Here is a 112936-nt window from a genome sequence, read left to right as displayed (position 1 = left end):
GCGACGGGCTCGGCATCGCGGCCCTGCGCCGCGCGGGGCTCGCGCTGCTCATCCTCTCCACCGAGGTGAACCCGGTCGTCGCCGCCCGCGCCCGCAAGCTCGGCATCCCCGTGCTGCACGGCATCGAGCGCAAGGACGTCGCCCTCAAGCAGTGGTGCGAGGAGCGGGGCATCGCCCCCGAGCGCGTGCTCTACGCCGGCAACGACGTCAACGACCTGCCCTGCTTCTCCCTCGTCGGCTGGCCGGTCGCCGTGGCCGACGCCCACGAGGTGGTGCGCTGCGCCGCCCGCGCCGTCACCACCGTCCCCGGCGGCTCCGGCGCCATCCGCGAGATCGCCGGCTGGCTCCTCGGCCCCACCCTCGACACGCCCGTCCGGGCCACGACGGGACACATGGCCGACACGTCGGGCGCGGGCGTCGTGGCGGGCGGGCTGGACACGCCCGGTGGGGTCGCCGGGGTGCAGTTGTCCGGCACGGGTGGGCTGGACTCGCGCGGTGGGGTCGCCGGGGTGCAGTCGTCCGACACGGGCGGGCTCGACACGCGCGGAGGTCCCACGACGGCGCAGACGGCAGACACGTCGGGCGCGACCGTCGTGGCGGTTGGGCTGGACTCGCCCGGACGGGCGGGCGGGGTGCAGTCGTCCGACACGGGCGCGCTCGACACGCCCGGACGGGCCACCGCGCCGCACTCGGCCGACACACCCGCCGCGCCCGACACACCCGGGCCGACCCCCGCCCCGCACACGCCCGACACACCGCGCCGCGACACGCCCGGCCCCACCGACCCCCCGCACACGCCCGACACGCCCACCACCCCCGACACACCCACCACCTCCAACACACCCACCCCCGGCCCCGCCGGCCCCGGTTCCACCACCCCGCTCACCCCGTGAGCCCCGCACCACGAAGGACAGCCATGAGCACCGACCCCCGCATTCGCACCCTCGGCTCCCGCGAGGCCGGCCCCGGCCGCCCCGTGTACGTCACCGGCGAGATCGGCATCAACCACAACGGCGACATCGAGAACGCCTTCAGGCTGATCGACGCGGCGGCCGAGGCCGGCTGCGACGCGGTCAAGTTCCAGAAGCGCACACCGGAGATCTGCACCCCGCGCGACCAGTGGGACATCGAGCGCGACACGCCCTGGGGCCGCATGACGTACATCGACTACCGCCACCGGGTCGAGTTCGGCGAGGACGAGTACCGCCGGATCGACGCGTACTGCGAGGAGAAGGGGATCGACTGGTTCGCTTCCCCGTGGGACACCGAGGCCGTCGCCTTCCTGGAGAAGTTCGACCTCCCCGCCCACAAGGTCGCCTCCGCCTCCCTCACCGACGACGAACTGCTGCGGACGCTGCGCGCGACCGGCCGCACGATCATCCTGTCCACCGGCATGTCGACCCCCCGGCAGATCCGCCACGCCGTCGAGGTCCTCGGCTCGGAGAACATCCTGCTCTGCCACGCCACCTCGACCTACCCGGCCAGGGCCGAGGAGCTGAACCTGCGGGTCATCGACACCCTGCGCCAGGAGTACCCGAACGTCCCCATCGGCTACTCCGGCCACGAGACCGGCCTGCAGACCACCCTCGCGGCCGTCGCCCTCGGCGCCGCCTTCGTCGAGCGCCACATCACCCTCGACCGCGCCATGTGGGGCTCCGACCAGGCCGCCTCCGTCGAACCGCAGGGCCTGACCCGCCTGGTCCGCGACATCCGCACCATCGAGGCGTCCCTCGGCGACGGCGTCAAGAAGGTCTACGACTCCGAACTCGCCCCCATGAAGAAGCTGCGCCGCGTCCCCGGCGTCGTCACCGAGGCGGAGATCGCCGCGGCGGCGGGCGAGCCGGTCACCGTCTGACACCCCCACCCCACCACCACGGGACGGTCCTACGCCGATGAGCCCCCGCGCCGGGAACCCCGGCCCCCCGACCCTCGCCTTCGTCGAGAGTCCGGTACAGCTACTCAACGTGCTGGAGTGGGCGCACACCCGCGCGCCCGGCGCGGAGCTCACCCTCGTCGTCCTGTCGCCCGTGGACCCGATGACCCGCGGCCAGTTGCGCCGCATGGCCGAACTGGCCCGGCGGGAGGGCCACGAGGTCCGCTGGGAGGAGGCGCGCGGCGGCGCCGCGGCCCCCTTCCGTACCGTCGGCGGGCTCACCGGCGCCCTGCGCCGCGCCGACCGGGTCGTCCTGGGCGACCCCTTCTCCCGCTACGTACAGCTCCTGCTCACCCTCACCCGCGCCCGCGATCTGGTCGTCGTCGACGACGGCACCGCCACCATGGAGTTCGTCACCCAGCTCGCGCGCGGCGAACGCCTGGTGCGCTGGCACCGCCGGGGCCGCCGGCCCGGCCCCCGCGACCTGCTCTTCGCCCCCGTCTCCGGCATCGCCCGGCGGCGGCTCGCCCCGGGCGGGGGCCGCCGCGCCGAGGTCTTCTCGGCGATGCCCTTCGAGGTCACCCCCGAGGGCGTCGAGGTCGTCGCCAACGACTTCGCGTGGACCCGGGCCCGCTTCGGCCCGCCCCGTATCGGCAAGGGCGCCGACCTGGTCGGCACCTCCCTGGTGGAGACCGGCGTCGTCGACGGCGACCGCTATGTGGACGCCGTCCGGGGCCTGGCCCGCGCCCACGGGGCGAGCCGTTACTTCGCCCACCGCCGCGAGAGCGCCGAGAAGCTGCACCGGCTCGCGGTGGAGACCGGCCTGGAGATCGTCCGCCCCGATCTCCCCCTGGAACTGATCGCCCGGCGCGGCCCGATCGGCCGTACCGTCCTCAGTTTTCCCTCCACGGTCCTGCACACCCTGCCGCTCGCCCTGGCCGGCACCGAGGTCCGGGTCGCCGTCTGCGACATCGACCCCGCCTGGCTCACCCGGAACGCCTCTCCCCGCGCCCGGGGCTTCCTGTCCGGCGTCACCGGCTCGGCCCGCGGCGCCCACCGCCTGCCCGCCTGACCGCCCACCACCGTCGCGCGGCCACCGGGCTCACCACGGCCACCGGGCTCACCACGGCCACCGGGCCCACCACGGCCACCGGGGCCGCCGGTCGCACCCCGGCCCCGCCCCCGGCTCCCAACACCAGCCCCGCACCCAGCCGCCCCTCAGCCACCCCCCCAGCCGCCCCCAGCCATCCCCCCCCCAGGTCGCCCCCAGCCCCGCCCCCCTCAACGCGCGTGGTCCCCGTGAGGCGTGGTATCCGTGAGGAGAAGACGGGTGCCGGAAGCCGCCCCCGAGGCGCTCCCGGTGGATCTCCCTGACCCGCTCGACCGAAAAAGTCGGCGAGTGTACCCAACAGAGACGACAGGTATGCGTAGGGCGGCCAGATTTCTTCCCCTGACGGGCTGAATTTTTCTTGATCGTGGGTCGAACCGGGGCTTGGGCGTCCTACCCTTCAGAGGGTGAAGCAGCTCATGTCCCCAGAGTCCGAGGCCGAACGCGAGGCCGCACCGCCCGACGACGTGCTCCCCGGCACGCTTCCCGAGACGCTGCGCGCCGAACTCGTGGCCTTCCGCCGTGACCTCCACCGCCACCCCGAGCTGGGCAACCAGGAGTTCCGCACCACCGCGGCGATCAAGGAGCGGCTGAAGCAGGCCGGACTGCGACCGCGCGTCCTCACCGTGGGCACCGGACTCGTCTGCGACATCGGGGTCGGCGACCCCGGATTCGACGGGGCCGGCGTCCTCGCCCTGCGGGCGGACATCGACGCCCTGCCCATCCCGGACACCAAGCACGACTGCCCGTACCGCTCGACCGTGCCCGACCGCGCGCACGCCTGCGGCCACGACGTGCACACCACCGTCGTCCTGGGCGCCGGGATCGTCCTCGCCGACCTGCACCGCCGCGGCGTGCTGCCCCGCCCGGTGCGGCTGATCTTCCAGCCGGCCGAGGAGGTGCTGCCCGGCGGGGCCGGCGACGCCCTCGCCGACGACGTCCTCGATGGCGTGCACCGCATCCTCGCCGTGCACTGCGACCCCCGGGTCGACGCCGGCCGGATCGGGCTGCGCCAGGGCCCCATCACCTCCGCCTGCGACCGGCTGGAGATCACCCTCGACGGCCCCGGCGGCCACACCGCCCGCCCGCACCTCACCACCGACCTCGTCACCGCCGCCGCCCGCGTCGTCACCGACGCGCCCGCGCTGGTCTCCCGGCGGGTCGACAGCCGGGGCGGACTCGCCCTGACCTGGGGCCGGATCGAGTCCGGGCACGCGCCGAACGTCATCCCGCAACACGCCGAGCTGGCCGGGACCGTGCGGTGCCTCGACCTCGACACCTGGCGGCAGGCGCCCGATGTCGTGGTCGCGGCCATCGACGAGATCGCCAATCTGTACCGGGCGAAGTCCCAGATCACCTACGTACGGGGCGTGCCGCCGGTCGTCAACGAGCCGGTCAGCACCGAACTGCTGCGCACGGCCATGGCCGCCCGGCGCGGACCGGACTCGGTGGAGATCACCGAGCAGTCCCTCGGCGGCGAGGACTTCTCCTGGTACCTGGAGCACGTGCCCGGCGCCATGGCCCGGCTCGGCGTCCGCCCGCCCGGCGAGCGGACCGTACGGGACCTGCACCAGGGCGACTTCGACGCCGACGAGCACGCGATCGACGTCGGCGTGGAGATGTTCACGGCGGCGGCCTTCCTCGACCCGGGCTGCTGACGCCGCGCGGCCCCGGCTCGGGCCCCGGCTCCGACTCGGGCTCGGGCTCGGGCCCGGCTCCGGCTCGGGCCCGGCTCCGGCTCGGGCCCGGCCCCGGCCCCTTGGAACCCCGGGACCCCATCCGCCCCGCCCCGTCACCGCCCCGTGGCCCGGCGGGGCAGCGGCACGAATGGGTAACGGCCCCCCTCGATCCCGTTCCCAGGAGTTTCTACGCGCGTTAATGTGCGCCGAACCGAGCGCCCGCTGCGGGGCTTTGGAGAATGGGGAGCTTCAGATGCGTCGGATATCGAGACTGGCCCGGGTCGCGGTGGGGGTCGCCTCGCTCGCGCTCGCCGCCACCGCCTGCGGCGGCACCAGCACCGGCAGCGACAGCGGGGGCGGCGACGGCAAGGAGGCCAAGGGCCTCGCCATCGCGTACGACATCGGCGGCAAGGGCGACCAGTCCTTCAACGACGCCGCGTACGCCGGCCTCCAGAGGGCCGAGAAGAAGTACGGCTACAAGAGCGCCGACATCGAGCCCACCGAGGGCGAGACGGACGCCGACAAGGAGCAGCGGCTCGCCTCGCTGGCCAAGCAGGGCTACAACCCGGTCATCGGCGTCGGCTTCGCCTACGGACCGGCGATGGAGGCGGTCGCCGCGAAGTACCCCGACACCACCTTCGGCATCGTCGACTCCGTCGTCGAGGGCGAGAACGTCGCCTCCCTCGTCTTCGCCGAGCACGAGGCGTCCTACCTCGCGGGTGTCGCCGCCGCCAAGGCCACCAAGACGAAGACGGTCGGTTTCGTGGGCGGTGTGGACGTGCCGCTGATCCACAAGTTCCAGGCCGGTTTCGAGCAGGGCGTGAAGGACACCGACCCGAAGGTCAAGGTGATCTCGCAGTACCTGACCCAGACCGCGGAGGAGGGCGGCTTCTCCAGCCCGGACAAGGGCCGCGCCGCCGCCGAGGGCCAGATCGAGAAGAAGGCCGACGTCGTGTACCAGGCGGCCGGACTCTCCGGCCAGGGTGTCATCGAGGCCGCCGCGAAGGCCGGGGTCTGGGCGATCGGCGTCGACTCCGACCAGTACAAGCAGGAAGCCCTCGCCGCGTACAAGGACCACATCCTCACCTCCGCCACCAAGGACATCGACGGCGCGGTCTACGCGCTCGCCGAATCGGTCCAGGACGGCAAGCCCCTGAGCGGTGTGCGGACCTTCGACCTGAAGTCCGACGGCGTGGGCCTGTCCGACTCCAACCCGAAGTTCGCCCAGATCGCGGGTGCCCAGGACGCCGTGGCCAAGGCCAAGGAGGGCATCGTCGCCGGCACCATCAAGGTCCGCAGCGAGTAATCCTCGACACACCGGCGACCGGCGGCGCACCGGAGCGGACGGCCATCGGGTGGCCGTCCGCTCCGCCGCGTCCGGGGGCCCGGGGGCCGTATCCGTACCGTGGTGTCCCCGGCAGGCGACTCCCCGTCACGGGCCCGGCCCGAAACCCCCTTCCGGGTCACCCTCCGCCACCCCCCGTTCGCACCCGGCGAGCACCCGGCGAGCCCCCGGGGGTCCCCGGCGGGCACCCGGCGGTCCGCCCGCGGGCCCCCGTGGCGCTCGCCTGTGCGGCCTCTTGCTCACGGGCGGATAACAAGGTGGACAGAAGGGGTTTTCAGGCAGGTCTACGCGCGTTAATCTGCGGCGAAGCCAGCGCCGAAGCCGAACCGTCCGGCGCTTGTACGACAGGAGCACCACACATGCGCCGGATTTCCCGGATCACGGTCGCAGGCGCGGCGACCGCCTCCCTGGCCCTCGCCCTCTCCGCCTGCGGTGGCACCTCGACCTCCTCCGGGTCGTCTGATGCGAAGGGCGACAAGGGGCTCGCCATCGCCTACGACGTCGGCGGGCGGGGCGACCAGTCCTTCAACGACGCCGCCTTCAGGGGCCTGGAGCAGGCGAAGGAGGAGTTCGGCTACGAGACGGCGGACATCGAGCCCACCGAGGGCGAGACCGACGCCGACAAGGAGCAGCGCCTCTCCTCGCTCGCCAAGCAGGGCTACAACCCGGTCATCGGCGTCGGCTACGCGTACGCGACCGCCATGAAGGCCGCGGCCGAGAAGTACCCGGACACCACCTTCGGCATCGTGGACGACGCCACGATCGAGGCGAAGAACGTCGCCGACCTCGTCTTCAACGAGGAGGAGGCGTCCTACCTCGCCGGCGTCGCCGCCGCGAAGACCACCAAGACGAAGACGGTCGGTTTCGTGGGCGGCGTGGACGTGCCGCTGATCCACAAGTTCCAGGCCGGCTACGAGCAGGGCGTCAAGGACACCGACCCCTCGGTCAAGGTGATCTCGCAGTACCTCACCCAGACCGCGGAGGAGGGCGGCTTCTCCAGCCCCGACAAGGGCAAGACCGCCGCCGAGGGCCAGATCGAGAAGAAGGCCGACGTCGTCTACGCCGCGGCCGGCCTCTCCGGCCAGGGCGTCATCGAGGCCGCCGCCACGCACAAGGTGTGGGCGATCGGCGTCGACTCGGACCAGTACAAGCAGGAAGCCCTCGCCAAGTACAAGGACTTCATCCTGACGTCGGCCACCAAGGACGTCGCCAAGGCCGTCCACAACCTGGCGAAGTCGGTGGAGAACGGCAAGCCCGAGACCGGTATCGTCAAGGGCGACCTGAAGTCCGGCGAGGTCGGCCTGTCGGTCTCCAACCCCAAGTTCGCGGACGACGCCGCGCTCCAGAAGGCCGTGAACGCGGCCAAGGAGAAGATCGTCAACGGCGAGATCAAGGTCAAGAGCAGCTAGTTGAGCAGCGAGGGCGGGTCCCGTGGAACAGACCGGCTCCGGCCGGGCGCCGGTCGCTCCGGCCGCGTTCCCGGGACCCGGCCCGGACCTCGAACAGCGTGTCAGCGCGGGGTCGCGTCCGCTCGGCGGGACACGGGGAGGGTGGCCAGGTCCGCCTTCCCCGCGTCCCGCCGAGCGGTGTGCCACCGCCTTTCGATGCCGTAGGGGCGCTACGCGCGTAGACGGCCCCCGTCCCCAGGAGAGTGCGCCATCAACGCGTCCAGCAGCCCTCCGGCCGGAGCGGCGGTCAACGGTCAGGTGACCGCCGTCCGACTCGCCGGGATCACCAAGCGTTTCCCGGGAGTCGTGGCCAACCACGACATCCACCTCACCGTCCGCAAGGGCACCGTCCACGCCCTCGTCGGCGAGAACGGCGCCGGCAAGTCGACGCTCATGAAGATCCTCTACGGCATGCAGAAGCCGGACGAGGGCACCATCGAGATCGACGGCGAGCAGGTGAGCTTCGCCTCGCCGGCCGACGCCATCGCGCGCGGCATCGGCATGGTCCACCAGCACTTCATGCTCGCCGACAACCTCACGGTCCTGGAGAACGTGGCGCTGGGCAGCGAGAAGCTGTACGGCATCGGCGCCCGTGCCCGACGCCGCATCAAGGAGATCTCCGACCGCTACGGCCTCGGCGTGCGCCCCGACGTCCTCGTCGAGGAACTCGGCGTCGCCGCCCGCCAGCGCGTCGAGATCCTCAAGGTCCTCTACCGCGGCGCCCGCACGCTCATCCTCGACGAGCCCACCGCCGTCCTGGTGCCGCAGGAGGTCGACGCCCTCTTCGAGAACCTGCGCGGGCTCAAGGCCGAGGGCCTCTCCGTCATCTTCATCTCCCACAAGCTGGGCGAGGTCCTCTCGGTCGCCGACGACATCACCGTCATCCGGCGCGGCACCACCGTCGGCACCGCCGTGCCCGCCGAGACCACCCCGCGCCAGCTCGCCGAGCTGATGGTGGGCAGCGAACTGCCCACCCCCGAGACCGCCGAGTCCACCGTCACCGACCGCCCGGTCGTCACCGTCGACGCGCTGCGCCTGGCCGCGCCCGGCGGCAAGGCCCTGCTCGACGACATCACCTTCACCATCCACGCCGGCGAGGTGCTCGGCATCGCCGGGGTCGAGGGCAACGGCCAGACCGAACTGGTCGACGCCCTGATCGGCCTGCGGTCCGCCGACTCCGGCACCATCCGCTTCCTGGACGAGGACATCACCTCCCTGCCCACCCGCAAGCGCCGCGAGCAGGGCATCGGTTACATCCCCGAGGACCGCCACCGCCACGGGCTGCTCCTGGAGGCGCCCCTGTGGGAGAACCGCATCCTGGGGCACGTCACCGAGAAGCCCAACAGCCGCGGCTTCTGGCTGGACCCGAAGGCGTCCCAGGAGGACACCCGCCGCATCGTCGAGACGTACGACGTCCGCACGCCCGGCATCGACGTCACCGCGGCCTCCCTCTCCGGCGGCAACCAGCAGAAGCTGATCGTCGGCCGGGAGATGAGCCACGGGCCGCGCTTCCTGATCGCCGCCCACCCCACCCGCGGCGTGGACGTCGGCGCCCAGGCCGCCATCTGGGACCACATCCGCGAGGCCCGCCGCGAGGGCCTGGCCGTCCTGCTGATCTCCGCCGACCTGGACGAGCTGATCGGCCTGTCCGACACGCTGCGGGTGATCTACGACGGCCGGCTCGTCGCGGACGCCGACCCCGCGACGATCACCCCGGAGGAGCTGGGCTCGGCCATGACCGGCGCCGCCACCGGCCACCTCGTCGCGGAGGAAGCATCCGCCGCCACCGGCCACCTCGTCGCGGACGAGGCCACCGGCACCCCCGAGATCGTCGCGGACGAGGCATCCGCCGCCACCGGCCACCTCGTCGCCGACGAGACCTCCGCCACCCCCGAGAACCCGGCGAGGAAGACCCCCGAGACGTCGGCCGAAGCCCCCGAGTCTCCGGAAGACGAGGCCCGCTGATGAAGAAGTTCGACAGGGAGCGCGTGCTCCTCGCGGTGGCCGGCCCGGTCATCGCGCTCGCCGTGGCGTTCGTGCTCAGCGCGATCGTCCTGATCGCCTCGGGCAAGAACCCGATCGAACCGTTCGTCTTGATGTTCGAACAGGCCGGGTTCTCGGACGTCCAGGTCCGGATCGTCAACCAGGCGTCGATGTACTACATCGCCGCCCTCGCGGTCGCCATCGGCTTCCGGATGAACCTGTTCAACATCGGCGTCGACGGCCAGTACCAGCTCGCCGCCATGGTCGCCGCGATCGTCGGCGCCCACGCCGACCTGCCGGCCGTCCTCCAGATCCCGCTGCTGCTGCTGACCGCCATGTTCACCGGTGCCTTCTGGGCCGGTATCGCCGGTGTCCTCAAGGTCACCCGCGGCGTCAGCGAGGTGGTGGCGACGATCATGCTCAACGCCATCGCCACCTCGCTCATCGTCTACATGTGGCGGCCGGACGTCTTCGGCGTCAAGATCGGCAACAACAGCACCACCGGCGTGATGCACGAGTCCGGCTGGATTCCCGGCATCGACATGGGCGCCGCCGGAGAGATCCACGGCCTGCTGATCCTCGCCGCGCTGCTCGGCGTCGGCTACTGGATCGTCCTCAACCGCACCCGCTTCGGCTTCGACCTGCGCGCCTCCGGCGCCTCCGAGTCCGCCGCCGCGGCCAGCGGCGTCGACCCCAAGCGGATGGTGCTCAGCGCCATGCTGCTCTCCGGCGCGGTGGCCGGTCTCGCCGGACTGCCCATGCTGCTCGGCGACACCCACACCTACAGCCTCAACTTCCCCAAGGGCGTCGGCTTCCTGGGCATCGGCATCGCCCTGCTCGGCCGCAACAGCCCGGTCGGCATCGCCTTCGCCGCCCTGCTGTGGGCCTGGCTCGACAAGGCCTCCCCGGAGCTGGACTTCCACGGCTTCGACAAGGAGATCGCGGTGATCATGCAGGGCCTGATCGTCCTCTCCGTCGTCGTCGCCTACGAGGCCGTCCGCGAATGGGGCCTGCGCCGCCAGCAGCGCCGGGTCGGCGCCGAACTCGCCGCCGGCCTCGCCCTCGGTGCCGCCGGGAACGGCGGCGACGCCGACGGCGGCAACCCCGACAACACCCAGAAGGAGGTGGCGGCCCGATGACCACTTCGACCACGGCGACCGACGTCAACCAGCCCACGCTTCAGCCCGCGGCGCCGACCGGCCGCCGCATGTCGCTGCCCGTCCTGCTGCTGGTCATCGCCGGCACCCTCGCGCTGACCTCCCTCGTCCGGCTCGTCACCGGCGCCGACGGCATCACCAACGTCAGCCAGATGTCCACCGCGCTCCAGCTCGCCGTGCCCATCGGCCTCGCGGGACTCGGCGGCCTGTGGGCCGAGCGCGCGGGCGTCGTCAACATCGGCCTCGAAGGCATGATGATCCTCGGCACCTGGTTCGGCGCCTGGGCCGGCTTCCAGTGGGGCCCCTGGACCGGGGTCCTGGTCGGCATCGCCGGCGGCGCGCTCGGCGGACTGCTGCACGCCGTCGTGACCGTCACCTTCAAGGTCAACCACATCGTCTCCGGCGTGGCCATCAACATCCTCGCCCTCGGCGCCACCCGCTACCTCGCGCCGCTCGCCTTCGAGGGCCACCAGGGCGGCTCCGCCAAGCAGTCCCCGGCGGTCGAGTCCCTCGGTCACTTCACCGTGCCGGGACTCTCCGGCGCCCTGACCGACCTCAACGCCAAGGGCTGGTTCCTTCTCTCGGACGTCGCCGGCCTCCTCGGCGGCCTCGTCACCAACGTCTCCTGGCTGACCCTGCTCGCCGTCGCCCTGGTACCCGGGAGCTGGTGGGTGCTGTGGCGCACCCCGTTCGGCCTGCGGCTGCGCTCCTGCGGCGAGAACCCGATCGCCGCCGAGTCCCTCGGCGTCAACGTCTACAAGTACAAGTACCTCGCCGTGATCATCTCCGGCGGACTGGCCGGCCTCGGCGGCGTCTTCCTCGCCATCGTCGCCAACCCGTTCTACCTGGAGGGCCAGACCAGTGGCCGCGGCTACATCGGCCTCGCGGCGATGATCTTCGGCAACTGGATGCCCGGCGGCCTCGCCATCGGCGCCGGACTCTTCGGCTACACCGACAGCCTCAACCTGCGCGGCGGCTCGGCCAACGTGCACGCCCTGCTGCTCCTCGGCGCGCTCCTGCTGCTGGCCGGCGCCATCTGGCTCGTCGTGCGCCGCGCCTACGTCAAGGCCGCGATCACCCTGGCCGTCGGCGTCCTCTTCTTCGCCTGGTACGCGGGCACGAACGAGGTCCCCAACCAGGTCGTCTCGGCCACGCCGTACGTCGTCACGCTCGTCGTCCTCGCGCTCTCCGCGCAACGGCTGCGGATGCCGAAGGCCAACGGCATGCAGTACCGCAAGGGGCAGGGCAAGTGACCGGCCCCGACTGGGCCGGGCTGCGCGAGGCGGCCAGGCAGGCCATGGCCCACGCGTACGCCCCGTACTCCGGCTACCCGGTCGGCGCCGCCGCCCTGGTCGACGACGGCCGCACGGTCACCGGCTGCAACGTGGAGAACGCCAGCTACGGCATCGGCCTGTGCGCCGAGTGCGGGCTCGTCTCCCAGCTCCGGCTCACCGGCGGCGGGCGGCTGACGCACTTCGTCTGCGTCGACGGCCGCGGCGAGGTCCTGGTGCCCTGCGGCCGGTGCCGCCAGCTCCTGTACGAGTTCGGCGGAGACGGCCTGCTGCTGGAGACCCCGGCGGGCGTCCTGCCGCTCTCGGAGATGCTCCCGCAGGCGTTCGGCCCCGGACACCTCGCCCCCGGACACCCCGCCCCCTGAGCCCGCGGCCCCCGCGCGCCGGACCCGGCCGCGGGGGCCGCGGCGTTCCCGTACCCCCAACCCCTTCGGCACCACGCTCCACCCCCCACCCCTCCGCATCACCCTTCGCTCCACCGGAAGGAAGCCAGCCATGGCCATGGACGTCATCTCCGTCATCCGCACCAAGCGGGACCGCGGCGAACTCGGCGACGAGCAGATCGACTGGGTCGTCGACGCGTACACCCGCGGGGAGGTGGCCGACGAGCAGATGTCCGCCCTCGCGATGGCCATCCTGCTCAACGGCATGAACCGGCGCGAGATCGCCCGCTGGACCGCCGCGATGATCGCCTCGGGCGAGCGCATGGAGTTCTCGTCGCTCTCCCGCCCGACCGCCGACAAGCACTCCACCGGAGGCGTCGGCGACAAGATCACGCTCCCGTTGGCCCCGCTCGTCGCCGCCTGCGGCGCGGCCGTCCCGCAGCTCTCCGGCCGCGGACTCGGCCACACCGGCGGCACCCTCGACAAGCTGGAGTCGATCCCCGGCTGGCGGGCCCTGCTCTCCAACGAGGAGATGCTCTCCGTCCTCGACGGCGTCGGCGCCGTGATCTGCGCCGCCGGCGACGGACTCGCCCCCGCCGACAAGAAGCTCTACGCCCTGCGGGACGTCACCGGCACCGTCGAGGCCATCCCCCTGATCGCCTCCTCGATCATGTCGAAGAAGATCGCCGAGGGCACCGGCTCGCTCGTGCTCGACGTGAAGTGCGGCTCCGGCGCCTTCATGAAGACCCTGGAGGACGCCCGCGAGCTGGCCTCCACCATGGTCGGCCTCGGCACCGACCACGGCGTGCGCACCGTGGCGCTGCTCACCGACATGGCGACCCCGCTCGGACTGACCGCGGGCAACGCCCTGGAGGTCCGCGAGTCCGTCGAGGTCCTCGCCGGCGGCGGCCCGCAGGACGTGGTCGAACTGACCCTCGCCCTCGCCCGCGAGATGCTCGACGCGGCCGGGCTGACGGACGCCGACCCGGCGAAGGCCCTCGCCGACGGCTCCGCCATGGACGTGTGGCGCCGCATGATCTCCGCCCAGGGCGGCGACCCGGACGCGGCCCTGCCCACCTCGCGCGAACAGCACGTGGTCACCGCCCCCGCCTCCGGCGTCCTGACCCGCCTGGACGCCTACGACATCGGCGTCGCCGCCTGGCGCCTGGGCGCCGGACGGGCCCGCAAGGAGGACCCGGTGCAGGCCGCCGCCGGTGTCGAACTGCACGCCAAGCCCGGCGACCAGGTCACCGAGGGCCAGGCGCTGATGACCCTGCACACCGACACCCCGGACCGCTTCGGCTACGCCCTCGCCGCGGTCGAGGGCTCCTGGGACATCGCCCCGGCGGGCACCGCCTTCACCCCGTCGCCGGTGGTGCTGGACCGCATCGCCTGACCGTCCCCGCTGCGGCGGAACGGACCGGGCCCGGGGCATGTTTGCGCCGGGCCCGGTACGCGTGTGCCGGGCCGGTGCGGGGGCGGGGGCGGGGTGACTGCGCGGGTTTTCCGGTACGAGTCCGGGTGCGCCCGCGCGGGTCCCCCCGCAGCGGGTCAGCCCAGCAGGGTCGCCACCGCCACGAGCACCGGCACGGACACCACCGTCGACACCAGCACCGCGTCCCGGGCGAGCCGTTCGCCCACCCCGTACGCCGACGCGTACGTGTACAGGTTCTGTGCCGCCGGCAGCGCCGACGTCACCACCACGTCCAGCAGCGCCGCGCCCCGCAGGCCGAACACCCCCGACGCCAGCGCCCAGGCCACCGCCGGCTGGCCCACCGACTTCAGGGCGACCGCCAGCAGCACCGGCCCCCGGTCCGCGCCCCGCATCGGCATCGTGCTCCCGCTGAGGGAGATGCCGAAGGCCAGCAGCACCGCCGGCACCGACATGTTGCCGATGAGCGTGAGCGGCTCCAGTACCGGCCCCGGCACCCGCAGCCCGCTCGCCGCGACGGCCACCCCGGCCAGCGAGCCCAGCGCGATCGGATTCCGCAGCGGGGTGAGCAGCCGCCGCCACAGCGGCCCCCGTACGCCGCCGCGCGAGAGGTCCAGCACGGTCAGCGCCACCGGCGTGACGCCGAGGAGCTGGAACAGCAGCACCGGCGCCACCAGCGAGGCGTCGCCCAGCACGTACACCGCGATCGGGATGCCGAGGTTGCCCGCGTTGACGTAACCGGAGGCGAGGGCGCCGATCGTGGTGCGGCCCAGCCCCCAGCGCCGCGCGATGCCGACCGCGACGAAGGTCCCGGCCACCGCGAGGGTGCTCAGCGCCGTCACCAGGAGCCGGTCGGAGAAGACCACCGCCAGGTCCGCCCCCGCCAGCGTCGTGAAGAGCAGCGCGGGCGAGGCCACGTGGAAGGCGAGCCGGGTCAGCACCTCGCGGCCCTGCTCCCCGAGGTGCCCGCGCAGCCCGAGCACGTACCCGACGCCGATGACGACGGCGATCACCCCGAAGCCGGTCAGCACGCCCTGCACGGCGCCCCCTTCCCGGAGACGCGCCCTCCGGCGGCCTCGGGCGGACGGTGGTGCGCGGGGTGGCGGGATATGTGGGGGCGGAGGCCGGGGGAGGAGCGGTGCCCGGCGCGGGTGCGGGACGTGCCTGAACTGTGAGGAGTACGGGTGTTGTTACGGGGCCGACGGAGGTGGTTACGGGGCTGGCGGGGGCCGTGGGGCTGGTAGGGGCCGTGTGGCGCGTGGGTGCTGTGGGACGGGAGGGGGCTGCGGGGCATGCGGCCCACCCTCCGGCGCGGGCCGAGCCCGGGTCAATGTGATCTCCGCCGGTCCGCACCCCGGCGAGGCACCGATGAGTCCCGGACAGCGCGCCGGTCTACCGCACGTGGAGGCCGCGACACCCGCCGTACTCGTGCTGTCCGGGCCCGTCCCCCGGGGGGAGGCGGCGTCCCGGCTCTGCGCCGAGGTGCGCTCACGCCTGCGTACCACCGGGGCCGGGGCCATCGTGGTGGACCTCGGCGGGCTCGCACCGCCCGGACTCGGCACCGTCGACCTGCTGGCCCGGCTGGAACTCACCGCCCGCCGGGCCGGTGGCCGCATCCGGCTCCGCGACCCGGACCCCACCCTGCGCGCGCTACTGGACCTGGCCGGCCTCCGCTTCGAGACGGAGCGGCAGCCCGAACAGCGGGAACCACCGCGCGGTGTCCAGGAAGCAGTGGAACCCGGTGATCCGGCCCCCTGACACCTCCAGTATCTGGACCGCCCACGGAGCGAAACCGCCCGCTTCCGGGTCCGGCTTGTAGTGCGCGAACGCCGGCAGGCCGTTGGCCCGGACCGGCAACAGCCGCGAGCCCGCGCACGAGGCGCCCAGCGTCGACATGAAGCCGGTGATGTCCGAGGGCCCCGCCAGCCACAGGTCGAACGGCGGCATCGTCATCACCGCGTCCTCGTGCAGCAGCGCCGTCAGGGCCGCCATGTCGTACCCCTCGAAGGCGGCCACATAGCGCTCCAGGAGCTTGCGCTGCTCCTCGTCGAGCGGATCGGACACCTCCGCCTCCGCGCCCCGGTCGGCCCGCGCGGCCAGCGTCGCGCGGGCGCGCTGGAGGGCGCTGTTGACCGAGGGGACCGAGGTGCCGAGCAGCTCGGCGACCTCGCTCGCCCGCCAGGCCAGCACCTCCCGCAGGATCAGCACCGCCCGCTGCCTGGGCGGCAGCCGCTGGAGGGCGGCCATGAAGGCGAGCCGCACCGACTCCTTGGCGACGGCGGCCTCCGCCGGATCGTCGGTCGTCGGCAGCACTCGCCCGTCCGGCACCGGCTCCAGCCAGGTGTGGTCCGGGCGGGACGTGAGCGCGGCGCGGGCCGGCGGGGTCGCCTCCGTCAGGTCCATCGGGCGGGCCCGCTTGTTGCCCGCGGCCAGCATGTCCAGGCAGACGTTGGTGGCGATCCGGTACAGCCAGGACCGCAGGCTGGAGCGGCCCTCGAAGGAGCCGTACCCCCGCCAGGCGCGGACCAGGGTGTCCTGGACGGCGTCCTCGGCCTCGAAGGAGGAGCCCAGCATCCGGTAGCAGTACCCGGTCAGCTCGACCCGGTGCCTCTCCAGCGCCGACTCCAGCTCCGGTGTCGTGGTCCCCTTGGTCATCGTCCACCCGCCCCTGTGGCCGTCCGTCGCGCGCACGGTCGCGCCGCGCACTTCGGAAATTACCGCAGGGCACTGACAACGGCCCGCGGAGACGGCGAAGGCGCAGGTCAGCGCGTGAGACCCAGGGCCGGCACCGGGGCGCCCGCGTCCACGCGCCGGGCCGCCAGCGACCCGGCCACGGTGATCGCCCCGACGCCCAGCACCGCCAGCAGCCCCACCCCGACCGTGCCGGACCAGCCCGCCGCGTGGAAGGCGACCGCGCCGACCGTGCTGCCCGCGCTGGAGCCGATGTAGTAGGCGGACTGGTACAGCGCCGACGCCTGCGCGCGGCCGTGCTGCGCGGTCCGGCCGACCGCCGAGGAGGCCACCGCGTGCCCGGCGAAGAAGCCCGCCGTGATCAGCACCAGCCCCGCCAGCACCAGCGGCAGGGAGTCCCCCAGGGAGAGCACCAGGCCCGCCGCCGTCGTCCCGCCCGCCAGGTACAGCGCCCCGCGCCGGCCCAGCCGGTCCACCAGCCGGCCCGCCGCCGACGCCGCGACCGTGCCCACCAGGTAGACCAGGAAGATCGAGCCGATCAGCCCCTGCGGCAGCGAGAACGGCTCGCCGGCCAGGCGGTAGCCGATCACTGTGTAGACGCCGCCGAAGACCGTCATGAACAGCGCGCCGATCGCGTACAGGCGGCGCAGCAGCGGGTTCGCCAGGTGGTCGCGGACCGCGCGGGCCAGCACGCGCGGGCGCAGCGATCCCCGCGCGAAGTGCCGCGGCGCCGGCAGCAGCAGCCGGAAGGCGACCGCGCACACCACCGCGACCAGGCCGACCACGCCGACGGCGACCCGCCAGCCCCACTCCTGCGCGACCCAGCCGGTGATGACCCGGCCGCTCATCCCGCCGACGCTGTTGCCCGCCACGAAGAGGCCGATCGCGCCGACCAGCGCCCTCGGGCGCACCTCCTCCGCGAGGTAGGCGGTCGCCGACGCGGGCAGCCCGGCCAGCGCCGCTCCCTGCACCGCCCGCAGCGCGACCAGCGCGCCCAGCGAGGGGGCGAAGGGGACCAGCAGCCCGACCGCGACGGCGACGGCCAGCGAGGCGGTCATCAGTGTGCGCCGCCCGAAGCGTTCCGACAGGGCGCTCATCGGCAGCACGAACAGGGCGAGTCCGCCGGTCGCGGCGGCCACCGTCCAGCTCGCGTCGCCGGCCGTCACCCCGAGGTCGCCGGAGATCAGCGGCAACAGCGCCTGGGTGGAGTAGAGGAGGGCGAAGGTCGCCACGCCCGCGAGGAAGAGGGCGAGGCTCATCCGGCGGTAACCGGGGCCGCCCGGGGTCATCCGGGAGTCGTGGTCCGAGGCGGGTGAGGCGGGCGAGGAGGGTGGGACGGAGGAGCCGGCGTCCACGGTGGTGGACGCCCCGGTATCGGCGGGATTCATGCTGCGACGGTACGGAGCCCACGACTGATCCGTCCAATGCACGGATCGGCCATAATCGTTCCCATGGTGCATCAGTCCAGCTCACCGCCCTGCCTGTCACCGTCCGGTAACACGGAAGACATCGTGACGCTTCTCGCGCCACGCCTCGCGCACTTCGCCGGCGTCGCCCGTACCGAGCACGTCACCCGGGCCGCCCAGGAGATGAACGTCCCCCAGTCGACCCTCTCCCGGGCCCTCGTACGGCTCGAAACCGACCTCGGTGTCGACCTCTTCGTGCGCCGCGGACGCACCCTCGCCCTCACCCCCGCCGGGCGCACCTTCCTCGGCTCCGTCGAACGCGCCCTCGCCGAGGTCGAGCGGGCCGCCGAGGAGGTCCGCGCCGACGCCGACCCGGCGGCCGGCAAGGTCGCCTTCGGCTTCCTGCACACCATGGGCGCCGAGACCGTGCCCGGCCTGCTGCACGCCTTCCGCGCCGACCACCCCCGCATCCGCTTCAGCCTGGTCCAGAACTACGGCGAGGCCATGCTGGAACGGCTGCGCACCGGCGAACTCGACCTGTGCCTCACCTCCCCGGTGCCCGACGCCCCCGACCTCGTCGCCCGGCGGCTGGACGAGCAGAAGCTGCGCCTCGTGGTCCCGGCCGACCACCCACTGGCCGGGCGGCGGCGCATCCGCCTCGCCGAGGCGGCCGACGAGACCTTCGTGACCCTGGAGCCCGGCTACGGCCTGCGCCGCATCACCGACGCCCTGTGCAAGGAGGCCGGTTTCCGGCCCCGGGTGGCCTTCGAGGGGGAGGAGGCGGAGACGCTGCGCGGGCTGGTCGCGGCCGGGCTCGGCGTCGCCCTGCTGCCACCGCCCGCCGTGCCCCGCCCCGGCGTGGTCGAACTGACCGTCACCGCGCCGCGCGCGGCCCGCGAGATCGGCGTCGCCTGGCTGGCGGGGCGCACGGACACGCCCCCGGTGGCGGCCTTTAAGAAGTTCCTGCTCTCGCGCCGGGGGACGCTGGTGCCGGGGTGACGGGGGGTTTCGGTGGGCGGGGTTCCGGTGGGGGGTGTTGTTCTCTTCAGGGGTCGCTACGACGGAACCGGGGCGGGCGCCGGGCAGTGGCTGGTGGGCGGTGACCGGTGGGCGGTGGGGTGGCGGACAGTGACCGGTGGACGGTGACCGGTGGGTGGCGGGCGGTGGGTGGCGGGCGGTGGACGGTGACCGGCGGTCAGCGGCGCGGCGACCTGCCGAAGCCGGACGCCAGCGGCATGCGCAGCCCCAGCGGCGGCGGCGCGGCGAACGCGTCCCGCACCGGCCGGGAGAACGGCAGCCCGAGGAGCGTACCGAGCACGAAGTCCGCGGCCAGCGCGGCCACTTCGTCCCGGTAGGCACGTAACCCGTGGCCGTCGGCGTGCACCTCGAAGCGGCACACGTCCCGGTTGGCCTTCTTCGCCCGCGCCGCCAGCCGGAACGACAACTCCGGGTCGCTACGCGTGTCCTTGGTGCCGTGCACGATCAGCACCCGGCGCCCGGCAAGCTGCTTCACCGGCTCCGGCGGCCCGCCCGGCCCTTCGTCGGGCAGCCACGGCGCGACCGCCAGTACGGAGGCGACCGCCTCGTGCCCACCCGCCCGCAGCGCGGCCCGGCCGCCCATGCCGAGCCCGGCCAGACAGACGGGGACGTCGCCGTAGAGCCGTACCGCCTCGCCGACGGCCCAGACGGCGTCGCGCGCGAGATCGGCCCCGGCGCCGTTCCAGCCGCGACGGCGGTAGTGCACGACGTGCGCGGCCAGGACCCCTTCGAGACCGTCCGCCCGGCCCGCGCGGGCCAGTCGGCGCCCGAGCGCGCGCGCCGACGCGGTCCCCAGCAGCGGCGACGGTCTGCGCCCGGACACCTCGTCGCCCCCGGGGAGCAGCAGCACCACACCGCCCACCGCGGCCCCCTCCGGGCCGAGCGTCCGTCCCAGCCGGGCCCGCCGGTCCGGCGTCGTTTGCTCTGCCATGACAGAACATTCTCAGAAGACGCCACGCCCGCCACCCGTCCTCGCGGTCACCATTGCGTATCGACGGCGTGTCCCGGGTCCGTCGGTGTGCGTTCCCCGGCTCCGCGTCGGCGTGTCCCCGGTCCGTCGGGGTCGTGAACCGTGGGGGGCCTGCCGTTCTACGCGCGTAGGAGCTACAGTGCGGAAATGACGAGCCACCGCACCGAGAAGCCCTCCGCGAAGACTCCGACCCCCGACCAGATCCGCCGCGCGCCCAAGGTCCTCCTCCACGACCACCTCGACGGCGGGCTGCGCCCCGGCACCGTCGCCGACCTCGCCCGCGCAAGCGGTTACGAGGGGCTGCCGGAGACCGATGCCGACCTGCTCGGCACCTGGTTCCGCGAGGCCGCCGACTCCGGTTCGCTGGAACGGTACCTGGAGACCTTCTCCCACACCGTCGGCGTCATGCAGACCCGCGACGCTTTGGTGCGCGTCGCCGCCGAGTGCGCCGAGGACCTCGCCGAGGACGGCATCGTCTACGCCGAGGTGCGCTACGCCCCCGAACAGCACCTGGAGGGCGGCCTCGGACTGGAAGAGGTCGTGGAGGCCGTCAACGAGGGGTTCCGCGAGGGCGAGCGGCGGGCCCGGGAGAACGGCCGCCGCATCCGCGTCGGCGCCCTGCTCACCGCCATGCGGCACGCCGCGCGCGCCCTGGAGATCGCCGAGCTGGCCAACCGCTACCGCGACGAGGGCGTCGTCGGCTTCGACATCGCCGGCGCCGAGGCCGGCTACCCGCCCACCCGGCACCTGGACGCCTTCGAGTACCTGAAGCGCGAGAACAACCACTTCACCATCCACGCCGGTGAGGCGTTCGGGCTGCCGTCCATCTGGCAGGCGCTCCAGTGGTGCGGCGCCGACCGGCTCGGGCACGGGGTGCGCATCATCGACGACATCGAGGTCGGCGAGGACGGCACCGTACGGCTCGGCCGGCTCGCCTCCTACGTGCGCGACAAGCGCATCCCCCTGGAGATGTGCCCCAGCTCCAACCTCCAGACCGGCGCCGCGGACTCCTACGCCGAGCACCCGATCGGGCTCCTGCGCCGGCTGTACTTCCGCGTCACCGTCAACACGGACAACCGCCTGATGTCCCACACCAGCCTGTCCCGGGAATTCGAGCACCTGGTCGGCGCTTTCGCTTACACGCTCGACGATCTCCAGTGGTTCTCCGTCAATGCGATGAAGTCAGCATTCATTCCTTTCGATGAACGACTGGCTATGATCAATGACGTGATCAAGCCCGGATATGCAGAACTGAAGTCCGAATGGCTGTTCCAGTAACCGGCTCCCACCTGCGGCTTCTCGGTCAGGTGTAAAGAGAGCACATCGGGCGGCGATCCGGAATGTGGACGGGCGTTCACCAGGTGTCCGCATTTCGATGTTTGCGGCGGGCGGCGCGGCGTGTTTACGGTCGGGAAACCGCTCACCTCCCCATACACCGTTTCGAGGACGCATTCCATGAAGCAGTCTGCTGCCAAGACCCTCGGCATCGCCGCCCTCGGTGCCGCCTTCGCCGCCGCCGGCGCGGGTGCGGCCAACGCCGCCCCGGCGCTGCCGGACGCCGCCCAGACCCTCGACGGCGTCGCCCGTACGCTGCCCGCCGAGACGGTCTCCGGCGCGCTGCCGGGCGCGGGCAACGCCCTGACGCAGGGCACGGGCATCGCCGGTCGCGGCCTGTCCGCGGCGCAGCCGGTCGCCGAGCAGCTCCTCGACGAGCAGATCTCCCAGGGCCCGACCAAGCCGGTGGCCGGCCTGCTCGGCGGTCTGCCCACCCAGGGCCTGCCCACGCAGGGCCTCCCGGTCAACGGCATCCCGCTCGGCTGACCCCGACGCTCCCCACGACACGCCGAAGGGGCGCACTCGTACGCACGGGTGCGCCCCTTCGGCGTGCCGGGACCGGTGGGCCCGCTCGGCGCGCCGGTCACCAGGACCGGCGCGCGGCAACCTCCTCGGAGGGGAGCAGCACCCACAGCGCGAGGTAGAGCACGAACTGAGGGCCCGGCAGCAGACACGACAGCAGGAAGAGCACCCGCATCGTGCCGGCGGAGGTACCGAAGCGCCGTGCCAGCGCGGCACACACTCCGCCGATCATGCGGCCGTGGGTGGGACGGGCGAGGCTGGACATCGCGGCTCCTTCGTTGACGCGGGGCGGGGACGGCCGGCCCGGCCGCCCTCATCGTCCTTCCACGGTACGGAGACGGACCGGGACGAGGCGTCGCTCTACGGTGCGATCCCGACCCTGGGAATCGTCGGGGTCCGCCCCTGAACCGGCTCGTCCCGGGGGAGGGGCGCCGGCCGCTCCCTCTCCGCCCTGCGGCGCAGCCGGGCCCGTCCCGCCGGCACCACCGCGAGGTGCGCGAGCGCCACGCCGAGCGTGTTGAGCCACAGCGCGTCGACGTCGACGACCTGGCCGGGCACACCGGTCTGGAGCAGCTCGATACCGAGCGAGAGCAGGGCGGCGGCGGCTGTGGTCCGCAGCAGGGACGCGAGCGGCGAGACGGCCAGCCGGCCGTTCACCACGGGCAGCAGGACGCCCAGGGGCGCCAACAGAAGAAGCGATCCTCCCAGCGAACGCACCGCCGCCGGCCAGCCCAGTGCCAGATCGGCGCGGATACCGGCCAGCGGACGCAGATTCGGCGGCGGCACCCAGGGCACGTCCAGCGGTCGCAGCGTGAACCAGGCCACCAACACGAGATGCGCGACCAGGAGGGCGCTTCCCGTGGCACGGATGCGGATCGCGGCGCTGCCGCCGATGGAGCCTTCACGCTGCACGCACCCCTAGACGCGGCCTCCGCCGCCCACGGTTCCGACCCCTCCCACCGAAGGGTGAGTCGTACGCCACACGCCGGAGCGTCCGCGGGCGCACGGCGCGGCGTCCGCCGGGGCGCGGGGCGGCTTGGCCGGGCCTGGCGGGTCGGCGCCGCGCCCGGAGTGTTTCGTCTCCGCACGGTGGCGGCGGCTCGCCCGGCTCGGCGTGTTGGCGTCCGTCCCGCGTGGCGATCGCCGGCCGGGTGTGCCGGGCCACGCCCGGGGGTGCTGTGTCGGCACGGTGGGCGACTTGTCCTGCGGCCGGGCATGTCCGCGCCACGCCCGGGGTGCTCCGCTTCGGCAGCGGTGCAGGCGACTTGCCCGGGTGGGTGTGTCGGTGTCCGTCCTGCGTGGCGATCGTCGGTCGGGCGTGTCTCCGACACGCCCGGGATGCTCCGGATCGGCACGGTGGGCGACTTGTCCCGCGGCCGGGTGTGTCGCGCCGCGCCCGGGACGCGTGCGGCCCGCACGACGGTGGAAGCGCACCCCCGTCGGGGTGTCACCGCATACGTAAACGTTTAACCGACGCGCCCGGGACACCCCGCCCAACACACGCCGGAGGCGGCTCACCCGGCTTGGCGTGTCAGCGGCTCCAGGGCGCGTCGAACCCCGGCCGGGCGTGTCTTCCCTGACCCGCCTGCCCCCCGACACGCCCGAGGCGCCCCGCCCCCGCACCACGGAAGCGAAACACCCCACCGCGCGTGTCACGGGAGCACCCCCCTGCGACGCACGGCGGAGCAGGCCCCCAGCGCCCCGCTCAGTCCCCCGCCACCGGAGTCGACGGCGGTTCCGTCGTGCCCGGACGGGCGCGTACCTCGTCGGTGCAGGCGTACCGGCGGGGAGCGGCTTCCCCGGGCCCGGCGAGGAGCACCGAGCCGTCGTCCTCGGCCACCGCGGAGACGGCGAGGGTGCAGACGACCTGGGCGAGGGCGTAGGAGGTGAGGTCCCCTGGCGCGGTGCCGAGTCGCAGCGTGCCCTCGGGGTCGTCGGAGCGGGGCCCCTTCACCTCCGCGCCGCCGCGTACGTCGGTCGTGTACCCGGCGCTCCGTTCCGCGGCCGACGGCGGTGCCGCGAGGAGCGTCAGCAGCCCCCGCGCCATGAGCACCCGCCGATCGGAGCCCGCCGTGCCGTCCGGGACGCGTACCGTCCGGTCGACGGCCACCAGCGACGACCCGCAGAGCAGGAAGATCCGTACCGGCGTTCCGGGCGCGGACCGGGTCGAGGAGTCCGCCTCGGGTGCCACGCAGCGCACCCGCGAGGGGGCGGGGCCGTAGTCCGTGGGCACCTCCGTGGCGCGGATGCCGCACCCGGCGAGCAGCACCGCGAGCAGGGGGAGCGCCAGGAGGCGGCGGCGTACGGTCATCAGCCCTGTCCCTTCGCGTGCTTGCCGTCCCCGGCGTCGTCCCGGCCGCCGGCGGCACCCCCGCCCGGCTCCCCACCGTCACGGTCTCCGGAACCGGCCCGCTCCCCGGAGCCCCCGGCACTCCCGGAACCCCCGGCCCCACCGGAACCCCCGGCCCCACCAGACCCGCCAGCCCCACCGGAAGCTCCAGCCCCACCGGCCCCACTGGCCCCAGCCACACCCCCACCCAAGCCGCCGCCCCCGCCGACGCCACCCCCGCCGGCGCCCCCGGCACCCCCGCCCCCCTCGTCCCCGTCCTCCTCCATGGCTTCCGAGGCGCCCTGGGGCAGGCGCAGGACGAAGACCGCGCCGCCCTCGGGCAGGTTCTCCGCGGTGATCTCGCCGCCGTGGATGTGGGCGTTCTCCAGGGCGATGGAGAGCCCCAGTCCGCTGCCCTCGGAGCGGGGGCGGGCGGCGCTGGCCTTGTAGAAGCGGTCGAAGACGTGCGGCAGGACGTCCTCGGGGATGCCCGGACCGTGGTCCCGTACCCGGATGACGACCTCGTCGTCCGCGCGGACCACCGACACCCTCACCGGCGAGCCGCCGTGCTTGAGGGCGTTGCCGATGAGGTTGGCGAGGATGACGTCCAGGCGGCGCGGGTCGAGGCGGGCGTGGATGCCGCGTTCGGCGTCGAGGTCGACGGCGTCGAGCCAGGCGCGGGCGTCGATGCAGGCGGTGATCTGGTCGGCGACGTCGACGTCGTCCAGGACGAGCCGGGCGGTGCCCGCGTCGAAGCGGGTCACCTCCATCAGGTTCTCCACCAGGTCGTTCAGCCGCCGTGTCTCGCTGACGACGAGCCGTACGGCGGGCTCGATCATGGGGTCGATGCCGCCGCCCTCGAACTCCAGCTCGTCCTCCAGCACCTCGGTGACCGCGGTGATGGCCGTCAGCGGCGTACGCAGTTCGTGGCTCATGTCCGCCACGAAGCGCCGGGACGCCTGCTCGCGGGCCGCCATGTCCGCGACCCGTTTCTCCAGGGCCTCGGCGGCGGCGTTGAACGTGCGGGAGAGGTCGGCCAGTTCGTCGGTGCCGGAGACCCGGAGCCGGGTGTCGAGCCGGCCCTCGCCGAGCCGCCGGGCCGCCACGCCGAGCCGGTGCACCGGCTTGAGGACGGTGGTGGCGGCGGCCTGCGCGAGCAGCGCGGAGCCGATCAGGGCGAGCCCGGTGGCGATCCCCAGCGACCAGGCCAGCGAGTTGAGGTCCTTGGCCTCCGGTTCCAGCGACTTGAGCAGGTAGCCGGTGGGCCCGCCGCCGATCACCTTCGTGCCGGCCACCAGGTACGGCGTGTCGTCGACGACGATCCGCTGCCAGTACAGGTGGTGGGCGTGCTTGTTGGCCGAGGTGAGCTTCTGCTCCTTGACGACGGCGGCGCGCAGCGGGGCGGGCACGTCGGAGAGCGAGAAGCCGCCGATGCCGCCGGAACTGCCGTACACCGTCTTCCCGTCGGCGGTCTCGGCGATCAGCAGGACGCCGAAACGCTGGCTGCTGTTGGCCATCTGCCCGGCGGTGTGTTGCAGTTCGTCCTGTGTCGGGTGTTCGGGCAGGGCGCCGGCCCGGTTCTGCATCTCCAGCTCGAAGTCGCGCAGGACGGCGTCCTGGGTGCGGGTGAGCACCGCCTCCCGGTTGAGCCAGTAGGCGATGCCGGAGGCGGAGACGGCCGCGGTGAGCGCGACCAGCCCGAAGACGACGGCCAGCCGCAGCCGCAGGCTGGTGAAGCGCAGCCGTGACCAGATTCCCTTGCGCGTCGCGGCCCAGCCGCGAGGTCCCCCCTGGTGATCCGGTGTCACTGAGGCGGGTCCAGCCGGTAGCCGACACCGCGCACGGTACGAATGAGGGTCGGGGACGACGGCACGTCCTCGACCTTGGCACGCAGCCGCTGCACGCAGGCGTCCACGAGCCGGGAGTCGCCGAGGTAGTCGTGCTCCCACACGAGCCGCAGCAACTGCTGCCGGGACAGCGCCTGTCCGGGCCGCCGGCTCAGCTCCAGCAGCAGCCGCAGCTCGGTCGGCGTGAGCTGGAGGTCCTCGCCGTTCTTGGTGACGGTCATCGCCGACCGGTCGATGACGAGGCTGCCGAAGGTCGCCGAGTCGCTGGACTCCCGCTCCCCGCGCCGCAGCACCGCCCGGATGCGGGCGTCGAGCACGCGGCCCTGCACGGGCTTGACGACGTAGTCGTCGGCGCCGGACTCCAGGCCGACGACCACGTCGATGTCGTCGTTGCGCGCGGTGAGCAGGATGATCGGCAACTGGTCGGTGCGGCGGATGCGCCGGCACACCTCGAAGCCGTCGATACCGGGCAGCATCACGTCCAGCACGATCAGATCCGGTCGCTGCTCGCGCAAGAGCTTCAGACCGTCCTCACCGCTGGCAGCGGTCGCCACGCGGTGACCCTGGCGCGTCAGCGAGAGCTCCAGGGCCGTCCGGATGGCGTCGTCGTCCTCGATCAGCAACAGGGAAGGCACACGCTCATTCTGGCCCATGGAGGGCGTGCGGTTCGACCCGCGGGGCGGGATGCGACCTGCCTCGCCGTCGGGCTGTGTGAAGGAAGTGTGACGGTGCGGTGATCGGGCCCTGTGACAGGTCTGTGACAGTCGACAGACACGGTGATGAAGTCACCCGGGCAGGATTTTCGGTACAGGCAGACGGCAACACCACAGCACGACACCACAGCACCACAGCAAGACCGCAAGACAGCACCACGGAACGGCGGGTACGGCGCTTCGCACGGCCGGAACGTCGCACCACAGCAGACCGACACCGGAAGTCCACGACGGGGGGCGCGAGATGAGCACGCTGCACGGCTTCAGCACCAGCGCAGTGATCACGCGTCTGCACGACGTGAACGTTCACCGGTGTTCAGAGAAGTCCGGTGCCGTGAGCGGGCGGGGGTGCGCTCGCGGCACCGGACGACAGCACACCGGACACGCGCAGCCGGGGCTCCCGCAGCCCCGCATGACGGTGGTCGACACGCCGGCGGTGGACCGGAAGGGCGCCCAGGACCGGGGGGACCGGGGCGACACGCGCGGGGGAGCGGCGTACGGGACGGCCAAGGGGGAGCGCCGTTCGCTGTCGGAGGCGGAGTTCACCGCCTACGTGCAGGAGCGGCGGGCCTCCCTGTACGCCACCGCCTACCACCTCACCGGCGACCGCTACGAGGCCGAGGACCTGCTCCAGAGCGCGCTCTTCTCGACCTACCGGGCGTGGGAGCGGATCAGCGACAAGGCGGCCGTCGGCGGCTACCTGCGCCGCACCATGACCAACCTGCACATCAGCGCCTGGCGGCGCCGCAAGCTCAACGAGTACCCGACAGAGGAACTGCCGGAGACGCCCGGCGACACGGACGCCATGCGCGGCACCGAACTGCGCACCGTCCTGTGGCAGGCGCTCGCCCGGCTGCCCGAACTCCAGCGCACCATGCTGGTCCTGCGCTACTACGAGGGCCGCACGGACCCGGAGATCGCGGACATCCTCGGCATCAGTGTCGGCACGGTGAAGTCCAGCATCTGGCGCTCGCTGCGCCGGCTGCGGCAGGACGAGGTCCTGAGCCTCGGCCGTGACCGGGAGGACGCCTTCGGCGAACTGGTCGCCTGAGGCAGCAGGACCCCGGAAAGAATCCCGCGAAAAAAGTACGGACCCGGGTGTATCAGGGGGGAGACACCGGGCTCTTACTCACGGGGAAGCGCCCACGGGGGAGCACGACGGGCGACCGGGGGTCGGGGGACCCTCACGGGGGACCACGGGGGACCCCTGAGAGGGACCCCTGAGAGGGACCCCTGAGAGGGACCCCCGACGGGGGAAGGAAAACGGGGGAACGTCCCACGGGGGAACGGGGATACGGGGGACACGGGGGAACAGCGGGGACCGAGGGGGGATACGGGGGAGCACGGGGGGAGCACCACAGGAGCGGGGCTGGAGGGCCGGGGGGTCCGTCCAGCCCCGCTCCGCCGTGTGCGGGCGCGGGGGGCGTGCTCAGGCGCGGGCGGCGCGCTACGCGACCGTACGCGCCGTCGCGCACCGGCCCGCGGCGGCAGCCGCCAGACGGCCCATCGCCTCGTCCCGGTCGCAGGCGTGGGCGCCCAGCGCCGTCTGCCGCGCGATGATCGACCGCTCCTGCCGCATCAGCCGCCAGCCGCGCCGCAGCAGGAACGGCACCGACTTGCGGCCCTCGCGCAGATCCCGTACGAACCGCCGCCGGAAGGTGGTCAGCGGGCCCCTGCTGAGGCACAACGCGTCGGCCAGGACGCCCAGTTCACGGCAGCGCGTGACGATCTCCGCGGCGAAGATGCCCTCCGCGAGGAAGAGCGGGGTCCGCCCGATGTCGACCCCGTCCTCGCCGGTACGGGCGCTCAGCGAGATGTCGTAGACGGGTACGCGCGTACGGCCCGACCGGCACAGCTCCGTGATCGCGGCGACGGCGGCCTCCGCGTCCCAGGAGCCGGGATGGTCCCAGTCGATGTCCGAACTCCCCGGCACCTGAGGCAGCGTCGGGTCGGTGCCCTCCTTGTAGAAGTCGTCGAGCCGCAGCACGGGGAGACCGGAGCGGGCGGCGAGGAGGGACTTGCCGGAGCCGGAAGGGCCGCAGAGCAGCACGACTCGCGTAGGTATGGGCGGATGGGAGCTCACGGGACACCAGTCTGAGGCATCGAACGGCCGTCGTACGACCCCGCGGGTCGGCTTTGAAGCGCGCGTCACATCTCAACTACGCTACGCGTCGAACCGATTACCCTTCGCGGTGATCCGACGTCCCCCAGCACGAGGTGGCACAGCGATGGCCCGACACGCCTCCCCCCGCACCCCGCACGTCCAGCGCGCCCTGCTCGCGATCGCCACCGCCGGGGCGGCCCTGGCGGCCGGCGCGGCCGGCGCCTCGGCGGCGGACTCCGGCGACACCACCCTCGCCGGAGTCGCCCACACCCGGCCCGTCCCGCTCGGCGACATCGACCCGCAGGCCGGCCTCGAAGCGGTCGCCGGCACCGTCGGCTACGTCACCGGACCGGTCGCCGACCTCAAGCCCAACCCGCTGGCGGGCACGGGCGTCGACCCGCTCGACAACGGCGTCGGCACCCAGCTCGCCGACTTCCAGCCGCTCACCTCGACCGCGCTGACCGGCCCGGTGGCCCAGGCCGAGTCCCTGGGCGCGGTACCGGTCCTCGGCCAGGCCGTCGGGCTGCTGCGCGGCTGACCCGCCCGCGCGGGACGGACGCGGCACGTACGAGAACCGCGCCGCCCCCGGAGGAGAGGACGGCGCGGTTCGCTCTCGGGGCCACGCGGTGGCCTCGGGCGGGGATGTGCGGTCTCAGTACGACGAACCCGACGCGCCCAGCGCGCCCGTGGGGTGCCAGACCGTCTTCGTCTCCAGGAAGGCCGTCATGCGCTCGGTGCCGGGCGTCGCCGACCAGTCGTCCACAGGCTGTGGACGAAGGACGCGCTTGAGGTTGTCCGCCGCCGCGATCTCCAGCTCCTTCGCCAGTGCCTCGTCGGCGCCGGCCAGGTCGATCGCGTTGACGTCCTGGTGCGCGGCGAGCGGGGCGGCGATCTCCGCGGTGCGGCCGGAGAGGATGTTGACCACGCCGCCGGGCAGGTCGGAGGTGGCCAGCACCTCGCCGAGCGAGAGCGCCGGGAGCGGCACCCGCTCGCCGGCGACCACCACCGCCGTGTTGCCGGTGGCGATCACCGGGGCCACGACCGAGACCAGCCCGAGGAACGACGACTTCTGCGGCGCCAGGACGGCGACCACGCCCGTCGGCTCCGGGGAGGAGAGGTTGAAGTAGGGGCCCGCGACCGGGTTGGCGCCGCCGACCACCTGGGCGATCTTGTCGGTCCAGCCCGCGTACCAGACCCAGCGGTCGATCGCCGCGTCCACCTGCTGGGCGGCCTTGGCCTTCGACAGCCCCTCCGCCTCGGCCACCTCGCGGACGTACTGGTCCCGGCGGCCCTCCAGCATCTCGGCGATCCGGTACAGGATCTGGCCCCGGTTGTACGCCGTCGCGCCCGACCAGGCGCCGAACGCCTTGCGCGCGGCGACCACCGCGTCCCGGGCGTCCTTGCGGGAGGACAGCGGGGCGTTCGCCAGCCACGTGCCCTTCGAGTCCGTCACCTCGTACACCCGGCCGCTCTCCGAACGCGGGAACTTCCCGCCGACGTACAGCTTGTAGGTCTTGAGGACACTCAGTCGCGCGTCAGACATCGAGGTACGCCTCCAGACCGTGACGGCCGCCCTCGCGGCCGTGGCCCGACTCCTTGTAGCCGCCGAAGGGCGAGGTCGGGTCGAACTTGTTGAACGTGTTGGACCAGACGACACCCGCGCGGAGCCTGTTCGCCACCGCGAGGATGCGCGAACCCTTCTCCGTCCAGATGCCCGCCGACAGGCCGTATGGCGTGTTGTTGGCCTTGGCGACGGCCTCGTCCGGGGTGCGGAAGGTGAGGACGGAGAGGACCGGCCCGAAGATCTCGTCCCGGGCGATCGTGTGCGCCTGCGTCACGTTGGTGAAGAGCGTCGGCGCGAACCAGTAGCCGTTCTCCGGCAGTTGGCACGCGGGCGACCAGCGTTCGGCGCCCTCCGCCTCGCCCCGGTCCGCGAGTGCGGTGATCCGGGCGAGCTGCTGGGCGGAGTTGATCGCGCCGATGTCCGTGTTCTTGTCCAGCGGGTCGCCCAGGCGCAGCGTGGAGATACGGCGCTTGAGCGCGTCCAGCACCTCGTCGTGCACCGACTCCTGCACCAGCAGGCGGGAGCCCGCGCAGCAGACCTGGCCCTGGTTGAAGAAGATGCCGTTGACGACGCCCTCGACGGCCTGGTCGAGCGGGGCGTCGTCGAAGACGATGTTGGCGCCCTTGCCGCCCAGCTCCAGGGTGAGCTTCTTGCGGGTGCCCGCGAGGGTGCGCGCGATCTGCTTGCCGACCGCCGTCGACCCGGTGAACGCCACCTTGTCCACACCGGGGTGCGCCACCAGCGCCGCCCCGGCCCGGCCGTCGCCGGTCACGATGTTGACGACGCCCTTCGGCAGGCCCGCCTGGCGGCAGACGTCCGCGAAGAAGAGCGCCGACAGCGGCGTCGTCTCGGCGGGCTTCAGCACCACGGTGTTGCCGGTGGCCAGCGCCGGGGCGACCTTCCACGCCAGCATCAGCAGCGGGAAGTTCCACGGGATGACCTGGCCCGCCACGCCCAGCGGGCGCGGGTCCGGACCGTACCCCGCGTGCGAGAGCTTGTCCGCCCAGCCCGCGTGGTAGAAGAAGTGCGCCGCGACCAGGGGCAGGTCCGCGTCGCGGGTCTCCCGGATCGGCTTGCCGTTGTCCAGCGTCTCCAGGACGGCCAGTTCACGGCCGCGCTCCTGGAGGATGCGCGCGATCCGGAACAGGTACTTGGCGCGCTCCGCGCCCGGCAGCGCCGACCACGTCTCGAACGCCTTGCGCGCGGCCCGGACCGCCCGGTCCACGTCCGCCTCACCGGCCTCCGCGACCTCGGAGAGGACCTCCTCGGTGGCGGGGGAGACGGTCTTGAAGACCTTGCCGTCCGCCGCCTCCGCGAATTCCCCGTCGATGAACAGTCCGTAGGACGGGGCGATGTCGACGACCGCGCGGGACTCCGGGGCCGGTGCGTACTCGAATGCGGATGTCCGCTTTTCCATGGTCATGGGGGTCAGTCCACCGTCACGTAGTCGGGGCCGGAGTAGCGGCCCGTGGCCAGCTTCTGGCGCTGCATCAGCAGGTCGTTGAGGAGGGAGGACGCGCCGAAGCGGAACCAGTGGTTGTCCAGCCAGTCCGCGCCCGCCGTCTCGTTGACCAGGACGAGGAACTTGATCGCGTCCTTCGCGGTGCGGATGCCGCCGGCCGGCTTCACGCCGATCTGCACGCCCGTCTGCGCGCGGAAGTCGCGGACCGCCTCCAGCATGAGCAGCGTGTTGGCCGGGGTCGCGTTCACCGCCACCTTGCCGGTGGAGGTCTTGATGAAGTCCGCCCCCGCCAGCATCCCGAGCCAGCTCGCGCGGCGGATGTTGTCGTACGTCGACAGCTCGCCGGTCTCGAAGATCACCTTGAGCCGGGCGGAGGTGCCGCAGGTCTCCTTCACGGCGGTGATCTCGTCGTGGACCTTCAGGTAGTTCCCCGAGAGGAACGCGCCCCGGTCGATGACCATGTCGACCTCGTCGGCGCCCGCCGCCACGGCCTCGCGCACGTCGGCCAGCTTCACGGCCATCGAGGCGCGGCCCGCCGGGAACGCGGTGGCGACCGAGGCGACCTTGACGTCGGAGCCGGCCACCGCCTCCTTGGCGAAGGGCACCATGTCGGGGTACACGCAGACCGCCGCCGCCGAGGGGGTCGCGCGGTCGGTCGGGTCGGGGTGGACCGCCTTGGCGCCCAGCGCCCGGACCTTGCCCGGGGTGTCCGCGCCTTCCAGCGTCGTCAGGTCGACCATGGAGATGGCCAGGTCGAGCGCGTACGCCTTGGCGGTGGTCTTGATGGAACGGGTGCCGAGCGAGGCGGCACGCGCCTCCAGGCCGACCGCGTCGACGCCGGGCAGCCCGTGGAGGAAGCGGCGCAGCGTGCTGTCGGACGCGGTGACGTCCGCGAGTCCGGAGGCGGACGCGGCGGAGGCATCGGGTGCGGGTGCGGCGGGTGCAGTGGTGGGCATGGTCACCAGGCGAGCATATCTACGCGCGTAGCGGCTGTACAGCCCCCGGTCCGCCTTCAAGGGCCGCGGGGTGTGTCGTGCACAATCGGCACCATGACGACCCCGCAGCACCCCTCACCGCCGCCGTCACCCGACTCCCGGGACCGGATCTACCGCTCGCCCGCGGGCGTCGTCGGCGGCGTCCTGCTGCTCGCGCTCGTCGCCTGGCTCGGCGTGGACGCCATCGTCGTCGGCGAGGGACGCACCCCCTGGACCGCCCTCGCCGTGATGCTCTTCCTCGCGCCGCTCATCGTCGCCTACACGGTGCGGCCGGCCGTCTTCGCCGACGAGAAGCGGATACGCGTCCGCAACCCGTTCCGCGTGATCGTGCTGCCCTGGGGCCGGATCGCCTCCCTGCGCTCCGGCTACACCAACGAGGTCGTCGACGAGGACGGCACCAAGTACCAGCTCTGGGCCCTTCCCGTCTCGCTGCGCGCCCGCAACAAGGCGGCCCGCCAGGAGGCCCGGCGCACCGCCGGGGATAGCCGTGGGGGCACCTCCGGCGGCAGGGGCGCGTTCGGGCGGCGTGGCGCGGGTGTCGCCACCGCGGACGGGCCCCAGCGGGCCGAGAGCGACAAGGCCGTCGACGAACTGCGGCAGCTCATGGAGGCGCACGAGGGCGCTGCCGACGCCTCCGGCGGGGTCACCGTGCGCTGGGCCTACGAGGTCATCGCGCCGGCCGCGGTGGGCGCGGTGCTGCTCGCGGTGCTGCTGGGGGTGGGGTGACGCGCCGCCCGTCCGGGCGCGGTGGACCGGATGCTCCGGGGAGGGGCTTCCGGCTGTTCCGGGGAGGGCCTTCCGGGTTTCCGGGGACGGCCTTCGGGGTTTCCGGGGACGGTCTCCCGGGTTTCCGGGGACGGCCTCCCGGGTTTCCGGGATCGGTCTCCCGGGTTTCCGGGGACGGCCTCCCGGCTGTTCCGGGGACGGCCTCCGGAGTTTCCGGGATCGGACTCCCGGTGGCGCGGTGAACCGCCCGGCGGGTCCGGCCTCCCCGGAATCACCCGGTGGGGGTACCCCCGTGTGAGGTACCCCTCTTCGGCGTTCGGGTGAGCCGTCTCAGATCCCGGCCGCCTGCGACAGGTCCCGCTTGAGCGCCGCCAGCAGCTCCGCCGCCCGCACGCGCGCGTCCGGGAGGGCGGCGTGGTCCGCGACCGGCACGACCGCCTCCAGGTAGCACTTCAGCTTCGGCTCCGTACCGCTCGGCCGGACGATCACGCGGGCCCCCTCCAGCGTGTACCGCAGGCCGTCCGTCGGCGGCAGCGTCTTCGTGCCCCGCGTCAGGTCCTCCGCCCGCGTCACCTCCAGCCCCGCCAGCCGCGCGGGCGGCTGCTCCCGCAGGCGGCGCATCGCCTCCGCGATCACCGACAGGTCCTCCACCCGCACCGAGAGCTGGTCCGTGGCGTGCAGCCCGTGCTCCACCGCCAGGTCGTCCAGCAGGTCCGTCAGCGTCCGTCCGGCCTCCTTGAGGACTGACGCCAGCTCCGTGATCAGGAGCGCCGCGGTGATGCCGTCCTTGTCGCGGACCCCCTCCGGGTCCACGCAGTAGCCGAGCGCCTCCTCGTAGCCGTAGCGCAGGCCCTCGACACGGGCGATCCACTTGAAGCCGGTCAGCGTCTCCGCGTGCGGCAGGCCCGCCGCGCCCGCGATCCGGCCGAGCAGCGAGGACGACACGATCGACTCCGCGAACGTGCCCCGCGCCCCGCGCGCCACCAGGTGCGCGGCGAGCAGCGCGCCGACCTCGTCGCCGCGCAGCATGCGCCAGTTTTCGCCGTCCGGCACGGCCACCGCGCAGCGGTCCGCGTCCGGGTCGTTGGCGATGATCAGGTCGGGGTCCGTGGCGCGGGCCCGCCCGAAGGCGAGGTCCATCGCGCCCGGCTCCTCCGGGTTCGGGAACGCGACCGTCGGGAAGTCCGGGTCCGGCTCGGCCTGCTCCGCGACCAGCGCCGGCTCGGGGAACCCGGCGCGGGCGAAGGCCGCGAGCAGGGTGTCCTTGCCGACACCGTGCATCGCCGTGTAGACGGTCCGCGCGGTGCGGGGGGAGCCCTCGGCGAGGACCGCGTCCGTACGGGCCAGGTAGGCGTCCGTCACCGCGTCGTCCAGCGTCTCCCAGCCGGAGTCCGGCCGGGGCACGTCGGCCAGCGCGCGGACGGCGGCGATCTCGGCGGCGATCTCCGCGTCGGCGGGCGGGACGATCTGCGAACCGTCGCCCAGGTAGACCTTGTACCCGTTGTCCCTCGGCGGGTTGTGGCTGGCCGTGACCTCCACGCCGGCCACGGCGCCGAGGTGCCGGATGGCGAAGGCCAGGACCGGCGTGGGCAGCGGGCGGGGCAGCACCGCCGCGCGCAGGCCGGCGCCGGTCATCACGGCGGCGGTGTCCCGGGCGAAGTCGGCGGACTTGTGGCGGGCGTCGTAGCCGATGACGACCAGGCCGTCGCCGTGGCCCTGCTTGCGCAGGTACGCGGCGAGACCGGCCGCGGCGCGGATGACGACCGAGCGGTTCATGCGCAGCGGGCCCGCGCCGAGTTCGCCGCGCAGGCCCGCGGTGCCGAACTGGAGCGTGCCGGCGAAACGGGCGGCGATTCCGGCGTGGTCCCCGGCGTCGATGAGCCGGGCGAGTTCCGCGCGGGTGTCGGCGTCGGGGTCCTCGGCGAGCCATGCCTGGGCGCGTGCGAGGAGGTCGTCTTGCATGCGGGTGCCTCTCCTGTGCGGGGTGCCTGCGGCGCTTGTACGGGGGGCCTGGGGCGGCCTGTTTCGGTGGCGGGGGTGCGTTTTCCGGCCCGTGGCGGCGCGTGCGGGCGCCCCGGCCGCGGGCGGCGGTGCCGCCGGGGCGGCACGGGTGGGCGGGGCGGCACCCCGGCGGTGCCGGGTGCCGTGGCCCACCGGGCGGTCGGCTCGTGGGCTACAGGCGGCCCAGGAGCTGCGCGAGGAGTCCGCCCATGCGGGTGGCGGAGTCGCGGCCCGCCTGGAGGACCTCCTCGTGGTTGAGGGGTTCGCCCGTCATGCCGGCGGCCAGGTTGGTCACCAGGGAGATGCCCAGGACCTCGGCGCCCGCCTCGCGCGCGGCGATGGCCTCCAGGACCGTCGACATGCCCACCAGGTCCGCGCCGATCACCCGGGCCATGCGGATCTCCGCCGGCGTCTCGTAGTGCGGGCCGGGGAACTGGGCGTAGACGCCCTCCTCCAGCGTGGGGTCGACCTCCTTGCACAGCGCGCGCAGGCGCGGCGAGTAGAGGTCGGTGAGGTCGACGAAGTTGGCGCCGACGATGGGGGAGGCCGCCGTGAGGTTGATGTGGTCGCTGATCAGGACCGGCTGGCCGGGACGCATGCCCTCGCGCAGGCCGCCGCAGCCGTTGGTGAGGACGATCGTCTTGACTCCGGCGGCCACCGCCGTACGGACGCCGTGGGAGACCGCCGCCACCCCGTGGCCCTCGTAGTAGTGGGTGCGGCCGAGGAAGACCAGCGCGCGCTTGTCACCGATGGCGTACGAGCGGACCCGGCCGCCGTGCCCCTCGACCGCCGGCGGCGGGAAGCCGGGCAGCTCGGTGACCTGGAGATCGGCCTCGGGGGCGCCCAGGGCGTCCACGGCCGGTGCCCAGCCGGAGCCCATCACGAGGGCGACGTCGTGGGTCTCGGCGCCGGTGAGTTCGCGCAGGCGGGCCGCGGCGGCGTCGGCGGCGGCGTAGGGGTCGCCCTGGATGTCGTCCGGAAGAAGAGATGCGTTCACGCGGATGAGGGTAGCCGGTCTTTGCCTACGCGCGTAGATGTGTGAGCGGGCCGGTGGACGATCGTTGTCTTGTCGTTTCCGGCGGCCCCTCTCAGCAGGGGCGCTTGCGCAGCTCCATGACGTAGTCGTGCGGTGCCCCCGCCGACTCGGCCGCGTCGGCCACCTCGCCCAGGTAGCGCGCCGAGGGCAGGCCGCCCTCGTAGCCGTTGAGGACGTACGTCCAGGCGCCGTCCTCACCGTCCAGGGTGTGCACGCGCACGCGCGTGCGCCGGTAGATGTCCAGGCCCACGCCCTCCCAGCGGTCCAGCGACTCCTCGTCCATCGGGGCGATGTCGTACAGGGCGACGAAGACCTGGGAGAGCGGGTCCTCCACGAGGGTGGCCAGCGCGCCTTCCCATCCCATGTGCTCGCCCCCGAACGTCAGCCGCCACCCGTTCAGCCAGCCGGTGGCGCGCAACGGCGAATGCGGAGCGCGGCGGGTCATCAGCCGCGCGTCGAGGTTGCCGGCGTACGCGGCGTAGAGCGACATGCCACGAGCGTACGGCAGGGCGCCCCGGGGGCCACTTCCGTCACGGACGTGCCCCCGGGCGGCCCGGCCCGGCGGGGTGCGGGACAATGGAGTACGTGACTCGGATCGTGATCATCGGTGGCGGACCCGGCGGATACGAAGCGGCGCTGGTGGCCGCGCAGCTCGGCGCGGAGGTGACCGTCGTCGACTGCGACGGCCTGGGCGGGGCGTCGGTGCTGACCGACTGCGTGCCGTCCAAGACCCTGATCGCCACGGCGGAGGTGATGACCACCTTCGACTCCTCCTACGAGGAACTGGGCATCATCGTCGCCGACGACACGCCCCCCCTGGAGCGGGGCGCCCGCGTGGTCGGCGTGGACCTGGGCAAGGTCAACCGGCGGGTCAAGCGGCTCGCCCTGGCGCAGTCCCACGACATCACCGCCTCCGTCACGCGCGCGGGCGCGCGCGTGATGCGCGGACGCGGCCGGCTGGAGGGCATGCAGGCCCTCGACGGCTCCCGCAAGGTCGTGGTGCGGGCCGCCGACGGCAGCGAGGAGACCCTCACCGCGGACGCCGTGCTCATCGCGACCGGCGGGCACCCGCGCGAGCTGGCCGACGCCCGCCCCGACGGCGAGCGCATCCTCAACTGGACCCAGGTCTACGACCTCGACGAGCTGCCCGAGGAACTCATCGTGGTCGGCTCCGGCGTCACCGGCGCCGAGTTCGCCGGCGCCTACCAGGCGCTCGGTTCCGAGGTCACCCTCGTCTCCTCCCGCGACCGGGTGCTGCCCGGCGAGGACCCCGACGCCGCCGCCGTCCTGGAGGACGTCTTCCGGCGCCGCGGCATGAACGTCATGGCCCGCTCCCGCGCCCAGTCCGTCAAGCGGGCCGGGGACCGGGTGGAGGTCACCCTCGCCGACGGGCGGGTCATCACCGGCTCGCACTGCCTGATGGCCGTCGGCGCCGTCCCCAACAGCGCGGGCATGGGGCTGGAGGAGGCCGGCGTCCGGCTGCGCGACTCCGGGCACGTCTTCACCGACCGCGTCTCGCGCACCACCGCCCCGGGCGTCTACGCGGCCGGTGACGTGACCGGCGTCTTCGCCCTCGCCTCGGTGGCGGCCATGCAGGGGCGCATCGCCATGTACCACTTCCTCGGTGACGCCGTGGCCCCGCTCAACCTCAAGACCGTCTCGGCCAACGTCTTCACCGACCCCGAGATCGCCACCGTCGGCTACAGCCAGGCCGACGTCGACTCCGGCAAGATCGACGCCCGTGTCGTCAAGCTGCCGCTGCTGCGCAACCCGCGCGCCAAGATGCAGGGCATCCGGGACGGCTTCGTCAAGATCTTCTGCCGGCCGGGCACCGAGATCGTGGTCGGCGGCGTGGTCGTCGCGCCCCGCGCCTCGGAGCTGATCCACCCCATCTCGATCGCCGTCGACAACAACCTGACGGTGGAGCAGATCGCCAACGCCTTCACCGTCTACCCGTCGCTCTCCGGCTCCATCGCCGAGGTGGCCCGCCAGCTCCACACCCGCAAGAACGGCAACGGCGAGTCGTAACGGCCTCAGACGGTCGCCGCCGAGCATCCGAGGTGCCGATGCGGGCATGATCCGTACCCATTCAGGCTCATGTGATCAACGGGAGCGGTGGCGCGCCCGACGGCGGGGACCGTACGCAAGGTGACCGCCCGGCCCCCGGCCGGGTGGTCGGACGGCCGGAACCGGTGTGTCGTGGTCACGGGGAGTCAGGGGACGTGCGACTGGCATAGGCGCGGGGCGTAGGCCCCCATACCACCTCCACGTCGGCCGTGCGAACAACTTCTGTAATTCGGCGCATACTGCTGAAAGCAGACGGTCGTTGGGGTTACTGTCAGTTTCGTGTTCGCTGCAGAACGTCGCCAATTGATCCTCGAAATGGTGCGAGCGAACGGGGCCGTGTCGCTCCGTGAGCTCGCCCGCGTCGTCCAGACCTCCGAAGTGACCGTACGGCGGGACGTGCGCGCGCTGGAGGCAGAAGGACTCCTCGACCGCCGGCACGGCGGTGCGGTACTGCCGGGCGGATTCACGCGGGAGTCCGGCTTTCCGCAGAAATCCCATCTCGCGACCGCGGAGAAGACGGCCATCGCCGACCTCGCCGCGGGATTCGTCGCCGAAGGCGAGGCCATCGTCGTCGGCGCCGGTACGACCACACAGGAGCTGGCCCGCCGGCTCGCGCGGGTCCCCGGCCTGACCGTGGTCACCAACTCCCTCCTGGTCGCCCAGGCCCTCGCCCACGCCAACCGGGTGGAGGTGGTGATGACCGGCGGCACGCTCCGCGGGTCCAACTACGCCCTGGTGGGATCGGGCGCCGAGCAGTCCCTCCAGGGGCTGCGGGTCTCCAAGGCGTTCCTGTCCGGGAGCGGGCTGACCGCGGAACGGGGCCTGTCCACGTCCAACATGCTCTCCGCCTCCGTCGACCGTGCCCTGGTGCAGGCCGCCGCCGAGGTGGTGGTCCTCGCCGACCACACCAAGCTGGGCACGGACACCATGTTCCAGACCGTGCCCACCGACCTCATCACCCGCCTGGTCACCGACGAACCGCTCGCCCACGACGACCGCGCGGGCACCGAGTTGCAGGCCCTCGCCGACCAGGGCGTGCAGATCGCCGTGGCCGGGGCGTCCGGCGGCGGCTCCGGCCCGAAGGGCCCCGGAGGCGGTCCCACCGCGGCCGATCCGGTCACCGGCGGACGGCAGCGCCGGGACGTCCCGCTGCCCGGACCCCGCCGCCAGGCCCCCGGCGCGGGCACCGGAATGCGCACCACCGCCCTGAACGAGCAGAACCCCGGGGCCGAGCGGGCCCGGGTCGCGGATCTGCGCCGGCGCTGACCGGCTCCGCGTCCCTCCCGCTCGCCCCGGGGTCACCCGACGGGGTGTCCCTCGTACGGGTTCCGTCAGTCCTTGATCTCGCAGATGACGGCGCCGGAGGTGAGGGAGGCTCCGACTTCGGCGCTGAGGCCCTTGATGGTGCCGGATTTGTGGGCGTTGAGGGGTTGTTCCATCTTCATGGCTTCGAGGACGACGATGAGGTCGCCTTCCTTGACGTCCTGGCCGTCTTCCACGGCGATTTTGACGATGGTGCCCTGCATGGGGGAGGCGAGGGTGTCGCCGGAGGCGGCGGGGCCGGACTTCTTCGCGGCGCGGCGCTTGGGTTTGGCGCCGGCGGCGAGGCCGGTGCGGGCCAGGGACATGCCCAGGGAGACGGGCAGGGAGACTTCCAGGCGTTTGCCGCCGACTTCGACGACGACGGTCTCGCGGCCGGATTCGTCGTCGGTGTCGGTGTCGGCGGGGGTGGTGAAGGGCGGGATCGTGTTGGTGAACTCGGTCTCGATCCACCGGGTGTGGACGGTGAAGGGGCTGGTGGTGCCGGTGAGTTCGGGGGCGAAGGCGGGGTCGCGGACGACGGCGCGGTGGAAGGGGATGGCGGTGGCCATGCCTTCGATGTGGAATTCGTCCAGGGCGCGGGCGGCGCGTCGGAGGGCTTCTTCGCGGGTGCGGCCGGTGACGATGAGTTTGGCGAGGAGGGAGTCCCAGGCGGGGCCGATGACGGAGCCGGATTCGACGCCGGCGTCGAGGCGGACGCCGGGGCCGGTGGGCGGGGCGAAGCGGGTGACGGTGCCGGGGGCGGGCAGGAAGCCGCGGCCGGGGTCCTCGCCGTTGATGCGGAACTCGAAGGAGTGTCCGCGCAGGGCGGGGTCGGTGTAGCCGAGGGGTTCGCCGTCGGCGATGCGGAACATCTCGCGCACCAGGTCGATGCCGGCGACTTCCTCGGTGACGGGGTGTTCGACCTGGAGGCGGGTGTTGACTTCCAGGAAGGAGATGGTGCCGTCGGCTCCGACGAGGAACTCGACGGTGCCGGCACCGACGTAGCCGGCTTCCTTGAGGATCGCCTTGGACGCCGAGTACAACTGCTCCACCTGCGCGTCCGACAAGAACGGTGCGGGGGCTTCCTCGACGAGTTTCTGGTGGCGGCGCTGGAGGGAGCAGTCGCGGGTGGAGACGACGACCACGTTGCCGTGGGTGTCGGCCAGGCACTGGGTCTCGACGTGGCGGGGCTTGTCGAGGTAGCGCTCGACGAAGCATTCACCGCGGCCGAAGGCGGCCACCGCCTCACGCACCGCCGAGTCGTACAGTTCGGGGACCTCTTCGAGGGTGCGGGCGACCTTCAGGCCACGCCCGCCGCCGCCGAACGCGGCCTTGATGGCGATGGGCAGGCCGTGTTCCCGGGCGAAGGCGACGACCTCGTCGGCGCCGGAGACCGGGTCGGGGGTGCCGGCGACGAGGGGGGCGCCGGCCCGCTGGGCGATGTGCCGGGCGGCGACCTTGTCGCCCAGGTCCCGGATCGCCTGCGGCGGCGGACCGATCCAGATCAGCCCCGCATCCAGCACGGCCTGCGCGAAATCAGCGTTCTCGGAGAGAAAACCGTAACCGGGATGGACCGCGTCCGCACCGGACTCCGACGCCGCCCGCAACACCTTCCCCATATCCAGATAACTCGTCGCGGGCGTGTCACCACCCAAAGCGAACGCCTCATCAGCAGCACGAACATGCAGAGCATCCCGATCCGGGTCCGCATACACCGCGACACTCGTGATGCCGGCATCCCGACACGCCCGAGCCACGCGGACAGCGATTTCGCCACGGTTGGCGATGAGCACCTTGCGCACGATTGAGGCTCCCTCCTTGAAACAAGCCGAGTTTAGGGACTGCCGACACGGCACTTCGACCCGTCCCCACTGGTGAGCTTGCCCACACGGAGCGTGATACGAGGCCCGCTCGACCCGCGAAAGCCCATGTCGCACCTTGGTACACAGGGCCCCTTCGTAAAACCCTAGCCCTCCGATGTGGTCAAGGTCTCTGTGAGAGCGTGCTGCGGCCCGCCGCGTTTCTTTGTGGAGTCCCTACGAATGGCCCAACGATTCTTTGCCCTCGGCAGACCCCTTGTCGCGACGTTTACCGCTGAGTAGCGTTCGCGTCGACCCGAAGATACTCGGGGTAACCACAGTCGTGTTCGAAAGTGGGTGGGGGTCGGTGGTGCGCAGGCCGGTGGCGTGCATCGTGGCGGTCGTGCTCTTCGCCGAGGCGTTCGGCGCCGTGGCGCTCAACTGGTTCCTGGGAGTCGTCGTCGACCGCCAGGACATGTCCCTCGCGGGCCTGGACCCCCAGGTGATGTCCGTGTCCTCGAAGGCCGCGGGTGTCGTCCTCGGGGTCTTCCTCGCCCTGTGCGCGCTGGTCGCCCTGCTGGTGGCGGTACGCGGTCGCCGGCCCGCCGGGCTCGGTCACGCCCTGCTGATCGGCGCGGCCGTGGTGCACGGGGTGCTCGGCGCCTTCGCCTGGGGGCTGGTGGGGCCCGCCGCCTTCGTTGTCATGATCCTGATTTTCGGGCTGATCGTGCTGCTGCTGATGACCCACGACGGGGAGGAGCCGCAGGGGGCTCCGGGGGCGCACGGGGTTCCGGGGCCGGAAGGGGTTCCAGGGCCGCAGCCGCAAGGGGTTCCAACGCCTCGGGGGACGCACGGGGCTCGGGCGCCTCAGGGGGCTCCGGAGCCTCAGGGGGCGCACGGGCCGCGAGAGTCCCGGGAGTATCCGGGGCAGCCCTCGGGGCCCGCAGGAGCCCCGGGCGAGGGCCGGGCCCCGGTCAGTCCGCCGCCGGCGCCCACAACTCCGTGATGCCCACCCCGAGTTCGGCGAGCAGTCGGCGCAGCAGGGGCAGGCTGATGCCGATCACGTTCCCGTGGTCGCCGTCGATGCCGTCGACGAACGGTGCCGAGCGGCCGTCCAGCGTGAAGGCCCCCGCGACGTGCAGCGGCTCGCCGGAGGCGACGTAGGCGGCGATCTCCTCGTCGGTCGGCTCGCCGAAGCGGACGACGGTGGAGGCGGTGGCCGAGGCGTAGCGGCCGGAGAGTGTGTCGTGGACGCAGTGCCCGGTCTGGAGGGTGCCCGCCCGGCCGCGCATCGCCTTCCAGCGGGCGATGGCCTCCTCGGCGTCGGCGGGCTTGCCGAGCGCCCGCCCGTCCAGGTCGAGCACCGAATCGCAGCCGACCACCAGGGCGCCGTGCGCCTCGGGCTTCGCGGCCACGACGGACGCCTTGGCCTCGGCGAGGGCGAGGGCCAGTTCGGCGGGGGTGGGCGCGCTGACGGCGTCCTCGTCGACGCCGCTCACCATCACCTCGGGGGCCAGACCGGCCTGGCGCAACAGCCCGAGCCGGGCGGGCGACTGGGAGGCGAGGACGAGTCGGCGGCGCGGCTGATCTGTCATGCCGCCAGCCTAATGGCGATCACGCCGCCGTCGACGACCTCCCCGGGGGCCTACCTCACCCCGATCACGATCATCGTGAGCACCATGGCCAGCGCCAGCAGAACGCTCAGCCGCCGCAGCATGGCCTGCGTGTCCCGCAGTTCCTCGGGCGGCTCGTTCTCGGGGTCGGACCACAGCATGCCGCCATCGTCCGGCCCGGACCGGCGGCCCGCCTGAGTACGCGTACTCAACTTGTCCGGGGGTGGTGGGGAGGCACGCGGGGTCGTGGGGGCGCGGAGGCGGCGCTGACACGCGTGCGGGGTCCGGCGTACGCGCCGGCCTCGGCGTACTGGCTCGGGCTCCGGCGTGCGGGGCGGGCGCGGTGCACCGGCTCGGGCTCCGGCATGCGGGGCGGGTCCCGGCGTACCGGCCCGTGCTCCCACGTGTGGGGCCCCGGCGTACAGGATCAGGCTCCGGCGTACGCCCAGGCCCCGGCGTGCTCGCTCAGGCTCCCGGCCAGTAGGTGCGGCTCCAGGACGTCGGGCCCGGCTGGGGCAGCCGGTGGCCGGCGATGCGGGCCGGGTCGGACCAGGAGTCCCGGGGAGCCGGCGCACCGGACGGCAGCGCCTGTGCCGCCACGGCGCGCGCCCGGACCACCGCCAGGGCGGCGGCGAGTTCTTCGGGGGTGGGGTTGCCCCGTACGACTTTGATCACGGTGGCTCCTGGGGGGTGGAGGTGTGGTCAGAGGGGGATGTTGCCGTGTTTTTTCGGGGGGAGGGTTTCGCGTTTGGTGCGGAGTTGGCGCAGTCCTTGGGTGATGTGGCGGCGGGTGTCGCTGGGCATGATGACGGCGTCGATGTAGCCGCGTTCGGCGGCGGTGTAGGGGTTGAGGAGGGCGTCTTCGTATTCGCGCATCAGGCGGGTGCGGGTGGCTTCGATGTCGTCGGCCGCGGTTTCGGTGAGGGTGCGGCGGTGGAGGATGTTGACGGCGCCCTGGGCGCCCATGACGGCGATCTGGGCGGTGGGCCAGGCGAGGTTGAGGTCGGCGCCGAGGTGTTTGGAGCCCATCACGTCGTAGGCGCCGCCGAATGCCTTGCGGGTGATGACGGTGATGAGGGGGACGGTGGCTTCGGCGTAGGCGAAGATCAGTTTGGCGCCGCGGCGGATGATGCCGTCGTGTTCCTGGCCGACTCCGGGCAGGAAGCCGGGGACGTCGACGAAGGTGAGGACGGGGACGTTGAACGCGTCGCAGGTCCGTACGAAGCGTGCCGCTTTTTCGGAGGCGGTGATGTCGAGGCAGCCGGCGAACTGCAGGGGCTGGTTGGCGACCACGCCGACGGGGCGGCCTTCGACGCGGCCGAAGCCGGTGAGGATGTTCGGGGCGAACAGTGCCTGGGTTTCCAGGAACTCGGCGTCGTCCAGGACGTGTTCGATGACGGTGTGCATGTCGTAGGGCTGGTTGGCGCTGTCGGGGACGATGACGTCGAGTTCGCGGTCCTCGTCGCTGACGGTGAGGTCGGCTTCCTCGGGGAAGGCGGGCGGTTCGGACAGGTTGTTCGACGGCAGGTAGGACAGGAGCTGTTTGACGTAGTCGATGGCGTCCTTCTCGTCGCCGGCCATGTGGTGGGCGACGCCGGAGGCGGTGTTGTGGGTGCGGGCGCCGCCCAGTTCCTCGAAGCCGACGTCCTCGCCGGTGACGGTCTTGATGACGTCGGGGCCGGTGATGAACATGTGGGAGGTCCGGTCGACCATGACGGTGAAGTCGGTGATCGCCGGCGAGTAGACGGCGCCTCCGGCGCAGGGGCCCACCACCAGGCTGATCTGCGGGATCACCCCGGAGGCGTGCGTGTTGCGGCGGAAGATCTCCCCGTAGGCGCCGAGCGAGGCGACGCCTTCCTGGATACGGGCGCCGCCGGAGTCGTTGATCCCGATGACGGGGCAGCCCGTCTTCAGCGCGAAGTCCATCACCTTGACGATCTTCTGCCCGTAGACCTCGCCCAGCGCGCCCCCGAACACGGTGAAGTCCTGCGAGAACACCGCCACCGGCCGCCCGTCCACCGTGCCGTACCCGGTCACGACACCATCCCCGTAGGGCCGGTTGTGCTCCAGGCCGAAGCTGGTGGAACGGTGCCGGGCGAACTCGTCCAGCTCCACGAACGAGCCCTCGTCCACCAGCAACGCGATCCGCTCACGCGCCGTCAGCTTCCCCTTCGCGTGCTGCTTCTCCACCGCACGAGCGGACCCCGCATGCGTCGCCTCCCCGATACGACGCCTCAAATCCGCGAGCTTGCCCGCGGTCGTACGGATATCGGGCTGCTGCTCTTCCGGCTCGGACATCGGGATGCGGCTCCCTGCCTGCTCAAAAGGGGGGACGGTTACTCATCCGTAGAGTAGTGGTGGGCCCCGCGATCGGCAGTGCGGTCTTTCCCACACCTAGGGTGGCTTGCATGACGCCCCGAGATGACTCCGAGCCCTCCCACAGCCGGTGGTCCGACCTGGACCGGCCGCCCCTGAACGCCACCGCCCTGCGCCGGGCCCTGGTGCGCGAAGGCGGACTGTGGCGACAGGTCGAGGTCGTGCAGAGCACCGGCTCCACCAACACGGACCTCGCCGCCCGTGCCGCCCGGGGCGAGGCCGGGGAGGGCTCCGTCCTCGTCGCCGAGGAGCAGACCGCCGCCCGGGGCCGCCTCGACCGCCGGTGGAGCGCGCCGCCCCGCTCCGGTCTCTTCTTCTCGGTCGTGCTCTGGCCGGCCGAGGTGCCGGTGGCCCGCTGGGGGTGGCTGCCGCTGCTCACCGGGGTCGCCGTGGCGACCGGGCTCTCCCGCGCCGGAGGCGTCGACACCGCCCTCAAGTGGCCCAACGACCTCCTCGTCACCGTCGGCGGCGAGGAGCGCAAGGCCGGCGGCATCCTCGCCGAGCGGGCGGGCGACGGGGGCGTGGTCATCGGGGTCGGCATCAACGTCAGCCTCCGCGCGGACGAACTGCCCGTCCCGGGCGCCGGGTCCCTGGCCCTCGCGGGGGCCGAGGGCACCGACCGCGACCCGCTGCTGCGGGCGGTGCTGCGGTCCCTGGAGGACTGGTACGTCCGCTGGCGCTCGGCCGGCGGCGACCCCGCGGCCAGCGGCCTCCAGGAGACGTACGCCGCCGGCTGCGCGACCCTCGGCCGCACGGTCCGCGCCGAACTGCCCGGCGACCGGTCCCTGGTCGGCGAGGCGGTCGCCGTGGACGGTGACGGGCGCCTGGTCCTCGCCACGGAGGCGGGGGTACAGGAGCCGGTGGGGGCCGGGGACATCGTGCACCTGCGGCCTGTGTGACGGGTGGGGTCCTGATCGCTGGTGGCGGCTGGTCACCGGCGGGAGCCGGTTGCCGGTGGTGCTCCGGTAGGTCGGCGGCTGCGGGCCGGGCCCCGGTTGCCCGGTGGGCTCGCGGGGGCGGCGTACGCGGGCGGGTGGCGACCGGTGGGGTGGTTCGTGGTCCGCGGGGCGAGCGGGGTGACGCGCCCCCGGCGCGGGGTACGGCATCGCACGCCCCCCGGCGCGGTACTCAGGTCACCGGGGGCGTTCCCCCGGCGCGGTGTCCGGCTCCGGGGGCGCCCGGGTGGCACGGGCCTTCGCGGACGAGCGCCCCGGTGCCACGGCCGGCGGGTACCGGGCACCGACTCTCGGGAGTGAGCTGCGGCACACCTGACGTAAAGTTGGGCCCGGTCGATACCTGACCGCGGCAGATCGGAAGGGCAGCAGGCGTGACCGTCGACGACACGGGCTCCGGCACGGACGGGGACGGCCGGGTGGATTCCGAGCCCGCCGAACCCGGCGATGACCCGCTAGCGCTCCGACTCGAACAACTCATTCTCGGCGCCGAGCGCCGGTACACCCCCTTCCAGGCCGCCCGCAGCGCGGGCGTCTCCATGGAACTGGCCTCCCGTTTCTGGCGGGCCATGGGCTTCGCGGACATAGGCCAGGCCAAGGCGCTCACCGAGGCCGACGTCCTCGCCCTGCGGCGGCTGGCCGGCCTGGTGGAGGCCGGGCTGCTCAGCGAGGCCATGGCCGTCCAGGTGGCCCGGTCCACCGGGCAGACCACCGCCCGGTTGGCCGAGTGGCAGATCGATTCCTTCCTGGAGGGGCTGACCGAGCCCCCCGAGCCCGGGATGACGCGCACCGAGGTCACGTACCCCCTGGTGGAACTGCTGCTGCCGGAACTCCAGGAGTTCCTGGTCTACGTCTGGCGGCGCCAGCTCGCCGCGTCGACCGGCCGTGTCGTCCAGGCCGGCGACGACGAGGAGATGGTCGACCGGCGGCTCGCGGTCGGCTTCGCGGACCTGGTCGGCTTCACCCGGCTCACCCGCCGGATGGAGGAGGAGGAACTCGGCGAACTCGTCGAGGCATTCGAGACCACCGCCGCCGACCTGGTCGCCGCCCGCGGCGGCCGGCTGATCAAGACCCTCGGCGACGAGGTGCTGTACGTCGCCGACGACGCCGGCACCGCCGCCGAGATCGCGCTGCGCCTCATCGAGACGATGGCCAACGACGAGACCATGCCCGAACTGCGGGTCGGCATCGCCTTCGGCACCGTGACCACCCGCATGGGCGACGTCTTCGGCACCACCGTCAACCTCGCCTCCCGCCTCACCTCCATAGCCCCGCGTGACGCCCTGCTCGTCGACAGCGCCTTCGCGGAGGAGATCATCCGCACCGGCGACGCCCCCGCCTCCGAGGCGCAGGCGGTCGAGGAGGCCGCGACGGCGGAGAAGGAGGGCGAGGAGCCACCGGCGTACCGCTTCGGGCTCCAGCCCATGTGGCAGCGCCCGGTGCGCGGCCTCGGCGTGGTCGAGCCCTGGCTCCTGACCCGGCGCTCGGCGCCGCCCGCGTAGGCCCCTACGGTCATCGCCCGCCGCCCAGCAGGCCCAGCAGGTCCACGCAGACCCCGATCAGCGGCACGCACAGCCCGGGAGGCGGTGCCTGCGTCGGCGCCGGCGGGGGTGGCGGGGTGCGGCTCGGGGCCGGAGGGTCCGGGGTCGGGCGCGGCGCCGCCGGGCTCTGGGGCCGGGGCGTGTGGGGCACGTGGGGTGCCGGGTCCGGGCCGGGCGCGGCGGGTGCGCCCGCTGTCGCCGGTGGGGCCGCGGGGGCGCGCGGGGCGTGCGGGGCCGTCGCCGCGCCGGGGGCGCTCGGGTGAGGCGCCGGGGCGCCCGCGGACGGTCCGGCCGTTCCCGTCCCGGACGGCCCGGGTATCAGGCCCGGCTCCGGGGACGTACTCAGACCGCTCGGGGCCGAGGTCACCGGCGGGCTCGCCCCGGGCGGTGCGGCGCTGCTCGCGGCGGCGGGCGTGGACCGGTCCGTCGCGGTCCCCGCCGTCTCGCCGTTCTCCACCCGCGGCCCGGCGTCCGTGCCGAACGCGTCGGCCCCGCCGGAGCCCGGATCGGGCACCAGCCGTACGAGGCTCAGCGCGCCGGCCACCAGGACCAGGCACCCCGCCAGCAGCACCACCTTGCGCGGACGTGGCCTGCGGTGGCGACCCCGGCGGAGCCACGCGCGCCGCGGCGGCGGTGTCGTCGGTGTGTCCCTCTTCGTCATCTTCCCTCCCCGGTGCGCACGCGCCCCCCTTTGCGCCGTGGCGGGGCGGACGCTACGCGCTCGGCCGGGGCGGCATGCGGGAGTCGACCGGATGTCACTCGAACGAGTAAGCGGGGGTCCGGGAGTCGAGGGGGCGTGGGCGGGTAAGCGCGCGCGTCCGGCCTTTTCCCCGGAGGCCCCGGCCTGCGATGATCGGGACGGTCCATCTGTTAACCCGCGTTAACCGGGAGGGTGTCATGAGCGAGGAACGCTTCGGGGAGTTCGTCCTGGTGCGGAGGGACGGGGAGGGGCATGTCGCGGAACTCGCGCTCGACCGGCCGCGCGCCATGAACGCCGTCTCCACCGCCATGGCCCGCTCCCTCACCGAGGCATGCGCCGCCCTGAGCGCGGACCCGGGTGTCCGGGTGGTCGTGCTGACCTCGACCCACGAACGGGCCTTCTGCGTCGGCGCCGACCTCAAGGAGCGCAACTCCTTCACCGACGCCGACCTGCTGCGCCAGCGGCCGGTCGCGCGGGGGGCCTACACGGCCGTACTGGAACTCCCGGTGCCCACCGTGGCGGCCGTGCACGGCTTCGCCCTGGGCGGCGGTTTCGAGCTGGCGCTCTCCTGTGACGTGATCGTCGCCGACCCCACGGCGGTGGTGGGGCTGCCGGAGGTCTCCGTCGGCGTGATCCCGGGGGGCGGCGGTACGCAGCTCCTGCCGCGCCGGGTGGGCGCCGCGCGCGCCGCCGAGCTGGTCTTCACGGCGCGGCGCGTGGAGGCGGCCGAGGCGCGTGAACTGGGGCTCGTGGACGTCCTCACGGAGAAGGGGCGCGACCGGGACGAGGCCCTGGAGATGGCCTCCCGCATCGCCGCCAACTCGCCCGTCGGCCTCCGCGCCGCCAAGCGCGCCCTGCGCCTCGGGCACGGGCTCGATCTGCGGGCCGGGCTGGAGGTCGAGGACGCGGCGTGGCGGACGGTGGCGTTCTCGGGGGACCGGGCTGAGGGCGTCGCCGCGTTCAACGAGAAGCGCGCGCCGCGGTGGCCGGGGGAGTGAGGGGGCGGGTGTCGGTGGCCGCCCGGGGGCGGCGCTGGGCGTGAGGCGATCGGCGGCTCGGTGGGCCGCTCGGTGGGTGAGGCGGCTGGGTGGGGCGGCTGGACGGGGTGGCTGGGTGGGGTGTCGGGCGGGAGGCTGGGCGGGGTGCTCCGGGCTTCCCGTTTCACCCACGTCAATGTCCTTGTTTATTCTGATTGTCCCTAGCCTGGAGGGATGGGTGAGGACAGGCGGCTCGCGGCCGTCGTGGCGTTGGCACAGGGCATGGCCGCCGCACACGGCCTGCACGAGGCGTGGCGGGCGGCGGCCGTCGGCGCGTGCCGGGCGCTGGGCGGCGGCTTCGCGGCGCTGTCGGTGTGGGAACGCGAACTCGGCAGGCTCCGCGTCCTCGTGAACGTCGGCGACCGCGCCGAGGACGAAGAGGAGTTCCCCGAGGGCGAGTCCTACCCCGTCCACCAGTTCGCCGAGATCACCGAGTTCCTGCACGAACGCTGGGCCGGCGGTGTCGAGCCGGGCGCCTGGGTCGAGACCGCCGAGGGCCCGGCCGCCGGCCGCCCCGGCTACGTTCACCAGCGCGTCGCCGCCCTGCGCCGCCGGGGGCGCGGCTGCTGCGTCGTCGCCCCGATCGTCCTGCACGGCCGGGCCTGGGGCGAGCTGTACGTGGCCCGGCCGGTGGGCGACCCGCTCTTCGGCCGCGCCGACGCCGACTTCGCCACCGTCCTGGCCTCGGTGGTGGCCGCCGGGATCGCCCAGACCGAGCGCCTTGAGGAGGCCAGGCGGCTCGCGTACACCGACGCCCTCACCGGGCTCGCCAACCGCCGTGCCGTCGACACCCGGCTCGACGAGGCCATCGAACGCCACCGCCGCGACGGCGTCGTCGTCAGCCTCGTCGTCTGCGACCTCAACGGGCTCAAGCGGGTCAACGACACCCACGGGCACGCTGTCGGCGACCGGTTGCTGGAACGTTTCGGTTCGGTGCTCTCCCTCTGCGGCGCGATGCTGCCGGGTGCGCTCGCCGCGCGGCTCGGCGGAGACGAGTTCTGTCTCCTCGCGGTCGGCCCGCCCGCCGACGACGTGGTCAAGGCGGCGGAGGAGCTGTGCCGCCGTGCCTCCGAACTCGACCTCGGCGACGGCGTGGCCTGCGGGGTCGCCTCCACCGAGGACGCCGTCGGGCAGATCCGCTCCGGCCGTCGGCTCTTCCGGCTCGCCGACGCCGCCCAGTACCGCGCCAAGGCCGAGCGCTCCACCCGGCCTGTCGTCGCCGGCCGCGAGGGGCCCGCCGACCCCGTCGTACGCCTCGCCGACGAACCGGCTCGGGGGGACGACGGGGAGCGGCGTCGGTTCCGGGGGAGGCATGCGCCGTAGGGGTGGGGGTGGGGTGGGGTGGCGCGGGGGCTTGGGCGTGTCGGGTGCTGTGGTGCGTTCGCCGCGCCGGGTTGGTGTGTCGGGTGCCCTGGTGCGTGAGGCACGCCGGGGCGGCGTGTCGTGGGCCGTGGTGTGTGCGGCGTGCGGGGGTGGGGGTGTCTCGTGCCGTACGGCGTTCGGCGTGCCCGTGTGGGCGTGTCGGGTGCCGGGGTGCGTCTGACTCGCCGGGTCGGCGTGTCGTACGCCCCAGTGCGCCTGACGCGCCCGGTCGGCGTGTCCCACACCTTGATGCGTCCGACGCGCCGCGTCGGCGTGTCTCGCGCCCGTGGTACGCATGACTCGCCGGGTCGGCGTGTCCCGTGCCGTGGTGCGTTCGCCGCCCCGGGTCGGCGTGTCCCCTGCCGCGGTGCGCGCGCCGCGCCAGGTGGGCGAGTCTTCCGCCCTGGTGCGCACGCCACGCCCTTCCGGGCGTGCCGCTCCCCATTAGGCGTCCGACACACCGCACCGGGCGTGTCCCACGTCGCAGTGCGCTCGCCTCACCGACCGGGCGTGTCACCCACCTCAGTGCATCCGACCCACCCAGCAGGCGTGTCGCCCACCTCAGTGCATCCGACCCACCGACCGGGCATGTCGCCCACCCCAGCGCACCCGCCGCGCCGACCCGGCACGTCCCCCACCCCAGCGCACCCACCCCCACCCCCGGGCATGTCGCCACCCCACTCCCCGCCCCCGTAAAACCACCCCCCACATCCAGTGGTGACATCGGGGAATTCACTGCGTACGCTCCTGAATATGGATATGCACACTGTGGTGGTGGGGACCTCCGGCGTCACCGGGGCCGATGTCCTCGCCGTGGCGCGGCACGGCGCCCGGGTCGAGCTTTCCGAGGAGGCGGTCGCCGCCCTGGCCGCGGCCCGCGCGATCGTGGACGCGCTGGCCGCCAAGCCGGACCCCGTGTACGGCGTGAGCACCGGTTTCGGCGCCCTGGCGACCCGGCACATCGGCCCGGAGCTGCGGGGCCGGCTCCAGCGCAACATCGTCCGTTCGCACGCGGCCGGGATGGGCCCGCGGGTCGAGCGGGAGGTGGTCCGCGCCCTGATGTTCCTGCGGCTGAAGACGGTCTGCTCGGGGCACACCGGCGTCCGCCCCGAGGTCGCGCAGACCATGGCGGACGTGCTCAACGCCGGGATCACGCCGGTCGTGCACGAGTACGGCTCCCTCGGTTGTTCCGGCGACCTCGCCCCGCTGTCGCACTGCGCCCTGACCCTCATGGGGGAGGGGGACGCCGAGGGCCCCGACGGCACCGTGCGCCCGGCCGGCGAACTCCTCTCCGAGCACGGCATCCGGCCCGTCGCGCTCAGGGAGAAGGAAGGGCTCGCCCTCCTCAACGGCACCGACGGCATGCTCGGCATGCTGGTCATGGCCCTCGCCGACCTCGACACGCTGTACAAGTCCGCCGACGTCACCGCCGCGCTCACACTGGAGGCCCTGCTCGGCACCGACCGGGTGCTCGCCCCCGAGCTGCACGCCATCCGCCCGCACCCCGGGCAGGCCGACAGCGCCGCCAACATGCTCGCCGTGCTGAAGGGCTCGGGCCTGACCGGCCACCACCAGGACGACGCGCCCCGCGTGCAGGACGCGTACTCGGTGCGCTGCGCCCCGCAGGTCGCGGGCGCCGGCCGGGACACCCTCGCCCACGCGCGTCTGGTCGCCGAGCGCGAGTTGGCGGCGGCCGTCGACAACCCGGTCGTCCTGCCCGACGGCGACGGGGCCGACCTCGGTACCGGCGGCGGCCGGGTGGAGTCCAACGGCAACTTCCACGGGGCGCCGGTCGCCTACGTACTGGACTTCCTCGCCATCGCCGTGGCGGACCTGGCCTCCATCGCCGAGCGGCGCACCGACCGGCTGCTGGACAAGAACCGGAGCCACGGGCTGCCGCCGTTCCTCGCCGACGACGCCGGGGTCGACTCCGGGCTGATGATCGCCCAGTACACGCAGGCGGCCCTGGTGAGCGAGCTGAAGCGGCTCGCGATGCCCGCGTCGGTGGACTCGATCCCCTCCTCCGCGATGCAGGAGGACCACGTGTCGATGGGCTGGTCGGCGGCACGCAAGCTGCGCACGGCCGTCGACAACCTCACCCGGGTGATCGCCGTCGAGCTGTACGCGGCGACGCGCGCGATCCCGCTGCGCGAGGGCCTGACGCCGGCACCGGCGTCCCGCGCGGTCGTCGACGCCGTACTGGCGGCCGGGGTCGAGGGTCCCGGGCCGGACCGGTTCCTCGCGCCGGACCTCGCTGCGGCGGAGGCGTTCGTCCGCGAGGGCCGCGTGGTCACGGCGGCGGAGACGGTCACCGGACCGCTGCGCTGACGTCCACCCGCCTCCACCGGGCCCCGCCCCCCGAGGCGGGGCCCCGCCCGGCCGCCGTACGTCTGTCATCCGCGCCCGACAGTCCACGCCCCACGGCCCGCCCGACCCAGCCCACGAGGCAGTGGCAGACTCGCCCACCTGCGCGCGTCGCGCGCACCCCGGCACGGGACACACCCGCCCGGCGTGGCGCCCGCATCAGGGCAAGGGGCAGGGGACACACCCCCGGCGAGTCACACGCACCCCGGCGCGAGACACGCCCGCCCGGCGTGGCGTGGCGCACGCGTCGAGGCGGACGCCGCGCACCCCCACCCGACGGTCAAGAAAAGTCAAAGAACGTCAAGCGTTCTCAAAAACGCCAAGTCCGCTCAGTAGTCGAGGCGTTCCCGTCGCACCGAGTACGTGACGAAACCGGCGCCGAGTCCGAGGCAGAGCACGCCGCCGATGACGTAGGGCGTGCTGTCGAAGCTGCCGGTGTCGGCGAGGCGGACCTCGGCGGCGTCCGTACCGGTGGACGCGATGCGGGCCTGCTCGGTGACGAGCGGGGACGGGCTCGCGGAGACGGCCTCGTCGGCCGCCGTCTCGGGTGTCGCGTTGGCGGACGGCACGAACCACAGGGCGCACAGCAGACCGCCCGCGGCGGCGGCGGTCAGCAACGGACGGCGAGCGGATGACACGGAATATCGATCCCCTTGTGGCGCTGGCGAATTGGCCGTGAGGCTGATGGTAATGAACCGCGCGGGTCACAGGATAGTCACGGAAGGCCGGGTCAGGTACCCCCCCTGGGGGGAGTGATCCAGGTGCGTGATGGTATGTCCCGCTTTGCTCGGGCCGGCTCGGGACCCCGCCTCGACCGGGCCGCGCCACGCCGAGCATGATGGCGAAGCATACGACCCGGAAAGCCCGGTGGTGGCGGCCTCCTGACGCCGCGTGGGAAAAAGATGACCTCCGGACGGCAACCGCCGCCGTGGTTTTCACCGTCTCAAGGGGCGCTGCGGCTGCTTCCTCCACCACGGCGTTCCCTGTGGTCCGCCCGGTGACGAACGTGGTGTGGGCCACACCGGGCGACCCTGTGGAACGGGACGAACCGGTCGTAGCGTTGAAAGTCTTGACGGGGGATCTCGGGGTTCGGGAAGCGGCGACGATGGAGAAGCGTGTGATGACGGACGGTAAGCGGCGCAAGGGTCTGTTGGCCGCGTCCGCACTGCTCGGCGGTGTGCTGGTGCTCTCGGCATGTTCCAGCGGCGCCGGCACCTCCGGGGGCGGGGACGGCAAGTCTTCTCAGGCACAGGTCGACGAGGCGGCGGCGAAGAAGACCTCCGAGGCCCAGATAAAGATCACGCCGGGGGACGGTTCGAACAACGCCTCGATCAACAACTCCGCCGCCGTCACCGTGAGCAAGGGCACGCTCACGGACGTGAAGATGACCACCTCCGAGGGCAAGGAGGTGAGCGGTGAGATATCCGCCGACAAGACGAGCTGGAAACCCACCGGCCAACTGGACCGCGCCACCACCTACAAGCTGACGGCGACCGCGCAGGACTCCGAGGGCCGCGCCGCTCACGAGAACGCCTCCTTCACCACGGTCTCCCCGAAGAACAGCTTCATCGGCACCTTCACCCCGGACGACGGCAGCACGGTCGGCGTCGGCATGCCGGTGTCGATCAACTTCGACAAGGCGATCACCGACAAGGCCGCCGTCCAGAAGGGCATCACGGTCAGCACCAGCAGCGGCCAGGAGGTCGCCTGCCACTGGTTCAACGCCAACCGGATGGACTGCCGCCCCGAGGACTACTGGCAGGGCGGTTCGACCGTCACCCTCAAGCTGGCGCTGGACGGCGTCGAGGGCGCCTCGGGCGTCTACGGCGTCCAGCAGAAGACGGTCACCTTCACCATCGGCCGCAACCAGGTCTCGTACGTGGACGCGAAGACCAAGCAGATGAGGGTCACGCAGGACGGCAAGGTCATCAAGACCATCCCGATCTCCGCCGGATCTCCCGAGAACAAGACCTACGAGGGTCAGATGGTGATCTCCGAGAAGTTCAAGGAGACCCGGATGAACGGCGCCACCGTCGGCTTCACCGACGACGACGGCGAGGGCGAGTACGACATCAAGGACGTGCCCCACGCCATGCGCCTGAGCACCTCCGGCACCTTCATCCACGGCAATTACTGGGGCGCCAAGTCCATCTTCGGCGGCGCCAACACCAGCCACGGCTGCGTGGGCCTCTCCGACACCAAGGGCGCAGGCGACCCGAACACGCCGGGCGCCTGGTTCTACGACAACTCCATGGTCGGCGACGTGGTCGTCGTGCAGAACACCGGCGACAAGACCATCGCCCCGGACAACGGCCTCAACGGCTGGAACATGGACTGGGCCCAGTGGAAGGCCGGCTCCGCCCTCTGACGCCCAACGGCCCCCGTCTCGGGGGGCTTTGACGGACTTCCCTCCGACGCCCGTCGTCCCTCTCCAGGGGCGGCGGGCGTCCGCCGTCCGGCTCCGTCCGGCTTCTCATCGTTCTCTTATGACGGCCTTACGACTCCATCACGCGGCGTCCCTACCGTGCGGCCATGTTCTTCACGTACCTGAGGCGCGAGTTGCGCCGCCGCCGGAAGGCGGCCCTCGTCGTCGCCTCCGGCCTCGCGCTGGGCATCGCGCTCGTCATCATCGTCGACTCCGTCTCCGCGGGCATGGGCAAGGCCCAGGACCGGGTCCTCCAGTCGCTCTACGGGCTCGGCACCGACATGACGGTCACCAAGGCCGCGTCCGCGCCCACCTCTTCCGACCGGCCACGGTTCCGCTTCGACGCGCAGGAGGACGGCGACGACGCCGAACAGAGCACCGACCACGTCATGGTCCAGGGCTTCCAGACGCTCGCCGCCACCACCGTCGACAAGGTCGCCGCACAGAGCGGCGTCGCCGACGCGGTGGGCGGGCTGAGCCTGCAAGTCGTCAAGGTGAGCGGCGAGTTCACCCGAGGCCGGTTCCAGCAGGGCGGCTCCGGCGGGACGGAACAGGGCGGCCCCGGCGCCCAGCCGGGAGGGCCCGGGATGCGCGTCGAGGGCGGCGGCGCCGACTTCGACGTCGACAGCCACACCGTCTACGGCACCGACGTCACCCGCCCCGAACTGGGCCCGCTCACCTCCTCCGCCCTCACCGACGGCCGCACCTTCAAGGCGTCGGAGACCGATGCCGCGGTCGCCGTGGCCGACGCGGCGTACGCGCAGAAGAAGGAGCTGAAGACCGGCGACAAGATCACCGTCAAGGGCACCGAGTTCACCCTCGTCGGCATCGCCACCGCCGACAGCGGCGACGCGGCGGCCGACCTCTACATCCCGCTGAGCCGGGCGCAGACCCTCGCCGACGCCAAGGACAAGATCACCACGATCTACGTCAAGGCCACCGACTCCCAGCGCATCGACAGCGTCAAGACCGCCATCCAGAAGAACGTCCCCGACACCACCGTCACCACCTCCGCCGACCTCGCCGAGACCGTCTCCGGCTCCCTGTCCACCGCGTCCTCGCTCGCCGAGGGCGTCGGCCGGTGGCTGTCCGGCCTGGTCCTCGCCACCGCCTTCCTCGTCGCCGGCCTGCTCACCTCCTCGGCCGTCTCGCGCCGGGTGCGCGAGTTCGGCACGCTCAAGGCGCTCGGCTGGCGCTCGCGCCGGGTCACCGGCCAGGTGGTCGGCGAGGCCGTCGTGAGCGGACTGATCGGTGGTGCCCTCGGCATCGCGCTCGGCCTGGCGGGCGCCTACGCCGTCACCGCCGTCAGCCCCACCCTCCAGGCACAGCTCGGCGGCGGCTCGGGCGGCGGCCAGGGCGGGCCCGCTTCCCTCGGAGGCGGCGGTGGTGGTGGCGGCTTCGCCGGGCCCGGCCGGCAGGCCGCCGCCAGGACCCTGGACGTCGCGCTCACCGCTCCCGTCAGCGTGACCACCATCGCCCTCGCGGTCGGCCTCGCGGTGGCCGGCGGGCTCGTCGCGGGCGCCTTCGGCGGCTGGCGGGCCTCCCGGCTGCGCCCCGCGGACGCCCTGCGGCGCGTCGAGTAGCCGCCCCGGCGGGTCCGGCGCCGCCCGTACGGCCGCACCCGCGCCGGCCGGACCCACGCGCGCCGGCCCGCACCACCCTCACGTCTCCCAGGAGTTGCACCATGTACGAACTCACCGGCGTCTCCAAGCACTACACCCGCGGCAAGGACACCGTGCGCGCCCTCGACGACGTCGACCTGACCATCGCCGACGGCGACCGGCTCGTCATCCAGGGCCCCACCGGCGGCGGCAAGTCCACCCTGCTCCAGATGCTGGGCGCCCTCGACCGGCCCACCTCCGGGCGGATCGTCCTCGACGGCACCGACCTGGCCGCGCTGCCCGAGGCCCGGCTCACCCGGGTGCGCAGCGAGAACATCGGCTTCGTCTTCCAGTCCTTCAACCTCATCCCCACCCTCACCGCGCAGGAGAACGTCGAGACCGCCCTCGTCCCGCTCGGCGTGAAGGCCAAGCAGCGCCGCGAACGCGCCGCCGAGGCACTCGCCTCCGTCGGCCTCGCCGAACGGCTCGCGCACCTGCCCGCCGAGATGTCCGGCGGCCAGCAGCAGCGGGTCGCCATCGCCCGCGCCCTGGTCAAGCGCCCCAAGGTGCTGCTCGCCGACGAACCCACCGGGAACCTCGACGAGTCCACCCGCGACGAGATCATGGACGTACTCGACCGGCTGTGGAAGGAACTGGGGCTGACCTTCGTGATGGTCACCCACGACTCCGCCCTCGCCCGGCAGGCCCCCCGCCTGGCGACCCTCCGCAAGGGCCGGATCACCGTGCGGGAGAACGCGGCCACCTGACGGCCACCCGCCCGCGCCCCCGACACTGCCCGGACAGGCCGAACAGGACGGACAGGCCGAACAGCCGGACAAGGCCGTACGGGGGCGCGCGGCGCACCGCGCGCCGGGGCTCAGCCCGCCAGGGTCGCCGGGCTGCCGCCGTTCGCCTCGTACCCCGCCACGGCCAGGGCGCGGTGCAGCGCGAACTCCGACGCCGGGTCCGGCGACAGGGTCCACGGCAGGGCGCCGACATGGCCGTCGACGGCGACTATCTGGTGCATGGCCTCGGCCCACCGCTCGGCGCGCACCAGGAAGAAGATCAGCAGATGGCGCACGTGCGCCTGCATCGGATCGTCCGGCCGCGCCGAGTGCACGGCGTGCAGCGCGCCGTGCATCGCCCGGGAGACGACCTCGCTCTGGTAGAACCCCCGGACCAGGGTGAGGTCCGGCAGGTGCTCGAAGACCGCGAAGAGCGGCAGCGCCGCCAGCAGCGAACCCCGAGGCGCCCGCGCCGCCGCGGCCTCCGCGAACGAGTACGCCAGCTCGCGCGAGCCGTGCCACTTCTCGCACCAGTAGTGCAGGGCCGCCAGGTGCGCGCCCATGTGCTCCGGGGCGCGGTCCAGGATCTTCAGCCAGAGCTGCTCGAACTCCGCCCGCGGATACCCGAGCCCCCGGGCCACCGACAGCTCCACGATGTACGGGATCGGGTCGCCCGGCGCCAGCAGCGCGGCCGTCCCACAGGCGGACCTGGCTTCCTCCATGATGATCCGGAACTCGTCCGTGCCCGGCGTCGACGTCCGCCACGCCTGCTGCACCAGGAACTCGGCGTGCACCGCCGCGCCGCCCGCGTCCTTCGGCTGCTCGGCCCGCCACACCCGCAGCCACTGCCCGCCCGGCGTCTCGCCTGCTCCGCCCGGCCGCTGCCGCAGCTCCAGCGAGGCCGCCCCCGCGAACGCCTGGACCCGCTGCCAGCGCCGCTCGCCCTCTCGCTCCGTGCCCGCGAGGAGCTGCTGCGCCGCCCGGTGGTCCTGGGTGCGCTGCACCAGGTCCAGCACGTCCAGCAGGTCCTGGTCCGGGCCCGGCATGCGGATGTCCAGCTCCTCCTCGCGGGCGAAGCCGTACGTCGCCGGGTCCGCGGCGTCCGGGTGGCCCGGCGCGACCAGCCCGACCGCCCCGCGCCGGCGCCGCAGGAGCGGGAGCAGCACGAAGCCGAACAGGACCGCCGCCATCAGGACCCAGAGAATCTGCATGGCACCAAGCGAACCAGACGCCGCCGGAAATTGGCCAACGGGTCCCCCGTCCTGTGGAAAACGCGGGAAGCCGCCGTCGGCACTACCCTCAGTGGTCATGAGCGACAGGCACATCAGTCAGCACTTCGAGACCCTCGCGATTCACGCGGGCAACACCCCCGACCCCCTGACCGGAGCGGTCGTCCCGCCGATCTACCAGGTGTCGACCTACAAGCAGGACGGCGTGGGCGGCCTGCGCGGCGGCTACGAGTACAGCCGCAGCGCCAACCCGACCCGTACCGCGCTGGAGGAGAACCTCGCCGCGCTGGAGGGCGGGCGACGCGGGCTCGCGTTCGCGTCCGGACTGGCGGCCGAGGACTGCCTGTTGCGCGCCCTGCTGCGCCCCGGCGACCACGTGGTCATCCCCGACGACGCCTACGGCGGCACCTTCCGGCTCTTCGCCAAGGTCGCCACCGCCTGGGGCGTGGAGTGGTCCGTGGCCGACACCTCCGACCCCGCCGCGGTGCGCGCGGCCCTGACCCCCAAGACCAAGGCCGTATGGGTGGAGACCCCCTCCAATCCGCTGCTCGGCATCACCGACATCGCCGCCATCGCCCAGGTCGCCCGGGACGGCGGCGCCCGCCTGGTGGTCGACAACACCTTCGCCACGCCGTACCTCCAGCAGCCGCTGGCGCTCGGCGCGGACGTCGTCGTGCACTCCCTGACCAAGTACATGGGCGGGCACTCGGACGTCGTCGGCGGTGCCCTGGTCGTCGAGGACCAGGAGCTGGGCGAGCAGCTCGCCTTCCACCAGAACGCCATGGGCGCGGTGGCCGGGCCGTTCGACTCCTGGCTGGTGCTGCGCGGCGCGAAGACGCTCGCCGTCCGCATGGACCGGCACAGCGAGAACGCCACCAAGGTCGCCGAGATGCTGACCCGGCACCCGCGCGTGACGAGCGTTCTGTACCCGGGGCTGCCCGACCACCCGGGGCACGAGATCGCCGCCAAGCAGATGAAGGCGTTCGGCGGCATGGTGTCGTTCCGCGTCGAGGGTGGCGAGGAGGCGGCCGTCGCGCTCTGCGACCGCACGAAGGTGTTCACGCTCGGCGAGTCCCTCGGCGGCGTCGAGTCGCTGATCGAGCACCCCGGTCGCATGACGCACGCCTCGGTGGCCGGTTCCGCCCTGGAGGTCCCCGGCGATCTGGTGCGCCTCTCCGTCGGCATCGAGAACGCCGACGACCTGCTGGAGGACCTCCAGCGGGCGCTCGGCTGACCGGCCCCGGCCTACCAGCCCGTCCAGCCCGGAACGGGTGGGGTCGTCTCCGACGGCGGCTCCACCCAGGGCCGGACGGTCAGCGCCCACACCGCCGACGCCACCACCACGGCCCACAGCAGCCCCCACGCCAGGCGGCGGGCGGCGGTCCGCCGGCGCCGCGCCCGTACGCCCCGGCGCAGCGCGTCCGCGTACAGGCCCGGTGGCACCCGCGGTGACGACGCCTCCATGATCTGCCGGGCGGCGGCCTCCCGCCGGGACCGGTTCACGGCCACCGCCTTCGGGCGTGTCCCGCGTACGGTGGCCGCCACGCCCGGCGTGCCGGGCCCGCATCGGGTACGGCGACACGCCCGCTCGGCGTGTCGCGCTCCGTACGGCGCCACCCCGGCGTGTCCGCGTCCCGGCGGGCGACACACCGTACGGGCGTGTCGCGTGCCGTACCGTGCCTGGCCCGCGTGTCGGTCACGGCGCCGCCGTCCTCGGCCCCGCCACCGGCCGGGAGCGGTCCGGGGCCGGACGCAGCAGGGTCGCCACGGCCCGGTCGCACAGCGCGCCGACGCGTTCCGTCGGCAGCCCCAGCAGTGCCGCCGTCTGCTCCTCGGCGACCCCCTCGTACAGCCGCAGCACCAGGACCAGGCGCTCCTGCGGGGAGAGCCCGCCCAGGACCCCGGCGGCCGGTCCCCGCGACCGGCGCGGGCCGCCGCCGTGGCGGTGCCACGCCTCACGCGCGAACCGGGTCGCCAGATGGGCGCGGGCCCGGACGTACGGGTCCTCGCCCCGCGCGCGGTCCCAGTACGCGTAGGTGTGGGCGAGCGCCAGCGACAGCAGGCGGCACGCGCGCGGGTTGTCGTCCGGCGGTTCGGCGGTGAGCAGCGTGGCGGTGTGCAGCAGCCGTCCCGACGCGCCCGCGACGAACGCCTCGAACTCCCGGTTCCGCAGCGCCCTGAGGGACGCCCGCCGCTCCCGCACCCGCGCCTCCCGTGCCAGGCGGGCGATACCGCGCCCGCGACCCCGGACCCGGTGGGAGCGGGCGCGCGGCACGCCGCCACCGACGGGCCCGCCGTACGCCCGCGCGCGGGGAGCCGTCCCGCGCACCGGCCGGGCCCGGTCTCACTATCGGACCCGGGGTGGCCCACCGGTCAAGACCCCGGCACGATCCGCTTCCGGCGGGCGGCGGCGGGGGGTGAGCGGTGAGCCCTCCGCTCACCGCGTGCGGCCTCCACGGGCAGGCAGCCACGGACAGGTCTCCTTGGACGGGACCCCCGGGACCCCCGGGACCCGTGGACGGGACGGGACCCCATGGGCCGGCCCTCCATGGACCGGTCTCCACGGACCGGTCTCCACGGACCGGCCCGCCGGGGCAGGGCACGCGCGGGGCAGGGCACGCCCGGGTCAGGACGCCTGGGACGACTCCTGGCCCGTGCCGGTGCCGCCGTGCGGTGCCGTACGGGCGGAGAGGGCGCCGTTGAAACGGGTGAGCAGCGTGCAGAACACCTCGCGCTCCTGCGGTGACCAGTCGTGGGTCAGCTCGGCCATGAGCCGGCGGCGGGAGGAGCGCACCTCGTCCAGCCGTGTCACGCCCCGCGGGGAGAGCTGGAGCACCACGGCCCGCCCGTCCTCGGGGTGCGAGGTCCGCTTGACGAGGCCGGTGTCGACCAGCGGCGCCACCTGCCGGGTGACCGTCGAGGAGTCGATGCCCATGCTCGCGGCGAGCGCCTTGACGCCCATCGGCCCCTCTTTGTCGAGGCGGTTGAGGAGCAGGTAGGCGGCACGGTCCATCGAGTTGCGGACCTGCCCGACCCCGCCGAGCCGGGTCTGTTCGGCACGTCGGGCGAACAGCGCCACTTCGTGCTGGAGCGAGTCGAGAAGACCGGTGTCACCGGCGGTCGTCATGTCCATCGACATTCCAGGTGTAGTGGGCATGGCCGGGGCTCACTTCGTGGAGGGCTGCTGGGTTGGGGGACAGGGTACGCGGCCGGGCGGCAAGGCGTACCGGCGCTGCGGGAAGCCGGTCTCGGAGCTTGGTCACAGCGGTCACCACGGCCCCGGGGCTGCGATGCTGGAGCCATGAGCTACAGCACGGCCGCCTCACTCCGGTCCGTCACCCTCGACGACGTGCGGGGAGCCCAGAAGATGCTCGCGGGCGTGGCACGGGTGACGGCGATGGAGGGCAGCAGGCACCTGACCCAGCTCGTCGGCGCCCCGGTGCACCTCAAATGCGAGAACCTCCAGCGGACCGGCTCCTTCAAGCTGCGCGGCGCCTACGTGCGCATCGCCGGACTCCTCCCCGAGGAACGCGCCGCCGGGGTCGTCGCGGCCAGCGCCGGCAACCACGCGCAGGGCGTGGCCCTCGCCTCCTCGCTGCTCGGCGTCGAGGCGACGGTGTTCATGCCGAAGGGCGCCCCGCTGCCCAAGGTCAGCGCGACCCGGGAGTACGGGGCGAAGGTGCGCCTGCACGGGCAGGTGGTCGACGAGACGCTGGCCGCCGCGCAGGAGTACGCGCAGCGCACCGGCGCGGTGTTCATCCACCCCTTCGACCACCCCGACGTGATCGCAGGCCAAGGCACGGTGGGCCTGGAGATCCTGGAGCAGTGCCCCGAGGTCAGGACCGTGGTGGTCGGTGTCGGCGGGGGCGGGCTCATCGCGGGGATCGCGGTCGCGGTGAAGGCGGTCCGGCCCGACGTGCGGGTCGTGGGCGTGCAGGCGGAGGGAGCGGCGGCCTATCCGCCGTCGCTGGCCGAGGGGCGCCCGCTGACCGTCGAGCACCCGGTCACGATGGCGGACGGGATCAAGGTCGGCCGGCCCGGTGAGGTGCCGTTCGAGATCGTCGCCGATCTGGTGGACGAGGTCCGCACGGTCTCCGAGGACGCGTTGTCGACCGCCCTGCTGCTCTGCCTGGAGCGGGCCAAGCTGGTCGTGGAACCGGCCGGGGCGAGCCCGGTGGCCGCGCTCCTGAGCGATCCCGGCGCCTTCGAGGGGCCGGTGGTGGCGGTGCTGTCCGGCGGCAACGTCGATCCGCTGCTGATGCAGGGCGTGCTGCGGCACGGGATGGCCGCGCAGGGCCGCTACCTGGCCGTACGCCTGCGGCTGACCGACCGTCCGGGCGCCCTCGCCACGCTGCTCGGGGTGTTGTCAGTGGTGGATGCCAATGTTCTGGATGTGAGCCACGTCCGGACCGACCCCCGGCTCGGGCTCACGGAGGCGGAGGTCGAACTGCATCTGGAGACGAAGGGCACCGAGCACTGCGCCGAGGTGGAACGGGCGCTGCGGGACGCGGGATACCCGGTCATCGGCTGAGGTCCCACCCGCCTGTACCCGCAGTAACCCAGCCGGACCGGCACGGCCCGGCTCCCGCCGCCCACGGCGACCCGCACCCGCACCCGCCGACGCCGACGCGCGTCAACCCACACCACTCGACGTCACTCGATCAGGTAAGTCCATTGTAAGACGCGATACATCGCGTTATGGTTTTTCAGTGCCGCCGCCCGGCCGGAGTCGCCCACCGCGCCGTCCGGCCGTGACAAGCGGACGAACCCGCACAAACCTAGGCTTTCCGAAGTATCCCCGACGACGTGGAGACTCATATGCCAGGCGCCATCTATGCCGAAGGGCTGGTGAAGACCTTCGGCGACGTACGGGCTCTGGACGGCGTGGACCTCGATGTGCCGGAGGGCACGGTCCTCGGCCTGCTCGGGCCGAACGGCGCGGGGAAGACGACCGCCGTCCGGTGCCTCACGACGCTGCTGCGCCCAGACAGTGGCAGAGCCGTCGTGGCCGGCCTCGACGTGGTCCGGCAGCCCAACGAGGTCCGGCGCTCCATCGGCCTGTCCGGCCAGTTCGCCGCGGTCGACGAATACCTCACCGGCCGGGAGAACCTGCACATGGTCGGCCGCCTCTACCAGATGAGGGGCAAGGCGGCGAAGGCCCGCGCGGCGGAGCTGCTCGACCAGTTCCACCTCACGGACGCCGCCGACCGCCCCACCAAGACCTACTCCGGGGGCATGCGCCGCCGGCTCGACCTGGCGGCGGCCCTCGTGGTCCATCCGCCGGTCATGTTCATGGACGAGCCGACCACCGGCCTCGACCCGCGCAACCGGCAGCAGTTGTGGGAGGTCATCAAGGACCTCGTCTCCGGCGGCACCACCCTCCTGCTCACGACGCAGTACCTGGAGGAGGCCGACCACCTCGCCCACGACATCGCGGTCGTCGACCGCGGCCAGGTCATCGCCCGCGGCACCTCCGACCAGCTCAAGGCCCGTACCGGCGGCGAGCGGGTCGAGGTCGTGGTGCACGACCGGGAGCGCATGGCGACGGCCGCGGAGGTGCTCGCCGGTTTCGGCAAGGGCACGACCACCGTCCAGGAGCACACCCGCAGGCTCACCATCCCCGTCACCGGCGGCGCCAAGCTGCTCGCCGAGGTCATCCGGGAACTGGACGCCCGCGGCATCGAGATCGACGACATCGGACTGCGCCGCCCCACCCTCGACGACGTCTTCCTCTCCCTCACCGGCCACCGGGCCGAAGCCGAGGAGAACGGGAACGGGAACGGGAACGGAGACGAAAACAGGGGCAGGAGCGGGGACGGCGGTGGCGACCAGAGCCCGGAGGCCGGCGCCGGCCGCGGGCGCGCGAAGGAGGTATCCGAGTGAGTGCCGTCACCGACACCGCGCCGGCCGCGACACCCGCCGCCCGCTTCGGCCAGTCCGTCCGGGACTCCCTGGTGGTGGCCCAGCGGAATTTGATCCGCATGACCAGGATTCCCGAGATGGTCATCTTCGGGCTCATCCAGCCGATCATGTTCGTGGTGCTGTTCAGCTATGTCTTCGGCGGTTCCCTCCAGGTCGGCGGCACCACCGACCCGTCCGTCTACCGTGAGTTCCTGATGGCCGGCATCTTCGCCCAGACCGTCACCTTCGCCACCGCGGGGGCCGGGGCGGGCATCGCCGACGACATGCACAAGGGGCTGATCGACCGCTTCCGCTCCCTGCCCATGGCCCGCGGCGCGGTCCTCACCGGCCGCACCCTGGCCGACCTGGTGCAGACGGCGCTCACCCTGTTCGTGCTGGCGATGGTCGCCCTGCTGGTCGGCTGGCGCACCCACACCAGCATCGGGGAGGTCCTCGGCGCCTTCGGCCTGCTGCTGCTCTTCGGGTACGCCTTCACCTGGGTCGGCGCGCTCATCGGCCTCTCGGTGCGGACGCCCGAGGCGGCCACCTCCGGCGGGCTGATCTGGCTCTTCCCGGTGACCTTCGTCTCCACGGCGTTCGTGGACTCCGGGAAGATGACGCCCTGGCTGGGACACGTCGCCGACTGGAACCCGTTCAGCGCCACCGTCCAGGCGTGCCGCCGGCTCTTCGGCAACCCGGGCGGCTCGCCCTCCGACGCCTGGCCCATGCAGCACCCGGTGTGGGCCTCGCTGATCTACTCCGTCGTCATCATCCTCATCTTCCGGACGCTGGCCGTGCGCAAGTACCGCTCGGCCGCCGCATGACGAGGCCCCCGGCGTCGGTGTGACGCCGGGGGCTCGGCAACATCAGGGGCCGGACGCGCGTCCGGCCGGGTCAGCCGTCGTAAGGCACGGCCTTGAGAATCCGTACGGAGGCCATCTTGCCGTTGGGAAGCTCGTACTCGACGTCCTCGCCCACCTTGTGGCCGATGACGCCCGAGCCCAACGGGGACTGGGGCGAGTAGGTCTCGATGTCCGCGCTCGCGTACTCGCGGGAGGCGAGCAGGAACGACAGGGTGTCGTCCTCGTCGCCGTCGAACGCGATGGTCACGACCATGCCGGGGGACACCGTCCCGTCGTCGGCCGGAGGTGCACCCACCTTGGCGGTCTCGAGCAACTGGGTCAGCTGGCGCACACGGAGCTCCTGCTTGCCCTGCTCCTCCTTCGCCGCGTGGTACCCGCCGTTCTCGCGCAGGTCCCCCTCCTCACGCGCCGCGGCGATCTTGGCAGAGATCTCGGTGCGCGCAGGACCAGTAAGGTAGGCAAGCTCCTCCTTGAGCTTGTTGTACGCCTCCTGGGTCAGCCAGGTGGCGTTCTCGCTGGTCTGGGTCACAGGTGCTCCTCGTCGGTGCTGGGATATAAATCAACGCCCTACCCAGGAGGATGTTCCTCCATGGAAGGGCGAAACCACGAGCCTAACAATTCAGCGGCGAAAGGGGGAGGACATACGCTGTCGGATTCGCGTTTCCCCAGGTCAGGCCCGTCAGGATGGGGCGCAGATCACTCCGCGTGGCAGCCGAGCAGCTCGGCGGAGGTGCCCCGCGACTTGGTGCGGAGCGTGACGATCTCGTCGATGCGGGTCGCGTCCCCGCCGAAGCGGAAGTCGGCCCGGCCGACCTCCTCGCCGTCCCGCGCCTGGGAACGCAGCGTGCAGTACCCGGTGACCCCGGCGTCCTTGCGGACCTCCAGGTGCACCTTGGCGGCGTCGTCGGTCAGCTCGAACCGGATCACCTCGGCGCTGATCTCGTTCTGGCCGACGTAGTGGTAGCCGAACCAGCCGATCACCGCCAGCAGGACGGCTCCCAGGACGGCGCCGACGATCTTGAGCGTGCGGTCGGCCCGTTCGTCCGAGGAACGGCCGTAGCGGCCCTCGGGCGGGCGCGTGCTCGCCATGCTCATGATCGTCCTCCCGGCAGGAACGGAACGGATGTCCCGAAAGGGGCCCCGGAGCGGGACTCCGGAATTATTCGCCCCCCGATTCGGTCACTATAGGAGTCTCCACCCGTCACCCGACCGCCGCCCCTGACGACGCCCGCCGGGCGGCACCCATTGGATCGCGCCGACGCATACAGGGCGCCGACTGACCGAGGAATGAGTCTTGACTGACCAGTTGCGACTGATGGCCGTGCACGCCCACCCCGACGACGAGTCGAGCAAGGGCGCGGCCACCATGGCGAAGTACGTGTCCGAAGGGGTGGACGTGCTGGTGGTGACCTGCACGGGCGGTGAGCGCGGCTCCATCCTCAACCCCAAGCTGCAAGGCGACCCGTACATCGAGGAGCACATCCACGAGGTTCGCAAGAAGGAGATGGACGAGGCCCGGGAGATCCTGGGCGTCCGGCAGGAGTGGCTCGGCTTCGTCGACTCGGGCCTGCCCGAGGGCGACCCGCTGCCGCCGCTGCCGGAGGGCTGCTTCGCGCTGGAGGACGTCGACAAGGCGGCCGGCGAACTGGTGCGCAAGATCCGTTCCTTCCGTCCCCAGGTGATCACCACCTATGACGAGAACGGCGGGTACCCGCACCCCGACCACATCATGACGCACAAGATCACGATGGTGGCCTTCGAGGGCGCGGCCGACACCGAGAAGTACCCGGAGGCGGAGTACGGCCCGGCGTACCAGCCGCTGAAGGTGTACTACAACCAGGGCTTCAACCGGCAGCGCACCGAGGCGCTGCACGAGGCGATGCTCGCCCGCGGCCTGGACTCGCCGTACGGCGACTGGCTCAAGCGGTGGGCGGAGTTCGAGCGCAAGGAGCGCACGCTCACCACGCACGTGCCGTGCGCCGACTTCTTCGAGATCCGGGACAAGGCGCTGATCGCGCACGCCACCCAGATCGACCCGGACGGGGGCTGGTTCCGGGTGCCGATGGACCTCCAGCGGGAGGTCTGGCCGACCGAGGAGTACGAACTGGCGAAGTCCCTCGTGGACACATCCCTCCCCGAGGACGACCTCTTCGCGGGCATCCGCGACAATGCCTGATATGAGCGCAAGCCTGGCAACGTCGCATCTCGTCACCCTCGCGGAACTCGACGAGAACAAGGTCACCCCCGGTGTCCTCGGCTTCATCGTCTTCGCCGTCATGGCGCTGGCCGTGTGGGGCCTGATGAAGTCGATGAACCGGCACATGAACCGGGTCGACTTCAAGGAGGCCCCGGAGCCCTCCGCCACCGGCTCCGACAAGGCGTCCGGCGAGACCGAACCCCGGAACTGACCCGGCCGGCGTCGTTCCGTCCCCCTGGTCAACCGTCCTCGGGCGCGGGAAACCGGGCCCTCCGGGCGCGCGGGTCGGACGACGCCGGTACGCCGGGCGAGCCGGGGCCGCCGGGCAGACCTGGCACGTCCGGCCACCGGGAACCGGCCCTCACCGGCCGCGTCCGGCAGGCCGGCGCTGATGCGAGCCGCACGGCCGGGCCTCCCGCACCACCGGAGGCCCGGCCGCGACGGCACCCGCCGCCCTGCTCCGCCCCTGGCCGCCCGGCTCCGGCCGCCCGACCTCGCCCGTCCGCACCACCGGGACCCAGCCGTGAGGGGAACCCGCCGCACCGGCCCCGAGCCCGATCGTCCGGCTCCGGCCGTCCGATCTCGGCCGTCCGCATCTCCGGTGCCTGGCCACGATGGCGCCCGCGTACCGGCCCCGGCGCCGGCCGTCCGACCCCGGCCGTCCACATCACCGGAGGTCCGCCCGTGACGGCGTCCGCCGCCCTGCCCCGGCGTCCGCCTTCAGCCGCCCCGCGCCAGCCGCCCCGCGTCAGCCGCCCGCCCCCGGCACCCCCCGCCCCTCCCGTCAGGGGTTCTCCGGCACAGGTACGCCCATCACCTCGCGGGCTCGGCGGTCCGGGACCATGCCGAGGGTCCAGGCCTGCCAGCCCGACTCCAGGCGTACGCCGCGCTCCAGCAGCAGCCGGTACGCCCCCACGTAGTCGTCCAGTTTCCCGTCCCGCGCCGGATGCCCGGCCCGCGCCAACTGGGCCAGCTCCTCCAGTGCCACCGCCGAGCCCACCTCCACCCCGCCGGGCGCGGCGTACGGCAGCAGCGTGCAGCGCAGGAAGCGGGCCCAGTCCTCGCCCCGCCGGTCGCCGTAGGACGCGAAGAGCGCCGTCGCCTCGTCGCACAGGGCCAGGGCCTGCGGCGTACGGGCGTTGCCCGCGTCGACCACCGCCAGCTCCAGGCAGGTCCACGCCTCGCCGTGGCCCACGCCGATCCGCCGGAAGTCGGCGCGCGCGTCCACCAGGAGCTGCCGGGCGAAGCCGGAGTTGCGCAGCGAGCCGGTCTGGGCGGCCCGCTGGTCACGGGTCACCCGCGCGGAGTGGTGCCGGGCGCAGGCCAGCCCGTACACGTCCCGCATCCGGGAGAACATGGTGCGCGAGCGTTCCAGTTCGCGCACCGAGCGGTCCAGGTCGCCCGTCTCCTCCAGGGCCTGGCCGAGGTAGTACAGGCTCCACGCCTCGCCGCGCGCGTCCTCGTTCTCCCGGTGCCGGGCCGCCGCCCCGCGCAGCGCCTCCACCGCCGGGCCCGCGTCGCCGTCCAGCAGCCGCGCCCGCGCGAGCTGGGTCAGTGCCCACGCCTCGCCGCGGGCGTCCTGGGTACGGCCGTAGAGGCCGAGGGCGGCGTTCAGCTCGGCCTCCGCGCGCGGGACGTCGCCCATCCGCAGCCGGAGCTGGCCGAGCTGGAAGTGGGCCCACGCCTGGCCGTGCACCGACTCGCCGGCGCGGTGCAGCACCAGGGACTCGGTGAGCAGGTCGAGGGCCTCGGCGAGGCGGGCCCGGTCGCGTTCCACGGCGGCCAGGGCGTGCAGGGTCCAGGCCCGGTCGGTGGCCAGTTCCGGGGCGGCCTGGAGGTCGAGGGCCTCGCGCAGCCGTGCCGCCGCCTCGGTCAGGTTGCCCTGGTGGTGCAGGGTGATGCCGAGCGAGCACAGGGCGCGGGCCGCGCCGGCGTCCTGGTGGGCCTCCCGGTACAGGTCGACGACCGAGGTGAGCGTCGTACGGGCCGTGTCCAGCTCGCCCAACTGCCGGGCCGCGATGCCGGTGCGCCACTGCACCGAGCGCACGAGGAGCCCTTCGTCGACCGCCTGGGCGAGTTCGTTGATCTCGCCGAGCCGGTAGAGGTCGCCGCGCAGCAGGCAGTAGTCGCACAGGGCGCCCAGCAGGGCGAGCACGGTGGCCCGGTCGACGCCCTCGGCGTGCCGGAGGGCGTCGGTGATGAAGCTCGACTCGTCGTCCAGCCAGCGCAGCGCCTCGTCCAGGGAGGTGAAACCGTGGGGTCCGAAGCGGTCCGAGCGGGTCGACATGTTGCCGTCCACCAGGCGCAGTACGGAGTCGGCCAGCTCGGCGTAGTTGGCGATCAGCCGCTCCTGGGCCGCCGCGCGCTCGGCCGGCTCCTCCTCGTCGGCGAGCCGGTCGCGGGCGAAGGCGCGCACCACGTCGTGGAGGCGGTGGCGGCTGCCGCGCACGTGGTCGATGAGCCCGGCCCGGGACAGCGCGGTCAGGTGCCGGACGGCCTCCGTCTCGTCCGTGGCCAGCAGCGCGGCGGCGGCAGCGGTGCCCAGGGAGGCGCGTCCGGCCAGCGCCAGGCGTCGCAGCAGCCGCCGGGCCGGTTCGGGCTGGTCGGTGTAGCGCAGCCACAGGGCGCGCTCGGCCGGCTCCACCGGTCCGTAGGCGCCGAGGTCGGTGGCGAGGGCGCGCGGTGAGCGCGGGCCCAGGGACGAACCGGCGATGCGCAGGGCGAGCGGCAGGCCCCCGCAGAGCCGGCGGATGAGGTCGGCGGCCTCGGCGTCGTAGGGGGCCGAGGTGTCCTCGGCGGCGGAGGCGAGCAGTTCCTCGGCGCCGGCCGCGTCCAGGGGCTCCACCGGGAGGTGGTGCACGTGGGCCGGCAGGTCGGCGGGGAGTTCCAGCGGGGAGCGGGCGGTGACCAGGACCAGGCTGTCGGACCGCTCGGGCAGCAGCGCCCGTATCTGACCGGCATCCGAGGCGTCGTCCAGGACGATGGTGACCGGCACCCCGGTCAGATGCTGCTGGTACAGCTCGCTCAACCGTCTGACCTGCTGGTCCGCCGAGGAACGGTCCCGGAACAGCAGTTGCTCGCGGGGAGCGCCGAGCCGGTTGAGCAGGTGCAGCAGCGCGTCGCGGGTGCTCAGCGGCGGCACGTCCGGGCTGCCGCCGCGCAGGTCGACCACGCAGGCCCCGCGGAAGTAGTCCCGCAGTTCGTGGGCGGCGCGCACGGCGAGCGTGGTCCGGCCGCTGCCCGGCGGCCCGTGCAGGACGACGACGGTCGGCCGGGTCTCGGTGCCGGCGCGCGCGGACTGCACCCACTGGCGCAGCCGGTCCCGCTCCGGGCGGCGCCCGGCGAAGGCGTCCGACGGCTCGGGGAGCTGCCCGAAGGACTGCTCCAGCACACTGCGCCCCCGGGCGGCGGCGCTCTTGTCGGCCCCGCGCAGCCTCGGCCCCGTACGGGAGGCTCCCGCCGCGGCGGTGAGGACGCGCTGCTGGTCGAGGAAGGGCCGGATGCCCCGCACCTCCAGCGCGGTGAGCCACTGGAGCCGCAACTGCTCGGCCCCGCCCGGCTGTCCGGCGGCGCCGGCGCGGTGGTGGGCGGCGGGCAGGTGCACGCCGGCCACCTTCACCACGGTCGTCGCGGCGCCGGCCGCCCCGACGGCCACGCCCGCGCCGACCGCCGTACCGGAGCCGGTGCCCAGGGCCAGGTCGGCGGCGACCGCGGCGACCGCCGCCACGGCCGCCACCAGCAACGGAGTGCCGGCGCCGTCCCGGGCGTAGCGCTGGCGGAAGGTGAGCCGGCCGGCGGCGGACTCGTCCAGGGCGCGGGTGTACGTCTCGTACTCCTCGGCCGCAGCGGCGGCCATGGAGTCCAGCGCCCCGCGCGCCCGGGACAGCAGCACCCTGCCGTCCACGCGCCCGCCCGAGCGCCGTACCTCTTCCTCCACGGCCCGCACCAGCAGCCGTTCCGCCTCCGCCCGATGACTGTCCCGCATCTGTCGCGTCCCCCTTCGGCGACATCCGCGCCCCCGGGATCGTCCGAGGACACGCCCGGGTCCCTCCCGGCCCGTCACCGGGTCCCTGCCCACTCCTCCCGCCGTCAAGTCACCTGCGGAGCCCAGGGCTTGGAAAGCCCCGGGCGCGTCTCGCACGCCCGAGACCGCGGGCTCCGTCGCCCTTGGCCTCGCCCCCTTGGCGTCAGCCGGTCCGGCGGCCGTGACCTCGCCGTTCAGTCCAGGTCGGACATGTCGAGTACGAAGCGGTAGCGGACGTCGTTGCGCCGGAGTCGGTCGAGGGCCTCGTTCACTCGTGCCGAGGGGAGCAGTTCGATGTCGGCGGTGATGCCGTGCCTGGCGCAGAAGTCCAGCATGGCGGCGGTCGCCGGCCTGCCGCCGCTGCCTGCGGAGCTGAGTTTCTTGCGTCCCACGAGCAGGTCGGTGGCCTGCACGGTGACAGGGCCGAGGTGCCCGAGGACGCTGAGCGTTCCGTCCAGGGCGACCAGGCGCAGGTACGGGCCGAGGTCGTGCGGGGAGGAAATGGTGTCGATGACGACGTCGAAGCGGTCGCGGGCGCCGGCCATCCGCTCCGGGTCCGTGGAGACGATGAGGCTCCGAGCGCCGAGACGACGAGCGTCGTCGGCCTTGTCCGGTGAGCGGCTGATCACCGAGGTGTCGGCACCGAGCGCTACGGCGATCTTGACCGCGAGGTGGCCCAGGCCGCCCAGTCCCGCTACGGCGACGCGGCTTCCCGGCCCCACGCCGAGCGCTCGCAGTGGTTCCCAGACCGTGATCCCCGCACAGAGCAGAGGGGCGGCGCCGGCCGGGTCCAGATCGGCGGGAAGGGGGTAGGCGAAGCGGTCACGGACGACGTACTCGCGGGAGTAGCCCCCCAGGGTGGTCGATCCGTCGTGCCGGTCGGTGCCGTTGTAGGTCAGGGTCGGGAAGGCGTGGCAGAAGTTCTCCTGGCCGGCCCGGCACATGGCGCACTCGCCGCACGAATCGACGATGTTGCCCACCGCGACCGGGTCGCCGGCCGCGAAGCCGGTGACCGCGGACCCGGTCTCGGTCACCACGCCGGTGAACTCGTGCCCGGGGACGAGGGGCTGCCCTCCTTCCTCGCCGGTGACGCTGAGGGCGTGCAGGTCGGAGTGGCACACACCGCAGTACTCCACCCGGACCGCGAGGTCGTCGGGCCGCAGGTCGCGCCGCTTCAACGGCGTCCGCCGAAGCGTCGTCGACGGACCTTCCGCCTGCCAGCCAACCGTGTTCCTCATGGCGATTCTCCCTTCGGGCCCAACCCCTGCCGGCCTGGTGCGCGAGGGGGACCCATTCGACGTCATGGCCATGGTGATCGCCATGTCGGTGGCCTGGTCGCCGCCGGTCAGTGACGTCCACGCGGCGACCGCGCAGGGATCCTCCGAGGCCCACGAGGGGCGTCGTGCACCGCTCCGCGAGAGCGTCCGTCGCGCCATGACCGACGGTCGACCGGCGGAGCGCCTGATCGAGCGGCTCGGCTCGGCGTCGAAGGTCCGGCGCCGCCGTGTCCAGCTCGGCCGCGTCACCCTCTCAGGGCCTGCATACCCGTTCGATCAAGTCCTGCCAGGCCGAGCCAAGGCTTTGTTCGATTTGAGGGCCTGCGCTGGTCAGCGCGTCGGCGGAAAGGTACAGCAGAAGGGGGCCGTCGAGCGCCGCGGTGAGCTGGATCGCGAGCAGGTCGAGGTCCGCGCCGTCCAGGCTCAACTGGCGCAGGAGCATCCGGATGTGCATCTGGGACGCCGGTGTCCGGGAGCTGCTCGGGAGGGGCTGCCGGCCGTCGAGCGCGAATCTGGCGATCTCCGTGTTCTCCAGCAGCAGGCGCACCCGGGCCCGGCCGTATGCGACCAGCCGGTCGACCGGCGGCGCACCGGGGCCGAGTGGCGGCGGCCCGGACATGACCCGCTCCTGCAAGCCCCGCTCGATCTCGTCGAGCAGTGCCTGGAAGATCCCGGCCCGGGTGCCGAAGCGCCGGAAGACGGTGCCCTTGCCCAGGCCCGACCGCTCGGCCAACGCGTCCATCGTCAACTGATCGGGCCCGGACTCGGCCAGCATCTGGCGAGCGGTGGCCAGCAGATGTGCACGGTTACGGGCCGCGTCCGCCCGTTCCGGTCGCGGCGGCCCCCAGCTCACCGGTAGCACATCCATGGCGGTGATCCTAACAGTCATCCCGCCATGCGGGGTATAGTCCGCTTACGTTCTTCGGGTGATCGACGCGGGTGCGGGCGCGGGCCCGTGCGCCGTCGCCCCGACCGCCCCGCTTCGGCCCGACCGCCCGCTTCGACCCGGGAGGCCGAGAGCGCCCAGTGCTGTCGAGCGGAAATGCCTCGACCGTCAGCACCTCGGCCGCTACGCCGCCGGCGACCCGGACGCGGCCCGTCGGGCCAGGTCGGCCGGCGGGCCCCCGCGATCACTTGAGGCGCCGCCAAACATCCTGGTCGGGGCCGGTGAGTCCGCTGCGCACGCGTGATGTGGCGGGCGTGTTCACCGCATCTGGGCGCCGGCCTCGGGCATTGCGTCCACTCATCAAGCGGGGTAAAGTCCGTTTACGTCGACTGAATGTTCGCACGCTTGTCGACCGACGGGCGGAACCGTGTGTCGCGGCTCTGCCGAGCCCCGCTCAGCAAGGGAGAAACCCCATGACCACGATCGACGGCCAGGCGCGTTTCACGACGCTGCCGGACGAGCAGACCCTCACCGCCACGGTGACCGCGCTGGAGGAGCACGGCTTCGGCGTGGAGACCGTCGACGACTTCGAGTCCGCCCGGCTGAGCGTGCTGAAGCGGATACCGCACGGCTCGCCGGTGATGACCAACACCTCGGCCACGCTGCGGGAGTCCGGTATCGAAGCGGCGATCAACGACCCGGACGGCCCGTACGTGTCGGCGCGCAACAAGATGATGACGCTGGACTTCCAGACCCAGCAGCAGGAGATGAAGGCCATTGCCGGGCAGGCCGAATACGCCCTCGGCAGTGTTCACGCCATCACCGCCGACGGCACCCTGGTCATCGCCTCGGCCACCGGCAGCCAGCTCGCCGCCTACGTCTGGGACGCCCCGAACGTCATCCTGGTGGCCGGAACGCAGAAGCTCGTCCCCACCTTGCAGGCGGCCCATGAGCGCGTCGTCGAGCACAGCCTCAAACTCGAAGACGTCCGGGCACAGGCCGCGTACGGGCAGCACAGCTACATCGGCAAGCTCCTGGAGATCCGGCAGGAGCGGCCCGGCCGCATCCACCTGGTGCTGATCCGCCAGAACGTCGGGTTCTGAGAACCCGCCCGAAGCACCCACCCGGGCGACGTCGCCCACCCCTATCAAGGAGTCTCCATGACCACCGCCGTAGAAACCGGCCTGTGGCAGCTCGACGCCACCCGCTCCACCGTCGCCATCAGCCACGTGACGATGTGGGGCATGGTCACCGTGAAGGGAGCGTTCGGCACTGTCACCGGCGAGGGCGAGGTCCGGCCTGACGGCACCGTCCACGGGGCCGTGACCCTGGACGCCGCCTCCCTGGACACCCAGCACAAGAAGCGCGACGAGCACCTGCGCAGCGCGGACTTCTTCGACGTCGAGCACCACCCCACCCTGGTCTTCGCCGTCCGTGACGCCGTGTTCCCCCGGAAGGACGTCGCAGAGGTCGAAGGTCAGTTGACCGTGCGCGGTGTCAGCCGCCCGCAGACCGTCACCGCGCAGGTCACCGGCGCGAGCGCGGACGCGATCACGCTCACCACCGAGTTCACCGTCGACCGGGACCAGTTCGGCATGAGCTGGAACCGGCTGGGCATGATGCGCGGCCTGACGGCGGTGACATCGACGCTCCGGTTCACGCGCACGTCTGCCTAGGACGGCGTGCTCCGCAGACCTCGCCGTCGTCCCGGTCACGAACCGGTGCTAGCCGGCGGTGGGGGTGCTCGGCGGCCCCGTGGTGACGTTGCGGGCGTTCGGCGGCTCGTACGGGTCGGTGTCCAGGCCCCAGGCGAGTACACGGGCGGGACGGATGCGGATCAGTGCGGCGTCGAAGCCCGGCTGCGGCGGCTCCGCGGCGAGGAGTTCGGCGGTGCCGCGGATCTCTACGCCGCGAGGGTTCCAGGGCGTGGTCGAGGCCAGGTCGTCAACGACGAGGGAGACGCGCGGGTCGGCCTGGATGTTGCGGTACTTCCGGCTGGCGACGAGGTTGTGGCCGCCGATGTCGATCGTGTCGTGCTCGCGGTTGTAGACGAAGGCGACCGGCCGGGCCTGTGGGGCTCCGTCGGGGGCGATGGTCGCCAGGCGGCCGAGGAGCTGGCTGTCGAGGTACGTCTGCTCGTTGGCAGTGAAGACGCTCATGGATTCCCTTGATCAGGCAAGTGTCGGTAGGGGGCAACGCGTGGCCCCGTCCTTGAGCCAACAGGTGCGCATCTCCCGCTGAGCACAAACGGACTATACCCCGCCTAGCTCGGGATGGCTGGGCGGATCGCCGCCGTGAACGGGTCGCCGGTGAGCTGGGGAGCGCTGTGGGAGGAGAGGGCGGACGCCGCGCGCGACCGGCTTCCGGGAAGCCGCATCGGCGCGGACGGGCACCCACCTTGGCCGATCGTGCGAGGGTGGTCGTATGAACCGCCTTGCCGACTCGCAGTCCCCGTACCTGCTGCAGCACGCCGACAACCCGGTCGACTGGTGGCCGTGGGGGCCCGAGGCGTTCGAGGAAGCGAAGCGGCGCGACGCGCCCGTTCTGCTGTCGGTCGGATACTCGGCGTGTCACTGGTGTCATGTGATGGCGCGTGAGTCGTTCGAGGACGAGGGCACCGCGCGGGTGTTGAACGCGCACTTCGTGGCCGTCAAGGTGGACCGCGAGGAGCGTCCCGATGTGGACGCCGTGTACATGGAGGCGGTGCAGGCCGCGACCGGGCAGGGCGGCTGGCCGATGACCGTCTTCCTCACCCCGGACGCCGAGCCCTTCTACTTCGGGACGTACTTCCCGCCCGAGCCCCGGCACGGCATGCCCTCCTTCCGGCAGGTGCTGGAGGGGGTCCGGCAGGCGTGGGCCGAGCGGCGCGACGAGGTCACCGACGTCGCCGGCAAGATCGTGCGCGACCTGGCCGGACGGGAGATCGACTACGGCGGCACCGGGGCGCCCGGACCGGCCGAGCTGGGGCAGGCGCTGCTCGGGCTGACCCGGGAGTACGACGCGGTGCGCGGCGGGTTCGGCGGGGCGCCGAAGTTCCCGCCGTCCATGGTGGTGGAGTTCCTGCTCCGCCACCACGCCCGCACCGGTGCCGAGGGCGCCCTCCAGATGGCGCGGGACACCTGTGAGCGGATGGCGCGCGGCGGGCTGTACGACCAGCTCGGCGGCGGTTTCGCCCGGTACTCCGTGGACCGCGACTGGGTCGTGCCCCACTTCGAGAAGATGCTGTACGACAACGCGCTGCTGTGCCGGGTCTACGCGCACCTGTGGCGTTCCACCGGCTCCGAGCACGCGCGCCGGGTCGCGCTGGAGACCGCCGACTTCATGGTCCGCGAACTGCGCACCGCCGAGGGCGGTTTCGCCTCCGCCCTGGACGCCGACAGCGACGACGGCACCGGCCGGCACACCGAGGGCGCCTACTACGTCTGGACGCCGGCCCAGTTGCGCGCGGTGCTCGGCGACGAGGACGCCGAACTGGCCGCCGCCCACTTCGGAGTGACCGAGGAGGGCACCTTCGAGCACGGCGCCTCCGTCCTGCAGCTCCCGCAGCGGGAGGGCGTGTTCGACGCCGGGCGGATCGCCTCCGTACGGGAGCGGATGCTCGCCGCGCGTGCCGAGCGCCCCGCCCCCGGCCGGGACGACAAGGTCGTCGCCGCCTGGAACGGCCTCGCCGTCGCCGCCCTCGCCGAGACCGGCGCCTACTTCGAGCGCCCCGACCTCGTCGACGCCGCCGTGGCCGCCGCCGACCTGCTGGTCCGGGTCCACCTCGACGAGCACGGCCGCCTCATCCGCACCAGCAGGGATGGCCACGCGGGCGCCAACGCCGGGGTCCTGGAGGACTACGGCGACGTCGCGGAGGGCTTCCTCGCCCTCGCCTCCGTCACCGGGGAGGGCGTCTGGCTGGAGTTCGCCGGGCTCCTCCTCGACCACGTCCTCACCCGCTTCGCGGACGGGTCGGGGGCCCTCTACGACACCGCCGCCGACGCCGAGCGGCTGATCCGCCGCCCCCAGGACCCGACCGACAACGCCACCCCCTCCGGCTGGACCGCCGCCGCGGGCGCCCTGCTCTCCTACGCCGCCCACACCGGCTCCGAGCCGCACCGCACCGCCGCCGAACAGGCCCTCGGCGTGGTGACCTCGATCGGCCCGCGCGTCCCGCGCTTCATCGGCTGGGGCCTCGCCGTCGCCGAGGCGCTGCTCGACGGTCCGCGCGAGGTGGCCGTCGTGGGCCCCGGCCCGGCGGACGCCGCCGCCCGCGGGCTGCACCGCACCGCGCTGCTGGGCACCGCGCCGGGGGCGGTCGTCGCCGCCGGGGTCGAGGGCGGCGGGGAGTTCCCGCTGCTCGCCGGGCGTCCGCTGGTCGGCGGTCAGGCGGCGGCGTACGTCTGCCGGGGCTTCACCTGCGACGCGCCGACGACCGACCCGGAGCGGCTACGGGACACGCTGACCGCGCCGGAGGCGTGAGGCGGACCCCCACCCCAGAAGACCCCCACGCCGAAGCCCCCCACCGGAAGCCCCAACCGGAAGCCCCCACGCGCGACAGACCCGCCCCTCACCCCCGCCCCGTCTGCTCCAGTGCCCGGGACACGATGGCCTCCAACTGGTCGTGGTGCGCGCCCTTCCAGTAGGCGCGTCCGCAGTCGGCGCACCGGGCGAACACGTCGTAGTTGCGTTCGGTGCCGCCTTCGAGCTGGTCGGCGACCTCCGCCTTGGTGGCCTCGCGCAGCGTCCCGTTGCAGGCGGTGCACCGGGTCCAGGGGCGCAGCGCGGGCCGGAAGCGCTCCAGGACCTCCCCGAGCTGGTCGTCGGGGCGGTGGCCGTAGACGTACGCGCCGGCCCACAGCTCGCGGCGGCGCAGCAGGCCCCGGTCGCGGCTGAGCAGGACCCGTCGCTCGGCGGCGGACCGCGCGGCGAGCGCCGGATCGCCGGGGTCGGCCGATTCGTAGGCCGTGTCGACGCCGAGCAGGCGCATCCGGCGGGCGAGGGTGCCCAGGTGCACGTCGAGCAGGAAGCGCAGCGGGGCGCCCGGCACGCGCTGGGGGTGCTCGACGGGCCGGACGCCGACCGACTCGCCGCCGGCCGGGACGTGTCCGGGCGGCACCGGGCGGCCGTCCACGAGGAGGGTGCCGACCTCGGTCAGCGGGACGCCCAGCGACTCGACGAGGTGGCCGAGGGTGGAGACGCCGTCGGTGGCGGTGCGGACGGTGCCGGTGGCGCGGGCGCGGGGGACGAAGACGCGCAGCGCGGGGGCGAACTCGACGTCGATCTCCGGACCGTTCATGCGGTCAGGATGCCACGGGGCGCGCGGCGCGTCCTCAGGCTTTTCCGGCGGGCGGCAGACCGTGCTCGACGATGTCCAGGGCCCGGTCGACCAGGGCGGCCGGGTCGTCGCGGTGGCCGTGCTCGGCCCAGTAGCGGGAGACCTCCAGCAGGCCGCCGAGCAGGGACGCGGTGAGGAAGCGCACCTCCAGGCCGTCCGGCGGGAGCCCGGTGCGTTCGGCGACGGCGCCGGCGAGCAGGCGGCCGGTGACGGACATGCTCTCCACCATGCGGGACCGTACGGCGGGCACCTCGGACATGAGGCGGGTGCGCAGCCGGGTCACCTCGGGTTCCTCGCGCAGTCCGGCGCCGATCGCCTCGCGCAGGACGGCGCGCAGGGAGTCGAGCCAGGGTTCGTCGGCGGGCCGGGCCCGGAACAGCTCCAGCAGGGCCGCGTCGTACTCGTCCGTGAGGACGATGTCCTCCTTGGTGGGGAAGTAGCGGAAGACGGTGGAGGGCGAGACCTCGGCGCGGTCGGCTATCTGCTCGACGGTGGTGGCGGTGTAGCCCTGTTCCCCGACCAGTCCGTAGGTGGCGGCGCGGATCGCCTCGCGGGTCCGGGTCTTCTTGCGTTCCCGCAGGCCGGGCCCGGGGCGCGCGGCGGGGGAGTGGGGGGAGCGGGCGGCCGTCATACGGATCATTGTCGGGCATCCGCGGGGGCGTGGCCACGGCCGCGACGGGCCCCGCCGCCGCCCCGGTGCCCGCCCAGGTGCCCTGCCCGGGGCCCATGGGAAAGGGCCACGGCGGTCGGCCGTGGCCCGGGTCGGGCGGGGTGCGGGGCGGGGTCAGCCGTGCTGGTAGGCGACCAGGGAGATGCCCACGTAGTGGGTGATGAAGGCGGCGAGGGTGAGGGAGTGGAAGACCTCGTGGAAGCCGAACCAGCGCGGTGACGGGTTGGGCCGCTTGATGCCGTAGATGACACCGCCCGCGCTGTAGAGGAGACCGCCCACGACGACCAGGACGAGGACGGCGATGCCGCCGGCCCGCAGGAACTCGGGGAGGAAGAAGACCGCGGCCCAGCCCATGGCGATGTAGCAGGGCGTGTAGAGCCAGCGCGGGGCGCCGACCCAGAAGACGCGGAAGACGATGCCCGCCGCCGCGGCGGCCCAGATGCCCCACAGCAGCCACTGCCCTTTGGCGCCCGGCAGCAGCAGGATCGTCAGCGGCGTGTAGGTGCCCGCGATGATCAGGAAGATGTTGGCGTGGTCGAGCCGGCGCAGCACGCCGTCCATGCGCGGGCCCCAGTCGCCCCGGTGGTAGAGCGCGCTGACGCCGAACAGCAGACAGGCCGTCAGGACGTAGACACCGCAGGCGATCCGTCCGCGGGTCGAGTCCGCGAGGGCGGTGAGCACCAGGCCGGCGACGAGGACGGCCGGGAACATGCCGAGGTGCAGCCAGCCGCGCAGCTTGGGTTTGGCCTGGTGGGGCGGGGAAAGCGCGACAGGGCCGTGGCCGGCGTCCGGCGTGTCCCCTTGCGCTTCGAAGGCGGGCGCAGTCATGAGCGCATCGTACCTACGGAACCGTAAGTTACATGTCAGTACGGAGGTATGACGAACGCGGAGTGGCCATCGTCTCACGGCCGTTCGGCCTTCCGGGTCGCCGGTCCTCCCTCCTTACGGCGGCTCCGCGCGCGACACGCCGTCCGGGTAAAAGGAGTTTCAGGAGGAATTCACGCGTACGCAAAGAATTCCGGCCGTCGTCCGAGGTACGTGGCGATCCTCACCCCGCTCAGGTGTGAAGCCCTCTGGACATATGGGCGCGCGACGCGGATGATCAAATGAGTGCGGTCGGCACCGGATGAGCGACGCAGCCCCTCATACGCCGCATCCGGGTCGCAGCCCCCACGGGGCCTCCAACAAAAAACCCCTCGCTTAGGAGCAATCGTGGCGCGCGACATCGCGGCTCCCCCCGCCCTCCCCACCCGGCACCAGGCCCTGATCTCGTGGGTCGACGAGATCGCCGAACTGACCCAGCCCGACCGTGTGGTCTGGTGCGACGGCTCGGAGGCCGAGTACGAGCGCCTGTGCGAGGAGCTGGTGGAGAAGGGCACCTTCCGCAAACTGGACCCCGTCAAGCGCCCGAACTCGTACTACGCGGCCTCCGACCCGACCGACGTCGCCCGCGTCGAGGACCGGACCTTCATCTGCTCCGCCAAGGAGGAGGACGCCGGCCCGACCAACCACTGGAAGGACCCCGCCGAGATGCGGGAGGTCTTCCAGGGCACCGAGGGCCAGGGCGGTCTCTTCCGCGGCGCGATGCGCGGCCGGACCATGTACGTCGTCCCGTTCTGCATGGGCCCGCTCGGCTCGCCGCTCTCCGCGCTCGGCGTGGAGATCACCGACTCCGCGTACGTCGCCGTCTCCATGCGCACCATGACCCGCATGGGACAGCCCGTCCTCGACGAACTCGGCGACGACGGCTTCTTCGTCAAGGCCGTCCACACGCTCGGCGCCCCGCTGGAGCCCGGCCAGGCCGACGTGCCGTGGCCCTGCAACCAGACCAAGTACATCTCGCACTTCCCCGAGGACCGCGAGATCTGGTCCTACGGCTCCGGCTACGGCGGCAACGCCCTGCTCGGCAAGAAGTGCTACGCGCTGCGCATCGCCTCCGTCATGGCCCGCGACGAGGGCTGGCTCGCCGAGCACATGCTCATCCTCAAGCTGACCCCGCCCCGGGGCGAGGCCCGGTACGTCGCCGCCGCCTTCCCGTCGGCCTGCGGCAAGACCAACCTCGCCATGCTGGAGCCGACCATCTCCGGCTGGACCGTGGAGACCATCGGCGACGACATCGCCTGGATGCGCTTCGGCGAGGACGGCCGCCTCTACGCGATCAACCCCGAGGCCGGCTTCTTCGGCGTCGCGCCCGGCACCGGCGAGGACACCAACGCCAACGCCATGAAGACCCTGTGGGGCAACTCCGTCTTCACCAACGTCGCCCTCACCGACGACGGCGACGTGTGGTGGGAGGGGATGACCGAGGAGGTCCCGGCCCACCTCACCGACTGGAAGGGCAACTCCTGGACCCCCGAGTCCGGCACGCCCGCCGCCCACCCCAACGCCCGCTTCACCACCCCCGCCGCGCAGTGCCCGATCATCGCGCCGGAGTGGGAGGACCCCAAGGGCGTGCCGATCTCCGCGATCCTCTTCGGCGGGCGCCGCGCCACCGCCGTCCCGCTGGTGACCGAGTCCTTCGACTGGAACCACGGCGTCTTCCTCGGCGCCAACGTGGCCTCCGAGAAGACCGCCGCCGCCGAGGGCAAGGTCGGCGAGCTGCGCCGTGACCCCTTCGCCATGCTGCCGTTCTGCGGCTACAACATGGGCGACTACATGGGCCACTGGATCGACGTGGCCAAGGGCAAGGACCAGTCCAAGCTGCCCAAGATCTACTACGTCAACTGGTTCCGCAAGGACGACACCGGCCGGTTCGTCTGGCCCGGCTTCGGCGAGAACGGCCGCGTCCTGAAGTGGATCGTGGAGCGCCTGGAGGGCCGGGCGGAGGGCGTCGAGACCCCGATCGGCGTCCTGCCGGCCAAGGGCTCCCTCGACACCGACGGCCTCGACCTGGCCGACGCCGACCTGGAGTTCCTGCTCAGCGTCGACAAGGAGGTCTGGCGCGAGGAGGCCGCCCTCGTCCCCGAGCACCTCAACACCTTCGGCGACCACACGCCCGCCGAGCTGTGGGACCAGTACCGCGAACTGGTCCGCCGCCTGGGCTGAGTCCCGCCCCTCCCGCTCCGCGGCCGGTCCGACTAGCCCTGACCCGCGAAGTCGTCACGAAGGCCGGCCGCGAGGGGGTCTCCCCTCCGCTCCAGTAGCTCGAACCACCCGGAGCACGGGGGAGCCACCCCGTTCGGGCCGGGTCCCCCGTCCAACGACGTGCGGGGGACCCGGCCCTTCCGCGTCCCCGGCGCCGGCCGCGTCCGTCCCGGCTCCGGGTCCGCCACGGGGGAATGCGTGCTTCCGCGGGCGGGTACCCGGAGGCCAGCCAAGGAGAAGAGGTGCGCCATGGCAGACGGCGGTGACTTCTACTCGCGTGACCGGCCGGAGAACCCGTCCCTGGAGGAGGACCGTCCCCGCGGCGGCGGCCCGGAGGACCCGCACCAGCGGGGCAACTGGCCCGTGTGGACGATCGTGATCGGCATCCTGGTGCTGTTCGTGATCTTCACGGTGATGTTCGGCTAGGTCCGGAAGGAAAGCGCCGGGCCCGGCCGCGGGTGTGTGGCACCCGGTCCGCGCGTCGCTGCGGGTGCGCGCGGACCGGGGCCGTTCGGAAGGAGCCCGGCCACCCGGGTGGGGGCGGGCTCGGCGGGACCGCTCAGCGGGACGCCAGCTCGCGCGGTCCGAGCGCGGCGGCGTGGGCGTCCATCCGCTCGGCGGCCAGGATGGCGACCGCCGTGTCGGCCCGGGAGGCCGCCACCACCAGGGCGCGGCCCGCCAGGGCGTGCGCCCGCCGGTGCAGGGCCATCCGGCACGGTTCCGGCGTGGAGCCGGTGGCCGGCACCCGGACCGGTGCCTGGCCCGACCGCAGCCGGGCCACCTGCGCGGCGAGCTGCTCGGCCGCGGTGTCCAGCCCGTCCGACGGGTCCAGCGCGCGCAGTTCGTCCGTGGTGGCGAGCAGGGCCGAGAGATGGCCCGCGAGCTGGATGTCCAGCTCGTCCTCGCGGGAGCGGTGGGGGAAGGAGGGGGCGCCGGCCACCGTGCTGTGGACCGACTTGGCGCGGATCGGTTCGTACATGGGACGGCCTCCTGACGGCTTACAGGACACCATCCTAGCTTGGATTCGGTCTAAAGTTGAGTCATTCACAAAGAAGGATGAGGTGTACACGGTCCGTGTCCGCGGGCGCGGGCGGGCGCCCGGTCAGGGCTGGCCGTAACCGTCCAGGAAGCGGCCGATCCGGTCCACCGCCTCGCGCAGGTCCCCGGCGGTGGGCAGGGTGACGACCCGGAAGTGGTCGGGCTCCGGCCAGTTGAAGCCGGTGCCCTGGACCACCATGATCTTCTCCTGCCGGAGCAGGTCCAGGACCATCTGCCGGTCGTCCTTGATCTTGAAGACCTGGGGGTCGAGCCGGGGGAAGAGGTACAGCGCGCCCTTCGGCTTCACGCAGGTCACGCCCGGGATGCTGGTCAGCGCCGCGTGCGCGGCGTCGCGCTGCTCGCGCAGCCGGCCGCCCGGCAGCACCAGGTCGTTGATCGTCTGCCGTCCGCTGAGCGCGGCGACCACACCGTGCTGGCCGGGCATGTTGGCGCACAGCCGCATGTTCGCCAGGACCGTCAGTCCCTCGATGTAGGACTCGGCGTGCGCGCGCGGACCGGAGATCGACATCCAGCCGACCCGGTAGCCGGCCACCCGGTACGCCTTCGACATGCCGTTGAAGGTGAGGGTGAGCAGGTCCGGGGCGATCGCGGCGGTCGGGGTGTGCACCGCCTCGTCGTAGAGGATCTTGTCGTAGATCTCGTCGGAGCAGACCAGCAGGTTGTGGCGGCGGGCGACGTCGGTCAGCCCGCGCAGCACCGTCTCGTCGTAGACCGCGCCGGTCGGGTTGTTCGGATTGATGATCACGATCGCCTTGGTGCGGTCGGTGACCTTGCGCTCCACGTCGGCGAGGTCCGGCATCCAGTCGGACTGCTCGTCGCAGCGGTAGTGCACCGCCGTGCCTCCGGCGAGCGAGACGGCGGCCGTCCACAGCGGGTAGTCCGGCGCCGGTACGAGGACCTCGTCGCCGTCGTCGAGCAGGCCCTGCATCGCCATGACGATCAGCTCGGAGACGCCGTTGCCGATGAAGACGTGCTCGACGTCGGTCTCGATGCCGAGGGTCTGGTTGTGCATGACGACCGCGCGCCGGGCGGCGAGGAGGCCCTTGGCGTCGCCGTAGCCGTGCGCGGTCGACACGTTGCGGAGGATGTCCTCCAGGATCTCGGGCGGGCAGTCGAAACCGAAGGCGGCCGGGTTGCCCGTGTTCAGCTTCAGGATGCGGTGACCGGCCGCTTCCAGCCGCATCGCCTCCTCGAGCACCGGGCCCCGGATCTCGTAACAGACGTTGGCGAGCTTGGTCGACTGGATCACCTGCATGTCGTGAGCTTACGGCCCGGTCCGGTGCCCGGCAGCGTGTCGTCCGCCACGTGGGACGGGTGAATCGGGTGGTTGTGTCCCCTCCCGCGCCCCTCCCACGCGGCTCCCGCGCCCCCACCCGCGCTCCGGCTCGCGCCGACCGCCCACGCCCCGGGCGGGCGCCCCGGTCACACCGGCGTGCGCCGCACCGACCGGCCCGCCAGGACGTCCGTGCGCCGCCCGTCCTCGATGGTGAACCGCCCGTCGACCAGCACGTACGGGATGCCCGTGGGCAGCGTGCGCGGCTCCTCGTAGGTGGCGCCCGCGGCGACGGTCGCCGGGTCGAAGAGGACGAGGTCGGCCCGGTACCCCTCGCGGATTCTGCCCCGGTCGGGCAGCCGCAGCCGGGCCGCCGGACGCGCCGTGAGGTGGGAGACGCACTCCTCCAGCGAGAGCACGCCCAGCTCGCGCACGTAGTGGCCGAGGTAGTGCGGGAAGGTGCCGTACGCGCGCGGGTGCGGCTTGGTGCCCTGGAGGATGCCGTCCGAGCCGCCGGTGTGGACGCGGTGGCGCATGATCGCCCGGACGTTCTCCTCGTGGCCCACGTGCTGGAGGATGGTCGGGGCCAGCCGGTCCTCCAGCAGCAGCCGCCGGGCCACCGTCCAGCAGCTCTCGCCGCGCAGTCGCGCCGACTCCCGCACGGTCCGGCCGACGTACTCCGCCAGCGCCGGATCGCCCACGCCGGAGATCTCGATCGTCTCCCACTCCACGGGCACGCCGTGGCAGCCGTCGGAGCCGGTCTCCTCCAGGTGGTGCCGGACGCGTTCGGCGCTCTCGTCGTCGGCCAGCCGCCGCAGCACCGCCTCCGGCCCGCCCTCCCCGGCCCAGCTCGGCAGCAGCGCCACCAGCGTGGTGCAGCCGGGGGTGTAGGGGTACGTGTCCAGGGTGATGTCGGCGCCGGAGTCCAGCGCGTCGTCGAGCAGGGCGAGCAGCTCGGGCGCCCGGCCCCGGTTGACGCCGAAGTTCATGGTGGCGTGCGCCAGGTGCAGCGGGCAGCCGGCGGCGCGGGTCAGCTCGACCATCTCCGCGTACGCCTCCAGGGCGCCGGCGCCGTAGGAGCGGTGGTGCGGGCAGTAGTAGCCGCCGTACGAGGCGACCACCCGGCACAGTTCGGTCAGCTCGGCCCCGTCGGCGTACATGCCCGGCGTGTAGGTCAGCCCGGAGGAGAGGCCCACCGCGCCCTGCTCCAGGCCCTCGGCGACCAGGCGGCGCATCCGCTCCAGCTCCGCCGGGGTGGCCGGGCGGTCCTCCCAGCCGACGGCGAGGGCGCGCACCGTGCCCTGCGGGATCAGGTACGCCGCGTTGACGGCGATGCCCCCATCGAGCCGGTCCAGGTACTCGCCGACCGAGCGCCAGTCGAGGTCCACGTCGTCGCCGGGGCCGTTCCACCCGGCGATGACGCGGCGGACCTCGCCGAGGGTGCGGTCGTCGACCGGGGCGTAGGAGAGGCCGTCCTGCCCGATCACCTCCAGGGTCACGCCCTGCGCGGCCTTCGCGCTGTGGTCGGGGTCCCGCAGCAGGGCGAGGTCGCTGTGGGCGTGCATGTCGATGAAGCCGGGGGCGAGGACCAGGCCCTCGGCGTCCAGCTCGCGGCGGGCCTTGGGGCGCTGGCACCCCGCCGCGGCGGCCTCCTTGACGATCGACACGATGCGGCCGTGGTCGACGACCACGTCGGCGCGGTACGAGAGGTCGCCGGTGCCGTCCACGACATCGGCGTCCCGGATCACGAGTTCTTCCATGGGGGACCTCCTTCACTGGGGGACACGGATCGCGGGGGCGTCCGGATCGGCGGGTGTCCGGATCGCGGGGCGTCCGGATCGGGGCGGGGACGAAGCGGACGGGAACGGCTGTGGGGCCGGGGCGGACGAGGACGGTTTGCCGCCGGGGCCGGTCGGGGACGGCTGTGGGCCCCGGCTCAGAAGAACGTGCGGACGTACTCCACGACCGTCCCGTCGGCCTCGGCGACCGGGACGAGCTGCCACTTGTCGAAGGACGTGCACGGGTGGGACAGCCCGAGGCCGACCCAGTCGCCCACCTCCAGCTCCGTCCCCGGCTCGGTGCGCAGCCAGGCGTGCTGGTCGGAGAGGCCGGTCACCGTGACGCCGTCGGCCGGGCGCTCGGCGCCGCCCCGGCGCACCACCCGGGCGGACGGCAGGTGCAGGTCGTAGGCGGCGTCGCGCTTGCCCGCGTTGGCGAACGCCTGCTCGGGCGTGGGCCGTGAGACCACCTGCGCCCACAGGCGGAACGCCGGCTCCAGCGCGCCTTCCCCCGGGACCCGGTTGAAGGGTGTGACCTCGCGGTAGTGGCCCTCGTCGTGCGAGACGTAGGCGCCCGAACGCAGCAGCTTGAGCACCGGCAGGGAGAGCGCCGGGACCTCGGCGAAGACGTCGGCCACCGCGTCGAACCAGGCGCTGCCGCCCGCGCTCAGCACGATCTCGTCCAGCCCCGTCCCGGCGAACCGCCCGTCCGCGTCGAAGGCGGCGGCCAGCGCCACCAGCCGCCGCAGCCACGCCCGCACCCGCTCCGGGTCCGCGTCCGGCACCTCGCCCTCGTACCCGGCGACCCCCACCAGGCGCAGGGCCGGCGCGGCGGCCACCGCGTCGGCGACCCGGGCGCACTCCGCCTCGGTGCGCGCCCCGGTGCGGGCGCCCTCCCCGGCGCCCAGCTCGACCACGACGTCCACCGGGCGGGCGGTGCCGGCCAGCGCGGCGTCCATCAGCTCCACACCGCGTACCGAGTCGACGTAGCAGACGAAGCGGAACTCCGGGTCGGCCGCCAGCTCGGCGGCGAGCCGGCCCAGGGAGGCGGCGTCGACCAGCTCGTTGGCGAGGAAGATCCGCCGGATGCCGAAGGCGCGGGCCACCCACACCTGGTGGGGGACGGCGAGGGTGATGCCCCAGGCGCCGTGCGCGAGCTGGCGGTGGAAGAGCTGCGGGGCCATGGAGGTCTTGCCGTGCGGGGCGAAGGCGAGGCCGTGCCGGTCGGCGTAGGTCTCCATCAGCCGCAGGTTGTGCTCCAGGCGCTCGGCGGAGAGCGCCAGCACCGGGGTGGCGAAACCGCCGGTGAACAGGTTCCGGCGCTGGGCGGCGAGTTCGCCGACGGTCAGCCCCCAGGCATCCGGCGGAAGGCCCTTGAAGCGGTGGTCGACGCGCTCCCCGGCCAGAGCCGCCAGCGCTTCGGAGCCGTTGTCGAGGGCCATGGAGCCTCCCTGATCTGGGAAGTTGCATTCTCTGCAACAGTCATTGCGTATATCGCTCAGTGCTGTCTAACATCTCGCCCAACACGCGGTCAACGGAGCAGCCGGGACCCGCCACCCACGAGGAGCCAGACCATCGTGACCGCCGACGGAGCCCGCAGCACCGCCCCCGACGTCGTCGACGTCGTCGCGCTCGGCGAGTCCATGGTCACCTTCCTGCCCTCCCGTCCCGGGCGCCTCGCCGACGTCCCCTCCTTCGACCGGGGCATCGGCGGCGCCGAGTCCAACGTGGCCTGCACCCTGGCCGCCGCCGGACACTCCGTCCGCTGGGTCGGCCGGGTCGGCGCGGACGGCTTCGGCGACCACCTCGTCGAGGCCATCGGCGCCTACGGCGTCGACACCTCCGCCGTCCGCCGCGACCCCGACCGCCCCACCGGCGTCTACTTCCGCACCGCCCAGGACCGCGCCACCGACGCCCACGAAGTCGCCTACTACCGCGCCGGATCGGCCGCCTCCGCCATGTCGCCGGACACCCTCGACCTCGACGCGGTCCGCGCCGGACGCGTCCTGCACCTGTCCGGCATCACCGCCGCGCTCTCCGCGGGCTGCCTGGAACTGACGCGCGAGCTGACCGCCCGCCGCCCCGGCCGCCCCCTGGTCTCCTTCGACGTCAACCACCGCCCCGCCCTGTGGCGCGACGCCGACGGACCCCGGGCCCTGCTCGACCTGGCCCGCGGCGCCGACCTGGTCTTCGTCGGCGAGGACGAGGCATGGGGCCTGGACGGCCCCGAGGCCGTCCGCGCCGCCCTGCCCGAACCCGAGGTGCTCGTCGTCAAACAGGGCGCCACCGGCGCCACCGCCTTCCACGGACCGCACGCCGTCACCGTCCCCGCCCTCCGCGTCGACGTCGTCGCCGCCGTCGGCGCGGGCGACGCCTTCGCCGCCGGGTTCCTCTCCGCCACCCTGCGCGGACTGCCCCCGCGCGCCCGCCTGCGCCACGGCCACCTGATGGCCGCCGCCGCCCTCACCGCCCCCGGCGACCTCGCCACGCCCCCCGCCCGCGACCACGCCGACCGCCTCGCCGCCCTCGACGACACCGCGTGGGGGAGACTGCGACTCGGCCCCGGCTGGACCACCCAGGACGACCCCGCGCACGCGGACCGGGCCGAGGAGGAGGTACGCACCCCATGAGCCAGACCGTCGACCGCGCGCTCAGCATCCTGCCGCTGCTCGCCGAGGGCCCCGCCGACCTCGGCCGGGTCGCCGACCGGCTCGGCGTGCACAAGTCCACCGCCCTGCGCCTGCTGCGCACCCTCCACGACCACGGCCTCGTCTACCGCCAGGCCGACCAGCGCTACCGCCTCGGCTCCCGGCTCATCGCCCTCGCCCAGGAGGCGATGGAGAACCTCGACGTCCGCGAGATCGCCCACCCCCACCTCGTCCGCCTCAACGAGCAGTGCGGCCACACCGTCCACCTCGCCGTCCACGAGGAGGACGAGGTCCTCTACATCGACAAGGTGGAGAGCCGCTACCCGGTCCGCATGTACTCCCGGATCGGCAAACCCGTCGCCATCACCGTCGCCGCCGTGGCCAAGCTGCTCCTCGCCGACCTCCCCGAGGCCGAGCGCCGCGCCCTCGCGGAGAAGCTCGACTACCCCCTCTACACGGCCCGTTCGACCCCCCACGCCGACGCATTCCTCAAGGAGCTGGCCAGGGTGCGCGAACAGGGCTGGGCCACCGACCTCGGCGGCCACGAGGAGTCCATCAACTGTGTCGCCGCGCCCGTCCGGGGCGCCGACGGCCGGGTCGTCGCCGCCATGTCGGTCTCCGCGCCGAACGTCGTCGTCACCGCCGAGGAACTCCTCACCCTGCTCCCGCTGGTGCGCCGCACCGCCGACGCCATCAGCGGCGAGTACTCCGGCAGGACCCCCGCGCACCATCCCGACAAGGACCCCGCATGAGCGACAAGACCGCCCTGACCCCCGCCACCCACACCGCCCCGCCGGCGAAGTTCTCCCACGGCGTCCGCAAGGGCAACATCCTCCAGGTCGCCGGCCAGGTCGGCTTCCTGCCGCACGAGGAGGGCAAGGCCCCCACCCCGGCCGGCCCCGGCCTGCGCGAGCAGACCCTCCAGACGCTCGCCAACGTCAAGGCGATCCTGGAGGAGGGCGGCGCCGGCTGGGACGACGTGATGATGATCCGCGTCTACCTCACCGACGTCGGCCACTTCGCCGAGATGAACGAGATCTACAACGCCTACTTCGAGGAGCAGGCCCTCACCCAGCCGCCCGCCGCCCGCACCACCGTCTACGTCGGACTGCCCGCGGGCCTCCTCGTCGAGATCGACGCCCTCGCCGTCCTGAGCTGACGGGCCGACAGCCCGTCGTACGCCACGGCCTGTCGCGGTGCCTGGCGCCGCGACTCCCTTCCCGTCATGACCCGTTGCGGTACGTCACACCGCGACTCCCTTCGAGCCGTGGTCCGTTGCGGTATGCCGCACCGTGACCTCGCTTGAACCGCAGCCCGTTGCGGTACGCCGTCACGTGGCTCCCGTAGGCCGTACCCCTGTCGCGGCACGGCGCCCGGCACCTTACGTACGCCGTACCCCTGTCCCGGCACGGCGCCGCGCACCCCGGGGTGCCGTGCCGCGGTCCCCCCTGCCCGAAAGCCTCATGTCCCTTAGCAGAGGACCCCCCACATGCCCCTTCCCACCCTTCCGCTCGCCGCGGCCTCCGACGCCCCGGCGCACACCGGCGGACTGCTCCTGCTGATCGACGGCACGGCGGGCCTGCTCACCGTCGCCGCCCTCGGCATCGCCCTGCTCCTCTTCCTCATCATCAAGGTGCGGCTCCAGCCGTTCGTCGCGCTGCTGGCGGTCTCCATAGCCGTCGGCCTGCTCGCCGGACTCTCCGTCACCGAACTCTTCGGCACCGTCCAGCGCTCCGACGCCGTCTCCACCATCGAGTCCGGCATGGGCGGCATCCTCGGCCACGTCGCCATCATCATCGGCCTGGGCACCATGCTCGGCGCCATCCTCGAAGTCAGCGGCGGCGCCGAGGTCCTGGCCTCCCGCCTGCTCGGCCTCTTCGGCGAGAAGCGGGCCCCGCTCGCCATGGGCCTGACCGGCCTGATCTTCGGCATCCCGGTCTTCTTCGACGTCGGCATCTTCGTCCTCGCGCCCATCGTCTACGCCGCCGCCAAGCGCTCCGGCAAGTCCGTCCTGATCTACTGCCTGCCGCTGCTGGCCGGGCTGTCGATGACCCACGCCTTCCTGCCGCCGCACCCCGGCCCGGTGGCCGCCGCCGGACTCCTCCACGTGGACCTCGGCTGGGTCATCCTCATGGGCGTCGTCTGCGGCCTCCCCGCCGTCCTCGCCGCCTGGGTGTTCTCCGCCTGGATCGGCCGCCGCATCTTCGTCGCCGTCCCCCAGGACATGGTCGAGGCCGCCGAGGAGGCCCGCCGCGCCGTCATCGAGGAGCAGCGCCGCGCCGGTGTCGCCCCGCGCGAGACGCCGGTCCCGCTGGGCACCGTCCTCGGCATCATCGGCACCCCGCTGCTGCTCATCCTCGCCGCGACCTTCTCCTCCATCGCCCTGGAACCCTCCACCCTCCGCTCGGTCGTCGAGTTCTTCGGCAACCCCTTCGTCGCCCTGACCCTCGCCCTCTTCCTCGCCTACTACCTGCTCGGCATCCGGCGCGGCTGGTCCCGCAAGTCGCTGGAGACCGTCTCGACGTCCTCGCTCAAGCCGGTCGGCAACATCCTGCTGGTCGTCGGCGCCGGCGGCGTCTTCGGCGCCGTCCTCAAGGCCAGCGGCGTCGCCCAGGCCCTCTCCGACACCTTCAACGACGTCGGCCTGCCGGTGATCGTCCTCTCCTACCTGATCTCCGTCGTGCTGCGGGTCGCCCAGGGCTCGGCGACGGTGGCCATCGTGACGACGGCGGGCATCGTGGCGCCGCTGCTGGCCGAGGGCGACCACTCCCAGGCGTTCGTCGCGCTCGTCATCATGGCCATCTCGGCCGGTTCCATCTTCGCCTCGCACGTCAACGACGGCGGTTTCTGGATGGTCGCCAAGTACTTCGGCATCAGCGAACGCGACACCCTCAAGACGTGGACCGTGCTGGAGAGCGTGCTCTCCGTCGGCGGCTTCCTGGTCGCGGCGCTGCTCAGCCTCTTCGTGTAGTAGTACGGGCCCGGTCCGGGTCCGGGCGGCCGGACCGGCGGTGCCGCGCGCGAACAGGGGCGCGCGTGCGCCGTCCCGGCGTCATCCGGACAACTCGGAGTGGTACCAAAGGGGGTGAAGGGAGCGCTGACTGTTCCCGGCACAGGAACGTCGTCCATACTTCCCGCGTGGAACAGCGCATAGGACCCAGCATCCAGCCCCTGACGGGCGCCGCGGCCGACCCGGCGTTCGTCCCCGGCATCACGGGCCCCGCAACGCCGCAGGACGCGAAGCCCACGGAGGAAGCGGAGCCGCGCGAGGCGGTGCCGAAGCCCGGAGAGGCCGACGACACCGCCCCCGCACCGGCCGCCGCGGCCGACCCGGCGGACGACCCGGCGGACTCCGCGGACGCGCCCGGGGAGGACGGCACACCGGAGGCGGAACCGGTCGACGGACCCGTCTTCGAGGCCGCCGACCGCCGCGCCCGGATCACCGCCGACCACCGCGGCGTCCGGCTCGCCCTCGACGACCAGGAGTGCGAGTTCCGCTGGGACGAGATCGGGGCGGTCGAGACGGAGACGCCGCGCTTCGGCAAGCGGTTCACCGTCACGGTGCACACGCCGGACCGCCGCTGGTACCCCATCGAGATCGACGCCGACTCCCGCGGCCGGTTCGCCCAGTGGGAGTCCGACCTCGACGCGGTACTGGACGCGTACTTCGACGACGGCGAGGAATCCGGCGAGCCGGAGCCGGAGCCGGAGCCGGACACGGCCGAGGCCCCTGAGGACGTCGTGGACGCCGAGGACACCAAAGACGCCGAGGACTCCAAGGCCGCCGAGGCCGCCGAGGCCGCCGAGGCCGCCAAGGACCCAGAGGAGACCGCCTCCGCCAAGGAGTAGCCCCTCCGACACCGCGGCATACGGCCGGTGGCCCCCGCCCACCGGTCGTACCGCGTTGCGCCGCCCCCCGCCGCCCGGCAGGGCTACCGCACCCGCGTCCACCGCGGGCTGAGCGCCATCTCCTCAAGCTGCTCCATGGTCAGCGCCGGGGCCTGCCGGGTGGCTTCCTGGTGCTGGGCGCCGGTGTTGAACGCGCTGATCACGACGCGCCGGCCGTCGGTCCGCATGGTGTCGACCGTCCACATCACGACCCCGGCGCCGCCCTTCTCGCCGGGCCCCTGCGACGTGGCGACCAGGGTGCCGTCGGGCCGCCTCTCGGCGTCGCCGTAGAGTTCGTCCCGGGAATCACGCATGTCGGGCTGCACGTTGACCTGTACGAGGCTGCGGCCCTTGCCGTCGTCGACGACGAGGTAGGCGTAGCCCGTCTCCTGGGCGCCCTTCGTGACGACGTCGAGCCCCTCGGGCATCAGCGACAAGAACGCCTCGGCGATACCCTCGCCCGACGGCTCCGGCATCCGGCTCGGCGTCGCCGAGGCCCCCGCCTCCTCCCCGGCCTCCGGCTCCCCGGGAATCGCGTCGACGACCCGCCGCCACACGTCGGCGGTGGCGATCTTCTCCAGCTCGGCCGGGGACAGCGGCGGCCGGTCCCGCGTGATCGGGGCGTCCTTCTCCGCCGGGGAGTTCCACTCGTTCACCGTCACGTGCTGCCCCCGGGCCGTGACCAGTTCCGCCGACCACCACTTGGTGTCCACCCGCCGGTCGGGGTACTCGTAGCCCTGGAACACCATGAGCAGCGAGCCGTCGGCCAGCCGGCGGGTGGTGCAGGCGTCGTACGCGACGAACGTCCGGTCCGGGCAGGTGGTCAGCTCCCGGACCTCCCGGCTGCCCGGCTCCACCCGGCCGAGCCCGACGCCGACGGCCGCCGCGCCCTTGCCGTCGTCGAACACGAGCCGCGCGTACGGCGGGAGTCCCGGACCCGGGCCCGGACCCTGCGCCTCCTCCTGGCCGACCGCGCCCTCGGGCAGGAGGCCCTTGAGCGCCCGGAGCAGATCGTCACCGGAGTAGGCGGCGGAAGGACTGGGGACGGTACTGCTCGTGAGCGCCGCGGCGGGTGTCTGCCGCGCCCCGGCGGAGTCGCCCCCACCCGGCAGCAAGAGCGCCCCGCCGACCCCGATCAGCGCGATCCCGGCCGCCCCGCCGAGCACTCCGGCCCGCCGCCGCAGCCGGGTCCGGTGTCCTCGGGCGAGACCACCGGCGGCCAGCGCGGCCCGGTCGGCGTCGAAGCGGTCGCCGGTGTCGCGCAAGGCGGCGGACAACCGGTCCTCGAAGGGTTCCTGGGCCCGGCTCTCGGGCATGGCGAACCACCCTTTCCAAGGTGAGGAGACGAGGGACGAAGGCGGGAAGCGGCCGTCACCGGCCCGCGTACTCGGAGAGTTCCTCGCCGAGCAGCCCCCGCAGCCGGCCGAGCGCCCGCGAGCACCGCGTCCGTACGGCCGCCGAGCTGACGTTCAGCACGTCGGCGGTCTGCTCGACGGACCGGTCCTCCCAGTACCGCAGCACGATGACGGCCCGGTCCTTGGCGGGCAGCCGGGCGAGCGCGTCCAGCAGCGTCAGCCGCAGCGGCGCGTCCCCGTCGGGGGCACCGGGCAGATCGGGGAACACGTCCGTCGCCCGCTCCCCGTTGCCGCGCCGCCTACGGTGGGCGAGGAAGACCCGGGTGAGCACGGTCTGCGCGTACGCGGCCGGGTTCTCCACCCGGGAGACGTGCCCCCAGCGGACGTACAGCCGCCCGAGGGTCTCCTGTACGAGATCCTCGGCCAGGTGCGTGTCCCCGGCGGTCATCAGACACGCGGACCGGTACAGATGCCCGGCCCGCGCCTCCGCGAACTCGCCGTACTCGTCCGCCCGCGCCCGCCTCATGCGACGCGCCCCCCGTGCTCGTCCGGTACCGCCTTCACCCCATCGATGCGGTGGGGCCGGGGAAATGTTTCATCCGGACGTGGTGGCGGACGTCACAGCAGGTGGTCGGCCTTGCCTGCCTTGATCTCCAGGATCATGCGGCGCAGCGCGTCCCGGCTGTCGGTGAGGTAGGTGTCCTCCTCGCCGGCTATGGCGATGTAGGCGTTCCCGTCCGCGTCGGTGCCCAGCCGGAAGCAACTGGCTCCCTCACCGCAGAAGGGCTCTTCCCAGGTGATGCCGTCCATGGTGCGTCTCCTCACATGCCGTTGGCGACGTCCCGGATGAAGTCGCGGGATGCCTCGGGTGAAAGGGCGATGCGCTCCATCCAGTCCAGGTGCGTACGGTACTTGGCGAGCTGAGCCTCGCCGCTGAGGAAATCCGTACGGCGCCGGATGAAGGGGGAAGCCCCCGCTCGTCGGCGTGAGCGGGGGCTTCGGCACTGCGGTGTCCCGGTCGGGACGGACGGTTACGGCAGCGCGTGGACGTGCGCGCCGACCGCGTTGGACCAGGCGTTGCCCGCGGTGGCGTCCCAGTTGGTGGACCAGGTCATCGCGCCCCGCAGGTTCGGGTACGTCTTCGACGGCTTGAAGGAGCCGCAGTTGGTGCCCTTGGTCAGGCAGTCCAGGGCGTTGTTGACCACGGACGGGGCGACGTAGCCGCCGCCCGCCGCGCGGGTGGAGGCGGGCAGGCCCAGGCCGACCTGGGAGGCGTCCAGGCCGCCTTCGAGCTGGATGCAGGCGAGGGCGGTGAGGAAGTCGACCGTGCCCTGCGAGTAGACCTTGCCGTCACAGCCCAGCATCGAACCGCTGTTGTAGTACTGCATGTTGACGACGGTGAGGATGTCCTTCACGTTCAGCGCGGTCTGGAAGTAGCCGCCGGACGTGGACTGCATGTCGATGGTCTGCGGCGCCATGGTGAGAATCATGGACGGGCCGGCCTTCGCCGACAGGGCGCGCAGGGCCTGCGTCATGTAGGTGGGGTTGAGGCCGTTCTCCAGGTCGATGTCGACGCCGTCGAAGCCGTACTCCTGCATGAGGGCGTAGACGGAGTTGGCGAAGTTGGTCGCGGAGGCGGCGTTGTTGACCGAGACCGTGCCCTTCTCGCCGCCGACCGAGATGATGACCTTCTTGCCCGCGGCCTGCTTGGCGCGGAGGTCCGCCTTGAACTGGTCGACGGTGTAGCCGCGCAGGCCGGCCGTGTCCAGGTTGAAGGTGACGGCGCCCGGCGTCGCGGTGGCGTCGGCGAAGGAGACGGCGATGATGTCGTACTGCGCCGAGACGTCGGAGAGCCGCTGGACGGCCGCCCCGTTGTCGAAGTTCTGCCAGTAGCCGGTCACGGCGTGCTTGGGCAGGGTGCCGTTGTTGCCGCCGCCCCCGTTGTCCTTCGGCGCCGTGCGGCCGGAGACCGCCGCCGACTTGGGGGACTCGCCGGCCGCGTTGGTCGCGGCGACCTGGAAGGAGTACGAGGTGTCGGCCGCGAGGCCGGTCACGGTGGTGGAGGTGCCGGTCACGGAGGTGACCTTGGCGCCGTCGCGGTACACGGAGTAGCCGGTGGCGCCGGAGACCGCGTTCCAGGCCAGCGACACGGAGGAGGACGTCGTACCGGAGACCTTCAGCCCGGCCGGGGCGCCCGGGATCGAGGGGCCGTTGCCCCCGCCGTTGCCGCCGTCGGGGCCCTGGACCGAGACGTCGTCGACGTAGTACGCGGACTGGCCGTACCAGCCGTGCGTGTAGACGGTCACGGAGGTGGTGGAGGGGCCGGTCCGGAAGCTGGTCGAGAGCTGCTTCCAGGAGGGCGAGTCGGGGGTCCAGGTCGACACGTCGGTGGTGCCGGTGCCCGTCACACCGAGGTAGGCGTAGCCGCCCTGCACCCAGGCGCTCAGGTCGTAGGTGGAGCCGGGCTGCACCTTGACCGTCTGGGAGCACTGGGCGTTGTCCTGCCCGGCGGGGGTGGCCTTCAGCGCGGCCGAACCGGTGCGGACGGGGGAGGAGACGGTCGTCCCGCTGTTGGCGGAACAGGTCCAGTCGCTCAGACCGGACTCGAAACCGGCGTTGCGGGCGTTGTTCACGTCCGCGGCGGACGCCGGGCCGACGGCGGTCACGCCGAGGGCCAGGGCGGCGGTCACGGCTCCGGACCAGATGCGGATGCGGCGTCCGTGCCGTCTGGGTGCGGGCTGCACAGGGACCTCCGGGAAGAAGTGGGGAGAGGGGGAGAGGGGGAGATGGGGGGGAAAGGGGGGAAGGGAGAGGGGTGGGGGGAGTTGTGGGGCAGCGGGCGGTGGCCGCCACTGGAGTACAAGGTGGTCCAGACCAATTGAGGTGTCAAGTGTTAGGTCCAGACCAACTGGGCGGACCCCTCGCGCACTTGACGTCCGGTGCGCGGAGCGGGACGCCGGAGGGACGGGGGTTGAGATGGTGATCATCCGGGAAATGCTCACCCTGCCCCGGTTTGCCGCATTGCGCGGGTCACAACTTCTCCGGCAGGTGCGGAAACGCTGTTCTCGGGCACCTGGCCGGTGGTTACAGTGCTCACGTAGTCACGCAGTGAAGTCATCCGGGTGCGCCGGAGTTGCCCCGGCGTACCGACGGGCATGGGGAGACGGGGAGCCGCGCGTGCCAACTGCCATTGCCGTGACCAGCGCCGACATGGCGCTGCCGCCGCAGGACGAGCGGACGCTGCCCGCGATCGTCCTCCAGGACGTACACCGGCGCCCGCTGGAACAGGCGCTCGCCGAGGTGCAGGCCCTGCTCGACCAGTACGGACACCTCATCGTCGTCAGCTCCCTGGCCGCCCCCGCCGCGGCGGAACGCCGGCTGCGTACCATCCGCTCCCTCCTGGAGAGCGACCGCATCGCCCTCTTCCGGCCCGCCCTGCCGCCGCTCGGCCTCGCCGTCCTCGCCCGCCAGTTACGGCAGTTGGCCTCCTGCGACCTCAGCCCCGGCGTCATCGCCTCCGCCGGCCGGCTGCTCACCCACTACATCCACGCCGGGGCGGTGCTCGGCTCCGTCGCCCGGCTCGACCACGTCCCCGTCGGCCTCAAGGCGCACGCCAAGTCCTGGATGCCGGGCAGCCAGTTCGGCGTCGTCGCCCACCCCGAGCCACAGCTCGTACGCATCGGCCCCGAAGCCGCCCTCGCCGGACCCGAGTTCGGCACCTGGCTGCTGGTCGCCCGGGGCCAGCTCACCGGCGACTGGGTCACCGGCACCCTCGCCCCCTCCTGGAAGATCCTCGGCCTGCGCGAGACCCCGCTGCCCGCCGAGTCGTCCGCCTGGTGGGGCACCGGCCGGATCACCGAGTTCTGCGCCTACCTCCCCGACCTGTCGGTCCTCTACCAACTGGTCACCTCGGTACGCCGGACCACCTGCCACTGGTGCGGCATCGACGTCATCGGCGACCGCTGCGTGTTCTGCTCCGCGACCGCGCCGGTCCACGACGACGACCGCCGCGGCCGGCACCGCGCCCCGCGGCAGATCACCCCGGGGCGCCGCATGCTCACCGGCTGAGCCCGCCCGCCCCGGCCCCGCCGCCCGTCTCCCGATCCGGCCCGACCGAACCCCAACGAGGTTGCACGGCTCATGAACTCCCGTCAGCGCCGCGGCGTCATCCTGCTGATCCTGTCGGTCCTCTGCGCCTTCGCCGCCTTCGCCGGGGTCCTCTCCGTCATAGGCGACGTCAAGTCCAAGGTCGGCCCCGAGGTCACCGCGTACCGCGTCAAGGCCGACGTACCGCCCTACACCGCCCTCGGCGCCGGCCAGTTCGAGTCGATCGAGATGCCCGAGCGCTGGCTCTCCGAGAACGCTGTCACCGACCTCTCCCGCATCCGCGGCAAGATCGCGGTCACCACCCTCAAGAAGGGCTCCCTGCTCCAGAGCGACATGGTCGTCGACCAGCCCGCCCTGCGCCCGGGGGAGCAGGAGGTCGCCATCATGATCGACGCGGCGACCGGAGTCGCCGGCAAGATCACGCCGGGCTCCACCGTGAACGTGTACGCCACCTTCGAGGGCGAACGGGGCAGCACGCCGGCCCAGTCCAAGATCATCGTGACCGACGCGCGCGTCATCGACGTCGGCGAACTGACCTCGCTGGAACCGGACGCCGACAACCGCGCCCGCCGCGCCACCGAGGCGGTGCCCATCACCTTCGCCCTGTCCACCCTCGACGCCCAGCGCCTGACCTACGCCGAGTCGTTCGCCCAGCGGGTCCGGCTCGCGCTCGTGGCACCCGGCGGCGACCCCACGGTCCCGGACGAGGACCGCACGTACGAGCTCGCGAAGGACAAGTGAGAGCCCCCATGCCCACGCGGATTCTCCCGGCGGCCGGCGACGCGGACGCCCTCCGGTCCCTCACCGCCCTGCTCGGCCGGCTCCCGGACGCCGAACCCGTCGCCCCGGTGGCCGACTCCACCCAGCTCGTCGACACCCTCGCCCGCATGGCCGCCGAGTCCGTCGACGACCTGCCCGAGGTGGTGGTCGTGCACGAGCGGATCGGCCCCGTCCCCGCCCTGGAGCTGATCCGCGAGATCGCCCTGCGCTTCCCCGCCGTCGGCGTCATCCTCGTCACCACCGACGCCGGACCCGGCCTCTTCCAGGCCGCCATGGACCACGGCGCCCGCGGCCTGCTCGCCCTCCCTCTCGGCCACGAGGAACTCGCCGCCCGGGTACGGGCGGTGGCCCAGTGGTCGGCGGGCATGCGCCGCCATCTGGGCAGCGCCGTCGAGGTGTTCGGCGGACCCGGCGGCACCCTCGTCACCGTCAGCGGCGCCAAGGGCGGCGTCGGCACCACCCTCACCGCCATCCACCTCGCCCTCGCCGCGCAGGCGTCCGGACGGCCCACCGCCCTCGTCGACCTGGACCTCCAGACCGGCGACGTCGCCTCCTACCTCGACGTGCAGTTCCGCCGCTCGGTCGCCGACCTGGCCGCCATCGCCGACATCTCCTCGCGCGTCCTCGCCGACGCCGTCTTCCGCCACGACACCGGCCTCGCCCTGCTCCTCGCCCCCGGCGAGGGCGAACGCGGCGAGGACGTCACCGACCGCGGCGCCCGCCAGGTCATCGCCGCCCTGCGCTCGCGCTACGAGGTCGTCGTCGTCGACTGCGGCGCCCAGCTCGGCGGCGCCGGCGCCGCGGCCGTCGAAAGCGCCGACCACGCGCTCCTGGTCACCACCCCCGACGTGGTCGCCGTCCGGGGCGCCAAACGGACGGTACGCATGTGGGACCGGCTCCAGATCCGCAAGGCCGAGGAGACCACCGTGGTCGTCAACCGCCACACCCGGGGTACGGAGATCCAGCCCCCGCTGATCCGCCGCATCACCGGCACGCAGGTCGCGGGCACCACCGTCCCCGCCCACTTCAAGGAACTCCAGGCCGCCGTGGACGCCGGCCGCGTCCACGACCTCGACGGCAAGAGCACCGTACGGCAGGCCCTGTGGACGCTCGCCGCCGAACTCGGCCTGGTCCAGGCCCCGGAGAACGCCGCCAAGCCGGGCCGCTTCCGGGGGGACCGGGGCGGGCGGGGCGGGAGAGGTGGGCGGGGTGGTCGGGGTGGCGGGGGTGACCTGGTCGGGCGGGGGGAGCTGGGCGGCGGGGGCAGGCGGGGCGAGCTGGGCGGGGGCGGCGACCGGGGCGGGGCCGGTTTCCATCGGCGCAAGGGCGGTGGGGGATGAGCGGGCGGGGGGTGCGGGGGTCGGGTGGGGCGGGTAGGCCCGGTGGGCCTGGCGGATTGAGTGGGACAGGTGGGGCAGGTGGGCTGAATGGGTTAGGTGGGTCTGGTGGGTCTGGCATGCTGAACGGGGCAGGTGGGCCGGGTGGGGACCGGGGTCAGGTCACCGTGGAGTTCCTCGGCATGCTCCCGGCGATCCTCGCCACGCTGGTGGTCCTGTGGCAACTCGTCCTCGTGGGATACACGTTCACCCTCGCGGGGAATGCTGCGGACGAGGCGGTACGGGCGGCCACGGCGGCCGACCGGGGAGCACGGCAGGGCGCCTGCCAGGACGCCGGCCGGGACAAACTGCCGGGCGCGTGGGAAGGGGGCGCCGACGTGCGGTGCGCGACCGGGGGCGGCTACGTCACCGCCGACGTACGGCTGACGGTCCCCATCCTCTTCCCGGGCACGATCGGCTTCCCCTTCGACGTCACGGGCCACGCCGGCGCCGTCGAGGAGGAGGACGACTGAGATGCCGTACGCCCAGAGTCCGCCCTCGCGCCGCCCGCGCCGTGACCGGGGCCAGGCGGCCATCGAGTACCTCGGCTTCCTGCCGATCCTGCTCCTGGTCGCCCTCGCCGCCGTCCAGCTCGGCCTGATCGCCTACACCGCCCAGCAGGCCGGCACCGCCGCCCGCGCCGGGGCCCGCGGAGCCTCGCTCCAGTTGAGCGCCCAGGACGCCTGCGCGCGGGCCGTCAGCTCCTGGCTGGCCGACGGCACGAACTGCCCCCCGTCGTACGGCGGTGACGTGGTGACCGTCACCGCGAGCGTCGCCATACCGTCCGTCGTCCCCGGCTGGGACTTCGGCACCGCGACCAGAACGGCCACGATGCCGCTCGACCATCCGGCGGGCGGGTGAGTGGCGTGAGCGGCATCCGTGCTGTGAACCGGGCATACGGCGTGAACTGCGTGAACCCGCTGAGCCGCGTGAACCGGGTGGGCGGCGTGAACTGTGTGAACCCGTTGAGCCGTGTGAACCGGGCGGGCAGTGTGAATCGCCCATTTGGGGTGGGCGGTGTGAACTGCGCAGTTCCTGTGAACGCAGCGCACGGCGTGGGTCGTAGGGGTGGGGTGCACGGCGTAAACCGCGTGAATCGCCCGGCCCATGTTCACAGCGTGAACCGCCCGATCCGCGTGAGTCGTGTGAATCGCGTGAACCGAGCGAACGGCGCCTGTCGTGTGAACCGCCCATGCGGCGTGAACCGTGTGAACAGTGCGGGCCGCGTGAACAGTACGGGCTGCGTGAACCGTGTGAACAGTGCGATTTGCGTGAACACCGCGAGCCGCGTGAATGGTACGAGCAGTGTGAACCGCGTCAACCGCCCCTCCCGTGGCTCCCGCGTCACTCACGTCACTCAGGCCACTCAGGCCACTCACGTCACCCGAGTCACTCCCGCCACCCCCGCCACCCGCGTCAACGAGGAGCAAGGAGCACCGGACGCATGAGCCTGCGCGCACGCATCCACTCCCCGGAGGAGAACGGCCGCCGGGGCCAGGACGGACACCTCGTCGCCTCCTACCGGGCCAAGCTCCTGGAGGAGATCGACCTCGCCGAGATGAGTTCGCTGACCACGGCCGAACGCCGGGCCCGGCTCGAACGCGTCCTCGGCCACCTCATCAGCCGCGAGGGCCCGGTCCTGTCCACCGCCGAACGCGCCCAGCTCATCCGCCGCGTCGTCGACGAGGCCCTCGGACTCGGCATCCTCGAACCGCTCCTCGAAGACCCCTCCATCACCGAGATCATGGTCAACGGACCCGACGCCATCTTCGTCGAGCGCGAGGGCCGGGTCGAACAACTGCCCCTGCGCTTCGCCTCCCACGACCAGCTCATGCAGACCATCGAGCGCATCGTCTCCACCGTCAACCGCCGCGTGGACGAGTCACACCCGATGGTCGACGCCCGCCTGCCCAGTGGCGAACGCGTCAACGTCATCATCCCGCCGCTGTCGCTCGGCGGCGCCACCCTCACCATCCGCCGCTTCCCCCGCTCCTTCACCCTCCAGGAGCTGATCGGCCTCGGCTCGCTCGACGAGAACATGCTGTACCTGCTCGCCGGACTGGTCCGGGCCCGCTTCAACATCATCGTCTCGGGGGCCACCGGCACCGGGAAGACCACCCTGCTCAACGCCCTGTCCGGACTCATCCCCGAGACCGACCGCATCATCACCATCGAGGACTCGGCCGAACTCCAGCTCCAGCAGTCCCACGTCATCCGCCTGGAAGCGCGCCCGCCCAACGTCGAGGGCAAGGGCCGCATCACCATCCGTGACCTCGTCCGCAACTCCCTGCGCATGCGCCCCGACCGCATCGTCGTCGGCGAGGTACGCGGCGGCGAGTCCCTCGACATGCTCCAGGCCATGTCCACCGGACACGACGGCTCCCTCGCCACCGTCCACGCCAACAGCGCCGAGGACGCCCTCACCCGGCTCCAGACCCTGGCCTCCATGTCGGACGTGGAGATCCCCTTCGTCGCCCTGCACGACCAGATCAACAGCGCCGTCGACGTCCTCGTCCAGCTCACCCGCTTCGCCGACGGCGCCCGCCGCATCACCGAGATCGCCCTGCTGGCCAGCCACGGCGGCGAGCCCTACCGCCTCGCCACGGTCGCCCGTTTCGACGCCCGGCCGATGAGCGCCGACGGCCGCATCCACGGCACCTTCGCCTACCACCCGCTGCCGCGCCGCACCGCCGAGCGCCTCTACATGGCGAGCCAGCCCATCCCGCAGGCGTTCGGCGTGGCCCACCACGCGGACCAGCTCACCACCCGAGAAGCCAGGTAGGACCCCCGATGGATCTGGAAACGCTCGTCACGCTCACCACCGGCATCACCCTGCTGACCTGCGTCCTGGCCGTCGTCGGCATGCACTCCTACGCCGCCGGCCGGGCCCAGCGCCAGGCCCTGGTCGAACGCCTCTCCGCCTCCGGAAACCCCCCGCCCCCCGGCCGCCGGCGCCACTTCCCCGGCCTCGACCGCCGGCTGCGGCGCACCGGGCCCGGCCGCAGGCTGGAACGCCGGCTCGCCGCGACCGGCCTCGACATCACGCCGGGCGAGTTCACCGTCGCCCTGCTGGCCACCGTGGCAGGGCTGTGGCTGGTCGGGCAGGCGGCGCTCGCCCCGTTCTTCGGGCCCCTCGCCGGGCTGCTCGGTCTCTGGGCGGCACTCCAGTTCCTCGACTGGCAGCGCCGGCGCCGCATCGAGCGGTTCATCGCCCAACTCCCCGAACTCGCCCGCATCCTCGCCAACGCCACCCAGGCCGGACTCGCCCTGCGCACCGCCATCGGCATGGCCGCCGAGGAACTGGAGGCCCCCGCCGGCGAGGAACTCGGCAAGGTCGCCGACCAACTCGCCCTCGGCGCCTCCATGGAGGACGCCCTCGGCGAACTCGCCGAACGCCTCCCCTCCCGCGAACTCGTCGTCCTCGTCACCACCCTCGTCCTCTCCAACCGGGCGGGCGGCCAGGTGGTCGGCGCGCTGCGCAACCTCACCGAGACGCTGGAGGAGCGCAAGGAGACCCGCCGCGAGGTCCGTACCCAGCTCTCGCAGGTGAACATGACCTCCTACGCCGTCCCTCTTCTGGGCGTCGGCTCGTTGTTCCTGATGAACGGTGTCAAGGACGGCGCCCTGGAACGCATGACCGGTTCACCGGCCGGCCAGGCGGCGGTGATCGTCGCCTTCGGCCTCTACGCCGTCGGCTTCGTCCTCATCCGCCGCCTGTCCCGCATCGACGTCTAGGCACGACAGCCAGAGAAGGGAGGAGACGCGCATGGGACTTCTGCTCGCCCTGCTGATGGGCCTCGGCGTGTGGGGTGCCTTCGCCGGCATCCGCATGTACCGGGCCGACGCCAAGCTCCCCGGCGACCTCGCCCTCGCCCTGGAGGTCGGCTCCACCCGCACCGGCGCCGTCGACTCGCTGATCGACCGCATGGGCATGCGCTATGCCCCCGCCGTCCTGCGCCTCATGGGCCCCCGCCAGGTCGCCAAGTACCGCCGCCGGATCGACCTCGCGGGCAACCCCGGCGGCCTCACCATCAACCGCTACGCCGCCCGCCGCGCGGTCTACGGCTTCCTCGGCGGCCTCGGCTTCCTCGTCTTCCTGCTGCGCGGACAGTTCCTCGTCGCGCTCCTGCTGCTGGCCTTCGGCGCCTTCTGGACCGAGGTCGGCATCTGGTCGGCGATCCGCGTCCGCCGGGACGTCATCGAACGCACACTGCCCGACTTCCTCGACGTCCTCGCCGTCGTGGTCGGCGCCGGGCTCGGCTTCCGCCAGGCCCTGGACCGCGTCGCCACACACTACGAGGGCCCCTGGGCCGACGAACTGCGCATCACCCTGCGCCAGATGGACCTCGGCATGAGCCGCCGCCAGGCGTTCGCGGAACTGCGCCACCGCAACGACTCCGAGCAGGTCGCCATGTTCGTGACCGCCCTCCAGCAGGGCGAGGAACTGGGCGCCCCCATCGTCGACACCCTCGTCGCCCTGGCCCGCGACATGCGCCGCACCGACGCCCAGAACGCCCGCCGCAAGGCCGCCCGCGCGGTGCCCAAGGCCACGATGATGATCACCACCTTCATGGTCCCGGCCACGATGATCCTCCTCGGCGCCGGCCTCATCCTGGGCTCCGGCACGGACTTCGGCACGCTCACGGGGGAGTAGGGGGAGCCGTGATGGCGACTGTGGTGAAGATGCCGGGGGCGGGGCGGGGCGCGCGTCGACAAGCACGCAGGGCCGCCCGCCGGGAGGCACGGCGGGAGGCACGGCGGGAGGCACGGCGGGAGGCACGGCGGAGCACGGCCCGGAGGCGGTCCCGGCGTGCGGTGACGGGAGCCGGGGGCGCCGATGGGATGGGTGCCCTGGTGACCGGGTGGGGGACCGTGTTCCTGCCGGTGGCCCGCGGGGTGTCGGGGGAGTGCGGGGAGCCGGGCGGGTCGGGTATGTGGGGGAAGAGGAGCGTGTCGGCACGGCGGTCCCGTTCGGGGAAGCCGGGCGTGTCGCGGCGGCCCGGCGGTCCGGACGTGCCGGCAGAAGGCGGCGAGCCGCCCGGGTCGGGTGTGTCGCGGCAGCCGGATGCACCGGGTGCTCCGGATGTGTCGGCAGAACGGCCCGATTCGGGAGACCCGGGCGTGTCGGCGGAGTCGGAAGAGACCCTCACCGGGCCCTTACCGGCACACACCTCCGCCCCTCACCCGGAGGCCACCGCCGAGGAACCCGCCCTCACCCTCCAGGTGAACGCCCTCCAGGCACTGTGCCGCCAGGTCTTCGGCTTCCGCATGGCGATGATCGCCCTGGCCGCCCCCGTCGCCCTGCTCCACGCCCAACCCGGCCTCGGCGCCCGCCTCGTCGGCGCCGCCGTGGTCGTCACCTTCATGGGCTCGTACGTCCTCTTCCGCGACTGGGAACGCTTCGGCCCCCTCCTCCTGCGCCACCCCGCCCTCCTCGCCGCGGACACCCTCTTCGGCTCGCTGCTCCTCGTCTCCGCCGGCCCCGGCACCCCCCTCGCCTACGTCAGCGTCTGCACGCCCCTGCTGGCCGGCCTCGTCTACGGATGGCGCGGCGCGGCCGTCTTCGCGAGCCTCCAGTCGCTGATCCTGCTCCTGGTCCACGCGACGGTGCGGGACCCGCACCAGGGCCCGGCGGAGTCGCTGCTCCTGCCCGGACTGTGCGTCATCGCGGGCGCCGCCGGCTCCAGCCTGCGCGGCCTCCTGCTCCGCTTCGGCTCCGCCACCGAGGCCCTGACGGCGATGCGGGCCCGCCTGGCCGCCACCGAGGCGGTGAGCGCGGAACGCGCCCGGCTCGCCCGCGAACTCCACGACTCCGTGGCGACCACCCTGCACGGCGTGGCCCTCGCCGCCGACGGCCTCGCGGCCACCGCGGGCACCGACCGCATGGACCCGGCGCTCGCCAGGCGACAGGCGGAACTGATCGCGCGCTCGGCCCGCCGGGCGGCGGCGGAGTCCCGCGAACTCCTCACCGACCTGCGCCGCGTGGCCGACCCGGACCACGGCATCGACCTGGCGGCCGAACTCGCCGCGCGGGCCGCCGCCTTCGCGGCGCGCACCGGCCTGCCCACCGACTGCGCGACCACGGGCGACCGGCCCGTACCGGAGGTACCCCCGGCGGTGGCACGCCAGCTCCTGACCATCGTGTCGGAGGCCCTGGAGAACGCCCACCGCCACGCGGCGCCGACCCGCGTGACGGTGCGTACCGGCGTGCACGGCGACCACCTGCGTGTCAGCGTGCACGACGACGGACGCGGACTGCCGCCCGGTACGACGCTCCCGCGCCTGCGCCAGACCGGTCACTTCGGCCTGGTCGGCATGGTCGAGCGCGCCGCGGCCCTCGGCGCCCGCATCCGCGTCGGCCGCGGCGGCCACGCCACCGGCACGGAGGTCCGCGTGGACCTCCCCCTGACCGGAACCGCCCTCAGCACCACGACCATCTGACGAGAGGAGGCCCGCCGATGCGGGACGACACCACGCACGACACCCGGACCCCGCCCCATCCCTTCCCCTTCCCGGAGGCCGCCGGGCCGGCCGCGCTGCGGGTCGTCGTGGCCGACGACAACCCCGTGGTCCGCGCCGGACTGACCGCCCTGCTCTCCGGGCGGACGGACATCACGGTCGTCGCCGAGGCCGCCGACGGCCGTGAGGCGTGCGAGGCGACCCACCGCCACCGTCCCGACGTCGTCCTCCTGGACGTCCGCATGCCCGTCGTCGACGGCATCTCGGCCCTCCCGTACCTGGTGGGCATCGCCCCGGTGATGATGCTGACGTACAGCGGGGAGTCGGCGATCGTCCGGGAGGCGCTCAGACGCGGGGCGGGGGGCTACCTGGTCCACGGCGAGTTCACGGCCGACGCCCTGGTGACGGCGGTACGGGACATCCGGCACGGCCGCGCCCACTTCACCCCGACGGCGGCGGAAGCGCTGCTCACCCACGTGCGGCAGAGCCCGCCCCCGGACACGCCCCTGCCGGACACCCTGGGCCGGGACAGTGCGAGTGCACACGCCTCTATATCTCCAACAGCCCTGTCCCCGCAGCGCGATAGAGGAAATTCCCTCAAATCGCTTTCGCACTTGCAACTCTTCATGAGACAGTCGACGTCGACCGCTCCCGACCGGTCCGGCTACCGACTGAGCACCAGGGAGGTGGAGATCATGGACCTCATCGCATCCGGCATGACCAACCAGCAGATCGCCGCCGCCTGTTTCATCAGTGAGAAGACGGTCAAGAACCACATCAACCGCATCTTCGCCAAGCTCCACAGCACCAGCCGGTCCGAGGCAACCGCCAAGTGGCTCGGCACGGCACCGGACGGTGACCCGCGATGACCGACGGGACGAGGAACGACACGCACGAGCCCGGGTTTTGGGCCCGGATTTGGGCCCACGGGCCCTCCGCCGACCGGCACGTCCCGCCGTACCGTCCAGCCACCGACAGCGGCACCGGCCACCCGGGAGGGGAACCCCATGACCAACTGGCTCCGCACCATCGCCGCCCACCTGCACCCCCGCACGGCCCGCGACGACCGGGGCCAGACGGCGGTGGAATACCTGGGCATCATCGCCGTGGTCGTCGCCATCGTCCTGGCCATCACGGGGACGGACATCGGGCAGTCGATCTTCGATGCGATCACGGCGAAGATCGGCGAAGTCACGGGCGGCTGACGCGGGTTCGTCGGCTCGGTGACGCGGGGCAGGCGTTTCCCATCTACATCACGGTGGTGGGTGGCCTGCTCTTCCTCGCGTTCGCCTACCTCGCGGTCGGCCAGGCCGCGGCGAACCGGAACGGCGCCCAGACCGCCGCCGACGCGGCGGCCCTCGCGGCGGCCCAGGACCGGCGTGACCAACTGGCCGGACGGTGGCTCGAGGACATCCTCGACCCGTCCAACTGGCGAGCCGTCTTCAAGGGTGACGTCGACGTGTCGGAACCTTCGTGCCGGAAAGCCGAGGAACTGGCCGCCCGGAACGACGCACATGTGCTCACCTGCACCCCGAAGGGCCTCCTGGGATTCACCGTCGAGGTCGAGACCGACCGCACGGTCGGGGAATCGATCGTGCCGGGGACCGAGGACATGAGGTCCCGGGAGTCCGCCACCGCCGTGATCGAGTCCCGCTGCGACTTCGAACTCCCCGCCGAGGACGCGGAGGACGACGTACTGCCGCAACTCACCTGCGACGGTGACCGGTGGACGCTCGACCCGGAAGACCTGACCGATCTGCCCGGTCCCGAGGATCTCTTCGACGTGCACCTGGCCGAATGACGGACGAACGACGAGCGATGAAGGAAGCCAACGCATGAGCATGCGGTTGACATCGGTGGCCCACAGGCGGGCGCTCGCCCTGGCCGTCGCGGCCGGTCTGGCCCTGGGCGCGGCCGGCTGCGGCAGTGACGACGAGAAGCCGAAGGCGTCGGCTTCCGCCTCCGGGGAGAGCGGCCCCGGGCCCAGTACGCAGGACGGCAAGTCGGAGGCGCCACTCGCCGAGTTGAAGGGCTCCAACGGGCTGCTCATGCGCGTCACTTCGGCGGAGCGCGATTCCGGGGGCTTCGTGACGGTGAACGGTGAACTGAAGAACGACGCCGACAAGAACGTCCCCATCCCCTCCGCGCTGAGCGGCAACGAGACCGAGATCATCAAGAACGGCAGGTCGCTCGGCGGAGCGACACTCGTCGACCCGAAGGGGAAGAAGCGGTACTACGTGCTGCGGGACACCGACGGCCGCCCCCTGACGACCACGGGCTTCTCGTCGATCAAGGCGGGCGACACCCTGGCCGTCTTCATGCAGTTCCCGGCCCCGCCCGCCGACACGAGCGAGGTCACCTTCCAGCTTCCGACCTTCGCCAGCGCGACCATCACGATCTCCGGGTGAGGCCCCCCATGACCGCCGTACCGCGTTTCGCGCTGGTCCTCACCGCCGCCTCCGTGCTGCTCGCGGCGAACCTGCACGCCGCCACGGCGGCCCGCGCCGAGGACGACCCCGTCGGGCCCCCCGGCACCGAGGTGTCCGCCGCCGCACCGGTGGAGGTGGACGCGGCCGACCCGGACCTGAAGCTTCCGGAGGGGGCCACCCTCGCCCAGGCCAAGGTCCTGGACATCAAGTCGGTCGTGGAGGAGCAGAGCGGCGACGAACGCCGCGAGGACACCAACACGAACGTGACGTTCGCCCTCCAGGCCGAGGTGCTCTTCGGCAAGGACAGCGCCAAGCTCGGCGCCGAGGCCCAGTCCCGCATCACCGGCATCGCGGAGGAGATCAAGGCGCAGAACGCCACCAAGATCCGGGTCTTCGGCTTCACCGACAACCTCGGCTCCTCCGCCCACGGCGAGGTGCTGTCCAAGAAGCGCGCCAACGCCGTACAGGAACTCCTCGCCCAGTCCCTGAACGACTCCGGCGTCACCTACGAGGTCCGCGGATACGGCGAGGACTACCCGATCGCCGACAACTCCACGGAGGCCGGCCGCAAGAAGAACCGCAGGGTCGAGGTCTCCTTCCCCCGCGCGGACGGCTGAGCGGCCGGAGGAGCGGCCCGCCGGCCAGGACGGCCCGCGCCACCCCCACTCCTCCGCCGCCCCCTTCCACGTCCACCTCTCCGCCTCCGCCTCCGCCTCCGCCTACGCCTACGCCTACGTCTCAACCGACACCCGCACCCCGGCCCGCACCCCCCACCCGGCCATGGCTCCGGCCGCCGCCTCCAGTACGTGCCGGGAGCGCAGCCGAGGCCGGCCCAGCCTGCCCGGCGCCATGGTGCGCACCGCGAGGACGGTGAACCGGCGGTCGAGGTACGCCACGTCGATCGGCATCCGCATCCGGAACGTGTGCACCCCGCCGGCGGGCGTCAGCAGCATCGCCCCCTCGACGGCGTCCCGGCCCAACAGCCCCCTCGTACGGGCCCGGTAGGACGCGGCCACCTCCAGCGGCACCCGCACCTCCCCGGCAGCGCTCCCCGCGTCCCCGGCGGCCCCGGGCCCAGTACCGGCACCGCCCCCGCACGCCCCCGCGCCCACCACCAGAACGCCGTGCCCGTCCCGCCACCGTCGCCGCGCCATACCGGCCCTCCCCTCGTCCCGCCCGTCGCCGCCATCCGTACCCGCGCCCCCGGACAGTGCACCCCGGACACCGCACCCCCGGCACCGCACCCCCGGCACCGCACCCCCGGCACCACACATCCGGCACCACACCTCCGGACACCGCGCGCCAATCGGGCTTAAGCGGCACACCTTCGCAAACATTCGCGTGCCCGGAGGGAGCGTGCGGAATCGCCCCCCGATCCTCACAAGGTTTCCACATCGTTACCCGCACAGGCGTCCGCGGGGTCGAAACCGGACCGGCTGGTCACGTAGGTTCGGATCAGGTAATTCGCGTCAGCAAAGCTGCGCGGAACGGCACCGCGCGGTGGAGGGGGCTGCGCGGTGCCGGGTCAACTTCGCGTTCCTCGCGGAGGTCACCCGGTCGAGGGATGCGGGGGCAATCACTTGCGTGGCGCACGGCGCGCGCCGATTCCTCCAGAACGCCCCTGTTGCTCCTCTGAGCCCCGGTGATTTCGCCGGAAACCGGCATGTTCCGGCCGTGGTCTCCGGTGGAATGGAAGATTCCGCGATCACCAGCACGTCGCCAGACGACTCCGGAGCGTAGTTGTGGTGTGCCGGTGCGCGCGGCATCACTTACGAAGGGTTATGGTGGAAGCCCCCCCTCGGGCCGGTCCGTATCCCCCCCACGGACCGGCCCGTTTTTTCTGCCCCCACGCCCCGGCGCCCCGCGCCCCACGCCCCGGCGCCCCGCGCCCCACGCCCCGGCGCCCCGCGCCCCACGCCCCGGCGCCCCGCGCTCCGTGCCCGCGCCCCGCGCCCCGCGTCCGGCCCCGGCC

At 73.0% G+C, this 112936-nt stretch carries 101 protein-coding genes and 5 pseudogenes (1 of these 106 cut by a window edge); 60 read left to right on the top strand and 46 right to left on the bottom strand.

Going from position 1 to position 112936, the window contains the following annotated elements:
• The 11 genes and pseudogenes from J5Y05_RS18810 to J5Y05_RS18760 all read left to right on the top strand — a co-directional run.
• A pseudogene (locus J5Y05_RS18810) lies at nt 1–368 on the top strand (cytidylyltransferase domain-containing protein); its annotated part reaches 853 nt to the left of the window's first position; the annotation flags it as partial.
• Between the two features lie 548 nt (nt 369–916).
• Complete coding sequence (locus tag J5Y05_RS18805) at nt 917–1855, top strand: N-acetylneuraminate synthase family protein (RefSeq protein ID WP_210874017.1); 939 nt, start codon at nt 917–919, stop codon at nt 1853–1855.
• Nucleotides 1856–1892: 37 nt separating this feature from the next.
• Complete coding sequence (locus J5Y05_RS18800; protein ID WP_210874015.1) at nt 1893–2945, top strand: hypothetical protein; 1053 nt, start codon at nt 1893–1895, stop codon at nt 2943–2945.
• Between the two features lie 455 nt (nt 2946–3400).
• Nucleotides 3401–4639 carry a M20 family metallopeptidase gene (locus tag J5Y05_RS18795; protein WP_210874545.1) on the top strand — a complete coding sequence of 413 codons (1239 nt, stop codon included), beginning with the start codon at nt 3401–3403 and terminating at the stop codon, nt 4637–4639.
• A gap of 274 nt (nt 4640–4913) precedes the next feature.
• On the top strand, nt 4914–5966 hold the full coding sequence (locus tag J5Y05_RS18790) for a BMP family lipoprotein (RefSeq protein ID WP_210874013.1): 1053 nt from the start codon (nt 4914–4916) through the stop codon (nt 5964–5966).
• A 398-nt stretch (nt 5967–6364) separates the two neighbouring features.
• On the top strand, nt 6365–7414 hold the full coding sequence (locus tag J5Y05_RS18785; protein WP_210874011.1) for a BMP family lipoprotein: 1050 nt from the start codon (nt 6365–6367) through the stop codon (nt 7412–7414).
• A 297-nt stretch (nt 7415–7711) separates the two neighbouring features.
• Nucleotides 7712–9418 (top strand): ABC transporter ATP-binding protein, encoded by a 1707-nt coding sequence (locus tag J5Y05_RS18780; protein WP_210874009.1) that lies wholly within the window; start codon nt 7712–7714, stop codon nt 9416–9418.
• Nucleotides 9418–10575: an ABC transporter permease gene (locus tag J5Y05_RS18775; RefSeq protein WP_210874008.1), complete on the top strand. Its 1158-nt coding sequence runs from the start codon at nt 9418–9420 to the stop codon at nt 10573–10575. Before J5Y05_RS18780 ends, J5Y05_RS18775 begins: the two co-directional genes overlap by 1 nt.
• Complete coding sequence (locus J5Y05_RS18770) at nt 10572–11846, top strand: ABC transporter permease (RefSeq protein ID WP_210874005.1); 1275 nt, start codon at nt 10572–10574, stop codon at nt 11844–11846. Before J5Y05_RS18775 ends, J5Y05_RS18770 begins: the two co-directional genes overlap by 4 nt.
• Nucleotides 11843–12250, top strand: a complete 408-nt coding sequence (locus J5Y05_RS18765; protein ID WP_210874003.1) for a cytidine deaminase — start codon at nt 11843–11845, stop codon at nt 12248–12250. The genes J5Y05_RS18770 and J5Y05_RS18765 overlap by 4 nt, the downstream gene beginning before the upstream one ends.
• A 130-nt stretch (nt 12251–12380) precedes the next feature.
• Nucleotides 12381–13664 (top strand): thymidine phosphorylase, encoded by a 1284-nt coding sequence (locus tag J5Y05_RS18760; protein WP_210874001.1) that lies wholly within the window; start codon nt 12381–12383, stop codon nt 13662–13664.
• Nucleotides 13665–13819: 155 nt separating this feature from the next.
• On the opposite strand, the gene J5Y05_RS18755 is transcribed toward J5Y05_RS18760, so the two are convergent.
• The gene (locus J5Y05_RS18755) at nt 13820–14740 is read right to left on the bottom strand and encodes an AEC family transporter (protein ID WP_210873999.1); all 921 of its coding nucleotides are present in this window, start codon (nt 14738–14740) and stop codon (nt 13820–13822) included.
• 328 nt (nt 14741–15068) lie between these two features.
• Here J5Y05_RS18755 and J5Y05_RS18750 point away from each other — a divergent pair, with 328 nt between their 5' ends.
• Nucleotides 15069–15458 carry an STAS domain-containing protein gene (locus tag J5Y05_RS18750; protein WP_210873997.1) on the top strand — a complete coding sequence of 130 codons (390 nt, stop codon included), beginning with the start codon at nt 15069–15071 and terminating at the stop codon, nt 15456–15458.
• On the opposite strand, the gene J5Y05_RS18745 is transcribed toward J5Y05_RS18750, so the two are convergent.
• The gene (locus J5Y05_RS18745) at nt 15351–16355 is read right to left on the bottom strand and encodes a sigma-70 family RNA polymerase sigma factor (RefSeq protein WP_210873995.1); all 1005 of its coding nucleotides are present in this window, start codon (nt 16353–16355) and stop codon (nt 15351–15353) included. The genes J5Y05_RS18750 and J5Y05_RS18745 overlap by 108 nt on opposite strands.
• 107 nt (nt 16356–16462) lie before the next feature.
• Entirely contained in the window at nt 16463–17779 is a 1317-nt protein-coding gene (locus J5Y05_RS18740) for an MFS transporter (RefSeq protein ID WP_210873992.1), read from the bottom strand.
• A 63-nt stretch (nt 17780–17842) separates the two neighbouring features.
• Here J5Y05_RS18740 and J5Y05_RS18735 point away from each other — a divergent pair, with 63 nt between their 5' ends.
• Nucleotides 17843–18796 (top strand): LysR family transcriptional regulator, encoded by a 954-nt coding sequence (locus tag J5Y05_RS18735; protein ID WP_210873990.1) that lies wholly within the window; start codon nt 17843–17845, stop codon nt 18794–18796.
• 196 nt (nt 18797–18992) lie between these two features.
• Here the strand turns inward: J5Y05_RS18735 and J5Y05_RS18730 are convergent, their stop codons facing one another.
• Nucleotides 18993–19766: an alpha/beta hydrolase gene (locus tag J5Y05_RS18730; protein ID WP_210873988.1), complete on the bottom strand. Its 774-nt coding sequence runs from the start codon at nt 19764–19766 to the stop codon at nt 18993–18995.
• A 186-nt stretch (nt 19767–19952) separates the two neighbouring features.
• On the opposite strand from J5Y05_RS18730, the gene J5Y05_RS18725 reads away from it, so the two are divergent.
• Both J5Y05_RS18725 and J5Y05_RS18720 read left to right on the top strand, forming a co-directional pair.
• Nucleotides 19953–21083, top strand: coding sequence for an adenosine deaminase (locus J5Y05_RS18725; RefSeq protein ID WP_210873986.1), 1131 nt, complete (start codon nt 19953–19955; stop codon nt 21081–21083).
• 177 nt (nt 21084–21260) lie between these two features.
• Entirely contained in the window at nt 21261–21626 is a 366-nt protein-coding gene (locus J5Y05_RS18720) for an ATP-binding protein (RefSeq protein WP_210873984.1), read from the top strand.
• A gap of 97 nt (nt 21627–21723) precedes the next feature.
• Here J5Y05_RS18720 and J5Y05_RS18715 read toward each other — a convergent pair whose 3' ends face one another.
• From J5Y05_RS18715 to afsQ1, 5 genes and pseudogenes are all read right to left on the bottom strand, one after another.
• The gene (locus J5Y05_RS18715; protein ID WP_210873982.1) at nt 21724–21927 is read right to left on the bottom strand and encodes a PspC domain-containing protein; all 204 of its coding nucleotides are present in this window, start codon (nt 21925–21927) and stop codon (nt 21724–21726) included.
• Between the two features lie 95 nt (nt 21928–22022).
• Nucleotides 22023–22574: a VanZ family protein gene (locus J5Y05_RS18710; RefSeq protein WP_210873980.1), complete on the bottom strand. Its 552-nt coding sequence runs from the start codon at nt 22572–22574 to the stop codon at nt 22023–22025.
• A gap of 793 nt (nt 22575–23367) precedes the next feature.
• Complete coding sequence (locus tag J5Y05_RS18705) at nt 23368–23973, bottom strand: hypothetical protein (RefSeq protein ID WP_210873979.1); 606 nt, start codon at nt 23971–23973, stop codon at nt 23368–23370.
• A gap of 290 nt (nt 23974–24263) precedes the next feature.
• Nucleotides 24264–25799: pseudogene (locus J5Y05_RS18700) on the bottom strand (ATP-binding protein); the annotation flags it as partial.
• Nucleotides 25796–26473 (bottom strand): two-component system response regulator AfsQ1, encoded by a 678-nt coding sequence (gene afsQ1, locus J5Y05_RS18695; RefSeq protein WP_024883374.1) that lies wholly within the window; start codon nt 26471–26473, stop codon nt 25796–25798. The pseudogene J5Y05_RS18700 and the gene afsQ1, both read right to left, overlap by 4 nt.
• Nucleotides 26474–26795: 322 nt before the next feature.
• On the opposite strand from afsQ1, the gene J5Y05_RS18690 reads away from it, so the two are divergent.
• Nucleotides 26796–27602 (top strand): SigE family RNA polymerase sigma factor, encoded by an 807-nt coding sequence (locus tag J5Y05_RS18690; protein ID WP_210873975.1) that lies wholly within the window; start codon nt 26796–26798, stop codon nt 27600–27602.
• Between the two features lie 396 nt (nt 27603–27998).
• Here J5Y05_RS18690 and J5Y05_RS18685 read toward each other — a convergent pair whose 3' ends face one another.
• The gene (locus J5Y05_RS18685) at nt 27999–28601 is read right to left on the bottom strand and encodes a uridine kinase (RefSeq protein ID WP_307853978.1); all 603 of its coding nucleotides are present in this window, start codon (nt 28599–28601) and stop codon (nt 27999–28001) included.
• 178 nt (nt 28602–28779) lie between these two features.
• On the opposite strand from J5Y05_RS18685, the gene J5Y05_RS18680 reads away from it, so the two are divergent.
• Entirely contained in the window at nt 28780–29193 is a 414-nt protein-coding gene (locus J5Y05_RS18680; RefSeq protein WP_210873972.1) for a hypothetical protein, read from the top strand.
• A gap of 114 nt (nt 29194–29307) precedes the next feature.
• Here the strand turns inward: J5Y05_RS18680 and J5Y05_RS18675 are convergent, their stop codons facing one another.
• From J5Y05_RS18675 to deoC, 3 genes are read right to left on the bottom strand one after another with little or no spacing between them, the layout of a single operon-like run.
• Complete coding sequence (locus J5Y05_RS18675) at nt 29308–30198, bottom strand: aldehyde dehydrogenase family protein (protein ID WP_210873971.1); 891 nt, start codon at nt 30196–30198, stop codon at nt 29308–29310.
• Complete coding sequence (locus J5Y05_RS18670; RefSeq protein WP_210874544.1) at nt 30191–31636, bottom strand: aldehyde dehydrogenase family protein; 1446 nt, start codon at nt 31634–31636, stop codon at nt 30191–30193. Before J5Y05_RS18670 ends, J5Y05_RS18675 begins: the two co-directional genes overlap by 8 nt.
• A gap of 11 nt (nt 31637–31647) precedes the next feature.
• Nucleotides 31648–32637 (bottom strand): deoxyribose-phosphate aldolase, encoded by a 990-nt coding sequence (gene deoC / locus J5Y05_RS18665; protein ID WP_210873970.1) that lies wholly within the window; start codon nt 32635–32637, stop codon nt 31648–31650.
• Between the two features lie 93 nt (nt 32638–32730).
• On the opposite strand from deoC, the gene J5Y05_RS18660 reads away from it, so the two are divergent.
• The gene (locus J5Y05_RS18660) at nt 32731–33402 is read left to right on the top strand and encodes a PH domain-containing protein (protein ID WP_210873968.1); all 672 of its coding nucleotides are present in this window, start codon (nt 32731–32733) and stop codon (nt 33400–33402) included.
• Between the two features lie 330 nt (nt 33403–33732).
• Here J5Y05_RS18660 and J5Y05_RS18655 read toward each other — a convergent pair whose 3' ends face one another.
• The 3 genes from J5Y05_RS18655 to J5Y05_RS18645 form a co-directional block, all read right to left on the bottom strand.
• Nucleotides 33733–35364 (bottom strand): phospho-sugar mutase, encoded by a 1632-nt coding sequence (locus J5Y05_RS18655; protein WP_210873966.1) that lies wholly within the window; start codon nt 35362–35364, stop codon nt 33733–33735.
• Between the two features lie 211 nt (nt 35365–35575).
• A complete protein-coding gene (locus tag J5Y05_RS18650) occupies nt 35576–36400 on the bottom strand; it encodes a purine-nucleoside phosphorylase (protein WP_210873964.1) in 825 nt (274 codons plus the stop codon).
• Between the two features lie 91 nt (nt 36401–36491).
• Nucleotides 36492–36929, bottom strand: a complete 438-nt coding sequence (locus tag J5Y05_RS18645; protein WP_030422452.1) for a gamma-glutamylcyclotransferase family protein — start codon at nt 36927–36929, stop codon at nt 36492–36494.
• An 86-nt stretch (nt 36930–37015) separates the two neighbouring features.
• Between J5Y05_RS18645 and J5Y05_RS18640 the strand changes: the two genes are divergently transcribed.
• Nucleotides 37016–38467 (top strand): NAD(P)H-quinone dehydrogenase, encoded by a 1452-nt coding sequence (locus J5Y05_RS18640; protein WP_210873962.1) that lies wholly within the window; start codon nt 37016–37018, stop codon nt 38465–38467.
• A 318-nt stretch (nt 38468–38785) separates the two neighbouring features.
• Nucleotides 38786–39772, top strand: coding sequence for a DeoR/GlpR family DNA-binding transcription regulator (locus J5Y05_RS18635; RefSeq protein WP_210873960.1), 987 nt, complete (start codon nt 38786–38788; stop codon nt 39770–39772).
• A gap of 65 nt (nt 39773–39837) precedes the next feature.
• Here the strand turns inward: J5Y05_RS18635 and J5Y05_RS18630 are convergent, their stop codons facing one another.
• Nucleotides 39838–41610 carry an acetyl/propionyl/methylcrotonyl-CoA carboxylase subunit alpha gene (locus tag J5Y05_RS18630; RefSeq protein WP_210873958.1) on the bottom strand — a complete coding sequence of 591 codons (1773 nt, stop codon included), beginning with the start codon at nt 41608–41610 and terminating at the stop codon, nt 39838–39840.
• Between the two features lie 364 nt (nt 41611–41974).
• On the opposite strand from J5Y05_RS18630, the pseudogene J5Y05_RS18625 reads away from it, so the two are divergent.
• Nucleotides 41975–42448, top strand: a pseudogene (locus J5Y05_RS18625) (hypothetical protein); the annotation flags it as partial.
• A gap of 133 nt (nt 42449–42581) precedes the next feature.
• On the opposite strand, the gene J5Y05_RS18620 reads toward J5Y05_RS18625, so the two are convergent.
• The 4 genes from J5Y05_RS18620 to J5Y05_RS18610 all read right to left on the bottom strand — a co-directional run bounded on the left by J5Y05_RS18620 (nt 42582) and on the right by J5Y05_RS18610 (nt 45518).
• Nucleotides 42582–43202 carry a Maf family protein gene (locus J5Y05_RS18620; protein ID WP_210873956.1) on the bottom strand — a complete coding sequence of 207 codons (621 nt, stop codon included), beginning with the start codon at nt 43200–43202 and terminating at the stop codon, nt 42582–42584.
• Nucleotides 43203–43252: 50 nt separating this feature from the next.
• Nucleotides 43253–43381, bottom strand: coding sequence for a morphogenic membrane protein MmpB (gene mmpB, locus J5Y05_RS32290; protein WP_078856319.1), 129 nt, complete (start codon nt 43379–43381; stop codon nt 43253–43255).
• Nucleotides 43382–43685: 304 nt separating this feature from the next.
• Nucleotides 43686–43895 (bottom strand): acyl-CoA carboxylase epsilon subunit, encoded by a 210-nt coding sequence (locus J5Y05_RS18615; RefSeq protein WP_210873954.1) that lies wholly within the window; start codon nt 43893–43895, stop codon nt 43686–43688.
• Nucleotides 43896–43922: 27 nt separating this feature from the next.
• Nucleotides 43923–45518, bottom strand: a complete 1596-nt coding sequence (locus J5Y05_RS18610) for an acyl-CoA carboxylase subunit beta (RefSeq protein ID WP_210873952.1) — start codon at nt 45516–45518, stop codon at nt 43923–43925.
• A 110-nt stretch (nt 45519–45628) separates the two neighbouring features.
• Between J5Y05_RS18610 and J5Y05_RS18605 the strand changes: the two genes are divergently transcribed.
• Entirely contained in the window at nt 45629–46495 is an 867-nt protein-coding gene (locus tag J5Y05_RS18605; RefSeq protein ID WP_210873950.1) for a biotin--[acetyl-CoA-carboxylase] ligase, read from the top strand.
• Nucleotides 46496–46923: 428 nt separating this feature from the next.
• The gene (locus J5Y05_RS18600; protein ID WP_210873948.1) at nt 46924–48051 is read left to right on the top strand and encodes an adenylate/guanylate cyclase domain-containing protein; all 1128 of its coding nucleotides are present in this window, start codon (nt 46924–46926) and stop codon (nt 48049–48051) included.
• Nucleotides 48052–48061: 10 nt separating this feature from the next.
• Here the strand turns inward: J5Y05_RS18600 and J5Y05_RS18595 are convergent, their stop codons facing one another.
• Complete coding sequence (locus J5Y05_RS18595) at nt 48062–48751, bottom strand: hypothetical protein (protein ID WP_247614944.1); 690 nt, start codon at nt 48749–48751, stop codon at nt 48062–48064.
• A 236-nt stretch (nt 48752–48987) separates the two neighbouring features.
• On the opposite strand from J5Y05_RS18595, the gene J5Y05_RS18590 reads away from it, so the two are divergent.
• The 3 genes from J5Y05_RS18590 to hutH all read left to right on the top strand — a co-directional run bounded on the left by J5Y05_RS18590 (nt 48988) and on the right by hutH (nt 53517).
• The gene (locus J5Y05_RS18590; RefSeq protein WP_210873946.1) at nt 48988–49788 is read left to right on the top strand and encodes an enoyl-CoA hydratase/isomerase family protein; all 801 of its coding nucleotides are present in this window, start codon (nt 48988–48990) and stop codon (nt 49786–49788) included.
• A gap of 213 nt (nt 49789–50001) precedes the next feature.
• A complete protein-coding gene (locus J5Y05_RS18585; protein ID WP_210873945.1) occupies nt 50002–51150 on the top strand; it encodes a GGDEF domain-containing protein in 1149 nt (382 codons plus the stop codon).
• A 798-nt stretch (nt 51151–51948) separates the two neighbouring features.
• Nucleotides 51949–53517: a histidine ammonia-lyase gene (hutH, locus tag J5Y05_RS18580; RefSeq protein WP_210874542.1), complete on the top strand. Its 1569-nt coding sequence runs from the start codon at nt 51949–51951 to the stop codon at nt 53515–53517.
• A 365-nt stretch (nt 53518–53882) separates the two neighbouring features.
• Here the strand turns inward: hutH and J5Y05_RS18575 are convergent, their stop codons facing one another.
• Nucleotides 53883–54191: an LPXTG cell wall anchor domain-containing protein gene (locus J5Y05_RS18575; RefSeq protein WP_210873943.1), complete on the bottom strand. Its 309-nt coding sequence runs from the start codon at nt 54189–54191 to the stop codon at nt 53883–53885.
• Between the two features lie 482 nt (nt 54192–54673).
• On the opposite strand from J5Y05_RS18575, the gene J5Y05_RS18570 reads away from it, so the two are divergent.
• The 3 genes from J5Y05_RS18570 (at nt 54674) to J5Y05_RS18560 (ending at nt 58346) form a co-directional block, all read left to right on the top strand.
• Entirely contained in the window at nt 54674–55921 is a 1248-nt protein-coding gene (locus tag J5Y05_RS18570; RefSeq protein ID WP_210873941.1) for a L,D-transpeptidase, read from the top strand.
• A gap of 164 nt (nt 55922–56085) precedes the next feature.
• Entirely contained in the window at nt 56086–57561 is a 1476-nt protein-coding gene (locus J5Y05_RS18565) for an ABC transporter permease (RefSeq protein ID WP_210873933.1), read from the top strand.
• A 101-nt stretch (nt 57562–57662) separates the two neighbouring features.
• Nucleotides 57663–58346: an ABC transporter ATP-binding protein gene (locus J5Y05_RS18560; RefSeq protein WP_210873931.1), complete on the top strand. Its 684-nt coding sequence runs from the start codon at nt 57663–57665 to the stop codon at nt 58344–58346.
• Nucleotides 58347–58456: 110 nt separating this feature from the next.
• On the opposite strand, the gene J5Y05_RS18555 is transcribed toward J5Y05_RS18560, so the two are convergent.
• A complete protein-coding gene (locus J5Y05_RS18555; protein ID WP_210873929.1) occupies nt 58457–59575 on the bottom strand; it encodes a hypothetical protein in 1119 nt (372 codons plus the stop codon).
• A 97-nt stretch (nt 59576–59672) separates the two neighbouring features.
• On the opposite strand from J5Y05_RS18555, the gene J5Y05_RS18550 reads away from it, so the two are divergent.
• Nucleotides 59673–60827, top strand: a complete 1155-nt coding sequence (locus J5Y05_RS18550; RefSeq protein WP_210873927.1) for a cystathionine gamma-synthase — start codon at nt 59673–59675, stop codon at nt 60825–60827.
• Between the two features lie 11 nt (nt 60828–60838).
• Here J5Y05_RS18550 and J5Y05_RS18545 read toward each other — a convergent pair whose 3' ends face one another.
• The 3 genes from J5Y05_RS18545 to J5Y05_RS18535 all read right to left on the bottom strand — a co-directional run bounded on the left by J5Y05_RS18545 (nt 60839) and on the right by J5Y05_RS18535 (nt 62732).
• The gene (locus J5Y05_RS18545) at nt 60839–61096 is read right to left on the bottom strand and encodes a hypothetical protein (RefSeq protein ID WP_210873925.1); all 258 of its coding nucleotides are present in this window, start codon (nt 61094–61096) and stop codon (nt 60839–60841) included.
• A gap of 193 nt (nt 61097–61289) precedes the next feature.
• A complete protein-coding gene (locus tag J5Y05_RS18540; protein WP_210873923.1) occupies nt 61290–61796 on the bottom strand; it encodes a sigma factor-like helix-turn-helix DNA-binding protein in 507 nt (168 codons plus the stop codon).
• Between the two features lie 423 nt (nt 61797–62219).
• Nucleotides 62220–62732 (bottom strand): MarR family winged helix-turn-helix transcriptional regulator, encoded by a 513-nt coding sequence (locus J5Y05_RS18535; RefSeq protein ID WP_210874541.1) that lies wholly within the window; start codon nt 62730–62732, stop codon nt 62220–62222.
• 162 nt (nt 62733–62894) lie between these two features.
• Between J5Y05_RS18535 and ilvA the strand changes: the two genes are divergently transcribed.
• The 3 genes from ilvA (at nt 62895) to J5Y05_RS18520 (ending at nt 66318) form a co-directional block, all read left to right on the top strand.
• Nucleotides 62895–64124, top strand: a complete 1230-nt coding sequence (gene ilvA / locus J5Y05_RS18530; protein WP_210873921.1) for a threonine ammonia-lyase — start codon at nt 62895–62897, stop codon at nt 64122–64124.
• A gap of 287 nt (nt 64125–64411) precedes the next feature.
• The gene (locus tag J5Y05_RS18525; protein WP_210873919.1) at nt 64412–65476 is read left to right on the top strand and encodes an ATP-binding cassette domain-containing protein; all 1065 of its coding nucleotides are present in this window, start codon (nt 64412–64414) and stop codon (nt 65474–65476) included.
• On the top strand, nt 65473–66318 hold the full coding sequence (locus tag J5Y05_RS18520) for an ABC transporter permease (protein WP_210873917.1): 846 nt from the start codon (nt 65473–65475) through the stop codon (nt 66316–66318). Before J5Y05_RS18525 ends, J5Y05_RS18520 begins: the two co-directional genes overlap by 4 nt.
• A gap of 70 nt (nt 66319–66388) precedes the next feature.
• Here the strand turns inward: J5Y05_RS18520 and greA are convergent, their stop codons facing one another.
• Nucleotides 66389–66886 carry a transcription elongation factor GreA gene (greA, locus tag J5Y05_RS18515; protein WP_210873915.1) on the bottom strand — a complete coding sequence of 166 codons (498 nt, stop codon included), beginning with the start codon at nt 66884–66886 and terminating at the stop codon, nt 66389–66391.
• Nucleotides 66887–67053: 167 nt separating this feature from the next.
• Complete coding sequence (locus J5Y05_RS18510; protein ID WP_210873913.1) at nt 67054–67452, bottom strand: DUF4307 domain-containing protein; 399 nt, start codon at nt 67450–67452, stop codon at nt 67054–67056.
• A gap of 199 nt (nt 67453–67651) precedes the next feature.
• On the opposite strand from J5Y05_RS18510, the gene mca reads away from it, so the two are divergent.
• Both mca and J5Y05_RS18500 read left to right on the top strand, forming a co-directional pair.
• The gene (gene mca, locus J5Y05_RS18505) at nt 67652–68533 is read left to right on the top strand and encodes a mycothiol conjugate amidase Mca (protein ID WP_210873912.1); all 882 of its coding nucleotides are present in this window, start codon (nt 67652–67654) and stop codon (nt 68531–68533) included.
• Nucleotides 68526–68765, top strand: a complete 240-nt coding sequence (locus tag J5Y05_RS18500) for a hypothetical protein (protein WP_210873910.1) — start codon at nt 68526–68528, stop codon at nt 68763–68765. The genes mca and J5Y05_RS18500 overlap by 8 nt, the downstream gene beginning before the upstream one ends.
• A gap of 573 nt (nt 68766–69338) precedes the next feature.
• On the opposite strand, the gene J5Y05_RS18495 is transcribed toward J5Y05_RS18500, so the two are convergent.
• Nucleotides 69339–72539 carry a tetratricopeptide repeat protein gene (locus J5Y05_RS18495; RefSeq protein WP_210873908.1) on the bottom strand — a complete coding sequence of 1067 codons (3201 nt, stop codon included), beginning with the start codon at nt 72537–72539 and terminating at the stop codon, nt 69339–69341.
• A 233-nt stretch (nt 72540–72772) separates the two neighbouring features.
• Nucleotides 72773–73816: an NAD(P)-dependent alcohol dehydrogenase gene (locus tag J5Y05_RS18490; RefSeq protein ID WP_210873906.1), complete on the bottom strand. Its 1044-nt coding sequence runs from the start codon at nt 73814–73816 to the stop codon at nt 72773–72775.
• Nucleotides 73817–73844: 28 nt separating this feature from the next.
• Here J5Y05_RS18490 and J5Y05_RS31920 point away from each other — a divergent pair.
• Nucleotides 73845–74024 (top strand): annotated as a pseudogene (locus tag J5Y05_RS31920) (TetR/AcrR family transcriptional regulator); the annotation flags it as partial.
• 84 nt (nt 74025–74108) lie between these two features.
• Here J5Y05_RS31920 and J5Y05_RS18485 read toward each other — a convergent pair.
• Nucleotides 74109–74723 (bottom strand): TetR/AcrR family transcriptional regulator, encoded by a 615-nt coding sequence (locus J5Y05_RS18485; RefSeq protein ID WP_210873904.1) that lies wholly within the window; start codon nt 74721–74723, stop codon nt 74109–74111.
• A 491-nt stretch (nt 74724–75214) separates the two neighbouring features.
• Here J5Y05_RS18485 and J5Y05_RS18480 point away from each other — a divergent pair, with 491 nt between their 5' ends.
• Together J5Y05_RS18480 and J5Y05_RS18475 are read left to right on the top strand one after the other, a co-directional pair.
• On the top strand, nt 75215–75844 hold the full coding sequence (locus J5Y05_RS18480; protein ID WP_210873902.1) for an LUD domain-containing protein: 630 nt from the start codon (nt 75215–75217) through the stop codon (nt 75842–75844).
• 57 nt (nt 75845–75901) lie between these two features.
• Nucleotides 75902–76417, top strand: a complete 516-nt coding sequence (locus J5Y05_RS18475; RefSeq protein WP_210873892.1) for a YceI family protein — start codon at nt 75902–75904, stop codon at nt 76415–76417.
• A 48-nt stretch (nt 76418–76465) separates the two neighbouring features.
• On the opposite strand, the gene J5Y05_RS18470 is transcribed toward J5Y05_RS18475, so the two are convergent.
• On the bottom strand, nt 76466–76900 hold the full coding sequence (locus tag J5Y05_RS18470) for a PPOX class F420-dependent oxidoreductase (protein ID WP_210873890.1): 435 nt from the start codon (nt 76898–76900) through the stop codon (nt 76466–76468).
• Nucleotides 76901–77165: 265 nt separating this feature from the next.
• On the opposite strand from J5Y05_RS18470, the gene J5Y05_RS18465 reads away from it, so the two are divergent.
• Complete coding sequence (locus tag J5Y05_RS18465) at nt 77166–79202, top strand: thioredoxin domain-containing protein (protein ID WP_210873884.1); 2037 nt, start codon at nt 77166–77168, stop codon at nt 79200–79202.
• Nucleotides 79203–79290: 88 nt separating this feature from the next.
• On the opposite strand, the gene J5Y05_RS18460 is transcribed toward J5Y05_RS18465, so the two are convergent.
• The 3 genes from J5Y05_RS18460 to trhA form a co-directional block, all read right to left on the bottom strand.
• On the bottom strand, nt 79291–80019 hold the full coding sequence (locus J5Y05_RS18460; protein ID WP_210873876.1) for a Mut7-C RNAse domain-containing protein: 729 nt from the start codon (nt 80017–80019) through the stop codon (nt 79291–79293).
• 34 nt (nt 80020–80053) lie between these two features.
• Nucleotides 80054–80689 carry a TetR/AcrR family transcriptional regulator gene (locus tag J5Y05_RS18455; protein ID WP_372450502.1) on the bottom strand — a complete coding sequence of 212 codons (636 nt, stop codon included), beginning with the start codon at nt 80687–80689 and terminating at the stop codon, nt 80054–80056.
• 153 nt (nt 80690–80842) lie between these two features.
• Complete coding sequence (trhA, locus tag J5Y05_RS18450) at nt 80843–81556, bottom strand: PAQR family membrane homeostasis protein TrhA (protein WP_210873871.1); 714 nt, start codon at nt 81554–81556, stop codon at nt 80843–80845.
• A 384-nt stretch (nt 81557–81940) separates the two neighbouring features.
• Here trhA and J5Y05_RS18445 point away from each other — a divergent pair, with 384 nt between their 5' ends.
• Both J5Y05_RS18445 and J5Y05_RS18440 read left to right on the top strand, forming a co-directional pair.
• Nucleotides 81941–83773 (top strand): phosphoenolpyruvate carboxykinase (GTP), encoded by a 1833-nt coding sequence (locus J5Y05_RS18445; protein ID WP_210873870.1) that lies wholly within the window; start codon nt 81941–81943, stop codon nt 83771–83773.
• 288 nt (nt 83774–84061) lie between these two features.
• Nucleotides 84062–84238 (top strand): hypothetical protein, encoded by a 177-nt coding sequence (locus tag J5Y05_RS18440; protein ID WP_210873868.1) that lies wholly within the window; start codon nt 84062–84064, stop codon nt 84236–84238.
• A gap of 133 nt (nt 84239–84371) precedes the next feature.
• Here J5Y05_RS18440 and J5Y05_RS18435 read toward each other — a convergent pair whose 3' ends face one another.
• From J5Y05_RS18435 to J5Y05_RS18420, 4 genes are all read right to left on the bottom strand, one after another.
• Complete coding sequence (locus J5Y05_RS18435; RefSeq protein ID WP_210873867.1) at nt 84372–84791, bottom strand: SCO4983 family protein; 420 nt, start codon at nt 84789–84791, stop codon at nt 84372–84374.
• Nucleotides 84792–84914: 123 nt separating this feature from the next.
• Nucleotides 84915–86126 (bottom strand): pyridoxal phosphate-dependent aminotransferase, encoded by a 1212-nt coding sequence (locus tag J5Y05_RS18430; protein WP_210873864.1) that lies wholly within the window; start codon nt 86124–86126, stop codon nt 84915–84917.
• Between the two features lie 167 nt (nt 86127–86293).
• Complete coding sequence (locus J5Y05_RS18425; RefSeq protein WP_210873863.1) at nt 86294–87904, bottom strand: N-acyl-D-amino-acid deacylase family protein; 1611 nt, start codon at nt 87902–87904, stop codon at nt 86294–86296.
• A gap of 176 nt (nt 87905–88080) precedes the next feature.
• Nucleotides 88081–89364, bottom strand: coding sequence for an alanine racemase (locus J5Y05_RS18420; RefSeq protein WP_210873854.1), 1284 nt, complete (start codon nt 89362–89364; stop codon nt 88081–88083).
• Nucleotides 89365–89499: 135 nt separating this feature from the next.
• Here J5Y05_RS18420 and J5Y05_RS18415 point away from each other — a divergent pair, with 135 nt between their 5' ends.
• From J5Y05_RS18415 to J5Y05_RS18395, 5 genes are all read left to right on the top strand, one after another.
• The gene (locus tag J5Y05_RS18415; RefSeq protein WP_210873852.1) at nt 89500–90552 is read left to right on the top strand and encodes a sugar kinase; all 1053 of its coding nucleotides are present in this window, start codon (nt 89500–89502) and stop codon (nt 90550–90552) included.
• The gene (locus J5Y05_RS18410; protein WP_210873850.1) at nt 90549–91322 is read left to right on the top strand and encodes an IclR family transcriptional regulator; all 774 of its coding nucleotides are present in this window, start codon (nt 90549–90551) and stop codon (nt 91320–91322) included. The genes J5Y05_RS18415 and J5Y05_RS18410 overlap by 4 nt, the downstream gene beginning before the upstream one ends.
• Entirely contained in the window at nt 91319–91729 is a 411-nt protein-coding gene (locus J5Y05_RS18405) for a RidA family protein (RefSeq protein ID WP_210873848.1), read from the top strand. The genes J5Y05_RS18410 and J5Y05_RS18405 overlap by 4 nt, the downstream gene beginning before the upstream one ends.
• 330 nt (nt 91730–92059) lie before the next feature.
• The gene (locus J5Y05_RS18400) at nt 92060–93541 is read left to right on the top strand and encodes a GntP family permease (RefSeq protein WP_210873846.1); all 1482 of its coding nucleotides are present in this window, start codon (nt 92060–92062) and stop codon (nt 93539–93541) included.
• A 167-nt stretch (nt 93542–93708) separates the two neighbouring features.
• Nucleotides 93709–94419 (top strand): hypothetical protein, encoded by a 711-nt coding sequence (locus J5Y05_RS18395; RefSeq protein ID WP_210873844.1) that lies wholly within the window; start codon nt 93709–93711, stop codon nt 94417–94419.
• An 83-nt stretch (nt 94420–94502) separates the two neighbouring features.
• Here the strand turns inward: J5Y05_RS18395 and J5Y05_RS18390 are convergent, their stop codons facing one another.
• The 5 genes and pseudogenes from J5Y05_RS18390 to J5Y05_RS18375 form a co-directional block, all read right to left on the bottom strand.
• Nucleotides 94503–95774, bottom strand: a complete 1272-nt coding sequence (locus J5Y05_RS18390; RefSeq protein WP_210873842.1) for a hypothetical protein — start codon at nt 95772–95774, stop codon at nt 94503–94505.
• Between the two features lie 55 nt (nt 95775–95829).
• Nucleotides 95830–96339, bottom strand: coding sequence for a SigE family RNA polymerase sigma factor (locus J5Y05_RS18385; RefSeq protein ID WP_210873840.1), 510 nt, complete (start codon nt 96337–96339; stop codon nt 95830–95832).
• A 92-nt stretch (nt 96340–96431) separates the two neighbouring features.
• Nucleotides 96432–96623: a hypothetical protein gene (locus J5Y05_RS18380; RefSeq protein WP_210873838.1), complete on the bottom strand. Its 192-nt coding sequence runs from the start codon at nt 96621–96623 to the stop codon at nt 96432–96434.
• Nucleotides 96624–96634: 11 nt separating this feature from the next.
• A pseudogene (locus tag J5Y05_RS31915) lies at nt 96635–96757 on the bottom strand (transcriptional regulator); the annotation flags it as partial.
• Between the two features lie 87 nt (nt 96758–96844).
• The gene (locus J5Y05_RS18375; RefSeq protein WP_210873836.1) at nt 96845–98557 is read right to left on the bottom strand and encodes a chitinase; all 1713 of its coding nucleotides are present in this window, start codon (nt 98555–98557) and stop codon (nt 96845–96847) included.
• Nucleotides 98558–98990: 433 nt separating this feature from the next.
• Between J5Y05_RS18375 and J5Y05_RS18370 the strand changes: the two genes are divergently transcribed.
• The 14 genes from J5Y05_RS18370 (at nt 98991) to J5Y05_RS18310 (ending at nt 111581) form a co-directional block, all read left to right on the top strand.
• Nucleotides 98991–99881 carry a hypothetical protein gene (locus tag J5Y05_RS18370; protein ID WP_372450501.1) on the top strand — a complete coding sequence of 297 codons (891 nt, stop codon included), beginning with the start codon at nt 98991–98993 and terminating at the stop codon, nt 99879–99881.
• A 72-nt stretch (nt 99882–99953) separates the two neighbouring features.
• Nucleotides 99954–100661, top strand: a complete 708-nt coding sequence (gene cpaB, locus J5Y05_RS18365; protein ID WP_210873834.1) for a Flp pilus assembly protein CpaB — start codon at nt 99954–99956, stop codon at nt 100659–100661.
• Nucleotides 100662–100669: 8 nt separating this feature from the next.
• Complete coding sequence (locus J5Y05_RS18360) at nt 100670–102040, top strand: CpaE/TadZ family protein (protein WP_210873832.1); 1371 nt, start codon at nt 100670–100672, stop codon at nt 102038–102040.
• A 116-nt stretch (nt 102041–102156) separates the two neighbouring features.
• A complete protein-coding gene (locus J5Y05_RS18355; protein WP_210873830.1) occupies nt 102157–102549 on the top strand; it encodes a TadE/TadG family type IV pilus assembly protein in 393 nt (130 codons plus the stop codon).
• Between the two features lies 1 nt (nt 102550).
• Nucleotides 102551–102937 (top strand): TadE/TadG family type IV pilus assembly protein, encoded by a 387-nt coding sequence (locus tag J5Y05_RS18350; protein ID WP_210873827.1) that lies wholly within the window; start codon nt 102551–102553, stop codon nt 102935–102937.
• A gap of 583 nt (nt 102938–103520) precedes the next feature.
• Nucleotides 103521–104858 (top strand): TadA family conjugal transfer-associated ATPase, encoded by a 1338-nt coding sequence (locus tag J5Y05_RS18345; protein WP_210873825.1) that lies wholly within the window; start codon nt 103521–103523, stop codon nt 104856–104858.
• A gap of 8 nt (nt 104859–104866) precedes the next feature.
• A complete protein-coding gene (locus J5Y05_RS18340; protein ID WP_210873823.1) occupies nt 104867–105811 on the top strand; it encodes a type II secretion system F family protein in 945 nt (314 codons plus the stop codon).
• Nucleotides 105812–105842: 31 nt separating this feature from the next.
• Complete coding sequence (locus J5Y05_RS18335) at nt 105843–106730, top strand: DUF5936 domain-containing protein (protein WP_210873821.1); 888 nt, start codon at nt 105843–105845, stop codon at nt 106728–106730.
• A 278-nt stretch (nt 106731–107008) separates the two neighbouring features.
• On the top strand, nt 107009–108517 hold the full coding sequence (locus J5Y05_RS18330; RefSeq protein ID WP_372450500.1) for a sensor histidine kinase: 1509 nt from the start codon (nt 107009–107011) through the stop codon (nt 108515–108517).
• Between the two features lie 17 nt (nt 108518–108534).
• A complete protein-coding gene (locus tag J5Y05_RS18325) occupies nt 108535–109404 on the top strand; it encodes a response regulator transcription factor (protein ID WP_210873819.1) in 870 nt (289 codons plus the stop codon).
• Nucleotides 109405–109542: 138 nt separating this feature from the next.
• Nucleotides 109543–109740: a Flp family type IVb pilin gene (locus J5Y05_RS31910; RefSeq protein ID WP_247614943.1), complete on the top strand. Its 198-nt coding sequence runs from the start codon at nt 109543–109545 to the stop codon at nt 109738–109740.
• Nucleotides 109737–110336: a pilus assembly protein TadG-related protein gene (locus J5Y05_RS31905; RefSeq protein WP_247614968.1), complete on the top strand. Its 600-nt coding sequence runs from the start codon at nt 109737–109739 to the stop codon at nt 110334–110336. The genes J5Y05_RS31910 and J5Y05_RS31905 overlap by 4 nt, the downstream gene beginning before the upstream one ends.
• Nucleotides 110337–110370: 34 nt before the next feature.
• On the top strand, nt 110371–110943 hold the full coding sequence (locus J5Y05_RS18315) for a hypothetical protein (protein ID WP_210873816.1): 573 nt from the start codon (nt 110371–110373) through the stop codon (nt 110941–110943).
• Nucleotides 110944–110951: 8 nt separating this feature from the next.
• Nucleotides 110952–111581, top strand: coding sequence for an OmpA family protein (locus J5Y05_RS18310; RefSeq protein ID WP_210873814.1), 630 nt, complete (start codon nt 110952–110954; stop codon nt 111579–111581).
• A gap of 114 nt (nt 111582–111695) precedes the next feature.
• Here J5Y05_RS18310 and J5Y05_RS18305 read toward each other — a convergent pair whose 3' ends face one another.
• Complete coding sequence (locus J5Y05_RS18305) at nt 111696–112118, bottom strand: DUF192 domain-containing protein (protein WP_210873811.1); 423 nt, start codon at nt 112116–112118, stop codon at nt 111696–111698.
• Between the last annotated feature and the right edge of the window lie 818 nt (nt 112119–112936).

This window comes from Streptomyces tagetis (assembly GCF_018069565.1).
Taxonomy (GTDB): domain Bacteria; phylum Actinomycetota; class Actinomycetes; order Streptomycetales; family Streptomycetaceae; genus Streptomyces; species Streptomyces tagetis.
The sequence above is the reverse complement of the archived record's forward strand: the minus strand, read 5'-3'. Positions and strand labels throughout refer to the sequence as shown.

Bases quoted from the DNA above. Each gene is read 5' to 3' on its own strand.
- J5Y05_RS18470 (WP_210873890.1), bottom strand. From the start codon at position 76,900: ATGAGCGTCTTCACTGCCAACGAGCAGACGTACCTCGACAGCCAGCTC.
- J5Y05_RS18325 (WP_210873819.1), top strand. From the start codon at position 108,535: ATGCGGGACGACACCACGCACGACACCCGGACCCCGCCCCATCCCTTC.
- J5Y05_RS18655 (WP_210873966.1), bottom strand. From the start codon at position 35,364: ATGCAAGACGACCTCCTCGCACGCGCCCAGGCATGGCTCGCCGAGGAC.
- J5Y05_RS18355 (WP_210873830.1), top strand. From the start codon at position 102,157: ATGCTGAACGGGGCAGGTGGGCCGGGTGGGGACCGGGGTCAGGTCACC.
- J5Y05_RS18510 (WP_210873913.1), bottom strand. From the start codon at position 67,452: ATGAGCATGGCGAGCACGCGCCCGCCCGAGGGCCGCTACGGCCGTTCC.
- J5Y05_RS18500 (WP_210873910.1), top strand. From the start codon at position 68,526: ATGCCTGATATGAGCGCAAGCCTGGCAACGTCGCATCTCGTCACCCTC.
- J5Y05_RS18480 (WP_210873902.1), top strand. From the start codon at position 75,215: ATGACCACGATCGACGGCCAGGCGCGTTTCACGACGCTGCCGGACGAG.
- mmpB (WP_078856319.1), bottom strand. From the start codon at position 43,381: ATGCTGTGGTCCGACCCCGAGAACGAGCCGCCCGAGGAACTGCGGGAC.
- J5Y05_RS18740 (WP_210873992.1), bottom strand. From the start codon at position 17,779: ATGAATCCCGCCGATACCGGGGCGTCCACCACCGTGGACGCCGGCTCC.
- J5Y05_RS31910 (WP_247614943.1), top strand. From the start codon at position 109,543: ATGACCAACTGGCTCCGCACCATCGCCGCCCACCTGCACCCCCGCACG.
- J5Y05_RS18310 (WP_210873814.1), top strand. From the start codon at position 110,952: ATGACCGCCGTACCGCGTTTCGCGCTGGTCCTCACCGCCGCCTCCGTG.
- J5Y05_RS18730 (WP_210873988.1), bottom strand. From the start codon at position 19,766: ATGGCAGAGCAAACGACGCCGGACCGGCGGGCCCGGCTGGGACGGACG.
- J5Y05_RS18725 (WP_210873986.1), top strand. From the start codon at position 19,953: ATGACGAGCCACCGCACCGAGAAGCCCTCCGCGAAGACTCCGACCCCC.
- J5Y05_RS18570 (WP_210873941.1), top strand. From the start codon at position 54,674: ATGACGGACGGTAAGCGGCGCAAGGGTCTGTTGGCCGCGTCCGCACTG.
- J5Y05_RS18800 (WP_210874015.1), top strand. From the start codon at position 1,893: ATGAGCCCCCGCGCCGGGAACCCCGGCCCCCCGACCCTCGCCTTCGTC.
- J5Y05_RS18660 (WP_210873968.1), top strand. From the start codon at position 32,731: ATGACGACCCCGCAGCACCCCTCACCGCCGCCGTCACCCGACTCCCGG.
- J5Y05_RS18805 (WP_210874017.1), top strand. From the start codon at position 917: ATGAGCACCGACCCCCGCATTCGCACCCTCGGCTCCCGCGAGGCCGGC.
- J5Y05_RS18335 (WP_210873821.1), top strand. From the start codon at position 105,843: ATGGGACTTCTGCTCGCCCTGCTGATGGGCCTCGGCGTGTGGGGTGCC.
- J5Y05_RS18705 (WP_210873979.1), bottom strand. From the start codon at position 23,973: ATGACCGTACGCCGCCGCCTCCTGGCGCTCCCCCTGCTCGCGGTGCTG.
- J5Y05_RS18690 (WP_210873975.1), top strand. From the start codon at position 26,796: ATGAGCACGCTGCACGGCTTCAGCACCAGCGCAGTGATCACGCGTCTG.
- J5Y05_RS18490 (WP_210873906.1), bottom strand. From the start codon at position 73,816: ATGAGGAACACGGTTGGCTGGCAGGCGGAAGGTCCGTCGACGACGCTT.
- J5Y05_RS18400 (WP_210873846.1), top strand. From the start codon at position 92,060: ATGCCCCTTCCCACCCTTCCGCTCGCCGCGGCCTCCGACGCCCCGGCG.
- J5Y05_RS18790 (WP_210874013.1), top strand. From the start codon at position 4,914: ATGCGTCGGATATCGAGACTGGCCCGGGTCGCGGTGGGGGTCGCCTCG.
- J5Y05_RS18715 (WP_210873982.1), bottom strand. From the start codon at position 21,927: ATGTCCAGCCTCGCCCGTCCCACCCACGGCCGCATGATCGGCGGAGTG.
- J5Y05_RS18535 (WP_210874541.1), bottom strand. From the start codon at position 62,732: ATGTCGATGGACATGACGACCGCCGGTGACACCGGTCTTCTCGACTCG.
- J5Y05_RS18315 (WP_210873816.1), top strand. From the start codon at position 110,371: ATGAGCATGCGGTTGACATCGGTGGCCCACAGGCGGGCGCTCGCCCTG.
- J5Y05_RS18605 (WP_210873950.1), top strand. From the start codon at position 45,629: ATGACGCCCCGAGATGACTCCGAGCCCTCCCACAGCCGGTGGTCCGAC.
- J5Y05_RS18455 (WP_372450502.1), bottom strand. From the start codon at position 80,689: ATGACGGCCGCCCGCTCCCCCCACTCCCCCGCCGCGCGCCCCGGGCCC.
- J5Y05_RS18305 (WP_210873811.1), bottom strand. From the start codon at position 112,118: ATGGCGCGGCGACGGTGGCGGGACGGGCACGGCGTTCTGGTGGTGGGC.
- J5Y05_RS18410 (WP_210873850.1), top strand. From the start codon at position 90,549: ATGAGCCAGACCGTCGACCGCGCGCTCAGCATCCTGCCGCTGCTCGCC.
- J5Y05_RS18430 (WP_210873864.1), bottom strand. From the start codon at position 86,126: ATGCAGGTGATCCAGTCGACCAAGCTCGCCAACGTCTGTTACGAGATC.
- J5Y05_RS18775 (WP_210874008.1), top strand. From the start codon at position 9,418: ATGAAGAAGTTCGACAGGGAGCGCGTGCTCCTCGCGGTGGCCGGCCCG.
- J5Y05_RS18460 (WP_210873876.1), bottom strand. From the start codon at position 80,019: ATGAACGGTCCGGAGATCGACGTCGAGTTCGCCCCCGCGCTGCGCGTC.
- J5Y05_RS18330 (WP_372450500.1), top strand. From the start codon at position 107,009: ATGTGGGGGAAGAGGAGCGTGTCGGCACGGCGGTCCCGTTCGGGGAAG.
- J5Y05_RS18495 (WP_210873908.1), bottom strand. From the start codon at position 72,539: ATGCGGGACAGTCATCGGGCGGAGGCGGAACGGCTGCTGGTGCGGGCC.
- J5Y05_RS18385 (WP_210873840.1), bottom strand. From the start codon at position 96,339: ATGAGGCGGGCGCGGGCGGACGAGTACGGCGAGTTCGCGGAGGCGCGG.
- J5Y05_RS18720 (WP_210873984.1), top strand. From the start codon at position 21,261: ATGAAGCAGTCTGCTGCCAAGACCCTCGGCATCGCCGCCCTCGGTGCC.
- J5Y05_RS18465 (WP_210873884.1), top strand. From the start codon at position 77,166: ATGAACCGCCTTGCCGACTCGCAGTCCCCGTACCTGCTGCAGCACGCC.
- J5Y05_RS18360 (WP_210873832.1), top strand. From the start codon at position 100,670: ATGCCCACGCGGATTCTCCCGGCGGCCGGCGACGCGGACGCCCTCCGG.
- J5Y05_RS18670 (WP_210874544.1), bottom strand. From the start codon at position 31,636: ATGGAAAAGCGGACATCCGCATTCGAGTACGCACCGGCCCCGGAGTCC.
- J5Y05_RS18590 (WP_210873946.1), top strand. From the start codon at position 48,988: ATGAGCGAGGAACGCTTCGGGGAGTTCGTCCTGGTGCGGAGGGACGGG.
- J5Y05_RS18435 (WP_210873867.1), bottom strand. From the start codon at position 84,791: ATGTACGAACCGATCCGCGCCAAGTCGGTCCACAGCACGGTGGCCGGC.
- cpaB (WP_210873834.1), top strand. From the start codon at position 99,954: ATGAACTCCCGTCAGCGCCGCGGCGTCATCCTGCTGATCCTGTCGGTC.
- J5Y05_RS18640 (WP_210873962.1), top strand. From the start codon at position 37,016: ATGGAGTACGTGACTCGGATCGTGATCATCGGTGGCGGACCCGGCGGA.
- J5Y05_RS18525 (WP_210873919.1), top strand. From the start codon at position 64,412: ATGCCAGGCGCCATCTATGCCGAAGGGCTGGTGAAGACCTTCGGCGAC.
- J5Y05_RS18750 (WP_210873997.1), top strand. From the start codon at position 15,069: ATGAGTCCCGGACAGCGCGCCGGTCTACCGCACGTGGAGGCCGCGACA.
- J5Y05_RS18560 (WP_210873931.1), top strand. From the start codon at position 57,663: ATGTACGAACTCACCGGCGTCTCCAAGCACTACACCCGCGGCAAGGAC.
- J5Y05_RS18770 (WP_210874005.1), top strand. From the start codon at position 10,572: ATGACCACTTCGACCACGGCGACCGACGTCAACCAGCCCACGCTTCAG.
- J5Y05_RS18645 (WP_030422452.1), bottom strand. From the start codon at position 36,929: ATGTCGCTCTACGCCGCGTACGCCGGCAACCTCGACGCGCGGCTGATG.
- J5Y05_RS18345 (WP_210873825.1), top strand. From the start codon at position 103,521: ATGAGCCTGCGCGCACGCATCCACTCCCCGGAGGAGAACGGCCGCCGG.
- J5Y05_RS18485 (WP_210873904.1), bottom strand. From the start codon at position 74,723: ATGGATGTGCTACCGGTGAGCTGGGGGCCGCCGCGACCGGAACGGGCG.
- deoC (WP_210873970.1), bottom strand. From the start codon at position 32,637: ATGCCCACCACTGCACCCGCCGCACCCGCACCCGATGCCTCCGCCGCG.
- J5Y05_RS18340 (WP_210873823.1), top strand. From the start codon at position 104,867: ATGGATCTGGAAACGCTCGTCACGCTCACCACCGGCATCACCCTGCTG.
- J5Y05_RS18565 (WP_210873933.1), top strand. From the start codon at position 56,086: ATGTTCTTCACGTACCTGAGGCGCGAGTTGCGCCGCCGCCGGAAGGCG.
- J5Y05_RS18610 (WP_210873952.1), bottom strand. From the start codon at position 45,518: ATGTCCGAGCCGGAAGAGCAGCAGCCCGATATCCGTACGACCGCGGGC.
- J5Y05_RS18680 (WP_210873972.1), top strand. From the start codon at position 28,780: ATGGCCCGACACGCCTCCCCCCGCACCCCGCACGTCCAGCGCGCCCTG.
- J5Y05_RS18760 (WP_210874001.1), top strand. From the start codon at position 12,381: ATGGCCATGGACGTCATCTCCGTCATCCGCACCAAGCGGGACCGCGGC.
- J5Y05_RS18425 (WP_210873863.1), bottom strand. From the start codon at position 87,904: ATGGAAGAACTCGTGATCCGGGACGCCGATGTCGTGGACGGCACCGGC.
- J5Y05_RS18555 (WP_210873929.1), bottom strand. From the start codon at position 59,575: ATGCAGATTCTCTGGGTCCTGATGGCGGCGGTCCTGTTCGGCTTCGTG.
- J5Y05_RS18595 (WP_247614944.1), bottom strand. From the start codon at position 48,751: ATGACGAAGAGGGACACACCGACGACACCGCCGCCGCGGCGCGCGTGG.
- J5Y05_RS18745 (WP_210873995.1), bottom strand. From the start codon at position 16,355: ATGACCAAGGGGACCACGACACCGGAGCTGGAGTCGGCGCTGGAGAGG.
- J5Y05_RS18405 (WP_210873848.1), top strand. From the start codon at position 91,319: ATGAGCGACAAGACCGCCCTGACCCCCGCCACCCACACCGCCCCGCCG.
- J5Y05_RS18735 (WP_210873990.1), top strand. From the start codon at position 17,843: ATGGTGCATCAGTCCAGCTCACCGCCCTGCCTGTCACCGTCCGGTAAC.
- J5Y05_RS18550 (WP_210873927.1), top strand. From the start codon at position 59,673: ATGAGCGACAGGCACATCAGTCAGCACTTCGAGACCCTCGCGATTCAC.
- J5Y05_RS18475 (WP_210873892.1), top strand. From the start codon at position 75,902: ATGACCACCGCCGTAGAAACCGGCCTGTGGCAGCTCGACGCCACCCGC.
- ilvA (WP_210873921.1), top strand. From the start codon at position 62,895: ATGAGCTACAGCACGGCCGCCTCACTCCGGTCCGTCACCCTCGACGAC.
- hutH (WP_210874542.1), top strand. From the start codon at position 51,949: ATGCACACTGTGGTGGTGGGGACCTCCGGCGTCACCGGGGCCGATGTC.
- trhA (WP_210873871.1), bottom strand. From the start codon at position 81,556: ATGACTGCGCCCGCCTTCGAAGCGCAAGGGGACACGCCGGACGCCGGC.
- J5Y05_RS18620 (WP_210873956.1), bottom strand. From the start codon at position 43,202: ATGACAGATCAGCCGCGCCGCCGACTCGTCCTCGCCTCCCAGTCGCCC.
- J5Y05_RS18795 (WP_210874545.1), top strand. From the start codon at position 3,401: ATGTCCCCAGAGTCCGAGGCCGAACGCGAGGCCGCACCGCCCGACGAC.
- J5Y05_RS18390 (WP_210873842.1), bottom strand. From the start codon at position 95,774: ATGCCCGAGAGCCGGGCCCAGGAACCCTTCGAGGACCGGTTGTCCGCC.
- J5Y05_RS18440 (WP_210873868.1), top strand. From the start codon at position 84,062: ATGGCAGACGGCGGTGACTTCTACTCGCGTGACCGGCCGGAGAACCCG.
- J5Y05_RS18785 (WP_210874011.1), top strand. From the start codon at position 6,365: ATGCGCCGGATTTCCCGGATCACGGTCGCAGGCGCGGCGACCGCCTCC.
- J5Y05_RS18420 (WP_210873854.1), bottom strand. From the start codon at position 89,364: ATGGCCCTCGACAACGGCTCCGAAGCGCTGGCGGCTCTGGCCGGGGAG.
- J5Y05_RS18350 (WP_210873827.1), top strand. From the start codon at position 102,551: ATGCCGTACGCCCAGAGTCCGCCCTCGCGCCGCCCGCGCCGTGACCGG.
- J5Y05_RS18585 (WP_210873945.1), top strand. From the start codon at position 50,002: ATGGGTGAGGACAGGCGGCTCGCGGCCGTCGTGGCGTTGGCACAGGGC.
- J5Y05_RS18380 (WP_210873838.1), bottom strand. From the start codon at position 96,623: ATGGACGGCATCACCTGGGAAGAGCCCTTCTGCGGTGAGGGAGCCAGT.
- J5Y05_RS18675 (WP_210873971.1), bottom strand. From the start codon at position 30,198: ATGTCTGACGCGCGACTGAGTGTCCTCAAGACCTACAAGCTGTACGTC.